This window comes from Roseateles microcysteis (assembly GCF_036880965.1).
GTDB lineage: Bacteria > Pseudomonadota > Gammaproteobacteria > Burkholderiales > Burkholderiaceae_C > JAUASW01.
The window spans coordinates 567219-678553 of the sequence record NZ_JBAJMV010000002.1 but is presented as its reverse complement, the minus strand read 5'-3'; the positions used below and the strand labels follow the sequence as shown (position 1 = coordinate 678553).

The following is a 111335-nucleotide window of genomic DNA, read 5'->3' as shown; positions in this document are numbered from 1 at the left end:
CTGAGGAAGAAAGGGCGCCTGGGACAAACCCGCGCCCGGCAATATTTCTCACATTGAGAAACAAAATCCTAGGGTTGCTGCGGAGTTTGTCAGCCTGCGTTCAGCCACGCGTCAGAGATCGGTCAGAGCCGGCGCCCATCATCGCGCCGTGGAATCACCGGGCGGTGGTTCTCGCATAAAAGCTTCACCGGAGACAAACATGGCAACTGCATCCGCGGTTTCCACCAACACGCCGATGTCGGCAGAGGAAAAGAAGGTCATCTTCGCTTCCTCGCTGGGCACCGTGTTCGAGTGGTACGACTTCTATCTGTACGGTTCGCTGGCACCGATCATCGCCAAGCAGTTCTTCACGGCTCTGGACCCGCAAGCGGCCTTCATCGCCTCGCTGATGGCTTTCGCTGCCGGCTTCATCGTGCGCCCGTTCGGCGCTCTGGTGTTCGGCCGCCTGGGCGACATGATCGGACGCAAGTACACCTTCCTGGTGACTATCCTGATCATGGGCCTGTCGACCTTCATCGTCGGCTGCCTGCCCAATTACGCGACCATCGGAGCCGCGGCGCCGGTCATCCTGATCGGCTTGCGCATGCTTCAGGGCCTGGCCCTCGGCGGTGAGTACGGCGGTGCAGCCACCTATGTGGCCGAGCATGCGCCGCATGGCAAGCGCGGCGCCTACACCTCGTGGATCCAGACCACGGCGACGCTGGGTCTGTTCCTGTCGCTGATGGTGATTCTGGGCACTCGCGAGTATCTCGGCGCCAATGCCGCGACCTGGGGCAAGGATGCCTTCGAAGCCTGGGGCTGGCGCGTGCCTTTCCTGGTCTCCGTGCTGTTGCTCGGCATCAGCGTGTGGATCCGCCTGTCGATGAACGAGTCACCTGCCTTCAAGAAGATGAAGGCCGAGGGCAAGACCTCCAAGGCGCCGCTGTCCGAGTCTTTCGGCCAGTGGAAGAACCTGAAGATCGTCATCCTCGCGCTGATCGGCCTGACCGCCGGCCAGGCCGTGGTCTGGTACTCGGGTCAGTTCTACGCACTGTTCTTCCTGGCCAATGTGCTGAAGGTGGACGCCTCGACGGCCAACATCCTGGTCGCGGTCTCGCTGATCGTCGGCACGCCGTTCTTCGTGATCTTCGGTACGCTGTCCGACAAGATCGGCCGCAAGCCCATCATCATGGGCGGCCTGCTGCTGGCCATCGTCACGTACTTCCCGATCTTCAAGTCGCTGACCGAAACGGCCAACCCCAAGCTCGCCGCCGCCCAGGCCTCGGCCGAGATTGTTGTGACCGTGGATCCGGCACAGTGCTCGTTCCAGGGCAGCCCGATCTCGCGTGACGTGGACTTCGTCTCGCCTTGCGACATCGCCAAGCGTTCGCTGGCCCAGGCTTCGGCCAGCTACAAGACGGTTGAAGTGGCAGGAGCTCCTGGCACGGTGAAGATCGGCGAAAAGGAAATCGCTGCGCCCACCGCCACGACGATTGCTGGCGGCAACAAGTTCTCGGAAGACAGCGCCAAGGCCATCGCCGCCTTCAAGAAGGAAGTGGGCGAGGCCATGAAGGCCGCCGGCTATCCGGCCAAGGCCGATCCGATCCCGTTCGGCTCCGGTCAGTGGTGGAAGATCGTGGTCCTGCTGAGCATCCTGGTCATCTACGTGACCATGGTCTACGGCCCGATCGCCGCCATGCTGGTGGAACTGTTCCCGACCCGCATCCGCTACACCTCGATGAGCCTGCCGTACCACATCGGCAATGGCTGGTTCGGTGGCCTGATGCCCACGATCGCCTTCGCGATGGTGGCTCAGAACGGCAACATCTATCACGGCCTCTGGTACCCGATCACGATCGCCGCCATCACCCTGGTGATCGGCACGCTGTTCGTCAAGGAAACCAAGGACGTGGATATTTACGCCGGTGACTGAACGGTCATAGGCAAACAGATTTGACGAAGTTTGAGGCGGCCTGCGGGCCGCCTCTTTTTTTGTCCGTCGGCCGGCTAAGTTCTGCGTCAGGCAGACGTCGCACAATCGCGGGTCTGTACCTGTTCATCAAAGAGGTTGATCGCCATGTGGAAGCTGCTTGTGGGTTTTGTCGTTTTTGCGGCCCTCGCCCTGTTCATCCTGTCGCGCGGTGGCGATATCGACATGAGCGGTGAAAAGCATGACGTTGCCGCCCATGCGGAGCCCGCTGCCTCGGTGGCCGCGTCGGCTCCTGAGGCCGCTGCCAGCGCCGCAGCATCGGCTGCCTCGAACTGAGTTCGTCTGTGCCGCGCGATCAACGCGCGCGGCACTTTTGAGCAGCGACTGGACGGCTACTTCAGCTGAGCACCGGTCGAGTCATAGACCTGCACGGTCACCGGAATGCCTGCGGCCACGCTGCGGGTCACGGTGCAATAGTCCTCGAACGAGGCCAGCACCCTGTCCAGGTGTTGGAGCGAGCCGGCTGCGACACCGAGGCGCAAGTCGGCCTGGATGCCGAGCACGCGCACCCGGTTCTCACTGTTGCGCCCGACTTGCGCCGTGATGCGCGAGCTCAGCGGCTCGGGTGACTGCTTGTACTTGCGCAGCGCGAACAGCAACGAGTTGGACAGGCAATTGCCGACCGCCGCAGCCAGCAGTTGCACCGGCGAAGGTCCGTCTGCTCCGCCCAGCGGCGGCGGCTCGTCGGCCAGCAGCGGTGCCACGCCGTTGCCGAATTCGACTTCAAACTGATAGTCGTGCTGCTGGCGCAGCTCGATGCTGACGGTGGATTCGCTCATGGCGTTCTGTGCCTCTTCAGTTGCCGGCCTTGAGGCCGATTCGGCGCAGTATCGTCTCCATCAGACACCAGCGGCTGAAGCCGCTCTGCAGCAGGTTCACGCCGACGAAGGCGGTGAACGCAAGCCACCATGGGCTGACAAAGATCGGGCTGCCGGGAATGCCGAGGGCCAGCGAGACGAGGATGAAGCTACCGGCGATCACACGCACGAGTTGCCATGAGGTCATTGAAGTTCTCCTTGGGATGAAACAAGCAGTTCGGGGCGATGCCGGTAGGCCGTGTAGTACAGCGTCGGAATCACCACCAGGGTCAGCACGGTCGAGACCAGGATGCCGAAGATCAGTGAGATCGCGAGCCCGTTGAAGATCGGGTCGTCGAGGATGAAGAAGGCGCCCATCATCGCGGCCAGGCCGGTCAGCAGGATGGGCTGGGCCCGCGTGATGGCGGAGCTCACGATGGCCTCTTCGAATGCCATGCCGGCGCGCAGTTGCAGCTTGATGAAGTCCACCAGCAGGATGGAGTTGCGCACGATGATGCCGGCCAGCGCGATCATGCCGATCATCGAGGTGGCAGTGAACTGCGCACCCAGCAGCGCATGGCCAGGCATCACGCCGATCACGGTCAGCGGTATCGGCGCCATGATGATCAGCGGCGTGAGGTAGGAGCCGAATTGGGCCACCACCAGCAGGTAGATCAGCACCAGGCCCACGGCGTAGGCCAGGCCCATGTCGCGGAAAGTCTCGTAGGTGATCTGCCATTCACCGTCCCACTTGACCGCGTAGCTGCGCAGCGCGTCGTCGGGCTGGCGGATGAAATGCTCGTCCAGCGCGCCGCCATCAGGGCCGCGCAGCTCGGCCAGCTGCTTGCGCATGCCGAACATGCCGTAGAGCGGGCTGTCCACGGCGCCGGCCATGTCGGCCGTCACGTAGTTCACTGGCAGCAGGTCCTTGTGGTGGATGGGTTGCTCGCGCAGCGAGTCGCTGGGTCGCACCAGCTCACGCACCGGCACCAGCTTGCCGGCGGCCGTGCGCACGACCAGCGAGAGCAGGCTGTCCAGGTCTCCCTGCGCCTCGGGCGGCAGCTGGATCACTGCGGCGGCCGGATACTTGCTCTGGTCGTGCAGATAGGTCGCCGCACTGCCTGAGAACCCGGTGCGCAGCGTGGCGACGATGGCCTGCTGCGAGACGCCCAGCAGGGCGGCCTTGGGGCGATCGACCAGCAGCAGCTGGCGCGGCGCGGCGGCGATGCTGGAGTCGTCGATGTCCACCAGGCCCGCAGTTTTCGCAAAGAGTGCACGCAGTTGCCTGGCCACTTGCTGGCGGCCTTCGGCCTCGGGTCCGTAGACCTCGGCCACGATGGGCGACAGCACCGGCGGGCCCGGCGGCACTTCTACGACCTTGACGTTGGCGCCATGGCGCTGGGCAATGGCCTGCAGCTGCTGGCGCACGCGCGTGGCAATCGCATGGCTCTTGTCCTTGCGCTCATGCTTGTCGACCAGATTGACCTGCAGGTCGCCTTGCTCGGGCAGGGCGCGCAGGTAGTACTGGCGCACCAGGCCGTTGAAGTTGATCGGCGCTGCCGTGCCTGCATAGGCCTGGTAGTTCAGCACCTCGGGCACGGTGGCCAGCTCTGCGCCCAGCTCGTGCAGCACGGCGGCGGTTTTCTCCAGCGGCGTGCCGGCGGGCATGTCGAGCACGACCTGGAACTCCGACTTGTTGTCGAAGGGCAGCATCTTGAGCATCACGAGGCCCGCCGCCGGCAAGGCCAGCGAGATGGCGATCAGGCCGGCGATGGAGAGGCCCAGCAGCTTGCGATTGCGGCCGCCAGCCTGAATATCCAGCAGCGGCGTGAAGACGCGGCGGAACAGCGGCGCGAGCTTGGCCGAGAGGCCGTGCAGGGCCTCGGGGTCATGATCGCTGCCGGCGGGCAGGGCCTTCATCCACAAGCGGGCCAGCCAGGGCGTGACCACGAAGGCGATGGCCAGCGAGAGCAGCATGCCCATCGAGGCATTGATGGGGATGGGGCTCATGTACGGCCCCATCAGGCCGCTGACGAAGGCCATGGGCAGCAGGGCGGCGATCACGGTCAGCGTGGCCAGGATGGTGGGGCCACCGACCTCGTCCACAGCGCCGGGGATCAGCTTCCAGAGCGCTTGGCCCGGATGCAGCTGCTGGTGGCGGTGGATGTTCTCCACGACGACGATGGCGTCGTCCACCAGGATGCCGATCGAGAAGATCAGCGCAAACAGCGAGACCCGGTTCAGGGTGAAGCCCCAGGCCCAGGAGGCGAACAGGGTGACCGTCAGCGTCAAGAGCACGGCCGTGCCCACGATGGCGGCCTCGCGGCGGCCGAGGGCGAGGAAGACCAGGGCCACGACCGAGGCGGTGGCGAACAGCAGCTTCTGGATCAGCTTGCCGGCCTTGTCGTTGGCCGTGGCGCCGTAGTTGCGCGTCTCCTCGACGCTGATGCCATCTGGAATCACCGTGTTGTGCAGCTGGGCCACGCGCTTCATCACGTTCTCGGCCACGTCAATCGCGTTCTGGCCGGCCTGCTTGGTGATGGCGATGGAAACGGCCGGGTACTCCTTGCCCTTCTCGCCATGCCAGACATAGCGGGCCGGCGTCGGAGCTCCGTCCTCGACCCGGGCCACCTCGCGCAGGTGGACCGGCCGGCCGGCACGCACGCCGACCACCAGCTCTTCCACATCGCGGGCGGAGGCGAGGAAGGGGCCCGCCTCCAGCTGCACCGCCCGATTGCCAGCCAGCAGCTCACCGAGCGGTAAGCCGGCGTTGGCCGATTGCAGCGCCTGGCTCAGCTCCAGCACCGTGATGCCGCTGGCATTGAGCCGTTCGGCGTCGACCAGCACGCGCAGCTGCCGGCCCGGGCCGCCGAGCGTCGTCACCTCGCGTGTGCCTTTCACGCGCTTGAGCTCCAGCTCCATGCTGTGGGCCACGCGCTCCAGGTCGTAGGCACCCGTGTTGCCTTGGCGGTTGAAGAGCGTCAGGGTGACGATGGGCACGTCGTCGATGCCCTTGGGCTTGATCAGCGGCGCGCCGACGCCCAGTCCCTGCGGCAGCCAGTCGGCATTGGCATGAATGGTGTCGTAGAGACGAACCAGGGCTTCGGTGCGAGGCACGCCGACCTTGAACTGCACGGTCAGCACGGCAAGGCCGGGCTGCGACAGCGACATCACATGCTCGACACCGACGATCTGCGCCAGCACCTGCTCGGCCGGGCCGGCCACCATCTGCTCCACATCCCGGGCGCCTGCACCGGGAAAGGGGATCAGCACATTGGCCATGGTCACGTTGATCTGTGGCTCTTCCTCGCGCGGCGTCACCAGCACGGCGAAGATGCCGAGCAGCAGGGCCACAAGGGCCAGCAGCGGCGTGAGCTGCGCGCTCTGGAAGAAGGCGGCGATGCGGCCAGAGGCCCCGAGTTGGCGGGTCATGTCGGACCTCACTTCGAAAGGCGGGCCGCCAGCTGCGGCTCTGCCACCACCGATTCACCGGCCGACAAGCCGCTCAGCACCTCGACCTGCTCGCCCCGGCGTGTGCCCAGGCGCACCTGGCGCAGGATCGGCCGGCCCTTGGCATCGAGCACATAGAGCGCATCGAGCTCGGCCCTGCGCACCAGGGCGCTGGCCGGCACGATGAGCGCACTGCTGGCGTTGCCGGCATTGCTTGCGGTGCTCCGGGCTGCCACACGAGCAGACACGCGCGCGAACTGCCCGGGCACCAGACCGGCGAGCCGGGCCGGCAGGTCCAGGCGCAGCTCCTGGGTCATGGAGCCGGCGTCGACCACGGGCAGCAGCTGGCTGCGCGTGGGCTGGATGGACGCTCCCCCAGCGAGGCCGGGGATCTCGATCTGCCAGGCCGGATCGGCAGGCAGGGCGGCGGCGCTGCTCTGCGGCAAGGCGGCTGTCACGCGCAGCGCCGTGGGGTCGTAGACGGTCAGGAGCGGCCGGCCAGGCATGGCCATATCGCCAAGCATCACGGGGACCTCCGAGACGATGCCGTCATAGGGGCTGCGCACCAGGTACTGGCCACTCACCGTGCGCGCGGCGGCGGCCTGGGCGATCTGGGCGTTCAGCTGGGCGCGCGTGGACTTGAACTGGGCCTCGGCCTGGTCCAGCGCGGCCTGGCTGATGAAGCCCTTGGCGAACAGCTGCTGCTGTCGCGCGAATTCGCGCTCGGCCAATTCAAGGCCGGCACGCGCGGCGGCGGCCTGGGCCTCGCTGGCCCCGGCGCTCTGTTCGGCGCTGCGCGCATCGATCTGCAGCAGCAGCTGGCCGGCCCGCACGCGATCACCGGCCTTGACTTGCAACTGCACGATGGCGCCCGGCACCTGGGCCGATAGCACGGCCTGGCGCACTGCCTCGACCCGGCCTTCGAAACGTGCGCCCTGCAGCGCCGAGGCCTGGCCGGCCACGAAGCTCTTGAGCGCCGGTTCGGCTGCCGGGCTTGCGCTGGCCAGCAGCAGACCCAGCATGGCGGCAAGCAGCGGATGCGGGCGGAGAGGGGTCTTGCTCATGTTGTAGGTTCCGGCGTTGAATTGTTGATCTATTATTTAACCAATCATGCAAATACGCAAGTAAGCAAGCTAGAATCACCTCAAGCAAGCCGGCCTCTGGCGCGGCAAAGTGCTCGACCACAGCGTCCCATGGAGTCGCCCGCATGCCCAAGAATACGATCAACCCAGTCGCCGTGATGGAAGAGATGCCGCTGCCGGCACTCGAGAAGGTGGCCGCCTATTTCCAGGCCCTGGCCGAGCCCACGCGGCTGCGCCTGCTCAACCTGCTGCGCGGCGGCGAGCGCAATGTGGGCGAGCTGGCCCAGCTGTGCGGCTACACGGCGGCCAATGTCTCTCGCCACCTGAGCCAGCTTCAGCAGCAAGGCCTGGTCGAGCGCGAGAGCCGTGGCACCAGCGCCTATTACCGGATCGCCGATGCGGCGGTCTACGAACTCTGCGACCTGGTCTGCGGCCAGATCGCCCGCCAGTCCGAACGCCAGGCCGATGTACGGGCCGCCTTCATGGCGCCGCCGCAGGCCGCCGCCGCCTCCCGATCCAAACGCTGAACTGGGTGCCCACCATGCATATCCATGACCTGAACCTCGACCCTCCCACCGCCATGCAACTCCTGGAGCAGGGCCAGACCTGGCTGATCGACGTGCGCGAGCCCCACGAAGTGGCACGCGCGGCCTACGACCATGCGCGCGTAGTGTGCCTGCCGCTCAGCCAGCTGGAGCGCCGCCATGCCGAACTGCCTCGTGACGCCGACCTCGTGATGGCCTGTGCTGCCGGCGGTCGCAGCCAGCAGGCAATGCAGTACCTGCTGCACCAGGGCCATCAGCGTGTGCGCAACCTGGCAGGCGGCATGGGCGCCTGGCGCACCCATGGCCTGCCGGTGAAGCTGGGCGAATGAAGGCCGAGCAGCGCCTGCTGCTGCAGCGCTGCCTGGCCGGTATTGGCGAAGCCCGGCCCGCGGGCGGCCATGCGCTGCTGCTGGACGATCGTGCCATCGGCTGGCTGGACCAGCCTCGTGCGGCGTTGCTGCAGTCGCTGTGGCCGGCACTTCAGCTCGAGGGCAAGACGCTGCGCTGGCGTTCGGCCGGCCGTTCGGCCGATGCCTTGTCCGACGAGATTGGTGCCATTGCCGAAGCCTTGCGTGCGCGCGGCGAGATCAGCGGCTGGCGCAACGAGCGCTACCGCTGCGAGGCCGATGCCCGCAGCGCCGCGCGCGGCCGTGCCTTGTTCCGGCTCGAGCGTGCAGCATTCCGCTTCTTCGGCCTGCGCAGCCGCGCGGTGCATGTGAACGGCTGGACGACGGAGGGCCGCCTCGTCTGCGGTCGCCGTGCGCTGAGCAAGGCCACCGACCCCGGCGCGCTGGACAACCTGGCGGCTGGCGGCCTCCCGGCCGATGAAGCGGTGCTGGCTTGCGCGCGGCGTGAGCTGTGGGAGGAGGCGGGCCTGGCCCACGCGCAGAGCCGCCATCTCCAATGGCGCGGTCTGATCCATGCCCGCCGTATCGAGGCCGAGGGCCTGCACGATGAGCTGCTGCATGTCTACACGCTGCAATTGCCTGCAGCGTTCGAGCCGCGCAATCGCGATGGCGAGGTCAGTGAGTTCCTGAGCCTCACACCGGAGCAGCTCTGCCAGCGGCTCGCCGAGTTCAGCCCCGATGCAGCGGCCGTGGTCGCGCTGGAGCTGCTATTGCAGGGGCACTGACGAGGCCTGCTGGCGGGCGAGGGCGTCCAGGGCCAGCAGGTGGTCTTCGATGAAGTCTTTCTCGACCCGCTCACGCTGCATCAGCTGCACCTGCTCGGCCAGTTGCTGGCGCAGGCGTTCCAGCTCTCCTCGGGCGGCCTGGCCGTCGCGCTCGGCAAGGTCGGCACGCTGGTCGGCATGCCTCAGCATGTTCTTGCAATCGGCCAGCAGCGATTGGCACTGGGCCAGTTGATCCTGCAGCGTCTTGACCTGGCTGCGCTGCTGCAAGCCTTGCTCGGCGCGCGAGCGGCCGGCCTGGCGCTCGGCCTCGTCGGCTCGCTTGCGCGTGGCTTCCAGCTCGGTCAGCAGGCGGCGGCGCTGCGTGAGCAGGCGCTCCAGCTCCACCTCCTGCAGTCGCCGCCACTCCTCGTAGCCTTCGGCGCTGACGCCGTCCAGCGATTCGAGCGCGCGCAGCCGGGCGGCATCGGGTTCGGGTTCGTCGAGCTCGAAGGTCGGTGCCTGGGTCTGCAGCGGCTGGCGCTGCCAGGCCACGGCACGCTCCGCGCGCTCGATCATGCGCATCAGCTCGTGGGCCACGCCCTTGAGCTGCTGGCCGGCTTCGCGCGATTCGGCCAGCGAGTGGGCGATGTATTGCTGGCGGCGCAGCTCATGCGCATTCATCTTCAGATAGCCGGCAACGGCGATCACCATGAAGCAGCCGTTGGCGGCCAGGACGCCAACGCTGGCGAGACTTTCGAGATTCATCGCTTGCGCCCTCAGGTCAGGAAGATGCTGAGTCGGCCTTCGCCGATGCCCGGCAGGCGCAGCTCGAAATCGCTGCGGCCGTTGTTGCGTTCGATCACGGTGGCCAGCTTGTCAAAAGGCTGGCTGCTCAGCTTGGCGGCATTGAACGCCGGCACATCCGTGGACGTGCGCTTGCGCAGCTGGCCGGCGAGCGCCAGCATGAAGCGCTTGGCATGCTCGACATGGGGCTGGCTCGGCTGGCCGCGAGCGATGGACTTGCGGATGTCGTCCGGCGGATGGCCGGCGGCCATGCCGCCGATCAGGCAGACGGTGGCGGCGTCCAGCAGGCCCAGTGCATAGGCACCCTTGCGGCCGGCGCTGCTGTAGAGCGCCACCAACTGCGGGCATTGCTCGACCCAGGGGGCCTCATCGAAATGCTTGTTCAGTTCATAGCTGCGTGTGCCCAGATGCATGAAGAGCAGTTGCTGCAATTGCGCCACCGATTCGACGGCGGCCGCGCGGGCCGGGCCGGCGGCGGCAGCTTGAGGCACGGCTGCAGGCGTAGGCGCGCTCGTCGCCTTGGACGCTGGTGTGGTTTCTCCGCGCAAGCATTTCTTCACCGCGCTGCGCAGCACCCGGTCTTCGAACGGCTTGTGCAGGATGAAGGCAGCACCATTGCTGCGCGCCTGGCTGAGGCAGTCGGCTGCGGTTTCGGTGGTGATGAAGCCCACGGCCATGTCGGTGTGGCCCATCTGGCGCAGGGCCTGAAGCATCTCGATGCCGGTCACGCCCGGCATGTGCCAGTCCGAAAGCACCAGGTCGGGCCGGAAGCTGTCGACCTGGTCGAGCGCCTCGGCGCCGTTGCTGGCCGTGCGCACCTGAACCGGCTCCATGTCCCCCGATTCAAGAATGCGCCGGATGATGGCCTGGATGGCCCGACTGTCATCAACGACGAGTACCCGCCGGGGCGCTGTTTCCGCGCCTGCGTTCTGCACCATATCTGTCCGCTCCTATAGCCAGGGCTTGTGGCCCTGGACCTCATTCATTCGGAGCTCCCTGACGTCCTTGTGGCCGCCGGCTTCATGGCCGACTGGTCTCACCGAGCTCAACGACTTCTACCCTTGTCCCGTCCGCTGGTACTGCACGGTGGGGGCGTTGTGGGAGCGGAGTGTCTGACGCCTCGGCGGCTTGCGACTAAGGGTTAACGGTGCGTTTCGCGCACAAATCGATACAGCTGGCGGGAAGCGTGCGTTTTACGCACATCAAAAGGGGGTGACGCGTTGCTTTGCGCCTACGGCTGGCGCTGCCAGCGCTTGTCCACCAGCATTTCGTGCGGCTTGAAATGCGATTTGTAGGCCATCTTCTGGCTGTCGGCGATCCAGTAGCCGAGGTAGAGGTGCGAGAGGCCCAGCTCCTGGGCCTGGGCAATCTGCCACAGCACGTTGTAGGTGCCGTAGCTGGCTTCGTCGTCCGGATCGTAGAAGGTGTAGACGGCCGACAGCCCGTCCGAGAGCACGTCCAGGATGGAGACCATCTTCAGTTTGCCGAGGCCGCCGCCCTCAAGGGGCTCGCGGAACTCCACCAGCCGCGAGTTGATGCGGCTTTGCAGCAGGAACTGGGTGTACTGGTCGATGCTGTCCTGGTCCATGCCGCCGCCCGAGTGGCGGCCGGCCTGGTAGCGCAGGTAGAGCTCGTAGTGCTCCGGCATGAAGGAGAGCGCCATCACCCGCGCCACGAGACCTTCATGCGCTTTCCACGCGCGGCGCTGGCTGCGCGAGGGCTTGAAGTCGGCCACCGGCACTCGCAGGGGCACGCAGCCGTTGCAGCCGTCGCAATAGGGCCGGTAGGTGAACATGCCGCTGCGGCGAAAGCCCGCGGCCACGAGGCCGGAGTAGGCATCGGCGTGGATCAGATGGCTGGGCGTGGCCACTTGCGAACGCGCCATCCGGCCCGGCAGATAGCTGCAGGGATAGGGCGCAGTGGCATAGAACTGCAGTTGCGCCAGCGGAAGTTCTTTGAGCTTGCTCACGATGCCCCGATTCTGGCATCCAGCAAGGCCCAGTCGGCCGGGCGGAAACGCCAATCCGTCGGGGTGGGCTCAGCAACGGTGCGCTCGAGATGGGCCTCGAACTCGGCGCGCGGCCGCTCCCGTGCGCCGAGCGAAGCCAGATGGCCGGTGTTCTGCTGGCAGTCGATCCAGCGGATGCCGTGGCGCCGGCACAGGCAGATCAGGGCGGCCATGGCGATCTTGGAGGCGTCGGTGCGGCGCATGAACATCGACTCGCCATAGAACATCAAACCGAGGTTGACGCCGTAGAGGCCGCCGACCAGCTCGCCGCCCGTCCAGGTCTCGATGCTGTGCAGCAGGCCCAGCCGGGCGAGTCGCATATAGGCCTGCTGCATCTCGGGCAGGATCCAGGTGCCGTTCTGGCCCTCTCGCGGGCTGCTGGCGCAGGCCGCCAGCACGGCTGGCGTGGCGCTGTCCACCCGGATCTCGCAGGCCGGGTCGAGCGCGAAATGCTGCAAGGTCTTGCGCAAGGAGCGAGAGAGCTTGAACTCATCGACCTGCATCACCATGCGCGGGTCGGTGCTCCACCAGAGGACGGGCTGGCCCTCGCCGTACCAGGGGAAGATGCCGCGCGAGTAGGCCAGTTTCAGCCGCTCGGGAGAGAGGTCGCCGCCGGCAGCCAAGAGGCCCGGCGCGTCGCTCTCCGGGCCCAGGGCCATCGAGGTGGGAGGGAAGTCCAGGTCGCGCTCGTCCAGCCAGGGAATCATGGGCGCCGATGGTAACGTTCGCTCCATCATGACGATCACCCTTTATGGCATTCCCAATTGCGACACGGTCAAGCGCGCCCGCCAGTGGCTGGACGCGGCGGGCCTGGCCTACCAGTTCCATGACTTCAAGAAGGCCGGCGTACCCGACGCCGAGCTCCAGCGCTGGCTGGCCGAGCTGGGCTGGGAGAAGGTGATCAACCGCAACGGCACCAGCTGGCGCAAGCTGGACGAGGCGCAGAAGGCGGCCGTCGTCGATGCGCCCAGCGCTGCGGCGATAGCGCACGAGCAGCCCAGCGTGATCAAGCGGCCGGTCGTGCAATGGGCCGATGGCCGGCTCAGCATCGGCTTCAACGAGGCGCTGTTCGACGCCCACCGCTGAGGCGAATTCGCCTTGATGGTGCGATTCGCGCACCGCAATGAACCATTGCGCATTTCCTTGGTGCATATTGGCTCGCAAATCCATGCCCCAAGCTGGGCACTGTTCTTGCTGATTTGGTGCGTCCGTTCACGCGCGCGGTGCATGAGGCATCGCGGTGGTGGGCGGCTGCAGCGAGAGCCCCCATGGAGAACTTCAAGCACAGCGCCGACGCGTTGTTCATCCTGCTCGGCGCCATCATGGTGCTGGCCATGCATGCCGGATTCGCCTTCCTCGAGCTGGGCACGGTGCGCAAGAAGAACCAGGTCAATGCCCTGGTCAAGATCCTGGTGGACTTCGCGGTCTCCACGGTCGCCTACTTCCTGTGCGGCTACACCGTGGCCTATGGCGTGCACTTCTTTACCGGTGCCGAAACGCTGGCCGCGAGGAACGGCTACGAGCTGGTCAAGTTCTTCTTCCTGCTGACCTTCGCGGCGGCCATTCCCGCCATCGTCTCCGGCGGCATCGCCGAGCGGGCCCGCTTCGGCCCGCAGCTGATGGCCACGGCCGTCATCGTCGGCCTCATCTACCCGCTGTTCGAAGGCGTGGCCTGGAACCAGGCCTTCGGCATCCAGCCCTGGCTGAAGGCCACCTTTGGCGCCGAGTTCCACGACTTCGCCGGCTCGGTGGTCGTGCATGCGGTGGGCGGCTGGATCGGCCTCGCGGCCGTGCTGCTGCTCGGCCCGCGCGCCAACCGCTATCGCAAGGACGGCGCCATCAGCGCCCATCCGCCGTCCAGCATTCCCTTCCTGGCGCTCGGTGCCTGGGTGCTGGCCGTGGGCTGGTTCGGCTTCAACGTGATGAGCGCGCAGACGCTGGACAAGATCTCCGGCCTGGTGGCCGTCAATTCGCTGATGGCCATGGTTGGCGGCACGCTGGCGGCCGTGCTGATGGGCCGCAACGACCCGGGCTTCGCCTACAACGGCCCGCTCGCCGGCCTCGTGGCCGTGTGCGCCGGTTCCGACGTGATGCATCCTCAGGGCGCGCTGGTCGTGGGCGCGGTGGCCGGTGCCATCTTCGTCAAGATGTTCACACTGACGCAGAACCGCTGGAAGATCGACGACGTGCTGGGCGTCTGGCCATTGCACGGCCTGTGCGGTGCCTGGGGTGGCATTGCCTGCGGCATCTTCGGCAGCACGGCCGGCGGCGGCATCGGCGGCGTCAGCTTCATGTCGCAACTGCTGGGCACGCTGCTGGGTGTGGCCTGGGCCCTGGCCGGCGGCTTCGCCGTGTATGGCGCGATCAAGCTTTTCTTCGGGCTGCGGCTCTCGGCCGAGGAGGAGTTCGAGGGCGCCGACCTCAGCATCCACAAGATCGGCTCGACGCCGGATCGCGAGGTCAGCTGGTAAGCTTTGCCGCCCCAGTTTCAAGAGCTCGCATCCATGTTCACCGGCATCGTCCAGGGCCTCGCCAGCGTTTCCGCCATCACCGAGCGCCCCGGCTTGCGCACGTTCACGCTGCAGTTCCCGTCCGGCTTTTGCGAGGGCCTGGAGATTGGCGCCAGCGTCGCTTCGGACGGCGTCTGTCTCACGGTCACGCAGTTGCATGAGGGCGACCGCGCCGACTTCGATGTGATGCAGCAGAGCCTGAACCTGACGACGCTATCCGGCCTGACGCAGGGCAGCCGCATCAACGTGGAGCGCGCGGCGCGCGATGGCGCCGAGATCGGCGGCCATCCGCTCTCGGGCCACGTGGACTTCATGGCCCGCGTCGAGAGCATCCGCCGTCCCGAGAACAACCATGTGCTGCGTGTCAAAGTGCCCGCGCCCTGGATGCGCTACATCTTCGCCAAGGGCTACATCGCGGTGAACGGCGCCAGCCTCACCGTGGCCGAGGCCGGCCGCAACGCGGATGGTTCGGGCTGGTTCGAGGTCTGGCTGATCCCCGAGACCTTGCGCATGACCAGCTTCGGTGAGAAGGACGTGGGTGCGGCTCTGAACATCGAGATCGAGCGCCAGACCCAGGTGCTGGTGGACACCGTGCGTGCCACCGTCGAGGAAAGACTGGGGCCCTTGCTGCCGGCGCTGGAGAAGCTGCTGGCGGAGCAGGGGCTGCACCTGGGCTAAGGCCTTGCTGGGGGCTTCAGTCCTTGGCTCGCAGCACATGGTTCAGGGCCTGTGCGTCGACCTCAGCGGCTGTTGCCTGTACGCGCTGAACGAACTCGTCGAGACCGCGCGCCCGGTCGGCCGGGCTCGGGCGGCCTTCTCTTGGCGGATGAATGGGCTTACTTGCCCGGCGTGTAGATCTGGTCGAACAGGCCGCCGTCGGAGAAGTGCGTCTTCTGGGCGGTGCGCCAGCCGCCGAACACCTCATCGACCGTGATCAGCTTGACCGCAGCGAACTGCTTGCTGTATTTGGCGGCCACCTTGGCATCACGCGGACGGTAGTAGTGCTTGGCGGCGATTTCCTGGCCTTCCGGGGTGTAGAGATATTCCAGATAGGCCTGGGCCTGCTTGCGTGTCCCCTTCTTGTCGACGTTCTTGTCCACCACGGCCACCGGCGGCTCGGCCAGGATGGACAGGCTGGGCGTCACGATCTCGAACTTGTCCGGGCCCAGTTCCTTGGTGGCCAGGTAGGCCTCGTTCTCCCAGGAGATCAGCACGTCGCCGATGCCGCGTTCGGTGAAGGTGGTCAGCGAGCCGCGAGCTCCGGAATCCAGCACCTTGGTGTTGCTGTAGATCTGCTTGACGAAGGCCTTGGCCGAGTCGGAATTGCCACCGGGTTGCTGCAGGGCGAAGCCCCAGGCAGCCAGGTAGTTCCAGCGGGCGCCGCCGGAGGTCTTTGGATTGGGCGTCACCACCTCGACGCCCGGACGTGCCAGGTCGGTCCAGTTCCTGATGCCCTTGGGGTTGCCCTTGCGGACCAGGAACACGATGGTCGAGGTGTAGGGGCTGGCGTTGCTTGGCAGGCGCTTCTGCCAGTCGGCCGGGATCAGTTTGCCGTTGTCATGCAGCGCGTCGATGTCGTAGGCCAAGGCCAGCGTCACCACGTCGGCATCCAGGCCATCGATCACCGAACGGGCCTGCTTGCCCGAGCCGCCATGCGACTGCTTGACCGTGAGGTCCTCGCCGGTCTTGGCCTTCCATTGCTTGGTGAAGGCGGCATTGAAGTCCTGGTAGAGCTCGCGGGTCGGGTCGTAGGAGACGTTGAGCAGGGCGGTGCCGGCATGGGCGGTGCCGGAGAGCAGGGCGGCGGCCGCCAGAAGGCCGCCAATCAGGGTACGTGTAGCTTTCATGGTCCTCGTCAGCAAGGTTAGGAAGGGGATGTTCGAACTGTAGGAAGCACGGCTGCAGCCGTGAACCAAGAAGTTCTGCTTTGCTTTTTCTTCAGCTCGCTTCAGCGGGCCTCATCAACGGCTCGGCGGTTCAGCGGTGGCGCGAAGGTCTCGATGAAGCTGTAGGCGTAGTCACGCAGATAGGCGTCACGGCGCAAGGCCAGGCGGGTCATGTTGTCGGCGAACAGATGGCGCGCATCGATGGCATGCAGATGCGCGTCGCGTTCCTCGTCGTAGGCGATCGAGGCCACGATGCCCACGCCTATGCCCAGCTCTACATAGGTCTTGATGACGTCGGCATCCATGGCCGAGAGCACCACCTTGAGCGGCAGCCCGGCTTGGGCAAACGCGGCGTCGATATGCGCGCGGCCGGTGTAGCCGACCTCATAGGTGATGATGGGATAGGCCGCCAGTCGCTCCAGCGTCAGCTCACCCATCGAGAGCTCGTGGCCCAGTGGCAGGATCACGCTGTGCGTCCAGCGGTAGCAGGGCAGGGCCAGGAGCTCTTCGTGCAGCGCGAGTGCTTCAGTGGCAATGCCGATGTCGGCCTCGCCGTCCAGCAAGAGGCGCGCGACCTGCTGAGGCGAGCCTTGCTGGAATTGCAACTCCACCTCGGGATGCTGGGCGCGGAAATCGCGCACCACCGGCGGCAGTGCGTAGCGGGCCTGGCTGTGGGTGGCAGCGATGCGCAAAGTGCCGCTGTCGGCGCGAGCGAAGTCGGCGCCGGCGCGCTTCAGGTTCTCTGCATGCAGGAGCAGTTGCTCGACGATGGGCAAGACCTGGCGTCCCGGCTCGGTCAGCCCGGTCAGTCGCTTGCCGCTGCGGTGGAAGATGGCGATGCCCAGCTCGTCCTCCAGCTCGCGGATCTGGCGGCTCACGCCGGGTTGCGAGGTGTGCAGGGCTTGCGCCACATCGGTCAGGTTGAAACCGCGACGCTGGGTCTCGCGGACGGATCGGAGTTGTTGGAAATTCACTGAAGGCTCGCTGTCTTATTCGTTTTGCATTTTTGCGAGCGAGCCCTGATCTGTCCTCCAAGAAATACTGCTGAGCATTTCCTCACAAGCCGAATTGCCATTCCCGAAAATCCGCATGCAGCGGTCGCTGCTCCCGCGCGGCACGCGAGCGCGCCGCCTCGACCCAGCGCTTGGCCAGTGGAAAGGGACCGAAGCCCGACTCGGCGTTGATGTGGCCGACGTCGCCGAGGTTGCTGTAGCTGGCTCCCCAGCGTGTGGCCCAGCGCAAGGCGCTGCTGGCGCTCATCCAGGGGTCGCTCTGGCTGGCGATCACGCTGACCGAGCGGTCCAGGCGGCCGTGCGGCAGACTTTCCGCGAGGCCGAAGCGGTCCGGTTCGGCCGGCGCCACCAGCAAGGCGCTGCGAATCGGCGAGTCGGGTTGGTCGGCCAGGTGGCGAGCCAGCGCCAGGCATCCGAAACTGTGTGCCACGGCAATCCATTCATGCGCATCGCCGGCATGCTCCAGCGTTCGCTGGATGCGGTCGGCCCAGCGCTCAAGATCGGGCGATGCAAAGTCGCGCTGTTGTACCCGCCGCGAGTCGCGGTATTGCTGCTGCAGCCAGCTCTGCCAATGGGTGGGACCGCTGTCGCGCAGGCCGGGGATGATCAGCAATCGAGGCGTCTTCATGGCGCTCGCCTCACAGCGTGGCGATCGAGACCTCGGTCGACTTGACCAGGGCCACGACTTCCTTGCCGGGCACGAGACCCAGCTCCTTGACCGAGCGGGTGGTGATCACCGAGGTGACGATGAGGCCGCTGGGCGTCAGCACGTCGACCTCGGAGACGACCGGGCCTTCGATGACTTCCTTGATCGTGCCGCGGAACTGGTTGCGGACATTGATGGCGGTGATGCTCATGGCAGGACTCCTGATGCGCTCGTGGCTGATGAAGAAGCCTCTAGCGTAGGAGTGGCGCGTCTCGCGGAGAACGACGCGTTTCGCACCTGCTTAGGCGCTCGGCGCATATGGGGCACCGCCCACCCAGATGGCCGTGTTCGGCACGTTGCGGACTCTTGCCTTCTTCCTCGAAGGTACGTCGAAGATCAGGCCGCCAGCGGGCACCCCTTCGCTCCTGTCCCCCGTCACCGGCCTGCGGCCGGCGCCTCCTCCTTTACCTCGCTGCGGGGCACCCACTGCCGTCCTGCTCCGCACCACCGTGGCCTGCGCCGGGTGGCAGGCGCAGGTTCGGCCGAGGGCGTCGGGTGAGGGTTTGGGCGAGGTAAAGGAGGAGGATCGGGCGAAGCCCGGTCCGGGGGACAGGAGCACAAGCCCTCACCCGATGGCCTCGGCAGCGCGAAAGAAGGAAACAGCGTGTGGCTGCTATGTGCCGGTTGCCGTCCCCTGAAAATCGGCGATGAACCGATTGCCAGCTCAGGCCTCGGTGCCCAGCGCCTCGCGAACCGCGTCCTCGGTCAGCTCGGCCACGCATTCCTGCAGGAAGCGGTAGGCATAGCCGCGCAGGTAGTGGCCGCGCTTGAGGGCCAGGTGCGTGGTGTTGGAGGGGAACAGATGCCCGGCGTTCAACAGCACGAGGCCGGCATCGCGCTGCGGTTCGAAAGCCATCGATGCGACGATGCCGATGCCCAGGCCCACCTGCACATAGGTCTTGATCACGTCGGCATCGAGTGCCGACATCACGATGTCCGGAGCCAGGCCGGCTGCCGCAAAGGTCGCGTCAATTCGACCGCGGCCCGTGTAGCCCTCGTGATAGGTGATCAGAGGCTGTTCGGCCAGCAGCTCCAGCGTCAGGTCCTGTGCGGCCAGCGCATGACCGGTCGGCACGACGACCGCATGCTGCCAGTCGTAGAACGGGAAGGTCACGAAGGCGGGGTTCTGGTCCAGCGCCTCGGTGGCGATGCCGATGTCGGCCTGGCCGGCCTGCAGCAGTTCGACGATCTCCGCTGGGTTCGCCTGCAGAAGCACGAGGTGCACCTTGGGGAACGCAGCCTTGAAGCGCGCCACCACCTGCGGCAAGGCATAACGGGCCTGCGTGTGCGTGGTGGCGATGGTCAGCTGGCCCACCTCCGCGTCGGCGAACTGATCGGCCAGTCGCTTGATGTTCCTGGCGTCCAGCAGCATGCGCTCGACGATGACCGCCAGCTCCTTGCCAGGTGCAGTCAGGCCCAGCAGGCGCTTGCCGCGCCGCACGAACAGCTCCACGCCCAATTCATCTTCCAGGTCCTTGATGTGCTTGGACACACCGGACTGCGAGGTGAACAGCGCATTGGCTACCTCGGTCAGGTTGAAGTTCTGCTGGACCGCCTCCCGGATGATGCGGAGTTGCTGGAAGTTCATGATTTTCTCAAGCCGCCGCGGCTTCAAACACGCTGAGGCGTGAGGTGTTCAATCGAACCAATTGACCGCTTTGCAGATTCAAGGCCAGCGCCTGTTCACGGCTCAGTTCGGCTTCCAGCGGCTGGCCGTCACGGCCAGTCAGTTCGACACGGGCCGCAGCGCCGAAGCTCAGGACGCGTTCAACCGTTGCCAAGAGGCCGTCAGCCGTCGGGTCGGTGTGGATCTGGATCTCGTGCGGGCGGGCATAGGCCTGCACCGCGCCGCTGCTGATCTGGCCACTGCCGCTGACCAGCTGCTGGTCGCCGACATGGATGATGCCGCCGTCAGCCCGGCCCTCGAAGCGGTTCACCGCGCCGAGGAAGCCGTAGACGAAGGGCGTGGCCGGGTGCTCGTAGACCTCTTGCGGCGAGCCGACCTGCTCAACCTTGCCATGATCCATCAGCACCACGCGGTCGGCCACTTCCAGCGCTTCTTCCTGGTCATGCGTGACGAAGATGCTGGTGATGTGCAGCTCGTCATGCAGGCGGCGCAGCCAGCGGCGCAGTTCCTTGCGGACCTTGGCGTCCAGTGCACCGAAGGGCTCGTCCAGCAGCAGCACGCGCGGCTCCACAGCCAGGGCGCGTGCCAGGGCGATGCGCTGACGCTGGCCGCCAGAGAGTTGCGGCGGATAGCGGTCGGCCAGCCAGTCGAGCTGCACCAGCTTCAGGAGGTCGTGTACCTTGCGGCGGATTTCGATCTCGGACGGCCGCTGGCCGCGCGGCTTGACGCGCAGGCCGAAGGCCACGTTCTCGAACACCGTCATGTGGCGGAACAGCGCGTAGTGCTGGAACACGAAGCCGACCTGGCGCTCGCGCACATGGGTGTCGGAGGCGTCTTCGCCATCGAGCAAGACCTGGCCCCGGTCGGCCGTTTCCAGGCCGGCAATGATGCGCAAGAGCGTGGTCTTGCCGCAGCCCGAGGGGCCGAGCAGCGCGACCAGTTCGCCGGTGGGGAAATCCAGCGTGACGTCGCCCAGTGCGGTGAAGGCGCCGAAGCTCTTGTGGATGTTCTTGACCTGGATGCTCATGGCGCTTCCTTGACTTGGGCGTGGGCACGCCATTCGACAAACTGTTTGAGAACGAGTGTCACCAGCGCGAGCAGCGCCAGCAGCGATGCCACAGCGAAGGCCGCCGCGAACTGGTACTCGTTGTAGAGAATTTCAACGTGCAGGGGCAGTGTGTTCGTCATGCCGCGGATGTGGCCGGAGACCACCGACACCGCACCGAACTCGCCCATGGCGCGCGCATTGCAAAGGATCACGCCGTAGAGCAGGCCCCACTTCACATTCGGCAGGGTCACGCGCCAGAAGGTCTGCCAGCCCGAGGCACCCAGCACCGTGGCGGCTTCTTCCTCGTCGCGGCCTTGGGCCTGCATCAAGGGGATCAGTTCGCGGGCGATGAAGGGGAAGGTCACGAACACCGTTGCCAGCACGATGCCGGGCACGGCGAACACGATCTTCCAGTCATGTTCCTGCAACCAGGGCCCGAACCAGCCTTGCGCGCCAAAGAGCAGCACATAGATCAGGCCGGCGACCACGGGTGAAACCGAGAATGGCAGGTCGATCAGCGTGATCAGCAGTTGTTTGCCGCGGAAGTCATGCTTGGCAATCGCCCAGGCGGCGCTGACGCCGAACACCAGATTGACCGGCACCGAAATGGCTGCGGCGATCAGCGTCAGCTTCATCGCCGAGAGCGCATCGGTCTCGACCAGCGCCGCGAAATAAACATCCCAACCCTTGCGCAGCGCCTCGCTGAAAACAGCGATCAGCGGCAGCAGCAGAAAGAGGGCGAAGAATGAGAGTCCCAGGCCCAGGAGGGTCCAGCGCACCCAGGGCTGCTCACGCGTGGCCGGGTTGCTTTGGTAGCGACCTTGCGGTCGCGCGGAAATGGAGAGGGCGGTGGACATTACTTGCGGCCCTCCTGGCCATTGCGCTTGGAGCTCCACGCTTGCAGGCCGTTGATGCCCAGGAGCAGCGTGAACGAGAAGATCAGCATCACCGCGGCTATGGCAGTGGCGCCGGTGTAGTCGTATTGCTCCAGCTTGGAGATGATCATCAAGGGCGTGATTTCGCTGACCATGGGCAGGTTGCCGGCAATGAAAATCACCGAGCCGTACTCACCCACAGCGCGTGCGAATGCCAGCGCAAAGCCGGTCAGCAGGGCCGGGGTCAGTGTGGGCAGCACCACCAGGCGGAAGGTCTGCCAGCGGTGCGCACCCAGCGAAGCGGCCGCTTCTTCCAGCTCGGTTTCCATGTCCTCCAGCACCGGCTGCACCGTGCGCACGATGAAGGGCAGGCCGATGAAGATCAGCGCGACCAGGATCCCGAGCGGCGTGAACGCCACCTTGATGCCGAGCGGCTCCAGCCACTGGCCCATCCAGCCGTTCTTGGCGTAGAGGGCGGTCAGCGCGATGCCGGCCACGGCCGTAGGCAGGGCGAAAGGCAGGTCGATCAGCGCGTCCACCAGCTTCTTTCCCGGAAACTCATAGCGCACCAGGCTCCAGGCCAGGATCAAGCCGAAGACCAGGTTGATCGAGGCGGCCAGCAGCGAGGCGCCGAAGCTCAGCTTGTACGAGGCGATCACGCGCGGCGCGGTGGCCGCGGCCCAGAATGCATCGAAGCCATGGCCGGCCGACTTGATGAAGACCGCCGAGAGCGGGATCAGCACCAGCAGCGAGAGATAGAAGAGCGTGAAGCCCATGGTCGGGCCGAAGCCCGGCAGCACGCGGCGGCGCTTGCGTTTTTGGACTGGTGCGGCGAGGGGCGCACTGAGCACTGCAGTGGTCATTTCTAGGCTCGATCAGCGCTTGATATTGGCCACGATCTGGTCGTACTGGCCGCCATCGGCAAAGTGCTGCTTGCTGATCTGAGCCCAACCGCCCAGCACCTGGTCGACGCTGAACAGCTTGATGTCGGCAAAACGCTGGGCATGGCGCTTGAACACGGCCGGGTCGCGCGGGCGGAAGTTGTTCTTCGCAATCAGCTCCTGGGCTTCGGGCGTGTACAGGAAGTCCAGATAGGCCTTGGCGGCGGCGGTCGTGCCCTTCTTGGCAGCCACCTTGTCGACCAGGGCCACCGGTGCATCGGCCTCGATCGACACCTTGGGGTTGACCACGTCGAACAGGCCCTTGCCGAACTCGTTCTCGATCAGCTCGGCCTCGGATTCAAAGGTCAGCAGCACGTCACCCATGTTGCGCTGGGTGAAGGTCGTGGTCGCGCCGCGGCCGCCGCCGTCCAGCACCGGCACATTGGCGAGGATCTTGCTCACGAGCTCGCGGGCCTGCGCCTCGCTGCCGCCATTGGCAATCACGCTGCCCCAGGCGGCGAGATAGCTGTAGCGGCCGTTGCCCGAGGTCTTGGGGTTGGGGATGATGACGCTGGTGCCCGGCTTGGCCAGGTCGGCCCAGTCCTTGATGCCCTTGGGGTTGCCCTTGCGGACCAGGAACAGGATGGTGGAGCTGTAGGGCGCGGCGCCATTGGGGAAGCGCTTGCGCCAGTCGGCCGGCGTCAGGCCCTTCTCGGCCAGGGCATCGATGTCGGTCGCCTGGTTCATCGTCACCACATCGGCTTCCATGCCGCCGATCACCGCGCCGATCTGCTTGCTGGAACCGCCATGCGACTGGTTGATCGTCAGCGTGTGGCCGGTCCTGGCCTTCCAGGCCGCGGCAAAGGCGGGGTTGACCTGCTTGTAGAGCTCGCGGCTGACGTCGTAGGACGCATTCAGCAGCACGCTTTCGGCGGTCTGGGCCATGGCGGCGCCAAAGGTCAGCAGGCTGGCTAGTGACAGGATCGAGGTGCGAAGCATGGCGGGCAAGAGTGGGCTTGAGAAGGCCCGCATCCTGCCCGCCATTGCATATTCACCAAACGACAGTTTTTGTATTTGCTTATCTGGAATAAGCAAATCACTCGGCCGGGATTAGGCGGCCTTGGAGGCTCGGCGCAGGGAGACCGCATCGGGCATGCCGCGCTGGCGGTCACGCACGTCGAGCGTGAACACCTTGACCGAGTCGGCCAGGATCTGGGCCCGTTCGCGGCTGGCACCGGCCGAAGCGGCCAGCTGCTCCACCATGGCGGCATTCTGCTGGGTGAGGCCGTCGAGTTGGGCCACCGCCTCGTTGATCTGCGTGATGCCGCTGAGCTGTTCGCGCGAGGCGCCGCTGATGCCGGTGACCAGTTGCGAGACCTGGCCCACATGGTCGACCGTGCGCGCAATGATCTCGGCCACCTGTTCGGACTGGCGCACGCCGGTCGCGATGGTGGCGTCTGAATGCTCGACCAGGGTCCGGATCTCCTTGGCGGCTGTCGTCGTGCGCTGGGCCAGGGCACGCACCTCGGCCGCCACGACAGCAAAGCCGCGCCCCGACTCGCCGGCACGGGCCGCTTCCACGGCCGCATTCAGCGCCAGGATATTGGTCTGGAAGGAGATGCTGTCGATCACGCCCGTGATCTCGTCGATGCGGCGCGAGGCCTCGCGGATGGTCTGCATGGTGGCGCTCATCTCGCGCACGGCGACGGCGCTGCGCTCTGTTTCGCCCGCGGTCTGCGTGGCCAGGCGCGCGGCCTGTTCGGCGCCATCGGCGTTGTTGCGCACCGCGCCGGTGATCTGCTCCATCGAGGCCGCGGTCTGTTGCAGATTGCTGGCCTGCGCTTCGGTGCGGCTCGACATCTCCACATTGCCGGTGGCGATTTCGTTGATCGACAGATCGATCTGGTGCACCTCGCGTCGGGCATCGCCGACGATGGATTGCAGGTTCACATTCAATTGGTTCAGTGCCGTTTCGAGCTCGCCAATGGCGTCCTTGCGATGCGCATGCAGGCTTTGCGTCAGGTCGCCTGCCGCCATGCAGTTGGCGAAATGGACCAGCGCCTTCATGGGCGCCAGCACCAGCTGCGACTGCCACAGGTGCACGGCCATTGCCAGGAGCAGCGCAAGGGCATAGCCCCACCATTGCTGGCCGATCACGCTCGCGCAGACATACACCAGCAGCGAGAGGCTCAGGGGCAGCGCCGCTTGCCGGTGACGGCCCAGCAGCTCAATGGCGCGATCAAGGCGGCCGTGCCAGCCGACGCGCACCAGCGCGCCCTGATGCAGCCGCAGGCTCAGCGGCTGGCCGGCCAGCTCCTCGCCGCGGAGCTGGCGGTACAGCGCCTGTGCGCCTTCGATTTCGGCGCGGCTGGGCTGGGTGCGCACCGACATATAGCCGACCGGCTTGCCGCCTTCGAGCAGCGGCGTGACATTGGCCTTGACCCAGTAATGCCCGCCATCCTTGCGGCGATTGACCACGAGGCCGGTCCAGGGGTGACCGTCGGCCACTGTCTGCCAGAGATCCCGGAAGGCTTCCTCGGGCATGTCCGGGTGACGTATCAGGTTGTGGGGCTGACCCAGCAGCTCCTCGCGTGAAAAACCGCTGAGCTCCACGAAGGCGCTGTTGCAATGAAGAATGCGGCCTTTCAGGTCGGTGGTCGAGACAAGCGTCGCTCCGTCGGGGAACTGGTGTTCCTGGCCGGTGATCGTGCCGTTGTGGCGCATGACAGGTCCTTCCTTTGTTAGGCCGGCCGCTGGCCTTGTTCTTGTCGTACCGGCATCACACTAGTTTGAGCAAGATCATGATGCACTGAGTTGATTGAAATCAACCCAGTCATTGCTCAAGTACCATCACCGGCCATGCCGCACAAATTGACCGGCCCGCTGGTACGCGACCTCATCGTTGCCCTGCTCAAGGACGGCGAGCTGTGGCAGCGGCCGTTCGTCGATGCTGCCCGGCACCTGCTGCAGGTGGCGGTCCAGCATGCCCATCTCAGCATTGCGACTCTCTGGCTGCGCGAGTCGGCCACCTCGTCCAATCTCGCTTGCGTGGCGGCGGTGGACGCGGACAAGCCAGGCCCGGGCATGGAAGGCCAGCTCATCAATGGCGACAGCTGTCCCGTCTACATCGCCGCGCTGGGCCGGTACCGCGTGCTGCCGGTCAATGATGTCAGCCAGCATGCGGACTGCCAGGAGCTGCTGAAGTCCTATTTCGAGCCGCAGGGCGTGGTCTCGCTGCTGGATGCCACCCTGCGGCATCGCGGCGAGCTGGCTGGCGTGCTGTGCCTGGAGCAGCGCGGCCAGAAGCGCGAATGGAGCGAGACCGAGATCGGTTTTGCTGCCGACCTGGTGGACCTGATCGGCCAGCTCTGGCTGTTCAGCGAACTGCGTCGGCGTGGCGAATTGCAGGCGCTGCTGCTGAGCATCGCGCCCGAGCTGGGCCGTGACCATTCCGTGGAGCAGTTGGCGCGCCTGGCCTTGTCCAAGCTGCTGCTGTTCTACCCGGGCATGCGAGCCGCTTTCTTCACCTACAACGCGCAGGCACGCGTTGTGGACCTGGTGGCTTTCGATGGCGAGGGTCTGGAGCAGGTGTTCACGCCCGAGCGCAGGCGCCTGCCCGTCGAGGGCACGGTCTCGGGGGCCGCGATAGCGGCAGGGCATATCGTCCAGATTCCCAATTTCGAGCAATCGGCACAAGCCAGCACAAGCACCGGCAAGGTCGCGGCGGCGCGAGGCGTGCGCTGCGCCGTGGGCATTCCCTTGATCCACGAGGGCCAGGCCATCGGCACGGTGACGCTGTGGCTGCGCGACCGCAATGCCTTGCGCGAAGAGGACCTGGAAGCCTTCGAGCTGATCGCCACCACCTTCTCCGTGGCCCTGGCCAATGCGCATCATGTGATCGAGCTGCGCCATCGCACCCTGCATGACGCGCTGACCGGCCTGCCCAACCGCCACAAGCTCTTGCTGGACCTGCAGGAGCTGATGAACGAGCGCAATGGCCAGGCCGAGCCCGCAGGCATGGGCCTGATGCTCTTGAAGCTGCGGCAGCTGGAGCAGGTCCATCATGCGCTGGGCCGCGCCAACGGCGACCGCCTGGTGCAGTTGCTGGCCAGCAAGGCGGACGGTCTGGCCACATCGCTCGGTTGCCAGACCTACCGCCTGGGCGAGGATGAGCTGGCCATCGTCAACCCCGGCCATCTGGCGCCGGGCATGGCGCGCGAGGCGGCCAACCGCATCCAGGAGGCGCTGCAGGAGCCGGTTGAACTCGGTGGCCTGACGCTGATCATGCGGACCCGCGCCGGCAGCGCCAAGTATCCCGACCATGCTCAGAGCGCCGGTGAACTCTTGCGTTGTGCCGATCTGGCCTTGCAGCAGGCCGTCGAGACGCAGGCGCAGCGGGCTCGCTACACGCCCGAAATGCAGGGTGCCGGCCCGAAGGCGATGGAACTATTGGCCGACCTGAGCCGCGCGCTGGAGGGCGAGGAGCTGCAGCTCTGGTTGCAACCCAAGCTTTCGCTGGCGACGGGCCAGCTCAGTGGCTGCGAGGCCCTGCTGCGCTGGCCGCATGCTATCCATGGCTGGATTGCGCCCGACCGGATCGTGCAGGTGGCCGAGAACGGCGACCTGATCGAGCGGCTGACGATGTGGGTGGCAAGGCGGGCCATCGCCGAGCTAGAACAGTTCGATGCCGTGGGCCTCGGCATCAGCATCAGCATCAATGTGTCCACCTACAACCTGATGGACGTGCAGTTCCCCGACAAGCTGCAGCAGCTGCTGGCCAGCCATGGCCTCGCGCCGCGCCGGCTGCGCCTGGAGATCACCGAGACCGCGCTGATGAGCGACCCGGCCCGCGCCAGCGAGGTGGTGGCGCGCCTGGCCGGGATGGGTTTTGCGGTCGAGGTGGATGACTTCGGCACCGGCTATTCATCGATGGCCTATCTGCGCCGCCTGCCCCTGGCCGCCATCAAGATCGACCGCACCTTCGTGGCCGAGATGGTGTCCAGCGAGCAAGATCGCCTGATCACGCAGGCCATGATCAAGCTGGCCCATGGGCTGCAGCTCTCGGTCGTGGCCGAAGGCATCGAGGACGAAGCCACGGCCGCACTCCTGCGAGATGCCGGCTGCGATGAAGGGCAGGGCTGGCTCTACGGCAAGGCGATGCCGCTGCAGCAGTTCCTGGCCTGGGCGGCTGACCGCAAGCCCTGAGTCGGGGCCTCAGTAATGAGGGGGCAACTCGTCGCGCAGGCTGCGCGCGGCGCCGGGCCCGGCCTCGGGCTGCTGATTGCGCAGCTCCACCAGCTCGCGCACCAGCAGGTCGATCTGCTGCTGCTGGCGGGCCACGGTGGCGTTCAGGTGGTCGAGCAGGTCTTCCGTGTAGCTGGCCTTGATCTCCAGCTCGGTGAGGCGGTCTTCCAGCGGATTTGAGTCTTGCATGGCTGTATTGGACTTCATTTGCCGCGGCGCGTCGGCCCGCCGCTTCAGCGGGGCTTCCCCGGCGCGGTGTCAGGGCTGCGGGCGCGCGCTCAGGCGGGTCTCCAGCGCATAGGCGATGCGCGAGAGGCCGAAGCAAAGGATGAAGTAGGTGAGGGCCAGCGTGGCGAAGATCTCGGCCGGCTTGACCAGCACCTGCGCATTGATCTGGTTGGCGATGTAGCTGAGTTCCGACAGGCCGATGATGGTGCCCAGCGATGTCTGCTTGATCGTCGAGACGAACTGGTTGACGAGCGAGGGCAGCATGTGGCGCAAGGCCTGCGGCAGCAGCACCAGGCGCATCGCTTGCGCATAGCTCAGGCCGAGGGACCGCGCGGCCTGCATTTGCCCGCCCGGCAGCGCCTGCAGGCCTGCCCGCACGATCTCGGCGAGATAGGCAGCGTCGAACAGCACGAGCGCCGCGAGCATGGTGTTGAACTGGTTGGTCTTCGAACCCGTGATCACCGGCAGGAAGAAATAGGCCCAGAACACCACCATCAGGAGCGGCGTGCCACGCACGACGAAGACGAGGCTGGATACCGGGATGCGTACCCAGGCCAGCGGGCTGACGCGCCCGAGCCCGAGCAGGATGCCCAGCGGTAGCGCGAGCAGCAGGCCGAGGCTGGCAAGCACCAGCGTCAACGCCAAACCCCCCAGCGGCCCGTTCGGATACTGGCCAACGAGAAAGTACAGCCAGTAGGTATCGATGAGTTCCATCATCTGGCTACCCGCACCGGATAGCGCTGCTGGAAGCCCCAGGCCAGCGCGGTGATGAAGAGGCTGATGCCGAGGTAGGCCACGGTGACCACCGCAAAGGTCTCGAAGCCGCGGAAGCTGGCCGTCTCCACACGCTGGGCCTGGTACATCAATTCAGCCGCGCCGATGACGGTGGCAATGCTGGTGTTCTTCCAGAGGTTCAGCGTCTGCGAGATCAGCGGCGGCACGGTGATGCGCAAGGCCTGAGGCAGCACCACGAAGCGCATGCCGCCGAGGAAGGACAGGCCCAGCGCGCGTGCCGCCTGCAACTGGCCTTCCGGCACGGCGCGCAGGCCGGAGCGAACGTCCTCGGCCATATAGGCGGCGGTGTAGAGCGTCAGGGCGATCAATGCGGCAGCCGCTTCAATATTGCCTGCATACAGCCAGGTCTTGATGTTCTCAGGGAGCAGCTCCGGCGCGCCGAAGTACCAGAACAGCATGTGGACCAGCAGCGGGATGTTGCGGATGGCTTCGACAAAGGCGAATCCCAAGGCGCGCGCCGCCTTCGAAGGGGCCAGGCGCAAGAGCGCGACCACAACGGCCAGTGGCAGCGCCAGCAGCAGCGTCAGCCCGGTGAGCTGCAGCGAGAAGATGAAGCCGGCCTGCAGCCATTCCAGGTACTGGCCTTGCAGCAGGGCGCTGAAATCGAGATGGGGCATGGGGCGTTCAGCCGTCCACCTTGTCCGAGTCGATCTTGAAGGTGCGGCGCGGGAACTTCAGCTTGCTCGTCGGGCCATACCATTTGTTGAACAGCCTATCTGCCTCACCGCTCTTCTCCAGCTCACGCAGCACGCCATCGACCTGTGCCTTGAGCTTGGCCTCGCCCTTCTTGATGCCGATGGCCAGCGGCTCGACGCTCAGGTTCTGGTCGAGGATCTGGTATTGGGCCTGCAAGGGCCCCAGCTTGGCGAACTGGTCGAGCAGCGAGACCTCGTCGTTCACCAGGGCGAGGCCCTTGCCCTGCTGCAGCGCCTGGAAGGCCTGCGGGCCGGTCTCGAAGGTCACTACGTCCACATTGGGCACGGCCTTGCGGATATTGGGTTCCTGCGTGCCGCCCTTGACCGTCACCACCTTCTTGCCGGACAGCTGCGGCACGGCCGTGATGCCGCTGGCTTTCTTGACCATCACCTTCTGGCCGGTGACAAAGGTGGTGAGCGAGAAGTCGATGACCGCTTCGCGTTCCTTGGTGTGGGTGAGGGACGCGGCCAGCAGGTCCACGCGGCCTTGCTGCAGCTCGGGAATGCGTGCTGCCACCGCGAGCTGCTTGAGCTTGAGCTTCACGCCCAGTTTGGCGGCCAGCGCATGGGCGAGGTCGACCTCATAGCCGACAAAGTCGCGCGTCTTGGCGTCGATGAAGCTGTTGGGCTCATCGGTGCCCAGCACACCGACCACCAGTTCGCCCTTCTTCTTGATGTCGTCGAGCTGGTCGGCATGGGCGCTTGGCAGACCCGACATCGTGGCGAAGAGGGCAAGCAGAGCGACGGCGTGGCGGCGGTTGAGGCTCATGCGGATTCCTTGGATGACGCGATGGTGCGCAGCTTACCCAAGGTTTGCACAGCTTTACCCGGCCGCAGTGGCAACCCTCATTGTTCGCGCTGTCGGCATGATTATTCTGTTGGGCCCAATACATCCAGGGCATTTCGATGACACGTCTGACCGCCAAGGACTTCCAGCCAGGGGTTTTGCAACTGTTCGACCAGTTCGTGCACGGCGACATCAGTCGTCGCGCTTTCATCGACCGCGCTGCCGGCATTGCCGGCAGTACTGCCGCCGCCACGGCGCTGCTTGCATCGCTGACGCCGCAGTTCGCACAGGCACAGCAAGTCAAGGCGGATGACACCCGCATCGCCACCCGCAAGCAGGGTTTCGATTCGCCTCAGGGCAATGGCCAGGTCAGCGGCTACCTGGCCAAGCCGGCCAGTGCCAAGGGCAAGCTGCCGGTGGTGCTGGTCGTGCATGAGAACCGCGGCCTGAATCCGCATATCGAAGACATCACCCGCCGCCTGGCGCTTGATGGCTTCCTTGCTTTCGCGCCAGATGCCCTGGCGCCGCTGGGCGGCTATCCGGGCGATGAAGACAAGGCCCGCGAGCTGTTCGGCAAGCTCGACCAGGGCAAGACCAAGGCAGACTTCATTGCCGCAGTCCGCGCGCTGCAGGCCTTGCCCGAGGGCAACGGCAAGGTCGGCGTGGTCGGCTTCTGCTACGGCGGCGGCATGGCGAACTTCCTGGCGACGCAGATACCGGATCTGGCGGCAGCCGTGCCCTTCTATGGCGGCAACCCGCCGACCGAGGACGTGGCCAAGATCAAGGCGCCGCTCTTGATCAACTTTGCCGGCACCGACGAGCGTATCAACGCCGGCTGGCCCAAATACGAAGAGGCGCTGAAGGCCGCCGGCGCTCGCTATGAAGCCTATGTCTATGCCGGCACCCAGCACGGCTTCAACAACGACACCACGCCGCGTTTCGACGCTGCGGCTGCCAAGCTGGCCTGGGATCGCACGATTGCCCACTTCAGGAAGCACCTGGGCTGATTGGGTAGCGGGCTTCAGGCCGTACAGTCGGGGTCCTTCGCACCCCGACTGCCCCTGGCACGATGCTGATCGATCAACTCAAGGCCGAGAACCAGGCGCTCAAGCGCCAGCTTGACGCGCTCTTGCAAGCGGCGCGGGCCAATGAAGAAAAGATGCGCCGCTTCGACCAGCTGGAACACCAGCTGATCGGTGCCGGCTCCTTGCTTGAGCTTTTGCGCATGCTGCTGGGCGAGTACCGGGCGGCCTTCGGTGTGGAGCAGATTGGCGTTGCCCTGGTGGACAGCGAAGGCGAAACCCGTCGCCTGCTGCAGCTCGAGCAGCCGAGCGACAGCACACTGAGCGCCGGCCTTCGCCTGCTGGACACCGCGGCGCCGCTGCAGGCGCTGCATGCCTTGCCCTGGAAGCCCTGGTTGGGCCGGTTCGACCCCGCGCGCCACGCCGGGCTGTTCAGCGCGATGCCGGTGGGCATGCTGCGTTCAGTGGCCTTGCTGCCGCTGTCCCGCCACGGCCAGCTGATAGGCAGCCTGCATTTCGGCAGCACCGACCCGCAGCGCTATGAAGCCGGCGCCGGCACCCAGTTCCTGGAGCGGCTGAGCGCCATCGTCTCGGTCTGCCTGGAAAGCGCCCTGAACCAGGAGCGCGTCAAGCGCGCCGGCCTGACGGACGCGCTGACGGGCGTGCACAACCGCCGCTATTTCGAGCATCGCCAACTGGTCGAGATCAGCCTCAGCATCCGTTACCGCCAGCCGCTGGCCTGCATGTTCCTGGACATCGACCATTTCAAGCGCATCAACGACGGCCATGGCCACGGTGCTGGCGATGCGGTACTGCGCCAGGTGGGGCAGCTGATCCAGGGGCAACTGCGCTTGGGCGACACGATTGCGCGTTGGGGTGGCGAAGAGTTCGTCGTGCTCTTGCCGCGCACCAGCGGCGTCCAGGCCGCCGAGATTGCAGAGCGCATCCGCTCTGCCATCGCGCAGCATGGCCTGCCCCTGCCGGGCGGCGGCGAGTTGCCGGTCACCACCTCGATCGGTGTGGCGATGCTGCGTATCGATCCGAGCATCCGTGAGCCGCGGCTGATTGCCGAAGGCCTGATCAAGAACGCCGATCAGGCCTTGTACGCAGCCAAGGAGGGCGGGCGCAACCGCGTGGTCAGCGGTCCGGAGCCAGGGTCTTTCGAGGGCTGAATCCCGCTCAGCTCTTCGCGTACTTCACCGAACAGCCATAGGGCTTGGTGTTGGCCGGATTGGGCTTGCGGCCCGCCGCCACCTCGGCCAAGGCCAGCTTCACATACGGCTCGGCGCGCGCCAGGTCTTCGACCTTGTTGGTGGCGATGCTGTCGATGCCGCCCTTGTAGACCAGCTGGCCCTCGGGGCTGACGATGTAGATGTGCGGCGTGGTTTGGGCACCGTAGAGTTTGCCGAGTTGGCCGCTCGGGTCGAGCAGGGTGTTGTTCGGTGCCGCGCCGCGCTTGCTGTTCAGCTCGGCGGCTTGCGCGCCTTCCACAAAACCTTGCTCACCCGGGGCTGACGAAATCACCTGCAGCCAGACGACGCCCTTGGCCGCGGCGTCCTTCTGCAGAGTCGGTATGTTGCCGCTGTTGTAGTGCTTTTTCACATAGGGGCAGTCGTGATTGGTCCATTCCAGCACCACGGTCTTGCCCTTGAAGCTGGCCAGGTCTACGGCTTTGCCATCGGCGCCACGCGCGCTGAAGGCCGGTGCGGCCTGGTCCAGCTGGGCCTGGGCCTGTGCGAAGCCGGTGGCGGCCGTGGCAGCGAAGAGGGCGCTGACCAGCAGCAGACGGCGTTGCAGATGCTTCATGAGAATCTCCCGAGACAGAGGTAGATGAAGAAGAGTTGGAACCGGCTGGGCCTCAGGGCCTGCCGCGCAAGGCGTCCAGCACGATGCCAGGCGTCAGCAATTGGGGCAAGACTTTCGGCGCAGCCCCGGGCGCATAAAACAGGTAGAGCGGCACGCCGCTGCGGCCATGTTCGGCCAGCAGCGCGCTGATCTGCGGGTCTTGATGGGTCCAGTCGCCCTTGAGGTAGCTGATGCCGAGCTCGCTGAAGGCGGCTTTCACCTCTGTTGACGACAGCGCCACGCGCTCGTTGACCAGGCAACTGATGCACCAGGCCGCTGTCAGGTTGATGAACACCGGCTTGCCTTGCTCGCGCAGGGTGGCCAGGCGTTCCGGCGTGTAGGCCTCGAAATTCTGCTTGGTCACGCTTTGCGCCGCCTGCGGCTGCAGGCTGCTGGCCAGCACGACAACCAGGGCCAGAGCAAGGACGGCAGACAAACTGCCAACGACTTTCCAGTGCCCGCAAGCCGCGCGACTGACACCATGCAGCCAGGCCGCCAGTGCGATCAATGCCATGCCGGAGAGCGCCAGCAACACACCCTGCGGCCCCTGCTGTTGAGCCAGCACCCAGGTCAGCCAGATCGCCGCGCCATACATCGGGAAGGCCAGCCCCTGCTTGAGCACATCCATCCAGGCGCCGGGGCGCGGCATCAGGCGCTGGAGGGCCGGCCACCAGCTGAGCAGCAAATAGGGCAGGGCGAGTCCGAGGCCCAGGCTCAGGAATACGGCAAGCAACTCAACCGCCGGCTGCGCCAGTGCGAAAGCAATGGCCGCGCCCATGAAAGGCGCTGTGCAGGGCGTGGCCACGACGGCCGCCAGCACGCCGCTGAAGAAGCTGCCGGCCAGGCCAGCCTTCGCAGCGAGACCTGAACCCAGCCCACCGAGGCCGGCGCCGATATGGAGCAGGCCTGACAGCGACAGGCCGAGCCCGAACAGCAGCCAGGCCACACCGAGCACGAACAGCGGCGACTGGAACTGCAGGCCCCAGCCGATCTGGCCGCCGGCCGCGCGCAAGGCCACGAGCGCACCAGCCAGCGCCGCGAAACTGGCCAGCACGCCGGCCGTGTACGCCAGGCCATGCTGCCGGGCCTCGCGCGCTTCGCCATGGGCCTGCTGCACCAGGCTGAAGGCCTTGATCGACAGCACCGGAAACACGCAGGGCATCAGGTTCAGCACCAGGCCGCCGAGCAGTGCCAAGAGGATCGCTGGCAGCAGGCCGAGGTCGGCCTCGCTGCTGCTTGAGCCCGCTTGAGGCGCTGCAGCGAGCAAGCTGCTCAATTGGTAGCCCCGCCGCGCGGCGCCCTCGCCCAGCACCAGCAGACCTTCGAGCCGCTCGCCGAGCTTGAGCGGCGTCTCGCCCGGCTTGACCAGCAAGCGCCACTGCGAGCCCTCGCGCCGCAGGTCTTGTGCACTCGCATGCCGCACCTGGCCCCAGGCGCCCGCAAAGAACTGCGCAGCCGGTTGCTGATTGGCGTGGGCCGGCCAGCTGATTTGCAGGCCCTCTGTCGACTGCACGACCTGCACCGGCCAGGGCGCTGCAGCGGGAAGCGCGGCCTTGGCCTGCTGGATCAGCGCTGCGTCCGACGAAGGTACGGCTTCGGCAGCGACCGGCAGGCTCAGGGCGAGCTTGGCGTCCTGAGGAATGCAGACATCCTTGCAGACCAGCCAGCTGACGCTGGCCGACAGCCGGGCCGTGCCACCGGGCTTGAGGTCGGCCGGCAACTGCACCTCGCTGAGCAGCAGCACCTGCTCGCTGTAGCCATAGTTGCTCAGCGGGCCGATGTCGATGCGCTCGGGCGTGGGCCACTGGATGGGGCCGGCCTTGGCGCCGGCGGGCAGCGACCAGTCGATGCTGGTGGCCTGGCCCGAGTCGCCCGGGTTGATCCAGTAGGTGTGCCAATGCGGCGCGATGCGCTGCTCCAGCGCCAGCAGGAGTTTCTGGCCCGGCTGCACGCTGCTCGCCGGGCTGATCAGGCGGACCTTCACCTCGGCCGTGGCCGCGTGGTCGGTTTGTGCGATGGCGCTGGCGGCAAGCAGGAGGCCGGCCGCGGCCATGAGCAGGGTCTTCATCAGCATGGCGCGGATCCTAGTGGCAGTTTGTAAAGGCGTCGTTGCGGCCGCCGATGCAACACTGGTCGAATCACTTGTGCTGCACTTGATCGCGGTCATGCGCCAAGGGCCTGCTTGCGGATTCAATGGCGGGATTGCAAGAACTTGGGTCGAGGCGCGTGGTGGCGACAAGCAGGGACTGGTTGAGACAAGGGCACGGGATGCGGCTGCTCGCGCTGGCGGCGCTGCTTGCGTTGGCCGCGCTGGGTTGGCGCCTTTGGCAAGGGCCGCCGCTAGAGACCCTGGAACTGCGCCGCCAGGACCTGGTGCAGACCGTGGTGGTCAGCGGCCATGTCGAGACGCCGCACCGCGCCGACATCGCGGCCCAGATCACCGGCACCGTGCTGGAGGTGCCGGTGCGCGAGGGCCAGGCGGTGAAGGCCGGCGACCTGCTGGTGGCGCTCAACCCCGCCGAGGCACAGGCCGCGCTGGCCCAGGCCGACGCAGCCCTGGTGCAGGCCCGGGCTCAGCGGCGCCAGCTGGAGGAATTGCAGCGGCCCCAGGCCGAGCTGGCGCTGCGCCAGTCGGCCGCGACGCTGGACACCACGCGTGCCAGTGCTGACCGTGCCGAAGCCCTGTTTGCCCAAGGCTTCATCGGACAGGCAGCGCGTGACGAAGCGCAGCGCGCGCTGGTACTGGCCGACGCCCAGTGGCGCAGTGCGCAGCGCGCGCTGGAGGCATTGGCGCCGAACGGCAGCCAGTTCGCGCTGGCCGTGGCGGCGGTGGGCAGTGCCGAGGCCAATGCGGCGGCGGCCGCCGCGCGCCTGGCTTACACGCGGGTTCGCGCGCCGCAGGCGGGCCTGCTCATTGCCCGCAATGTGGAGGCCGGCGACGTGGTGCAGGCCGGCAAGCTGCTGATGACGCTGTCGCCGGCCGGCCAGACCCAGCTGGTCGCCGATGTGGATGAGAAGAACCTGCGGCTGCTAGCGCTCGGCCAGGCGGCCCTGGCCTCGGCAGATGCCTATCCGCAGCGCCGCTTCGACGCCCGGCTGGCCTACATCAACCCCGGCGTGAATGCACAGACCGGCGCGGTTCAGGTGAAGTTCGACCTGCCAGCGCCGCCCGCCGAACTGCGCCAGGACATGACCGTGTCCATCGACATCGAGGTGGCTCGCCGCCCGCAGGCCCTGCTGCTGCCGGTGGCGGCCTTGCGCGAGCCGGCGTCGGCCGCGCCCTGGGTGCTGCGGGTCGTGGAGGGCAGGGCCGAGCGCTGCGTGCCCAAGCTCGGCCTGCGTGCCGGCGGATGGGTGGAGGTGCTCGAAGGCCTGGCAGCGGGCGACCGCGTGCTGCCGGCCACGGCTGGTCTTGCGGTGGGTGACCGGGTGAGGGTGGCCGCGCCGTGAGCTGGACAGCCTGGCGCCCGCGCGCGCCGTTCGAGTGGATCGTCGCCCTGCGCTTTCTGCGAGAGGGGCGCTTGCAGACCTTGTTCATCGTTGTCGGCGTGGCCATCGGCGTCGGCGTCATCGTGTTCATGTCGGCCTTGCTGGCCGGTCTGCAGGGCAACTTCATCCAGCGCGTGCTGTCCGCACAGGCGCACATCCAGTTGCTGCCGCCGCGCGCCGTGACGCGGCCGCTGCTCGCCGCCGATGCCGACCAGCGCGTGGTGACCACCGTGCAGCCGCCGCAGCAGCGCGTGCGCACGGTGGACCAATGGCGCGCGGTGCGTGAGCAGGTCCAACGGTTGCCGCAGGTCCGGGTGGTGACGCCGGTGGCCGCTGGATCGGCGCTGGTGCTGCGCGGCACCGCGAGCAAGGCGGTGTCGGTCAGCGGCATCGAGCCCGAGAGCTACTTCCGCATCGTCGACCTGTCGGAAAAAATTGTCCGCGGCAGTGCGCGGCTGTCGAGCAGCGACGTGCTCATCGGCACCGAGCTGGCCAGCGACCTGGCCGTGGATGTCGGCGACAAGCTGCGGCTCAGTGCCGCCAGCGGTGCGGTGATGGTGTTCAACATCAGCGGCGTCTTCGACCTCGGCAACAAGGGCGCCAATGAGCGCAGCGTGTTCCTGCCCTTGCGCGGCGCGCAGAGCTTGCTCGGTCTGAGTGGCCAGGTGACCAGCCTCGAGGTCACGGTCAGGGACGTCTATGCCGCCGAAGAGGTGGCGCAGCGCATCGCGGCCGATACCGGCGTGGAGGCCGACAGCTGGATCAAGGCCAGCGCCCAGTTTTTCTCGGCGATCAGTGCGCAGACCACGGCCAACCGGGCGATCCGCTTCTTCGTCGGCCTGTCGGTCGCCTTCGGCATCGCCAGCGTGCTGGTGGTGGTCGTGGTGCAGAAGTCGCGCGAGATCGGCATCCTGCGTGCCATGGGCATCTCGCAGGCTCAGGTCATGCGCGTGTTCCTGCTGCAGGGCGGGCTGCTGGCCTGCGGCGGTGGCCTGGCGGGCTGTGCCATCGGCGGGCTGGCCCTGGTGGCCTGGCAGCAGCTTGCGCGCAATGCCGACGGCACGCCGCTGTTCCCGCTCAGCTTCGACCCCATGCTCTACCTGGTGGCACTGTTGGTGGCCACTGTGACCGGCCTGCTGGCCGCCTACGCCCCGGCTCGCCGTGCCGCGCGGCTTGATCCTGTGGTGGCCATCCGTGGATAGCAAATCAAGCACACCGGTCGTGGCCTTGCGCCAGGTGCGCAAGGCCTTCAATGTCGGCACGCCGATCGAGACCGAGATCCTGCACGGTATCGACCTCACGCTCGAGCGGGGCGAGTTCTGTGCCGTGATGGGGCCTTCGGGGTCGGGCAAGAGCACCTTGCTCAACATCGTCGGCCTGCTGGACCGGCCGACCAGCGGCAGCTTGAGCGTGACCGGGCAGGAAAGCACCGAACTCGACGATGCGGCGCTGACCCGCTTGCGCGGCCACACCATCGGCTTCGTGTTCCAGTACCACCACCTGCTCAGTGCCTTCACGGCCGTGGAGAACGTGATGATGCCCATGATGGGCGCGGCCGGATTTCAGACCCGCGAGATGCGCGAGCGAGCGGCCGGCCTGCTGGAGAGCGTCGGCCTGGCGAAATGGATCGACCAGCCGGCCGGGCGGCTCAGCGGCGGGCAGCAGCAGCGCGTGGCCGTGGCCCGCGCGCTGGCCATGAACCCGGCCCTGCTGCTGGCCGACGAGCCCACCGGCAACCTCGACACCAAGAGCGCAGACGAAGTGTTTGACCTGCTGCGCCGCTTCAATCGCGAGCACGGCACGGCGGTACTCTTCGTGACCCACAACGCGGAGCTTGCCACGCGCTGTGACCGCCTGATCGAGGTGGTGGACGGCCGGGTCACCGGCCGCACCACCGTCTAGCCGTGCAGGCTCAGAACGAGTACTTGCCGCGCACGAAGTAGCGCGCCCCGTTGATGCCGAAGGGCACGGTCTCCCAGCCATAGGTGAAGCCCAGCGCATTGAGCGGGAAGCCGGCCGCATCGCTCCATTTGTCCGGATGCACATTGAAGATGTTCTGGCCACCGAAGCTCAGGTCCAGCTGCTTGTTGATCTTCACATTCACCGACAGGTCGGTCAGCCACTTGGCGCCCCAGGTCTGCTTGACACCGGTGAAGCCCTGGCCGCTGACCTCGCCGTAGTAGCTGTTGTTGAGGTTGACGCGCCAGTCGCCGCTCTTCCAGCTGCCGCCGAACGCGCCACGGTGGCGCGGCAGCGCTTCCTGCAAGAGCGTGCGCTGGGTCTGGTCGAACAGCACCTCGCTGGACAGCAAGGTGCTCTGCGAATGGATGGCCGTGATCGTGGTCTTGTTGTAGCTGTAGGAGGCGTCGAGCGTCAGGGTGTCGCCACCTGACAGCTTCATCGTGTACTGGCCCACCAGATCGGCGCCCGTGGTCTTGGTGTCGATCGCATTGGTGAACAGCGTGGCCGCCCCGAGGTTCAGGTTGCGCAGGATCACGCGCACCGGGCAGACCTTGGCGTCGGTGCAGCTGCCTGAATTGGCCTCGGGCCCGATCTCGCTGGAGAAGACGATGCGGTCCTTGACTCGGATGCTGTAGAAGTCCGCCGTCAAGGACACACCCGGCGCCGGCTGCAGCGTCAGGCCCAGCGTGGCGCTCTTGGAGCGCTCCTCGCGCAGCGGCTGGATGCCGAAGGCCGCAGCCAGCGGGCTGCCCTGGCGGGCCGTGACGGTGTCGGTCAGTTGGCCCGAGGCGCCGAGCGTCGTCGAGACCTGGCTGAAATACTGCTGCTGGATGCCTGGCGCGCGGAAGCCCGTGTTGACCGAGCCGCGCAGCGACAGTGCGTCGCTCGCCTTGAAGCGCATCGACAGCTTGCCGGTCGTGTTCTTGCCGAAGTCCGAGTAGTCCTCGACACGCAGCGCGCCGCTGAGCAGCAGGCTGTCGGTGACCGAGGATTCGGCGTCGAGGTAGGCACCCAGGCTGCGGCGGCTCTTGTCCACCGCCGTGCCGGGCGTGAAACCGGGGAAGCCCTGGATGCCGGCTGCAGCGGCGCCGCCCGTCTGGTTGGCGATGAAGATGGCGCCGTTGTTGGTGCGGCCATAGGCATAGGAGACCGGATCGCCGGCCTGGATCTCGAAACCGTCCGAGCGCCATTCGGCGCCGGTGGCGACATAGAGCGGCTCCTTGCCGATGCCCCAGTCCAGTTGGCCCTTCAGGTCGAAGTTGGCGGTCGTCTGCTTGAACTTCAGGGTGCCGTCCTTGGCCGAGGTGGGCGTTTCGGCATAGATGCCGCCGCCCGGCTTGGGCTCGTAGTACCAGGAGACGTTGGCGGTATTGGCGGAAGCGAACTCGAACTGGTTGTGGCCGCGGTTGATGCTGGCGTCATAGCTCCAGGTCTTGCCCAAGGGTCCGCGCAGGCCCATGGCCATCGACCAGTCATCGCTGGTGGTCAGCAAGGTGGGCAGGAAGCCATTGGGATAGAGCGCCGGAATGGTGCGGCCGTCGCCGCCGGGGCGGAAGAAGCCGGAGGAGTTGCCCTCGCGGCCCGAGTAACCGCCGAAGAAGTAGAGCTCGCCTTCGCCCAGCGGCACTTCGCCGTTGGCCCACAGCAGCTTGCTCTTGGTGGCCGCGTCACCGATGCGCTGGGTCACCTTCGGCGGTGAAACGCGCAGCGAATCGAGGCCGGCGCGGTTGGTCTCGCCGCGGTCCACGTATTCGGCGCTGAGGTTCAGGAAGCCGTCGCCCAGCGCCATGCCGGCATTGGCACCGAGCTTCCAGGTGTCGCCGTCGCCCACGCTGGTCTGGCTGTATTCGCCGGTGAGCGTGCCGCCGCTGGCCTTGCGCTTCAGGATGATGTTGATGACGCCCGAGATCGCGTCAGAGCCGTATTGGGCCGAGGCGCCGTCGCGCAGCACTTCGATGCGTTCGATGGCCGACACCGGAATCGTGTTGATGTCGGTGCCGGCGGAGCCGCGGCCTATGCTTTGCTGCACATTGACCAGCGCCTGCTGATGGCGGCGCTTGCCGTTCACCAGCACCAGCACCTGGTCGGGGCCCATGCCGCGCAGCGAAGCCGGCCAGATCAGGTCGGTGCCGTCCGACACAAAGCTCTGCGGGAAGTTGAACGATGGGGCCAGCTCCTGCAGCAGCCGGCCCAGTTCCACCGCGCCACTGGCGGCGATGGTGGCGGCGTCGATCACGTCGACCGGCGAGGCGCTGTCGGCCACGCTGCGAACCGAGGCGCGGCTGCCCGTCACGGTGACGAGCTCCAGGCTCTTGGCCTTGTCCTCGGCCGGCTTGGCGTCTTGTGCCAGCGCCGAGCCGGCAGCCAGCGCGGCGGCCAGGGCCAGCAGCTGCGGCTTGAATCGCCGATGGATTCCGATAGTGGATGTGGATGCACGCATGGTCTTGTCCCTCTTGGTTGTTGGCCCTTGTCGGGCGCGCACCGCTGATGTTGATGGTCTGCTCTCGTGGAGCTGCCGCAGTGCGCGTGGCGAGCGTATCGGGCGCATATCGCACCGCCAGAGGGTTGCTACCAGGGTGTTGCGTGCACCGGACGGGTGCCTTGCATCAAGCGGTTCGGCCGTCCAGCAGCTTGCGGAGGGCGGCCAGCAGCGGCCGGCCCCTGTGTTTCAGTTGTTGCCTGTGGCGCCGCTTGGCCCCAAGATGCAATCGCCCGGTGTTGGCCGGGGAAGGGGCCGTCATGAGCACCGAACTGCAAAGCCGTTTGCTGGAATTGCGCAAGCAATTGCAAGACATCGTCGACGCCCGTTATGCCAAGGGCTTGAGCGAAGCTGAGCTGGACGAGCAGGCCGTGCAGGCAAGAGACTGCGACTACCTGCTCACCGCCTGCAAGCTGGCCCGCAGCGAGCGCGAGCAGGCGGCGCTGGAGCTCCCCTGGCTGTCAGCCGAACGGCAGGCTGATCCGCGCGAGTCGCTGCGGCGCATCCGCGAGATCTGCCAGCAAAGCCCCGACGCCTACAGCGCCGTCCAGGCCGTGCTGGTCACGCATCCGAACGTGCCTCGGACCAACCTGGCACCAGCGATCAAGATGTTCCGCACCGACTTGAGTCAGCTCTCGATGGAAGACCTGAACGGCCTGATCACCGCGGCCTGGAATGGCGGGCAGCAGGGCTTTGATGCGGTGTTGCGAACCCGCAAGAGCGCGCCACGCACGGCCACGCCTTCTCTCTGGTCCAGGCACGACGAGTAGCAGGGCGCCTAGGCGTTGCTGGCATCGCCGAGTTGGGTCAGCGTGGCGCTGCACAGTTCCACAGTGGCAATGCAGGCCAGGCCTTCGCGCTCGACCTCGGCCATCAGCGCGAGCCATGAGGACAGCCCTTCGAGGATGACCTTGGTTCGCGTGGTCGAGACCCAGCCGGCCTCGGTCAACTGGCCGAGATAGATCCAGGTCTGGCGGCGCGAGAGGCCCGAGAGCTGGCCCACAAAGGCCTGCGCTACAGGCAGCGGCAAGCGGCTCAAGCTCGGCCGCTGTGCGTGTGGTTGTGCGAGTGGTGGCGCGAGTGCGGTGGCCAGGGTGGCCAGCACGCTGACCAGGCGCTGGAAGCCGTTGCCGGCCAGGCGCATTGTGATCTGGTCCTGCAGCCGGGTCTCGGTGGCCGCGTGCAGGAGCGCGGTGTCGCCGCGGTCGTGGGAGTCGGGCGAGGCACTCAATTGCGACCGTGGCACGCTGATCGTCACCACGTCTACCAGCGCGTTGACCTCATAGCGCGCCGCCAGCTTGCCCAGCGGTGAATTCCAGCCAATCACGTCGCCCAGCCACAGCGCGGCCACAGCCACGCTGGAATTGCCGGCCACCTTGGCCATCAGGCAGGCCGCGCCGCTGCTGATGGCCACCCAGTCGCCGAGCTCGCTGCCGGCTTCGATGATGGTCTGGCCCCGCCGGTACGTCTTGACCCTGGCGTCTGTCATCCAGGCCTGGGTGGGCTCGGGCGGCACGTCGGGCCCACTGTTGGAACTGCTGCGTTTCATCCAGGAAATCTCTGTGGCGGTGGGCCACGCTTTTGCTGCCGTGCTTTTAGGTGATCCGGCGCAAACGTGGTCGACCGAACAAGGGGTGGCCAGGGGCCGCAATGCGGCTTGACCGGTGCTGCTGTCTCTGGGTCTGCCCGCCTTCGTGCGTCACCAGATGGAGAGGCTGCGCGTCAGCACGCGCTGCAGCCAGGTGCGCGAAGAGGCTTCCGAGACGTCGCCCTGGCCGACGTTTTCGAGGCTCGCATTGACCACGTCCTTGGAGTTGACGATGTTGCCGGGGCGGATATCGCGCGGGTCCAGCGTGCCCGAGAAGCGCAGGGTGTTGCGCCCGCCGTTCAGGCCGGTGCTGCGCTCGCCGGCCACCACAAGGTGACCGTTGGGCAGGACATTGATCACGGTGACGGCGAGCTGCGTGGCAAAGCTGCTGGAGGTCTCCGTGTTGCCAGATCCCTTGAACGAATCGCTGCCGGAGGCGCTGGCGTCGGCATTCAGGATGGTCTCGAGAACGCCGCCGCTCTTGCGCCCGGAGCCCGGGCCTTTCACGGCCAGCTTGTTGTCGCGGCTGGTGTCGCTGCTGGAGCGCTGGCTGGCTTGCAGGCTTTCGGCGATGTCCACCTTCAAGGTATCGCCGATCGATTGCGGCCGCCGCTCGCTGGAGAACAGCGAATTGGCCGGCATGTGGGCCTGGTAGATCGCGCCGTTGTTGGGCCGCTCGAGGTACAGCGGCGCCTTGACCGGCGCGGCCAGCATCGGGCCTTGCACCAGCGGCTGCGTGGAGCAGGCGCCGAGCATCAGCACGGGAAGCAGGGCCAGTGAGGGTTGCAGTGAGGGCAGGGTTGAGTGGCGGGGCCAGGTCTTGCTCATTCTTGTGTTCTCCCTAGCGGCTTCAACTGGTGAAGCCGGTGATGACGGCCTTGACCACCGGCGCGAGCTTGCGCCGCGTGGTCGACCATTTGCTGGTGCCGTAGTCGCTGTCCACCGCATAGGCGCTGCTGGCCATCAGGCTGCCGTTGGCGTGATGCAGGCTCAGCGCGGCTGAACTCAGGTAGGCGCGGTAGCCACTGCTCAGCGGCGGCGTGCCCCATTCGATGGTGACGGCGTAGCGCAGCCAGTACCGGCATTCCTGCTGGCCCGAACCCGATTCATAGACGCGGCTCGCCACACCTTGCTCGCGCAGCTCGAGCTGCAATGCCGGCACCAGGTCTTCCAGCGGCGTCATGCGGTTGTATTCGATGCACAGACTGGACATCACCGGCTCGCCGTGGTGCACGGTGTTGACGGCCTTGCCTGGTGCATAGGCCATGGCCGTGGTGCCCGCGGTGTCGGCTGCCTTGATCAGACCCCAGGCTTGCAGCGGTGCCACTGCGCCGCAGCCGGAAAGCAGGGCGATGGCGCCAAGTGTGCCGAGTGCAAGAAGCGCGCGGGCCTTCATACGATGACGTTGATCAGCGCACGGCCGGCCAGCGCCGTGAGTGCTGCATAGCCGGCGGCCGATTCCACAACCCCGCCGGCACGACCCGCGGCATCGGTCACTGCGTGCGCAGCGGCATCGGCCACCTCGCTGACGCCGCTGCGCACGGCGTCAATGCCCTTGATCAAGCTGTCGGCACCGGCGCTGACGAGCTCGATGGCGCCTTCGCCGACGGTATCGATCGATTCGGCTGCGGTGCTGACGATGTTGGCACCGAGCTCACCCACGTCCAGCACCAGCTCCTTCACATCGCCGGCGATCTCTACTGCCGAGTCTTCCAGTGCGCGCAGGCTTTGCGGGCTGAAGGAGGCGTGGACGCCTGCGGCCGCCACGACGTTCGTGGCGCTGTCGGCGTCGGCGCTATCGGCCTTGCGGGTTCGACCATCATCGGCCCGCAGCACATTGGCCTGGGTCTGGCGCCGGCCGACGTTGTCGGTGGCACCGCCGGTGGCGCTGTAGATGCTTGGCAAGCTGCTCATTCGCGGCTCCGCAGCGCTCAGGGTGTGCCGATGGGCGCTGTGGCTGGCCTGCCGGGCGTTCCGGGCGTTGGGGCGGCCGAAGCCTGGGCGCTCTTCAGCAGCTCGCTGAAATTGCCGGCAGGCGACTTGGCAGCGGCCGCAGGCGCGGGCTTGGCCGCCGTGGGCTCGACCTTGTTGAGCGGCAGGTTGACGTGCATGGCGGAACTCCTTCTGTGTCGGTACAGAAATTGTTGCCAGCCGGCCTGTTCGAAAAGGGCCGAGTACAGACTGCGAAGCTCTGGACTTCGCTTGCTGAGTGATGGACGTCACTCAAGGCGTGTGGGCGGCAAGCACCTGCTGCCGAGGCCCTGGGCAGCAGCCATTGCAGTCGCAAGATGAACGGTTCATCGCCAAGCTGGGAGGGAGACGCCTACCGGCACATTGCTGCCATTCGTTTTCTTGTTCCTCTGTTGGTCGAAGATCAGGCCGCCAGCGGGTTCCCCTGCGCTCGTGTCCCCCGGCCCTGGCTGCGCCAGGTCCTCCTCCTTTACCTCGCTTCGGGAAACCCACTGCCGACCTGATCCGCACCACTGTGGCCTTCGCCTGGTGGCATGCGCAGGTTCGGCCGAGGGCGTCGGGTGAGGGTTTGGGCGAGGTAAAGGAGGAGGATCGGGCGAAGCCCGGTCCGGGGGACAGGAGCACAAGCCCTCACCCGATGGCCTCGGCAGCGCGAACGAGCTTCAACGCGAACGGCTGCAAAGTGCCGTCAAGAGACATCGCCGGAACTCGACGATGAACCATGAAAAAGGCCTTGCATTGCTGCAAGGCCTTGATTGGAGCTCGAGAGAACTCAGGCGCTGAAGCGCGAGAACACCAGGGTGGCGTTGGTGCCGCCGAAGCCGAAGCTGTTGGACATCACCGTGTTGAGCGTCTGGTCCAGGCGCTCGCGCAGGATGGGCAGGCATTCTGCCGCCGGGTCCAGGTTCTCGATGTGGGCCGAGGCCGCAGCGAAGCCGCCTTCCAGCATCAGGAGCGAGTAGATCGCTTCCTGCACACCAGCCGCGCCAAGCGAATGGCCGGTCAGCGACTTGGTCGAGCTGATGTAGGGCACCTTGTCGCCAAACACCTTGCGCACCGCGCCCAGCTCGGCCAGGTCGCCCACCGGGGTGGAGGTGCCATGGGCATTGATGTAGTCCACCGGCGTCTTGAGCTTGCTCATGGCCTGCTGCATGCAACGCACCGCGCCTTCGCCGGACGGCGCGACCATGTCGTAGCCGTCGGACGTGGCGCCAAAGCCCACCAGCTCGGCAATGATGTTGGCGCCGCGCGCCTGCGCATGCTCGAGCGATTCGAGCACCAGCATGCCGCCGCCGCCGGCGATGACAAAGCCATCGCGCGAGGCATCAAACGCACGCGAGGCCGTGGCCGGCGTCTCGTTGTAGCTGCTGGACATGGCGCCCATGCCGTCGAACAGCAGCGAGAGCTCCCAGCTCTCCTCCTCGCCGCCGCCGGCAAACACCACGTCCTGCTCGCCCCAGGCGATCAGCTGTGCGGCGTGGCCGATGCAATGCGCGCTGGTGGCGCAGGCAGAGGTGATCGAGTAGTTCACGCCCTTGATGCCGAACGGTGTGGCCAGGCAGGCCGAGACAGTGCTGGCCATGGTGCGTGTGACCATGAAGGGGCCGACGCGCTTGATGCCTTTTTCGCGCAGCGTGTCGGCGGCCCAGACCTGGTTCAGGCTCGAGGCGCCGCCAGAGCCGGCGACAAGGCCAGCGCGCGGATTTGACACCTGGTCCTGCGTGAGGCCGGCATGCTCGATGGCTTGCTGCATGGCCAGAAACGAATAGGCGGCGGCGTCGCCCATGAAGCGCAGGTTGCGCCGGTCGATCAGCTCTTCCAGCTTCAGGTTCGGCCGGCCGCTGACCTGGCTGCGCATGCCCTTCTCGGCATAGCTCGGATTGAATGCGATGCCCGAGCGGCCAGTGCGCAGGCTCTCGGTGACTTCAGCACGGTTGTTGCCGATGCTGGAGACGATGCCCATGCCCGTGACAACGACGCGACGCATCAGAAATTCTCCGTGGACGTGAACAGACCGACCTTCAGGTCGGTGGCGACGTAGATTTCGCGGCCGTCGGCGAACATGCGGCCATCGGCAATGCCCATTACCAGCTTGCGCTCGATGACGCGCTTGAGGTCCAGGCGGTAGGTGACCTTCTTGACCGAGGGCAGCACCTGGCCAGAGAACTTGACCTCGCCGGCACCCAGCGCGCGGCCGCGGCCGGGGTTGCCGCGCCAGCCCAGCCAGAAGCCCACGAGCTGCCACAGCGCGTCCAGGCCGAGGCAGCCCGGCATCACCGGATCGCCTTCGAAATGGCAGGCAAAGAACCAGAGCTCGGGCGTGATGTCCAGTTCGGCCTCGATCAGGCCCTTGCCATGCTCGCCACCGGTGGCGTCAATGTGCGTGATGCGGTCCATCATCAGCATGTTGGGCAGCGGCAGGCGGGCATTGCCGGGGCCGAACAACTCGCCGCGACCGCAGGCCAGCAATTGCTCGCGCTCGTAGGAATGGACGCCAAGTTCAAGCTGGCTGGGACGCTGGGATGGGGTGAGCGGGTTGTCTGCCGCAGACGCTTGCATTGATTTGGCTCCGTCTCTTGTCTATCTGTCAGTGCGGGGTCGGCGCCGGATGGCGTCACCGGGTTCAAAGCCGACATGCTATTCGCAGTTTCGCCGCAGACGGGCGCGAAGGCCCTGTCAGGGGTCAACTTTTTTCAAATCAATGCTTTTCAAATCAAGCAGCGCGCAGCCCCGTTTTACAGGGGCTCGCGGCTGATCGGGCAGGCATAGGCATGGCTGCCGGCGCGGCCCAGGCTGCCGCCGGGCAGCTCGATCACTTCAACGCCCGCTTCACGCAGCTGGGCATTGGTGTGCGCATTGCGATGCCAGGCCAGCACCTGGCCCGGAGAAATCGCCAGCAACTGGCCGCCGTCTTCCCAGGGGCCGCCGGGGTCGCCGCCGCTGACGACGACGCGCAGCTGCTTCAGTTCCAGCGCTTCGGCCAGCACTTGCAGCAGAGGCCGCGTTTCCTGCTGGACTTCGAGCACATCGTTGCGTTTGCCGCGCCTCAGGCTGAAGGTCTGCAAGGCGTTGAGCGCGCTGCCACCCACGACGACCAGGTCGCGGTCGCAAAAGCTCAGCAGCCGGTCCAGGTGACAGCCCACCGGCATGGCCGGCAAACGCGCCACCAGCACTCGATCAGCACCGCCTCTGCTCAGAAGGTTTCTCGCCAGCTGGCTGACGGCCTGCACCGTCGTGTGCTGACCCATGCCCAGCAGCACCAGGCCCTTGGACAAGGGCATCACATCGCCACCGGCCAGCAGGGCTGGGCCAGGGTCCTGCTCGCCTTCGCCCCACCAGCCGGTGTTGCAACCCACGAAACGGGGATGAAAGTGATAGACCACGCCCAGCAGCAGCGCTTCATCCCGGCGTTCGGGGGCTCGCAGTCGCGAGAGGGCGACGCCATCGCCTATCCACACGCTGCTGTCCCGCATCAGCACGCTCCCTGGCAGTGGTGGCAGCAGCGGCGTGCGCGGGTCGGCGCTGCGCATCTGCAGGCCTTGCGGTTCAGTGGGATCGAAGGGCAGTTCGGCACGAACCAGTCCGCCGATCAGGCGTTCGGCAAGTTCCACAGCGGGCAGGTCCTGCAGCCAGGGCCTCAATTGCTGGGCCAGCTCAATGTCTACTCGCGTGGGGTCCAGCCAGCGGTCGAGCAGCCAGTTGCGTGCGATGCGGCGCTCCAGCGTGCCAGCGAGCAGATGGTGCAGCTCCAGCACTTCGACGCCGAGCAAGCGCAGTGCGGCGCAGAAGCGGCTGTGCTCCTCAGCCGCCTGGTCGACGAGGGGCAGGGCGTCGAACAGCGCGCCGGCTTCAGCACCTGGCGATTGGCGCCGCTGCGCCATGCCGGGCCTGCACACCAGCACCTGGCGCAAACGCCCCAACTCCGAATGCACGCCAAGCGATGGGTCCATACCAGCTGCCCCGCAAATCCTTCAGCGGCAAAGACTAAGGGAAAAGGGCGATCAGCGCGCGGTCTCTGGCCGTAACAGGCGCAAGCATCGGCGTCCGGTCGCCTTTATGTGGGACGCCCGTCTGGCTGCTGGCCTTCGGGTTTCCGTCGGCTTGCGCGCGGTCGGCGCGCTGAGACACTGCTCGATCACGACCACCCGATAGCAGCAAGGAAATCTGATGGCCCGCCCCACCGAAGCCTGGCTGACGGCGCAATATGACAATCGTGCTCGTGTGCCGGAGTCGGCCGTGCTGCTGCGCCGCTGGGCCGAGGCCTCGGCGCTGGCCCGCTCTCAGACAGATTGCCGCCTCGACATCGCCTACGGCGATGAACCGGGTGAACGGCTTGACATCTTCCCGACCCACTCGCCGAACGCGCCGGTGCTGGTCTTCATCCACGGTGGCTACTGGCGAGCGCTGGACAAGTCGGACCACAGCTTCGTGGCACCGGTGTTTGCAGACGAAGGCGCACTGGTCGTTGTGCCCAATTACGCGCTGTGCCCGACGGTGAGCATGGAGCGCATCGCCTTGCAGCTCGCGCGCGCCCTGGCCTGGGTCTGGCGCCATGCAGCCGAGCATGGTGGCGACCCGAGCCGCATCGTCGTGGCCGGGCATTCAGCGGGCGGGCACCTGGCCGCGATGATGAGCTGCTGTGACTGGAAGTCCTTGGGCGTGGAACTGCCGCGCGATCTGGTGAAGGGCGCGATGTCTCTGTCGGGTTTGCATGACCTGGCGCCACTGGCCCGCACGCCCTTCCTGCAGCGCGATCTCAAGCTCGACGCGGATGCCGTGCATCGCCTCAGCCCGGTGCAGTTCCCGGCGCCCGACACGCCGCTCTATGCCCTTGTCGGCAGCGAGGAGAGCGAAGAGTACAAGCGGCAGATGCTGGCGATCCGCGACGCCTGGGGAGCGCGCGCCGTGCCGGTCTGCGAGGAAGTGGAGAGCTGCCATCACTTCAACATCCTGCACGAGCTTTGTGACCCCGAGAGCCGTGTTCATCGCATGACAAGGCACTTGCTGGGCCTGCGCTGGTACAGCGGATTAGCATGACTTTCGACTGAAAACGGGCGGGCAAGAGCCGGGCAAAAGCTGGGCACAATCGGGCGCCTCAACCGGGGGAGTCCGATGACACATCCAAGCAGTTTGAAGAAGAACTGGCGCGAGCTCTTTCTAGGCTTGACGCTGATGGCCTGTGCAGGCCTGAGCCTGGGGCAAACGCAGAGCGAACCGCCCGTGGCGAGCAAGATGCCCAAGGATGTGAGCGTGCACGGCGACCGCCGCATCGACGACTACTTCTGGCTGCGTGAGCGAGACAATCCCCAGGTGATGGCCTATCTGAAGGCCGAAGCCGACTACACCGCGCAGTTCTACAAGCCGCTCGCCGGCCTGCAGGACAAGCTCTATGCCGAGCTGGTGGGCCGCATCAAGCAGGCCGACGAAGGCGTGCCGGCCCGCCAGGGCGCCTGGTGGTACAGCTCGCGCACACTGGAAGGCAAGCAGTACCCGGTCTACACCCGCCGTGCCGCCACCGGCCCGCAGCGCGCCTATGACGCCGCCGCACCGGAACAGACGCTCCTGGACCTGAACGAGCTGGCCAAGGGCCGCAAGTTCCTGGCCGTGAACCTGGTGCAGGTGAGCCCCGATGGCAAGCGCGTGGCCTACTCGCTGGACGAAACCGGTGCGCGCGACTTCGAGCTGCATGTGCGCGATATCGCGACAGGTGAAGAAGTCGCCTGGAAGGCCGCGCGCACCGATGGCGCGATCTGGGCGGCCGATTCGAAGACGCTGTTCTATGTCACCTCGAATGAAGCCAAGCGTCGCAACCAGCTGTGGCGCCACCAGCTCGATGGACAGGGGCCGGACGTGCTGGTCTACGAGGAGAAGGACGAGCTCTACAACATCGGCCTGGGCCAGACGGCCGACCGCCGCTACCTGACGCTCTACACGCGCTCCAAGGACACCGTGGAAGTGCTGGCGCTGCCCGCCGACAAGCCACTCGGCGCCTGGCAGGTGCTGCTGCCGCGCCGCACCGGCATCGAATATTCGGCGGAGCATCGCGAAGGCCAGCTCTATCTGCGCATCAATGATCGCGGCCCGAATTTCCGCCTCGCTGTGTTGCCGCTGCCGAAGAGCCTGAAGCTGACGCATGCCCAGGTCGACAAGGCCAGAGAGCTGATTGCGCACCGAGAAGACGCGATGCTGGAGCGCGCCGCGATGTTCAAGAATCACCTCGCCGTGCAGCTGCGCGAGCAGGGGTCGGTCAAGCTGCGTGTGTTTGATCATGCCAATTTCAAGAAGCCGCGCGACATCGGCTTTGACCAGTCCGTGTTCACCGCCACGCTAGGCGACAACCGCGAGTACGACAGCGAAACGCTGCGCCTGAACTACCAGGCGCTGACCACGCCGGCCGCCGTCTACGACTTCGGCATGAAGGACGGCCAGCTGGCCTTGAAGAAGCAGCAGCCGGTGATCGGCTTCGACGGCTCGCGCTATGAATCCAGGCGCCTGTGGGCCACGGCCAAGGACGGCACCAAGGTGCCGATCTCGCTGGTCTATGCCAAGGCCTTGCGGGGCGTTGGCCCGCGGCCCTTGCTCCTGCGCGGCTATGGCAGCTATGGCATTGCGTCCGACCCGCGTTTCAATGCCAACGACCTCTCGCTGCTGGACCGCGGCGCGGTGGTGGCCATTGCCCACATCCGCGGCGGCGGCGATCTTGGCAAGCGCTGGTACCTGGACGGCAAGCTGGCGAAGAAGATGAACACCTTCACCGACTTCGTGTCGGTGGCCGAGACGCTGATCAAGGAAGGCTGGACCAGCCCCGACAAGCTGATCATCAACGGCGGCAGCGCCGGCGGCCTCCTGATGGGCGCGGTGGTGAACCTGCGGCCCGAGCTGTTCAAGGCCGTCGTGGCCGAGGTGCCGTTCGTCGACGTGATCAACACCATGCTCGACGAAACCATTCCGCTGACGACGGAAGAGTTCATCGAATGGGGCAACCCCAAGATCGCCGAGCAGTACGCCTGGATGCGCGCCTACAGCCCCTATGACAACCTGAAGCCGGGCGCCTATCCGGCCATCCTGACCCGCACCGGCATCAATGACAGCCAGGTGCCCTATTGGGAGCCGGCCAAGTACGTGGCCAAGCTGCGCGCCTTGAAGACCAACGGCGCCACGCCGCTGCTGTTCGACATCAACCTCACCGCCGGCCACGGTGGCGCTTCGGGCCGCTTTGATGCCTTGAAGGAGCGGGCCAAGGTCTATGCCTTCATGCTGCAGCAGTGGGGCATGGCGGGCGATTGAGCATGGCGTTGACTGAGGACGGCACGGTGAGTGGGGCGGCAGTGATCACGCTGCCCGCGCCACCCAGGTCGCGGCTACTGCTCGGAATGACTGCGGCGCTGCTGGTGAACGCCGGCTTGCTGCTTTTTCTGCAGCGCGACCGACCCGCGGTCAAGGCTGCGAGCCGCTTGATCGCGCTGCGCATCCTGCCGAGCGAGACCATCCCGGAGCGCCGGCCGCCGCCCCGGGCAGCCCCTGCCACAGCGCCCACGGCGCGAACCATTGCCGTGCCGGCGCCCGAAGTGGCGGTGACAGCGCCTGCCCTTGCAGCCCCAGTCGCAACGACAGTCGCAACGAAAGCCGCTGAGCCGGCGTCAGCGGCAACGGCAGGGCCGACCAGGCCGGAACCCTTGAAACTGGCCTTGCCCGCCGGCCGCCCCGCTTCCGGCCCGCGCAGCGAGTCGATGCTCAGCCAGATGCTCAATGACCCGCGCGCCAACAGCGAAAAGCGCTCGGTCGAATATGCGGTGGCCGACGCGGCGGGCACCCTGCCTGTCGTCGTTCAGGACGCCACCGACGGCACCGGCAACAAGCTCGTTCGCCAGGGCAGCAAATGCACCCGCGTGGTGACGCCCCGCATCGGCATGCTGAACCCGATGGACCAGAGAGCTCAGGGATTTGCCGGAATGGCGGGCAGCTGCTTCACGAAATAGGGCTCAGGCCTGCGCGCGCGCTGCCCGGCGAAACAGCAGGGCCGACAGCAGCCACAACAGACTCAGCACGACCGAGGCCACCAGGCCGGCGGTGTCGAGCTCAGCCGCAACCACCACCAAGCCCACCAGCGCCTGAAGGCTTGCCATCACCAGCAGGTTGGCTGCCATCGCTGGCGCCTGGCCGCGGCCGAGTATGCTACCCAGCAGGCCGCTGGCCAGCACGCCGAAGAACATGCCATTGGCCAGGTGGCTGGGCTCGCCGACGATGCCAACGGCCAGATTGGCCCAGACGACCAGGAAGGCGCTCAACAGCGCGACGCCGGCAGCCAGGCGGTACTGCAGATCAGCAGTCTGGCGCGCCGCCAGTTCGAGGCCGGCGCCGACGCCGGCCAGCATGAGCCCGAAAACCAGGAAATCGCCGGCGCTCCAGCGCACCTCGGGCGTGAATTGCATGGCCACCAGGGGCACAAGCAGGAGGAGGGCGGCGGCGCTCCAGCCGGCGATGCGCCACGCCTGCGAACGCATGCGGGCCGGGGAAGTGCTGGAAGGATTCATCGGGAAGTCTCCGCAGAGAAATGAGTTGTGCCCAGGCTAACTCCGGGGGGCGTGAGCGTCGTGAGGACCTTGTGAGCATTTGCTGAGCCCCGGCAGTCGGCCTGCATCGCTATGATTTGGCAGCCTTCCCACCAGCCCCTTCACCGCCCTTGAGCAGCGCCCCCTCGCCCCCATCCGTGCACAGCTTCGACCACTTTGTGCTCGATGCGGGCCAGCGCAGCCTCTGCCGTGGCGGCGAGCCAGTTGCCCTCAATGCCCGCTATTTCGATGCGCTGGCGCTGCTGGTGCGGGAGCATGGACGGCTGGTCGGCAAGCAGCGCTTCTTCGATGAAGTCTGGGCCGGCAGCGTGGTGACCGATGCGGCGCTGACCCAGTGCATCAAGGAGATCCGCCGGGCCCTGGGCGACGACGCCAGTGCGCCCCGATTTGTGCGTACGGTGCCTGGCCATGGCTACATCTTCATTGCCGAGATGCAGACGGCCAAGGCGGCCGAGGCGGCGAGCGTGACAGAGGCGGCCGGTGTGCCGGCACCGCTGCTGCCGGACACCCACGCGGCAGCAGGCGGCTCGGTCTTTGCCGCCGAACTCGTCTCGGCCGTGCTTGGCGGCGCCGTGTCCGGGCTGCTGGGCGGCTTGCTGTACGGATCCGCGCTGGCCTTCTCGCCGCAGGCCCTGGGTGTGGGCAGCGTCTCGGTGCTGGGCGTCCTGCTGGCGCTTTGCATCTTTGTCGGCGTGGCCGGCGCTTTCGGTGTGGGGCTGGGTCTGGCGGCGGCGCGGCGCTGGACACGGGGCCCGGGCTGGCAACTGGCTGGCGGCGCGCTGGGCGGCTTTGTCGTCGGCGGGCTGACCAAGCTGCTCGGCTCGGACACCTTCACCTTGCTGGTGGGCCATGCGCCCGCGGGCACAACCGGTGGACTCGAAGGTGCTGTCATCGGCTTCGCGGTGGTGGCCGGCTGGCTGCTCGGCGGCGCCGGCGAGGCCGCGAACATCCGTCGGCCGGTGCTCTGCGCCGCCTTCACAACCGGCTTGGCGGGCGCGCTCCTGCCCTTGGCTGGCGGCAGCATGATGGCGCGGAGCCTGGACCGCATGGCGGCCAGCTTCGACAGCTCGCGCCTGGACCTCGGCCCGCTGGCGCGACTGTTCGGTGAGGCGCAACTCGGCCCCATCTCGCAGTCGGCGCTGGGGATGATGGAAGGGGCCTTGTTTGGCGCCTGCTTCGCCGGCGTGATCTGGGCAGGCCGGCGCCGCATGGCTCGGCCGGCACCGCAAACCGGCGCTCAGGTCGCCATGTAGCGGCCGGGCCGGTGGTTGATCGCCAGCGCGGCGTTGATGGCCGCCATGCCCAGCAGCGACAGCGCAATCTGGCGGGGCTGCACCCAGGCCAGGCCGGTCAGCAGGACCAGGCTGTCCAGCCCGGCCTGCAGGTGGCCGGCGCGCCAGCCGCGGCTGTCCTGCAGCCAGAGCACCAGCACGTTGAGCCCACCCAGCGAGGCCTTGTGCCGAAACAGGATCAGCATGCCGGCGCCGATCAACAGGCCACCGGCGAGCGCGGCAAAGAGCGGGTCGAGCGCGCTGAACGAGATCCAGTGTGGCAGCCCCTCGGCGAAGCCCGACATCAGGCCAACGGCGCAGAGCGTCTTGAGCGTGAAGGCCGGGCCCATGCGCCGCCAGGCCAGACCATAGAAGGGCAGGTTGATCGCGAAGAACAGCAGGCCCAGCGGCCAGCCGCTCGCATAGTGCAGCACAAAGGCGATGCCCACGGTGCCTCCACTGAGCATGCCGGCCTGCTTGAACAGCAGAACGCCTAGCGCGGCGAACAGCGTACCGGTCAGTAGGGCTTGCAGGTCCTCGAGGTGGCTGTGCCGGAAGCTGCGGCTGATCATCGTCATTCGCCCAGCCCATGCAGGAAGAACTTGATCAGACCCTTGGCGGCAAAGCCCACCAGTCCGAATCCCAGGCCCAGCAGCAGCACGAAGGTGCCAAAGCGCCCGGCCTTCGACTCGCGCGCCAGCTGCAGGATGATGAAGACCATGTAGAGCATGAAGGCGGCCACGCCGAAGCTGAGGCCGAACTGCGCGATCTGCTCTTCCGTGTAGCCGAACATGGAGATTTACGCCCCGCGGACGAGATCGCGATAGGCATGCCAGCTGGCATGGCCGAGCAGCGGTGCGATCACGATCAGGCCCAACATGGCGGTGGCCATGCCGACCAGCGTCATGGCCATGATCAGAAAGGCCCATAAGGCCACCGGGGCCGGATGCTCCATCACGACGCGCCAGCTGGTGAACACGGCGCCCAGCACACTGATCGATCGGTCCAGCAGCAGCGGTATTGCAACCACGCTGGAGGCGAACACCGGTGCGGCCAGCACCGCGCCCAGCGCGAGCCAGGACTCGAACAGCAGGCCGCTGTCGCTCAGCAGCACGTGGCGGACGAAATCCAGGGGCTTGTTGATCGGTGCGGGTGCCATCGCCGTGATCAGCGAAGCCGAAGTCAGCACCCAGCCGGTGCCGGCCAGGGCCAGCAAGAGGCCGAAGCGGACGAGGCGGGTGTCATGCGGCTGCCAGGCCTTGAGCACGGTGGCGAATCCGATGGGCTCGCCCCGTTCGATGCCGCGACTCAGCGCATAAAGCCCGGTCGCGAGCACAGGTGCCACCAGCAGGAAGCCGCTGAAGGCGCCGGCCAGCAGCCAGAAACGTTCACGCGCCAGCCAGAAAATCAGCATGCCGCCGAGCGCCAGCACCAGGCCGTGCAGCAGCGAAACGAGCGGGCAGCGCCACAGGTCGCGCCAGCCGCGTGCCAGCCAGCCCAGAGGGCGCAGCAAGGGAACGGGGCGGACACCGAACTGGCGTGATTCGGCCAGGGCCTTGTCACTCGATTTCAGGCTCGATTTCATGTTGGAAGCGATCTTGCCCGACGAAACTTCATCGCTTCTTGATGCCCATCAACTCAGCCGGGAATGGATACCGCGTCCAGCAGCTCGCTCTCGATTTGCAGCTGCAGCTTGTTCTGCTGCAGTGATGCGCCATCGACGAGGAAAGTGTCTTCCACCCGCTCTCCGAGCGTCGAAATCTTGGCCAGCTGCAGATTGATGCGGTGGCGGGCCAGCACGCGGGCAATGGCGTAGAGCAGGCCGGCGCGGTCGCTGGTGCTGATCGACAGCAGCCAGCGTTGTGCCTTCTCGTCCGGCCGCAAGGCGATGCGCGGCGTGAACGGGAAGCTCTTCACGCGGCGCGACAGCCGGCCACGGCGCGGCTCGGGCAGCGGCCCTTGCTCCTTCAGGATCTGCGACAGCTTGGACTCGACCAGTGGCACCAGGTCGCGTTGGTCGAGGTCCAGCTCGGGGCTGATCACCTGGAAGGTGTCGAGCGCATAGCCATTGCGCGTGGTGTGGACCTTGGCGTCCAGGATGTTGAAGCCGGCGCCATCGAAGTAGCCGCAGATGCGGGCGAACAGGTCGGGCTGGTCGGGGGCATAGACCAGCACCTGCAGGCCTTCACCAATTGGCGACGGGCGGGCCTGCACCACCGGCACGGGAGACTCGATATGCCGCCACAGCGCGCGCGCATGCCAGGCCAGGTCGCCGGCGTCATGCCGGGCGAAGTAGCTGAGCTCCAGCGTTTTCCACAGCGGCTCTTCGGTGCCGGGCAGGGCCGAGAGCAGGGCCAGGGCCTGCCGCGCCTCCTGTTTGCGGGCTTCGATGTCGGCGTCGAAGTTGGGCTTGGCGCCGCCCAGTGCGCGCAGTGCCAGCCGGTAGAGGTCTTCCAGCAGCTTGCCCTTCCAGGCATTCCAGACCTTGGGGCTGGTGCCGCGGATGTCGGCCACCGTCAGGAGATAGAGCGCCGTCAGGTGGCGGGCATCGACCATCTTCTTCGCAAAGGCCTGCACCACCTCGGGGTCCGACAGGTCCTCCTTCTGCGCCACGCGAGACAGGGTCAGGTGATGCTGGACCAGGAAGATCACCAGTTCGGTGTCGGCCTTGTCCAGCCCATGCTGGCGGCAGAAGCGCCGTGCCTCCACCGCGCCGAGGTCCGAGTGGTCGCCGCCGCGGCCCTTGGCCACGTCGTGGAACAGCGCGGCGATGTAGAGCAGGTGCGGGCGTTCGAACTGCGAGGCCAGCTGCGAGCAGAACGGGTACTCGTGCGCATGCTCGGGGATGAAGAAGCGGCGCACATTGCGCAGCACCATCAGGATGTGCTGGTCCACGGTGTAGACGTGGAACAGGTCGTGCTGCATCTGGCCGACGATGCGCCGAAACACCCAGAGGTAGCGGCCCAGCACCGAGGTCTGGTTCATCAGCCGGAAGGCGTGGGTCTGGCCTTCCTTCTGCTGCAGGATCTGCATGAAAAGCGCACGGTTGGCCGGGTCGCGCCGCCAGGCGGCATCCATCAGCTCGCGGGCGTTGTAGAGGGCGCGCAAGGTGCGGGCCGAAAAGCCCTTGATGCCCGGCGTCTGCTGGTAGATCAGAAAGGTCTCGAGAATGGCATGCGGCTCGCGCTCGTAGAGCTCGTCGTCCACCACCTCCAGCATGCCGGCGCGCTCCAGGAAGCGCGGATTGATCGGACGCAGGTGGGCCTGTTGCGAGCCGTTGATGCGCTCTTCCAGATTGAGCAGGAGCACCTGGTTCAGCTGGCTCACCGCCTTGGCGGCCCAGTAGTAGCGCCGCATCAGCATCTCGGAGGCGCGCTGGCCGCCGCTGGCCTTGTAGCCGAAGCTCTCGGCCACGGCGGTCTGCAGGTCGAACACGAGCCGGTCTTCACGGCGGCCGGCCACGGCATGCAGCCGGGCTCGGATCAGGGTGAGCAGGCCTTCGTTGCGCTGCAACTGGCGGCTCTCGAAAGGCGTGATCAGGCCCTTGGCCGCGAGCTGGGGCCAGGTCTTGCCCAGGCCAGCGGCACGAGCGATCCAGATCAGGAGCTGCAGGTCGCGCAGGCCGCCCGGGCTTTCCTTGCAGTTGGGCTCGAGCGAGTAGGGGGTCTCTTCGTATTTGGTGTGGCGCTGGGCCTTCTCAAGCGTCTTGGCGCGCAGGAAGGCCTTGGGGTCCATCGCCTCCTGCAGGGCGCGCTCGAACTGCTTGAAAAGCGTCTTCGGGCCAGCGAGCAGCCGCGCTTCCAGCATCGCCGTCTTCACGGTCACATCGCCGGCAGCTTCGGTCAGGCATTCGGTGAGCGTGCGCACCGAGGAGCCGATTTCCAGTCCGCTGTCCCAGCAGGCGGTGATGAAGGCCTCGAGGCCGTTCTTGACGGCGCCGGGCTGGTGCGCTTCAACCTCATCGGGCAGGAGCACGAGCACGTCGACATCGGAGTACGGGAACAGCTCGCCGCGCCCAAAGCCGCCGACCGCCAGCAGGCAGGCGCCTTCGGGCATCGAGGCGTCGTTCCAGAGTTGCAGCAGCTGGGCATCGACATGCCTGGCCAGCTGGCGCAGGAGCGTCTTGGCAGCCGTGACCGTGGGCCGGGCTTGCATGAAGCCCGTGATCAGCGCTTGCTTGCCGCTCTTGAACTCGCGGCGCAGTTCGGCCAGGTCCACCGCGCTCAACGCCCGGTCAGCCGGTGATGAAGGCCGGTGGCGGCGGGCTGCCGGCTGAGAGCGTCAGCACTTCGTAGCCCGTCTCGGTCACCACGATGGTGTGTTCCCACTGGGCCGACAAGGAACGGTCCTTGGTGACGATGGTCCAGCCGTCGCCCATCTCGCGGATCTCGCGGCGGCCGGCGTTGATCATCGGTTCGATGGTGAACACCATGCCAGGCACCAGCTCTTCCAGCGTGCCCGGGCGGCCGTAGTGCAGCACTTGCGGCTCTTCATGGAACACCTGGCCGATGCCATGGCCGCAGAACTCGCGCACGACGGCAAAGCCGGCGTTCTCGGCGAACGTCTGGATTGAATGGCCGATGTCGCCCAGGCGAGCGCCGGGCTTGACCTTGGCGATGCCCTTCCACATGGCTTCGTAGGTGAACTGGCACAGGCGCTTGGCAGCGATCGAGCCCTCGCCGACGATGAACATGCGGCTGGTGTCGCCATGCCAGCCATCCTTGATGACGGTGACGTCGATGTTGACGATGTCGCCGTTCTTCAGGACCTTGTCGTTCGGAATGCCGTGGCAGACCTGGTGATTGACCGAGGTGCAGATCGACTTGGGGTAGGGCGTGTAGCCCGGCGGGCAGTAGTTCAGCGGCGCGGGGATCGCCTGCTGGACGTTCACGATGTGGTCGTGCGCGAGCTTGTCCAGCTGCTCGGTCGTCACGCCTGGCTTCACATGCAGGGTCAGCATGTCCAGGACTTCGGAGGCCAGCCGGCCGGCAACGCGCATGGCGGCGATATCGGCCGCGTCTTTGATCGTGATCGTCATATGGGTGCGTATTTTAGTTCCGACATCACATCGCCCCTGGCGCTATGAGTCTTCTCTGAAGTGCAAGCGCCTTAATCTGCCCACACCACAAGGCCGCTCCAGGCGGTCGCCAAGACCACAAGCCCGAAGGCAATGCGATACCAGGCGAAGGGTGTGAAGCTGTGCGTGGCGATGTAGCGCAGCAGCCAGCGCACGCAGACCCAGGCCGAGAGGAAGGACACCACCAGGCCCGCGCCGAACATGGGCAGGTCGGCCGCCGAGAGCAGGGCACGCTCCTTGTAGAGGCTGTAGAGGCCAGCGCCGATCAGCGTGGGGATGGCCAGGAAGAAGGAAAAGTCGGTCGCCGCCTTGCGCGACAGGCCCAGCAGCATGCCGCCGATGATGGTGGCGCCCGAGCGGCTGGTGCCCGGCACCATGGCCAGGCATTGCACCAGGCCGACCTTCAATGCATCGAGTGGGCGCATATCGTCCACCTCGTGAATGCGTACCGCGCTGGCTGGTCTGCGCTCGGCCCACAGGATGATGAGGCCGCCGATGATGAAAGTGGAGGCCACGACCGTGGGCGTGAACAGATGCGCCTTGATCGCCTTGCCGAGCAGCAGGCCCAGCACCACGGCGGGCAGGAAGCCGATGGCGACATTGAGCACGAAGCGCTGGGCGCGCGGTTCGCTGCCAAGGCCTGCGGCCGTCTCGCGCAGGCGCTGCCAATAGACCAGGATCACGGCAAAGATCGCGCCGGTCTGGATCGCGATGTCGAAGACCTTGCTCTTGTCGTCGTCAAAGCCCAGCAGCGAGCCGGCCAGGATCAGGTGGCCGGTGGAGGAGATGGGCAGGAATTCGGTCAGGCCTTCGACCAGGCCCATGACCGCAGCCTTGATCAGCAAAAGGAGGTCCAAGAAGCGCTCCGGCAGACTTGTTTTGAGAGGGCGGGATGATAGCCGCGGGGCCGGCTGCGCCTTGATTGGGCCGGAGTCAGCCCTTATATTACTGACCAGTCAGTCAGTACAGACCATGCCAGCCGTACCCAACGCTCCGTCAGCCCGTCCGGCCGTCGCCGCTGCCCCGCAGCGCCAGCGGCGCAAGGAGGCGCGCCCGCAGGAGTTGCTGGCTGCTGCATTGGCCCTGTTCGTGGAAAAGGGATTTGCGGCCACACGTTCTGAAGAAGTGGCGGCCCGGGCCGGTGTCTCCAAGGGCACGCTCTACCTCTACTACCCGAGCAAGGAAGAACTGTTCAAGGCCGTGGTTCGGGAAACCCTGGCCAGTCATATTGCCGATGGCCAGCAGATGCTGGCCCAGCACCAGGGTGCGATGGCCGAGCTGCTACGCCAGGTGATGCATGAATGGTGGCAGCGCATCGGCCTCGGGCCGGCCGGTGGCATCAGCAAGATCATGACGGCCGAGGCGCGCAATTTCCCGGAGCTGGCCCAGTTCTATGTGGATGAGGTGATCGCGCCGACGCATCGGCTGCTCGCCGGCCTGCTGGAGCGCGGCATGGCCAGCGGCGAGTTTCGCCGGGTCTTGGTGGACGACGCTGTCCATGTGCTGATTGCGCCGATGCTGCACCTGACCCTGCAGCAGCATTCCTTTGGGGCCTGCATGCTGCATGACCCCGATCTGGACGCGCGGCGCGTGCTGGACCTGCAACTCGACCTCATGCTGGGCGGCTTGTTGGCGCCCGCGCAACTGCAGGAGGCACCACCGCTTTCGACACCCCCAGGCACCCGGCGGCCGAAATAGAATCCGCCATTCCGCTTTTTGCCCGAACCGGCTCGCTAAGGACTCTTTGACATGGACATCGAACAGGCACGTTTCAACATGATCGAGCAGCAGATCCGCCCCTGGGACGTGCTGGATGCGGGCGTGCTGCAGCTGCTGGGCCAGGTCAAGCGCGAGGACTTCGTGCCCGAGGGCTACCGCGCGATGGCCTTCATGGACACCGAGCTGCCGCTCGGTGGTGGCCGCCAGATGCTGGCACCCCGCGTCGAGGCGCGCCTGCTGCAGGAGCTCAAGCTCAAGCGCCAGGACAAGGTGCTGGAAATCGGCACTGGCGCTGCCTACCTCAGCGCCCTGATTGCGCACCAGGCCAGGCAGCTGATCACGCTGGAGCAAGACCCGACCCTGGCTGCCCAGGCCGCGCAAAAGCTCAAGCGCGCCGGCCTGTCGAACGTTGTCGTTCGCGAAGCCGCGGGCTCGCAGGGCGCAGTCGGCGACGCGCCGTTTGACGTCATCCTCCTGAGCGGCTCGGTGGCCGAGGTGCCGCAGGCGCTGCTGGACCAATTGGCGGCGGGTGGCCGCCTGCTGGCCATCGTGGGCTCGGGCCCGGTGATGCAGGCCACGCTCTTCACCCGCCAATCGGCCGGCGAATTCAGCCGTCGCGAGCTGTTCGACACCGTCGCGCCGCGCCTGGCCGGCTTTGCCGACAAGTCCGCTTTCCAGTTCTGATCACCGGGAATGGCTGAGTTGCAACTTTCGGCAGTGGACCTGCAAGCCTTGCTGCAGAACCCTGCCGGAACGCCGCCGATGTTGCTCGACGTTCGCGAGGCCTGGGAGCGCGAGCATTGCCGCATCGACGGCCCGAGCGGGCCCAGTCTGCACATGCCCATGGGCGAGGTGACGGCGCGCTTTGGCGAGCTCGATCCCCTGCATCCTGTCGTTTGTTATTGCCATCACGGCGTCAGAAGTTTGCAGGTCGTCGCATTTTTGCGGCGCCAGGGCCTGCAGTCGGTCTATAACCTCGCCGGTGGCATCGAAGCGTGGTCGCTGGCGGTTGATCCCGCCATGCCCCGATACTGAATGCACCGATCCACCGCTGTCATCCGGAAACAAGAACCGCGTCATCGTCGCGAAAAGGAAACCCATGTCTGACCACCGCGCTCCCGTCCTGCGTCAACGCTACAGCCGCCTGGCCGCTGCCATTGCCATGGGCGTCTTTGCCAGCGCTGGCGCCCAGGCGCAGAGCCTGCAGGAGCTCTACGACGCGGCCCGCGCCTATGACGCGACTTTCCTCTCTGCCCGTGCCCTGGCGGAATCGGCCGAGTACCGTGCCGCCCAGGTCGGTGCGCTGGCCAAGCCCACGGTCGGCTTAGGTGGCGGCTCCACGCTGGCGCGCAGCGAGGCACCGTCCGGCAACGGCTTGACCACGGTGACGACCACGGCCGGCGTGAAGGGCAGCTATTCGCTCTACAACCGCGGCAACGCACTGAGCATCGAGCAGTCGCTGCGCAGCCTCGATGTGGCCAAGGCCGACCTCGAGACCGCCGAGCAGGACCTGATCGTGCGCGTGGCGCAGGCCTATTTCGACGTGCTGGCTGCGCAGGACGTGCTGAACAGCACCCGAGCCAACAAGACCGGCATCGCCGAGCAACTGGCCTCGGCCAAGCGCAATTTCGAAGTCGGTACCTCCACCATCACCGACACCCGCGAAGCGCAAGCCCGCTATGACCGTTCGGTCGCGCAAGAGATCGCCGCCGAGAACGACCTGCGCGTCAAGCGCGTGGCCCTGGAGCAGATCGTCGGCCGTCCTTCTTTGGAGCCCAAGCCGCTGGCACAGCCGGTGGCCCTGCCGGCCGTGCTGCCGCTGACGCTCGACCCCTGGGTGGCGCAGGCCGATGAGCAGAACCCCAGCGTGCGCAAGGCCCGCCTGGGCCTGCAGGTGGCCCAGCTTGAAACCAAGAAGGCCCGCGCCGCCGATGGCGTGACGGTCGACATGAGCGGCTCGGTGGGCCTGTCGAATCTGCACACGAGCTTGAACGGCGCAGCCGCCGCGGCCGCCGGTTCGGGCACCTCCAAGAGTGCCAGCATCGGCGTCAGCATCAACTATCCGCTCTATACCGGTGGCGCCGTCCAGAACCGCGTGCTGGAGGCGATGAAGCTGGAAGAGAAGTCGCGCAATGACCTCGAGTACGTTCGTCGCCTGGTCAACGAGAACACCCGCCGTGGCTTCCTGGGCGTGCAATCGCTGACGGCCCAGGTGAAGGCTCTGGAAGCGGCCGAGGCCTCCAGCAAGCTGGCGCTGGAATCGACCCAGGTCGGCTACCGCGTCGGTGTGCGCGTCAACCTCGACGTGCTCAACGCCCAGACGCTGCTGTACACAACGCAAAGCGACCTTGCCAAGGCCCGCTACGACACGCTGGTGACCAGCCTGCGTCTGCGCCAGGCCGCCGGCCAGCTGCGCCCGGAAGACGTCACGGCCATCAACCAGCTGCTGGTCAAGTAAGCCCCGGCTGACCCTTGCCGCAACGCCGGCCGCCCGCAGGGGTGGCCGGCGTTTTTCATCGCCCTCTCCAAAGAGACAATCGCCCCATGCTCTACCTGCTTTCGCCGGCCAAGTCGCTGGACTATGAAACTCCCGTGCCGCCTGAAGTGGCAGCCCTGGCCACCCGGCCGCAGTTCGTCGCACAATCGCTGGAGCTGATCGAGCTGCTGCGCCAATGCAGCGTGGCCGATGTGTCGGAGATGATGGAACTCTCCGAGGCGCTGTCGCTGCTCAATGTGAAGCGCTACAAGGCCTGGCGGCCGCGCTTCACGGCCAGCAACAGCAAGCCGGCGGTGCTGGCCTTCAATGGCGACGTCTACGAGGGCCTGCAAGCGGCGAGCCTCGGCGTCGAACATCTGCAGTGGGCCCAGCAGCATCTGGCCATCCTCTCCGGCCTCTATGGCGTCTTGAGGCCGTTGGACCTGATGCAGCCCTACCGTCTGGAGATGGGCACGCGGCTCTCGAACCGCCAAGGCGGCAGCCTCTATGCCTTCTGGGGTGACCAGCTTGCCCTGCACCTGAACAAGCGTGCCACGGCGGAGACGGTGCCGGTGATCGTCAACCTCGCCTCGCAGGAGTACTTCAAGGCCGCTGACCGCAAGGCCTTGAAGCCGCGCGTCATCGACTGCCAGTTCGAAGACTGGAAGGGCGACCGCTACAAGGTGATCAGCTTCTTCGCCAAGCGTGCCCGCGGCCTGATGGCGCGCTATGCCATCGAGCAGCGCATCGACCGGCCAGAGGGCCTGAAGGACTTCGCTGTCGAGGGCTACCGCCTGGACAGCAAGGCCTCCAGTGCGGACCGCCTGCTGTTCCGTCGACGTGTTGATCTGACTGCGGGCTGAGTGGTGCAAGTTCGAGGCAGAATTTGCACCCATCATGAGCATCCAAGTCATCACCCCCGAGCTGCGCCGCTGGATCCTTGAACAGGCCGAGGCAGGCGTCAGCCCTGAGCAGACACTGGCCTCGATGCGCAACAGCGGCTGGGAAGACCCGGTCAGCATCCGCGCGCTGGAAGAGACGCTGAAGAAGTCGCTCGGTCTGACGCCCGACCAGGACCCGAGCCTGCCGCGCGGCGTGCCAGTGCCCGAGCCGGCCCTCGAAGGCATGTCCAACAAGCTATGGGCAGGCGACCGCGAGGTCGAGGTGCTGGTCGCGATGAAGCATCCGCGCGTGGTCGTATTCGGCGGCCTGTTGTCGGATGACGAATGCGATGCGATGGTGGCGCAGTCCGAGAGCCGTTTGTCGCGCTCCGAGACGGTCACACTGACCCAGGACGGCAGCGAGGTCAACTCCGCCCGCACCAGCGATGGCATGTTCTTCGACCGCGGCGAGACCGAGCTGTGCCGCCGCATTGAAACGCGCCTGGCCAAGCTTCTGCATTGGCCGCTGGAGAACGGGGAAGGCCTGCAGGTCCTGCGCTACAAGCCGGGTGCCGAATACCTGCCTCATTACGACTATTTCGATCCGCAGCACGCCAGCACCGCCACCATATTGAAGCGCGGTGGCCAGCGGGTCGGCACGGTGGTGATGTACCTCAACACCCCGGAACGCGGCGGGTCGACCATCTTTCCGGACATCGGGCTGGAGGTGTTGCCGGTCAAGGGCAATGCCGTGTTCTTCAGCTACGACCGACCGCATGCGACGACGCGCACCCTGCACGGAGGCTCGCCAGTGGTGGCTGGCGAGAAGTGGGTGGCGACCAAGTGGTTGCGCGAAGGTGTGTTCGACTGAGCCGGCAGGCCGCGCTGGGCATCAACGGCGCAGCGGCAGCAAGCTTTGCTTCAAGGCCCGCAGCACGAAGCTGCTCTTGCTGTGGCGGATGCCGGGGATCTTGTAGAGCCGTTCGCGCAGCAGGCGCTCGTAGTCTCGGGTGTCAGCCACCGCAATCCGCACGTAGTAGTCGTAGTCGCCCGAGACCAGGAAGGCCTCCATCACTTCCGGAATCTGCTCCAGTGCGCGGCCGAATTCGAACAGCGCTTCGTCCGAATGGCTGTCCAGCGTGACCTGGACGATCACCGTGTCGGCCAGCCCCACCGAGGCTGCATTCACACGCACCGAATAGCCCTCGATCACGCCGGCTTCTTCCATCCGCTTGATGCGGGCCCAGCAGGGTGAGCTGGTCAGGCCGACCTTGCCGGACAGCTCGTTGAGGCTGATGCGGGCATCTTCCTGCAGTGCATGCAGGATGTCGAGATCGAATCTGTCCAGTTTCATGCTGATGAATTCTATGTCTGAAGGAGGATTTGCTGCGATTTTGTGATAAAGCGGCAAATTCAGCAGCCTTTTCCGTGGCATTGCGGGCACAGTGCCGGCATGCAAGATTTCTTGACCCAGGCACCTGATTCCTTCGCCGCGGCGCCCGTCGTCCGCCGCCCACGGACTGAAACGGTTGGCCCCCGCAATGGCGCCGAAGCACTGGTGGCCGGGCTGCTGGCCCTTGGTGTCGACACCGTGTTCGGCTATCCCGGTGGTGCGGTGCTGCCACTCTATGACGCCCTGCATGCCGAGCCGCGGCTGCGCCATGTGCTGGTGCGGCACGAACAGGCGGCGGTCCATGCGGCCGAAGGCTATGCCCGCAGCACCGGGCGCCTGGGCGTCGTCTTCGTGACCTCCGGGCCCGGCATGAGCAATACCGTGACCGGCCTGCTCGATGCCAAGTGCGATTCGGTGCCGCTGCTGTGCATCAGTGGCCAGGTCTCGACGGCCGTGATCGGTACAGACGCCTTCCAGGAATGCGACGCCTTGGGTCTGGCCAAGCCGGTGACCAAGCATTGCGCTCAACTGCGGGACCCCAATGCGGTGGTCCTGCAGTTGCGCGCGGCCTGTGAGCTGGCCTTGGGTGGTCGTCCCGGGCCGGTGCTGCTGGACTTTCCGAAAGACGTGCAGCTGGGCCTGCTGCGGCAATGGAAGCGCCCGGAACCTTTGGCCAAACCCCAGCTGACGCAACCGGCCCCGGAGCCCGTGGCCGAGGCCCTGGCCTTGCTGGCACAGGCGCGCCGCCCGGTGTTCTATGGTGGTGGTGGCCTGATCAACTCCGGTATGCAGGCCTGCGACAGCTTCGGCCGCCTGGTGCGGGCCAGTGGGGCGCCTTGCACCTTGACGCTGCTCGGCCTGGGTGCTTTCGACTCTGAGGACCCGCAGTTCCTCGGCATGCTGGGCATGCACGGCACCTTGGAGGCGAACCTGGCCATGCATGCGGCTGACCTGATCGTCTGTGTCGGCGCGCGCTTCGATGACCGCGTGACCGGTCGGCTCGATGCCTTCTGCCCGAACGCAAAGATCATCCATCTCGACGTCGATCCGCGCTCGATCCACAAGGTACGCACGGCCGACGTTGCACTGCTGGGTGATTGCGCCGTCAGCCTGCTGGCCCTGGAGCGCGGCTGGCGCGGCAGCGATGCCGACCTGAAGCCCTGGTGGCAGCAGATTCAGCGCTGGCGTGATCAGCGCTGCCTGGACTTCGTCAACAGCAAGAAGCAGATCCTGCCGCAGGCCTTGATGAGTCGCCTGGCCGCAGCGCTGCAGGGGCGCGATGCCATCGTCGCGACCGACGTCGGCCAGCATCAGATGTGGGCGGCCCAGTACCTGCCGCCACGCCGGCCGGGCCGCTGGCTGAGTTCGGGCGGGGCCGGGACCATGGGCTATGGCTTGCCCGCCGCCATCGGCGCGCAGATCGCCAACCCGGACGACCTCGTGGTCTGCGTCAGCGGCGATGCCTCGGTGCTGATGAACATCCAGGAGCTCTCGACAGCGGTTCAGCACCGCACGCCGGTCAAGCTGGTGCTGTGCAACAACGCCCGCATGGGCATGGTGCGGCAATGGCAGCAGTTGATCCACGGCGCCCGCTACAGCCACAGCTATACCGAGGCCTTGCCCGACTTCGTGGCCTTGGCCAGGGCCTTCGGCTGGGCAGCGAGGCGGGTCGAGCGGCGCGAAGCGCTCGACGAGGCACTGGTCGAGTGCCTGGCGCATGCCGGGCCGTTCTTCCTCGATGTGGCGGTGGCCCCGGAGGAGAACTGCTTCCCGATGATGCCGGCCGGCGCGGCCCACAACGAAATCTGGCTGAGCAAGGATCGGCGCTACGCCGAGTGAGCGGGCAGAAATGAAAAAGGCACCCGAGGGTGCCTTTCTTGCATCTGCAGCAGCGCTGATTACACGCGCTTGCGGTACTCGTGCGTGCGGGTGTCGATTTCGATCTTGTCGCCTTGGGCCACGAAGATCGGCACCGGGATTTCGAAGCCGGTGGAGATCTTTGCGGGCTTGAGCACCTTGCCCGAGGTGTCGCCCTTGACGGCCGGCTCGGTCCAGGTCACTTCGCGCACCAGCGAGGTGGGCAGTTCGACCGAGATGGCCTTGCCGTCGTAGAACACCACTTCCACAGGCATCGCGTCTTCCAGATAGGAAATCGCGTCGCCCATGTTCTCGGCTTCGACTTCGAACTGGTTGTACTCGGTGTCCATGAACACATACATCGGGTCAGCGAAGTAGGTGTAGGTACATTCCTTCTTTTCCAGAATGATCTGGTCCATCTTGTCGTCGGCCTTGAAGACGACTTCGGTGCCCGAGCTGTTCAGCAGGCTCTTGAGCTTCATGCGAACGGTGGCGGCGTTGCGGCCACCGCGGCTGTATTCGGTCTTCAGCACGACCATGGGGGCGTTGCCGTGCATGATCACATTGCCGGCGCGAATTTCTTGAGCGATCTTCATAGGGGTTCCGATGTTGGGACGGTGTTGGGAGCGTTGTTGGAACGCTTCGCAGCGCGCGCCAAAGTCTCCCCACGGCGCGGCAAAGCCGGCGATTTTAGCCTGATTCGGCCCCGAAGCTCAGCAGCTGGCTGGCCAGATCGGGCTGCAAGGCCAATTCCTGCCGCCATTTCAGGGCGTGGGCCCTGGCCATCGCAGCGTCGGGCAGTGCGTTCGGCCAGGCCGCCAACCCGTTCCAGGCACGCCAGAGCTGGCGCGTGCAGGTGGCGAACTGGCTGCTCTCGCTGCCCAGGTAGAGGTCGAGAAATGCCTCCAGCTTCGGTCCATGGGCGCCGTCGTCCTGCGGATAGATCTGCCAGACGAAGGGCTTGCCCGCCCACTGGGCGCGCACAAAGGAGTCTTCACCACGCACCAGGTTGAAGTCGCTGGCCCAGAGCAGCCGGTCGAATGCGGGCTGGCTCAGGAACGGCAGGGCCTGCCAACGCAAGCCTTCGGGCAGCGTCAGTTCTGCCAGTTGCGATTGAACTGCGCCGGGGCAGGCCAGGATCAGCGTGGGCTGGTCGGCCAGCAGTGGCAGCAGCTCGGGCGCGAGTCGGTAGGCGAACAGGCTCAGCACACGCTCGCCGGGCCGACGCTCGATACCGAGCGTTGCCAACCAGGGCGGCGCATCAAACGCAGCCTGCTCGGCCGCCAGGCTGGGCTCGCGCAGCAGGCCACCGGTGCGAGCGGTAAAGCCGGGGTAGAAGAACTGCTTGCTCAAGCCAGCGCCCGGCCCGCTGAACTGTGGCGAGTGCAGGCGATGGCTGCGCTCCACGTACGACTCGGCGCTGAGGTACTCGAGATTGATCCAGCGGGGCGCCGGCTGGCGCGCGGCCATGCGGGCGACAAAGCCCGGCGGCAGATCGCAGCCGAAGCTCTCTATCACCACGTCACCCACTACCGGCTCATTCGCTGCTTCGCCCCAGGCCCGGACGGTGAGTCCGGACGGCGGCGGCCCGCCGGCCATCCAGGCCAGCGCGCTTGCGTCATCGAGCCACAGGCGGACCTCCTGGCCGCGCGCAGCCAGCTCGCGCGCCAGGCGCCAGCAGACGCCGATATCGCCGTAGTTGTCGATCACACGACAGAACAGATCCCAGTGCATGGCCGCGATTATGGTCGCGGCACAATCCCGTCCATGTCAGAGATCGATGATCAAGCAGGCCAGGACGACGGCAGCGAGGCCGCGCTGGGTGCCCAGGTGCAGGCAGAGTGGGCCGCGGAGCGGGCGGCTGTCGAGGCAGCCGAGAAGCTGCGCGTGGCCGAGGTCGAGAAGGCCGCCTTGCTGGTGCGCGAGAAGCTGCTGGCCGAGGTGGCCTCGCTGCCACTGCTGCCCGGCGTCTATCGCTACTTTGATGCACAGGACCAGGTGCTTTACGTCGGCAAGGCCAAGAGCCTGCGCAAGCGTGTCTCCAGCTATTTCCAGAAGGACCACGGCGGGACGCGCATCGGCATGATGATTGCGCGCATCGCGCGGATGGAAACGACGGTGGTGCGCACCGAATCCGAGGCGCTGCTGCTCGAGAACAACCTGATCAAGGCGCTGAACCCGCGCTTCAACATCCTTTTTCGCGACGACAAGAGCTACCCGTACCTGAAGCTCAGCGGCCATGCCTATCCGCGGGTCAGCTACTACCGTGGCTCGGTCGACAAGAGGCATCGCTATTTCGGGCCATTCCCGAGTGCCTGGGCGGTCAAGGAATCGATCCAGCTGATCCAGAAGGTCTTCAAGCTGCGCACCTGCGAAGACACGGTGTTCAACAACCGCAGCCGGCCCTGCCTGCTGTACCAGATCCGCCGCTGCACCGGGCCCTGCGTGAAGGCGTGCACTGACGATGAATACGCACGCGACGTGCGCAATGCGGAACGATTTCTGCTGGGCGAGACGCAGGAGGTGATGGATGGCCTGCAGGCGCTGATGATGGCGCATGCCGAGGCCTTGCAGTACGAGCAGGCGGCCGAGGTGCGCAACCAGATCCAGTCGCTGGCCAAGGTCCTGCAGCAGCAGGCGGTGGATGAGAACAGTGCGAGCGGCCGCGACCGAGACGTGGACATCCTCGCCGTGAAGGTGCAGGGCGGTCGCGCCTGCGTGAACCTCGCCATGGTGCGTGGCGGCCGTCACCTGGGCGACCGGGCCTACTTTCCCAAGCATGTGGACGATGGCGCGGCGGTGGCGCTGGCTGATCATGAAGAAGAGGAAGGTGCGGGTGGTGTTGCTGCGCCGCGCAGCGTGGAGCAGCAGGTGCTGGAGGCCTTCATGGCTCAGCACTACCTGGATGCCCACGTACCTTCGCTGATCGTGGTCAGCGATGCGGTTGACTCGGCATTGACCGACGCCTTGTCGATGCAAGCCGGCTACCGCGTCAACACCCAGGCCCAACCGCGTGGCCAGCGGCGCATCTGGCAGGAGATGTGTGTCAAGGGGGCCGAGCTTTCTCTGGCGCGCTTGCTGTCCGAGGAAGGCTCGCAGCAGGCCCGCACGCGAGCGCTGCTCGAGGCCTTGGACTTGAACGTGGCTGAGATAGACAAGTTCCGCATCGAATGCTTCGACATCAGCCACACGGCCGGCGAGGCGACGATGGCCTCCTGCGTGGTGTTTGAAGGCCATCAGATGCAGAGCGGCCAGTACCGCCGCTACAACATCGAAGGCATCACCGGCGGAGACGACTATGCCGCCATGCGCCAGGTGCTGACGCGCCGCTACAGCAAGCTCGCCGAAGGGGCCCAGCTGGGAACGGCGCGCCTGCCGGACCTGGTGCTGGTGGACGGCGGCAAGGGCCAGGTCTCGATGGCCCGCGAAGTGTTTGAAGAGCTGGGCCTGGACCTGGGCCTGATCGTGGGTGTCGAGAAGGGCGAGGGCCGCAAGGTCGGCCTGGAAGAGCTCGTGTTTGCCGACGGCCGCGAGAAGGTCTATCTTGGTCGCGATTCGGCAGCCCTGATGCTGGTGGCGCAGATCCGGGACGAGGCTCATCGCTTCGCCATCACCGGCATGCGCGCCAAACGCGCAGCGATACGCACGGGCGGCAGCCGGCTGGAAGATGTTGCCGGCGTCGGCCCGAAGAAGCGGGCGCAGTTGCTGCAGCGTTTTGGCGGCGTGCGTGGCGTGGCGGGTGCGAGCGTTGAGGAGCTGACCACGGTCAAAGGCGTATCACGCGAATTGGCCGAAGAAATCTACCGAGTGCTGCACTGAGGTGCAGAGCACGCGAATTGGCCGAAGAAATCTACCGCGTGCTGCACTGAAGTACAGAGCAAGAGAGTTGGCCGAGGAGATCTACCGTGTCCTGCACTGACCCCAGACAAGACCTGACCCCTTTGGCGAACTGGCCCTTGCGTGGCGCTGCCCTGCTGCTTGTGCTGCTGGCAGGCTGCTCGTCGCAAAGGCACCGACCCGCGCCACAAGCGCAGACGCCACCACCAGCCCCGGTGGCCCAGCCCGCTGCGCCCACGCAAGCCCGGCCCACACCTCCAGCCGCTCCACCGGCTGCGCCCGGGGTCGCGGCAGGCGTGAAGCTGCCGCCGCCCGCGTTCTCCCGCAACCACGATGAATTGCGGCGCCATGCTGCCCATCGCCTCATGGCGGCCAACCCGGACAAGGTGTATGCCGGCGCTTCGCCGCCGGTGCTGCTGGCCATCCCGGTGCTGGAGGTCGAACTGAACCGCGACGGCAGCATCAAGAGGATCGACGTGATCCGCCGGCCCGGCCAGGCGCTGGACACCGTGCAGATGGCCATCGACGCGTTGCATCGGGCAGCACCGTTTGGCGAGGTGGGGCACCTGTCCAGGCCCTGGAAGTTCAGCGAAACCTTCTTGTTCAACGATGAGCGACGCTTCAAGCCGCGCACGCTGGATTTCTGATTTACGCCACACCCAGGAAGAGAAGGGCTGTATCGGGCCGCTTGGCGCACCGATCTTGGGCACAATGCCGCCCATGTTCTTCACGCTGCCAACCCTGTTCACCTGGGCCCGGATCGTTGCGATCCCGCTGATCGTCGGCGTGTTCCATCTGCAGATCAGTGCAGACATGCAGAACCTGCTTGCCACGGTGCTGTTCGTGGCGGTCGCCCTGACCGACTGGCTCGACGGCTACCTAGCCCGCAAGCTCAACCAGACCTCGTCCTTCGGTGCCTTCCTGGACCCAGTGGCCGACAAGTTTCTGGTCTGCGCCTCGCTGCTGGTCCTGCTCGAGATGCATCGGGTGCCTGCCATCGTGGCCCTGGTCATCATCGGCCGCGAGATCGCCATTTCTGCCTTGCGCGAATGGATGGCTCAGATTGGTGCATCGCGCAGCGTGGCCGTCCACATGGTGGGCAAGCTCAAGACCACGGTGCAGATGGTGGCGATTCCCTTCCTGCTTTTCCACGGGCAGCTGTTCGGAATGATCGACACTCAGTCGGTCGGTACCTGGCTGATCTGGGCGGCTGTGGTGCTGACCATCTGGTCGATGGTTTATTACCTGCAGAAGGCCTTGCCCGAGATTCGCGCGAAAGTGCGTTGAGCCGCGCTGAAGTGCGCGAAATTACCGTTGGCGCCACCGGCCTCGGCGTCCCTTTGTATCAGGACTTTTACCTGCTCAGAATGGCGCATGAATGCGCATAGAATCCGTCTCCCCGCGCATCGCCTTGCTTGTCATCTTCATCGGCTGGGCCGGCGCGCGGACCAGACATGCTGTCGTGCATTTTGCGCATCCTTTTGAGGGGGTAACTTCGTGAACAAGTCCGAATTGATCGAGCACATCGCCAAGCAGGCCGACATTTCCAAGGCGGCTGCTGGGCGTGCACTCGAGGCACTGATCGGTGGCGTGAAGACCACGCTGAAGAAGAACGGCAGCGTTTCCCTGGTGGGCTTCGGCACCTTCAGCGTGACCAAGCGCGCCGCTCGTTCGGGCCGCAACCCGCGCACCGGCGACACGATCAAGATCAAGTCGGCCAAGGTTCCCAAGTTCCGTCCGGGCAAGGCACTGAAGGACGCAGTCAACTGAAACGTTTCGCGATGAAGGGTGCTTAGCTCAGTTGGTAGAGCGCTTCCCTTACACGGAAGATGTCAGCGGTTCGAGCCCGTTAGCACCCACCATTCATTGCACCCCGCCAGCTGTATTCCGGGCATGGCTACAATGGCAGCGCAGTCAAAGGCGAACCACGGTTCGCCTTTGTCATGTCTGCGGTCGGTGATTGAATCGCCTGCCGCCGTCCTTCCGCTCTGTTCCTCGCTTCCTGCACCCGATGGCCCCAGGGCCAATCAGAGGTAATTCGATGTTCGATTTCGTTCGCAAGCACACCAAGGTTCTCCAGGCTCTCCTGACGCTGCTGATCCTGCCCTCCTTTGTCTTTTTCGGTGTGCAGAGCTACAGCAGCTTCATGGACGGTAGCAATGCCGGCGTGGCCACGGTGGACGGCCAGAAGATCTCCCGTGCCGAGTTCGATGCGGCCCACCGCAACCAGACCGATCGTCTGCGTGCCCAGATGCCCAATGTGGATCTGAAGGAATTCGACACGGCCGAGGCTCGCCAGGCGACGCTGGACAACCTGATTCGCGAGCGCGTGCTGCGTGCTGCCCAGCAGCAGCAGCACCTGACGGTCACCGACGAGAAGCTGCAGGCCGCTTTCGTCGCCGACCCGCAGCTGGCCTTCCTGCGCAATCCCAATGGCTCGGTCAATCGCGCCATGCTGGCGGCTCAGGGCATGAGCGTCGAGGGCTTCATGCAGCGTCTGCGCCAGGACATGTCGCTGCGCCAGGTGATGCAGGGTGTGGGCGCCACCGGTGTGGCCAGCCAGGGCAATGCGACGCTGGCGTTCGACGCGCTGCTGCAGCAGCGTGAGGTGCAGTTCCAGCGTTTTGACGCCAAGGACTTCGCAGCGAACCTGAAGCCCACCGACGCCGAGATCGAGGCCTTCTACAAGGACCCTGCCAATGCGGCCCGCTTCCAGTTGCCGGAAAGCGCCGACATCGAATACCTGGTGCTGGACCTCGAGCAGCTGATGAAGGGCGTCAAGGCCAGCGACGAAGACCTGCGCAAGTTCTACGACGACAACCAGTCGCGCTTCTCCGTGGCCGAAGAGCGTCGCGCCAGCCACATCCTGATCAAGGCCGACAAGTCGGCGTCGGCCGCTGACCGCGCCAAGGCCAAGGCCCGCGCCGAAGAGCTGCTGGCCCAGGCCCGCAAGGCCCCGGCAACGTTCGCTGATTTGGCTCGCAAGAATTCGCAGGACGAGGGCTCGGCAGCCAATGGCGGCGACCTCGACTTCTTCGGCCGTGGCGCCATGGTCAAGCCTTTTGAAGACGCTGCCTTTGCACTGAAGCAGGGCGAGTTCAGCGACGTGGTCGAGTCCGACTTTGGCTTCCACGTGATCCAGCTGACTGGCAAGCGCGGTGGCGACAAGAAGACTTTCGAGCAGGTGCGTGCCGAAATCGAGGGTGACGTGCTCAAGCAATTGGCCCAGAAGCGCTACACCGAGGTGTCCGAGGCCTTCCGCAACACTGTCTACGAGCAGTCCGACAGCCTGAAGCCGGCCGCCGAGAAGTTCAAGCTGACGATCCAGACTGCTTCGGTGCAGCGCAAGCCGGCGGCGGGTGCGGTCGGCGTGCTGGCTTCGCAAAAGCTGCTCGATGAGATCTTCGGCAATGAGGCGCTGCGCAACAAGCGCAATACCGAGTCCGTCGAACCGATGCCCAACCAGATGGTGTCTGCTCGCGTGGTTCAGCACAATCCGGCGCGCCTGCAGTCCTTCGACCAGGTGCGCGAGCAAGCGCGTGCGCTGCTGGTCAGCAAGCTGGCGCAGGAGCAAGCGGTGGCTGCCGGCAAGGCTCGCCTGGAAGCCCTGAAGAAGGATCCGGCCGACCTCAAGGGCTTTGACGAAGCCACCGTGATCTCGCGCGCCAAGCCGGGCACGATGGGCCGCAAGGTGGTGCTCGGCGTGCTGGGTGCGGACGCCAGCAAGCTGCCTGCTGATATCGGCATCGATGCCGGCGAGGGCGTGTATGTGGTGGCGCGCGTGAGCAAGCTGCTGCCGCGAGACCCGGCTGTGGTCGATGCCAAGCGTGCCGCCGAGCAATACGCCCGTGCCTGGTCGGACGCAGAGGCGATGGCCTACTACAACCATCTGAAGACCGAGTTAAAGGTCAAGGTCAGCGCCCCTGTCGCGGCCTCGGCAGCGACCAAGTAAAAATTGTTTGCGCGATTGCTCCAGTCACTGGAAATATCGCGCTACAATGCGAGGCTCAGCGGTGGTTGTAGCTCAGTTGGTAGAGTCCAGGATTGTGATTCCTGTTGTCGTGGGTTCGAGCCCCATCAGCCACCCCAAGAAGTAGAAAGAAAAGGCCGTTGCGAAAGCAACGGCCTTTTTCATTGACGCTTCAGGATCCTTGCTTCAAGAATCAAGCGGCTTCAGTTTCAACTTCAGCGGCCTGCGTTCAGACCAGCCCCTGCTTGCTTGCCAGCACCGCAGCTTCGGCGCGGCTCGACACATTGAGCTTCTTGTAGATCGACTTGATGTGGTCGTTGACGGTGAACCACTTGATGCCCATCAGGTTTGCGATTTCCTTGATCGTGAAGCCCTTGCTGAGATAGGTCAGCACTTCGTTCTCGCGCGGCGTCAGGCGCTCCCATTCGGGCGGCGGATCCAGCGCCACCGAGCGGCTGTTGGCCGGCGGCGCGTTGAAGGTGAGTGGGCCGAAACCGGAGTTCAGGCCCATGGGGCCGCTGTCCCCAGTTGAGCCAGGCCGGAAGTGAGAAAGCAGGCGGCGCGCGATGGCCGGCGAGAGCGGCGGCTGGCCACGCACGATGCGCTGCAGCTCTTCCACGAGCACTTCGAATCGGTCTTCCTTCAGCAGGTAGCCGTCGGCGCCGCATTGCAGCGCCGGGAAGAGGTGGTCGTCGTCGGAATAGAGCGTGGTGACGATCTTCACCGCCGGCATGCCTGCCAGCTCGGTCAGGAACTCCATGCCGTTGCCGTCAGGCAATTCCAGGTCCACGAGCACCAGCTTGAAGCCGCCGTCATGGCCCAGGCTGGCATTCTTTGCGACCGCGCGGCGTGCACCTTCCAGATCGCCTGCTTCGGTGATTTCCAGGGCGTCGCTGAAGCTCTCGCGCACGACTCGGCACAGGAAGCTTCGGGCAACCGGGTTGTCTTCAACAATCAGTACTTTGACGGCCATGTGCTTGAGTTCCGATCACGGGGCATCCTAGCGCACAACGCGTGCTGCCAATGCCCCGCGAAAGCAGGTCAAGCGGTGCGCAGCACAAGTTTTCCGACCACCTGGCGCGTGGCCATCCGCTCAAAGGCGGCTGGCAGCTCTTCCATCGGCAGGACGCGGTCCAGCACCGGCTTGATCAAGCCTCGTGCATACCAGCCCGCCAGTTCACCGAGCATGGCGGCATTGCGACGCGGCTCGCGCTTGGCAAATTCGCCCCAGAACACCCCCACCAGGGAAGCGCCCTTGAGCAGGGCGAGGTTCAAGGGCAGGGCTGGAATCTGCCCTTGCGCGAAGCCCACCACAAGGTAGCGGCCGCGCCAGGCGATCGAGCGGAAGGCCTGCTCGGCAAGGTCGCCACCCACGGGGTCGTAAATCACGTCCGGGCCGCGGCCTTCGGTCAGCACCTTGAGCTCATCGCGCAGCTTGCTGCTTGCGTAGTTGATCGCGGCGTCGGCACCAAGCTCCAGACAGCGCTGGCATTTCTCGTCCGAACTGGCCGCCGCAATCACCTTGGCGCCGGCAGCCTTGGCAATCTGGATCGCAGCGGTACCCACGCCGCCGGCCGCGCCGAGGACCAGCACGGTCTCGCCGGCCTGCAGTGCTGCCCGATCCATCAACGCGTGATGGCTGGTGGCATAGGTGCAGATGAAGGCGGCGGCATCTTCAAAGGCAAAGCCATCAGGCAGCGGCATGGCCAGGGCAGCCGGAATGCAGGCATGGGTGGCAAAGCCGCCAGTGCCGGCAAAGGCCGCTACTGCGTCGCCCGGCTTGAAGCCCTTGACGCCTTCGCCCACTGCATCGACCACGCCAGCGAACTCGGTGCCGGGCACAAAGGGCAGCGGCGGCTTCATCTGGTACTTGTTCTCGATGATCAGCAGGTCCGGGAAGTTCAGGCTGGCCGCCTTGATCGCAACGCGGATCTGGCCGGCAGCCGGCTCCGGCAACGGCAGTTCTTTCCATTGCAGGGCGGCAACGCCGACGGGGTTCTCGCACAGCCAGGCTTTCATCGCTCTTGCTCCTCGGTAGGTGGTCCGCAATCGCCCGCATGATAGGGAGGCGCGGGTAGTCGAGCGGTCGCGGAGGTGACGCGCTGCCTACAATGAAGCCATGCGAATCTTGATTGCCAATGACGACGGATACCTGGCCCCGGGGCTGCATGCGCTGGTGAAGGCCTGCGAGGGATTGGGTCAGATCGATGTGATCGCGCCGGAGCAGAACGCCAGCGGCACCTCGAACGCCCTGACGCTGAGCCGCCCGCTTTCGGTGTTCCATGCGCAGAACGGGTTTCGCTACGTCAATGGCACGCCTTCGGACTGCGTTCACGTGGCATTGACCGGCCTGCTGGACTACAAGCCCGACCTGGTGCTCTCGGGCATCAACAACGGCGCGAACATGGGCGACGACACGCTGTATTCCGGCACCGTCGCCGCGGCCACCGAAGGCTTTCTGTTCGGCATTCCGTCGATTGCTTTTTCCCAGGTCGACAAGGGCTGGGTCGAGCTCGAGGCTGCGGCCCAGATGGCCAGGCGCCTGGTCGAGCAGGTGATTGCTGACGGCCTGGGGCGGCCCTTCCTGCTCAATGTGAACATTCCCAACCGGGCTGATGCCAAGAGCCTGCCTTGGCGCGTCACGCGGTTGGGCCGTCGCCATGCCAGTGAGCCCGTGATCGAGCAGCGCAATCCGCGCGGCGAGCCGATCTACTGGATTGGCCCGGCCGGCGACGCGCGCGAGGCGGGCGAGGGCACGGACTTCCATGCCACCAGCAACGGCATGGTCTCGATCACGCCCTTGCAGGTGGACCTGACCGACCATGCCGGCCTCTCGGCCTGGGCCTCGCATCTGGGCGAGCACGGATGAGCGAAAGCGCGCCCAAGACGCCGCGGCGCTTCCCGCTGGCGCTAGACAAGATGCAGCCCGCAAAACCCAGCAGCCGCGGCGAGGTCTTGCGGCCTCAGCGCCATCTGCACATGGCCGCGGCCGATGCGGCGCGGCAGGCGGCGCCGAGCGGCCTGGGGCTCGATTCGGCCGGCGTGCGCCAGCGCATGGTGCAGCGCCTGAAGCAGGAAGGCCTGTCAGACGAACGCGTCCTGCAGGCCCTTGCAAAGGTGCCACGCCATCAGTTCGTCGATACCGCGCTGGCGATCCAGGCCTACGAAGACACCAGCCTGCCCATCGGTCATGGCCAGACCATCTCCAAGCCTTCCGTCGTCGGCCGCATGATCGAGCTGCTGTTCGCGGGGCAGGGAGCGCGCCAGCGCGGCGAGCTGGGTCGCGTGCTCGAAATTGGCACCGGCTGTGGCTACCAGGCAGCGGTGCTGGCCGAGCTCGGTCGCCAAGTCGTGTCCATCGAAAGGCTGAAGCCTTTGCATGACAAGGCGGCGCTCAATTTGGCCAGCATGCGTGGCAACAAGATCCGTCTGATCTACGGCGACGGTCGCCTGGGTCACGCTCCGCTGGCACCCTATGACAGCCTCGTTGCGGCAGCCGGGGGCGAGGACATTCCACCGGCCTGGCTGGCGCAGCTTGCGCCAGGCGGTCGGCTGGTGGCGCCGATGGCTGCGCCGGGCGGCCGAGGCCAGGTGCTGGTGGTGGTGGATCATGTGGTCGAAGAGGGCCGCAGCCACTTCGTCCGCAGCACCCAGGAGGCGGTGCAGTTCGTGCCCCTAAAATCGGGCGTCATGTAAGCGTCGGCCCGGCAGCGATTGTTGTTATGGTCCGGTGAAACCTAGCCTTGCTGAGACCGCATGCACCTGAAAACGAAACGCTTGAACCCCGCCTTGTCGGCCCTGCTGGCCTCGGGCATCGCGCTGCTCGCTGGCTGCTCGACCACTGCGCACCGTGCGCCCGTGGAAGACCGGCCGGTCTCGCAGGCAACGCCTGCCCCCAGCGCGGTCACTGCGTCTGCTCCCAGCCATGCAGCCTCGGCCCCTGAAGCACCCAAGCCTGGCGCCGAGAATGCAGGCAAGCCCGGCTACTACACGGTCAAGCCGGGCGACGCCCTGATTCGCATTGCCCTGGACACTGGCCAGAACTGGCGTGATCTGGCGCGTTGGAACGGACTGGAGAATCCCAACCGCATCGAAGTGGGTCAGGTCTTGCGAGTGGTGCCGCCGGGGGCGGATCCGGTGCCACCGGGCGCGGCGAGCACCCGTCCCATTGCCAGCGCGCGGGTTGAAACCCGTCCGCTCGACGGCAAACCAGCGCCAGCGGGCGCTGCGCCGCAAACTGCCGAGCCGGCAGCGTCAGCGGCCTCTGCCCTGGCTGGAGCTGCCGCTGCGACCGAAGACGAGCTGAGCTGGGGCTGGCCTGCTGCGGGCAGCGTGATCTCCCAGTTCGACGACTTGCGTAACAAGGGGCTGGATATTGGTGGCAAAGCCGGCGATCCGGTCTATGCTGCAGCCGATGGACGAGTCATGTATGCAGGCTCTGGCGCCCGAGGTTACGGGAATATGATCATCATCAAGCACGTCAACAACTACCTGTCAGCGTATGGTCACAACCAGGCGCTGCTGGTCAAGGAAGACCAGGTGGTGCGCAAGGGCCAGAGAATTGCCGAGATGGGCAATAGCGATTCGGACCAGGTCAAGCTGCATTTCGAATTGCGCAAGCAGGGCAAGCCGATTGATCCGGCCAAGCTCCTGCCTGCTCGCTAGCAGCATGCAGCGCGCGATGATGGGAGGCCTCCATGAAGCACGTCGCGCCCGCAGTCAAGCATGTGCCTCCGCCGCCCGGGCTGATGCCGGACGGCCCGGCGAGCGAAACCGCCGCTGACGAAGACGACACCCAGTTGCTTCGCAACGGCGCAGCACCGCCGGCCGATATCGAGGTCGGCAATGCGCTGCAGGCCTATCTGCGCGACATCCGCCGCACACCGCTGCTGAGTTCGCAGCAGGAGTTCGAGACGGCCACACGCGCCCGTGGCGGCGACTTCGAGGCCCGCCAGGCCATGATCAAGCACAACCTGCGCCTGGTCGTCAGCATCGCCAAGAACTACCTGGGTCGCGGTCTGCCGATGAGCGATCTCATCGAAGAGGGCAACCTCGGCCTGATGCATGCCATCGGCAAGTTCGAGCCGGAACGCGGCTTCCGTTTCTCGACCTATGCCAGCTGGTGGATACGCCAGAGCATCGAGCGCGCCTTGATGCACCAGGCGCGGCTGGTGCGCCTGCCGGTGCACATCGTCCGTGAGCTCAACCATGTGCTGAAGGCGCGTCGCGCGCTCGAAGCCTTGCAGAGCCAGAACGGTGGCGAAGGCCAGGTGCGCGCCGAGGACATCGCCACGGCCCTGGGGCGCCCCATCGAGGAAGTGGCCGAGCTGCTGGCTTATGCCGAGCTGCCGAGCTCACTCGATTCGCCTGTGGATCGCAATGGCGAAGGCGGTGAATCGATGATGGACCTGGTGGCCGATGAGCAGGCCGTCGATCCGCTGGGTCTGCGCCTTAGCCATGAGCTCGAAGAGCTGCTTGACCACGGCCTGGCCACCCTGAACGAACGAGAACGCGAGGTGCTGGCCGGCCGCTACGGCCTCAGCGACCGGGAGCCCGAGACCCTGGATGTGCTGGCGGTGCGCCTGGGCCTGACCCGCGAGCGCATCCGCCAGATCCAGATCGAGGCGCTGGGCAAGCTCAAGCGCAACATGATGCGCCACGGGATCAACCGCGACGCGATCTTCTAGGCTGCGCAGAGGGCGCTGCGCCGGCCGAAGCCATAATTCGGTCCATGACTCAAGTTTCAGAATGGCTCAAGGTCGATTCGCTCGACCTTGAAGCGCAAGGTGTTGCCCACAATGAAGAGGGCAAAGTGGTGTTCATCGAAGGCGCATTGCCCGGTGAGCAGGTGCAGGTCACCGTTGGCCGCAAGAAGAACAACTGGGAGCAGGGCACCATGGTGGCAATGCGGCGCGAAAGCCCGCTGCGCGTCACGCCCGGCTGCCCGCATTTCGGCCTGCATGCCGGCGCCTGTGGTGGCTGCAAGATGCAGCACCTGCATGCCAGCGCTCAGGTGGCCGTGAAGCAGCGTGTGGTGGAAGACAACCTCTGGCACCTCGGCAAGGTCAAGCCCGAGATGCTGCTGCGCCCGATTGAAGGCCCGACCTGGGGCTATCGCTACCGCGCTCGCTTTTCGGTGCGCTATGTGGCCAAGAAGGGTCAGGTGCTGATCGGTTTCCACGAGCGCAAGAGCCGCTATGTGGCTGACATGCAGGTCTGCAAGGTCGTGCCCGAGCGGGTCAGCAATCTGCTGATGCCGCTGCGGGATTTGATCTCCTCGATGGAAGAGCGCGACCGTCTGCCGCAGATCGAACTGGCCATGGGTGACGATGTGATCGCCCTGGTTCTGCGCCACCTGAACCCGCTGGGCGCAGGCGATGTGCAGAAGCTACGCGACTTTGCGGCTCTGCACGACGTGCAATGGTGGATGCAATCCAAGGGGCCGGAGACGGTCCAGCTGCTGGACGAAGGCGGCACGGAGTTGTCGTACTCGCTGCCCGAGTTTGGCGTCGTCATGCCGTTCAAGCCGACGGACTTCACCCAGGTCAATCCGCACATCAACACCGTGCTCGTGGGCCGTGCGCTGCGCCTGCTCGCGGTGAAGAAGGACGAACGCGTGATCGACTGGTTCTGCGGGCTTGGCAACTTCACCTTGCCGTTGGCCACGCAGGCGCGCGAGGTGCTGGGCATCGAGGGCAGCGAGACCCTGGTGCAGCGATCGCGCGAGAACGCGGTGCGCAATGGCCTGGCGGCCAACACTTCTTTCGTGGCCCGCAATCTGTTCGAGATGACGCCCGAGTTGCTGGCGGCCGATGGCAGTGCCGACAAGTGGCTGGTCGACCCGCCGCGCGAAGGCGCTTTCGCGCTGGCCAAGGCCATCGCCGACATCGCACAGGACCCGAGCCTGGCCCCCGGCTGGAGGCCGCCCAAGCGCATCGTCTACGTGAGCTGCAATCCTTCAACCCTGGCTCGTGATGCAGGCCTGCTGGTCAATCTCGCCGGCTACCGCTGCACGGCGGCGAGTGCGGTGAACATGTTCCCGCACACGGCGCATGTTGAAAGCATTGCGGTCTTTGAACGCAATGCTTCTGAGTAGGCTCATATCGCTTGCGATGTGATGCCGGAACTAAAGCATTGCGGTCTTTGAACGCTGAAATAGACAAGGGGCCCGTCGGGCCCCTTGCTCATTGAAGACTGCAGAAATACTTCAATCGCGTTCACCGCCAAAGATCCCGAGCAACGACAGCAAGCTCTGGAACACGTTGTACGCATCCAGGTAGAGATGCAGCGTCGCAGTGACGTAGTTGGTTTCGCCGGCGTCGACGATGCGCTTGATGTCGTACAGCATCAGTGCCGAGAACACCCCCAGCACGGCCACGAGGATGGTCAGCATCAGCGCCGAGGACTGCAGGAAGATGTTGGCGATGCCGGCCACCATCAGTATCAGCGCGCCCACCAGCAGGAACTTGCCCATGCCGGAAAGGTCGCGCTTGATCACCGTGGCCAGGCTGGCCATGACGAAGAAGATCGCGGCCGTGCCGCCAAAGGCGGTCATCACCAGGCTGGAGCCGTTGCGAAAACCGAGCACGGGGATCAGCAGGCGCGAAAGCATCAATCCCATGAAGAACGTGAAGCCGAGCAGCGCGAGCACGCCCGCGCTGGAGTTCTTGGTCTTCTCGATCAGATACATCAGGCCGAATGCACCGGCGAAGAAGACGATGGCGCTCGCGCCCATGCCCAGGCTGGCCATGATGCCGGTGCTCACGCCAATCCAGGCACCCAGCACCGTGGGCACCATCGACAGCGCCAGCAGCCAGTAGGTGTTGCGCAGCACGCGTTGCTGCTGCGTTGCCAGGTCAGCGCCGTAGCTGCTGCCGTATTGGCTGGTTTGCAGACCTTCGTTCATTGATGTCCTCCATTCCATACAGGATGCGCGGATTCTAGGCGCGCCTCAGCAGCGCGCCACGCGGCTAAAGTGCAGGCTTTTCCCCAAGATTCAAGAGCCAATCGCCATGAACCAGAAGCCTTGCCTCAGCCTCGAAGATGTCAAACGAATTGCAGCGGCCGCCGAGGCGGAAGCAGTGGCGAATCGCTGGGCGGTGTGCATCGCGATTTGTGACGAAGGCGGCCACCTGCTGTGGCTGCAGCGCCTGGACGGCGCGGCGCCCATCTCGGCGCAGATTGCCCCCGCCAAGGCCCACACCTCCGCTGTGGGTCGTCGCGAGTCCAAGGTCTATGAAGACATGATCAACCAGGGGCGTACCTCCTTCCTCACCGCCCCGGGCTTGTCCGGACTGCTCGAAGGCGGCGTGCCCATCCTGGTGGACGGGCATTGCGTGGGTGCTGTGGGTGTCAGCGGCGTCAAGTCCATCGAGGATGCGCAGATCGCCCGCGCAGGCATCGCCGCGCTCGCTTGACGAAAGTTTTACCAGGTCGCGGGGCTCGGGGATAACCCTGCTCGGATATACTCCACAGGTTTACCCGAAACCCACCGCACCCTCGCGAAACTCCACCCGTTTCCTCCACCGGATTCAGGCTCCTCGGCTGCCCACGCGGCCGGTCCCGGAGCAGAGCTGGGCGCGCGCACAATAACGGAGTTACCCGTGCTGCCCGATCTGCTCACTCATTCCCTCGCGATCCTCGCCCTGGCAGACGGCACGGTCTTCAAAGGCAGCTCCATCGGCGCTGCTGGCCATACCGTCGGCGAAGTCGTGTTCAACACATCGCTGACCGGTTACCAAGAAATCCTCACCGACCCGAGCTACTGCCGGCAGATCGTCACCCTGACGTATCCGCACATCGGCAACTACGGCGTCTGCGAAGAGGACGTCGAGGCTTCGAAGATCCATGCCGCAGGCTTGATCATCAAGGAACCGCCGGTTCTGGATTCCAACTTCCGCAAGACCCGCACGCTCGTCCAGTATCTGAAGGACGAAGGCACGGTCGCCATTGCGCACATCGACACCCGCCGCCTGACCCGCGTGCTGCGTACGACAGGCGCGCAGAACGGCTGCATCCTCGCGCTGCCGGCCGGCGAGAAGATCACCGAAGCCCACATCGCCGACGCGATCGCCAAGGCCAAGGCGGCCCCTAGCATGGCCGGCCTGGATCTGGCCAAGGTGGTGAGCCGCAAGGAAAGCGAAAGCTGGACCGAGACCGAATGGACCCTGGGCAAGGGCTACGGTGAGCAGACGGCACCGAAGTTCCATGTCGTGGCCTACGACTTCGGCGTGAAGAACAACATCCTGCGCATGCTCGCCTCCCGCGGCTGCAAGATCACGGTGGTGCCCGCGCAAACGCCGGCCAGCGCGGTGTTCGACCTGGAGCCCGATGGCGTGTTCCTGTCCAACGGTCCGGGCGATCCGCAGCCCTGCGACTACGCGATCACGGCGGCCGCGCAGTTGATCGAATCGGGCATCCCGACCTTCGGCATCTGCCTGGGCCACCAGATCATGGCGCTGGCCTCTGGAGCCAAGACCTTCAAGATGAAGTTCGGCCACCACGGTGCCAACCACCCGGTGAAAGACCTGGACAACGGCCGCGTCTCGATCACCAGCCAGAACCACGGCTTCGCTGTCGATGCCGAGTCGCTGCCTGCCAATCTGCGCCCCACGCACATCAGCTTGTTTGACGGCACGCTGCAAGGCCTGGCCCGCACCGACAAGCCGGCCTTCTGCTTCCAGGGCCACCCCGAGGCCAGCCCCGGCCCGCACGACATCTCCTACCTGTTCGACCGCTTCATCGGTCTGATGAGCAAGGCCTGAGCAGGAGCACCGCTATGCCAAAACGTACAGACATCAAGAGCGTCCTCATCATCGGCGCCGGCCCGATCATCATCGGCCAGGCTTGCGAGTTCGACTATTCCGGCGCCCAGGCCTGCAAGGCGCTGCGCGAGGAAGGCTACAAGGTCATCCTCGTCAACAGCAATCCGGCCACGATCATGACGGATCCGGACACGGCCGACGTCACCTACATCGAGCCGATCACCTGGCAGGTGGTCGAGAAGATCATCGCCAAGGAGCGCCCAGACGCGGTGCTGCCGACCATGGGCGGCCAGACGGCGCTGAACTGCGCACTCGACCTGCACAAGCATGGCGTGCTGGAGAAGTACAAGGTCGAGATGATCGGTGCCAATGAGCACGCGATCGAGAAGGCCGAAGACCGCCTGAAGTTCAAGGACGCGATGACCAAGATCGGCCTGGGCTCGGCCCGTTCCGGCATCGCGCATTCGCTGGAAGAGGCCTGGTCGGTGCAGAAGCGCATCCACCTCGACATCGGCGGCTCCGGCTTTCCCATGGTCATCCGCCCCAGCTTCACGCTGGGCGGCACGGGCGGCGGCATTGCCTACAACCCGGAAGAGTTTGAGGAGATCTGCAAGCGCGGCCTGGACCTCTCGCCGACCAATGAACTCTTGATCGAAGAGTCGCTGATCGGCTGGAAAGAGTACGAGATGGAGGTTGTGCGCGACAGCAAGGACAACTGCATCATCGTCTGCTCGATCGAGAACCTGGACCCCATGGGCATCCACACCGGCGACTCGATCACCGTGGCCCCGGCCCAGACGCTGAGCGACAAGGAATACCAGCTGCTGCGCAATGCCTCGATTGCCATCCTGCGCGAGATCGGCGTGGACACCGGCGGCTCCAACGTGCAGTTCTCGATCAATCCGCGCGATGGCCGCATGGTGGTGATCGAGATGAACCCGCGCGTCTCGCGCTCCTCGGCGCTGGCCTCCAAGGCCACGGGCTTCCCGATCGCCAAGATCGCGGCCAAGCTGGCCGTGGGTTACACGCTGGATGAGCTGAAGAACGACATCACAGGCGGAGTGACCCCGGCTTCGTTCGAGCCCAGCATTGACTACGTGGTCACCAAGATCCCGCGCTTCGCCTTCGAGAAGTTCCCGATGGCCGACTCGCGCCTGACCACGCAGATGAAGTCGGTTGGCGAAGTGATGGCCATGGGCCGCACCTTTCAGGAATCGTTCCAGAAGGCGCTGCGCGGCCTGGAAACCGGTATCGACGGCCTGACCGAGCGCTCGACCGACCGTGAAGAGATCGTCCAGGAGATCGGCGAAGCCGGCCCCGAGCGCATCCTCTTCCTGGCCGATGCCTTCCGCATCGGCATGAGCCTGACCGAAGTGTTCGACGAGACGGCCGTGGACCCCTGGTTCCTGGCCCAGATCGAACAGCTGGTGAAGATCGAGCAGTCGCTGGCTGGCCGCACGCTGGAAAGCCTCTCGACCGAAGAGCTGCGCCTCCTGAAGCAGAAGGGCTTCTCTGACAAGCGCCTGGCCAAGCTCTTGGGCACGAACCAGCATATGGTCCGCCAGGCCCGCTGGGACCAGGGCGTGCGCCCGGTCTACAAGCGTGTGGACACCTGCGCCGCCGAGTTCGCCACCGAGACGGCCTACATGTATTCCACGTACGACGAGGAATGCGAAGCCGAGCCGACGAACAAGAAGAAGATCATGGTGCTGGGCGGTGGCCCGAACCGCATCGGGCAGGGCATCGAGTTCGACTACTGCTGCGTCCATGCCGCTCTCGCCATGCGCGAAGACGGTTACGAGACCATCATGGTCAATTGCAACCCGGAAACGGTTTCGACCGACTACGACACATCGGATCGTCTCTACTTCGAGCCGGTGACGCTGGAAGACGTACTCGAGATCGTCGACAAGGAAAAGCCGGTCGGTGTGATCGTGCAGTACGGCGGCCAAACGCCCTTGAAGCTCGCGCTGGACCTGGAGCGCGCCGGCGTGCCCATCATCGGCACCAGCCCCGACTCCATCGACATGGCCGAAGACCGTGAGCGCTTCCAGAAGCTGCTGCACGAGCTGGGCCTGAAGCAGCCGCCCAACCGCACTGCGCGTACCGAAGACCAGGCAGTGGCGCTGGCGAACGAGATCGGCTATCCGCTGGTCGTGCGCCCGAGCTATGTGCTGGGTGGCCGCGCGATGGAAATCGTGCACGGCGACAAGGACCTCGAGCGCTACATGCGCGAAGCGGTGCGCGTGTCAGACAAGTCGCCGGTGCTGCTGGACCGCTTCCTGGAAGATGCGGTTGAAGTCGATGCCGACTGCATCAGCGATGGCACCGATGTGATGATCGGCGGCATCATGGAGCACATCGAGGCAGCCGGTATCCACAGCGGCGACTCGGCTTGCTCGCTGCCGCCGTACACGCTGTCCGAAGCGCTGCAGAACGAGCTGCGTCGCCAGACCGCGGCGATGGCCAAGGCCCTGAAGGTCGTCGGCCTGATGAACGTGCAATTCGCGATCCAGGGCGACGTGACCGGCGGGCTCGATGCCTGCACCGTCTACGTGCTGGAAGTGAACCCGCGCGCCTCGCGCACGGTGCCTTTCGTGAGCAAGGCGACTGGCCAGCAACTGGCCAAGATCGCCGCGCGCTGCATGGCCGGCCAGAAGCTGAAGGACCAGAAGGACCGCCTGGGTCGCGTGCCGGCCGAGGTTGTGCCGCCGTACTACAGCGTCAAGGAAGCGGTCTTCCCGTTCAACAAGTTCCCCGGTGTCGATCCGATCCTGAGCCCTGAAATGCGCTCGACCGGCGAGGTCATGGGCGCAGGCCGGACCTTCGGTGAAGCGATGCTGAAGAGCCAGCTGGGCGCCGGTTCGCGCCTGCCGCGCCAGGGCAATGTCCTGATCACGGTGAAGAACGCCGACAAGGCCCGCGCCATCAAAGTGGCCAAGGACCTGCATGCCCTTGGCTTTGGCATCGTTGCCACCCGTGGCACGGCTGCTGCGATCCAGGAGGCTGGCGTGCCGGCCCAGTTCGTCAACAAGATCAAGGACGGACGCCCGCACATCGTCGACATGATCAAGGGCGGCGAAATTCAGCTGGTGTTCACCACCGTGGACGAAACCCGTACCGCGATTGCCGACAGTCGCTACATCCGCCAGGCCGCCCTGGCCAACCGCATCACCTATTACACGACCATGGCCGGTTGTGAGGCCGCGGTGGAGGGCATGAAGCACCAGGATGGACTGTTGGTGCAATCCCTGCAGGAACTGCACGCTGAACTGAACTAAAATCAGTTCCACACGATTCCGCCGCAGCAGCCCGGGGTGCCACCCCAGGCCGCAGCGGCGGATTCATTTTGTATCCCCTAGTTCCTTTTCCCATGGCCACTGTCCCACTGACCGTACGCGGCGCTGAAAAGCTCAAGCAAGAACTGCATCGACTGAAAACGGTCGAGCGCCATGCCGTGATCCAGGCCATCGCTGAAGCGCGCGCCCAGGGCGATCTGTCCGAGAACGCCGAATACGAGGCCGCCAAGGACAAGCAGGGCTTCATCGAAGGCCGCATCCTCGAGATCGAAGGCAAGCTGGCTGCCGCCCAGATCATCGACCCTGCCACGGTGGATGCCGGCGGCAAGGTGGTGTTCGGCACCACCGTCGACCTGGAAGAAGAAGCCAGCGGCGCCGAGGTGACCTACCAGATCGTCGGCGACGACGAAGCCGACCTGAAGCTGGGCCTGATCTCGATCAGCTCGCCTATTGCCCGTGCCTTGATCGGCAAGGAAGCCGGCGACGTGGCCGAGGTGCAGGCGCCCGGTGGCGTGAAGCGCTACGAGATTGTCGAAGTCAGATACGTCTGATGCTGTACCGCGCTCGCGCCATGCTGGCCGCCCTCTGGGGCGGCCTTCTCGTTTGCGTGGCTGCCGTGGCCGCACCCAGCGCCTTTGCGGTGCTGGAGCGTGCGCAGGCGGGCAAGCTGGTCGGCCGCGTGTTTGAGCTGGACGCGCAGATCAGCCTGGGCCTCGGCCTGCTGCTGATGATGATGGAACGCCGGCTGCAACGAGACACGGGCGGGCCTGTGATTGCGCCCAACCTCTGGCTGCCGCTGGCTGCGCTGATCTGTACGGCTGCAGGCTACTACGGCATCCAGCCGCTGATGGAAGCGGCACGGGCGGGGCAGGGGAGCTGGTCGTTCGGTGCCTTGCATGCCGTCTCCAGCCTGTTTTTCGGGCTCAAGACGCTGGCGGTGCTGGTGCTGGCCTGGCGCGCTTCCCGCGCGCCGGCCTGAACTGAAGCGGCTTGCGCCGCAGAAGCCTCAGCCGTTCTGGCTGGACTTCTTGGTGCTGGTCATCTTGCGCTTGGCGCGCTTGATTTCACCGCCCTGGGCGACGCGCTGGTTGCCGAAGACTTCCAGCTTCTTGACCTGCGGGCGGTTGTTGCCGCTCTTGGAGAACTTGACGATCTTGACGATGCGCGGGCCGGCCTTGGCGTCTTCTCGCACCGCCTTGACCTTCTCGGGCATCGGGCGCCACAGCACCAGCAGCTTGCCGATGTGCTGAATGGGCGCCGCGTCGAGCTTGTCGGACAGCTCTGCGAAAATGCTCTCGCGGTTCTCACGGTCGTCCGACATCACGCGTACCTTGATCAGCCCGTGGGCGTTCAAGGCGGCATCGGTTTCTTTCACGACAGCGGGCGTGAGTCCATCCGCGCCTATCATCACCACGGGGTCGAGGTGGTGGGCGTCGGAGCGTTTTTCCTTGCGCTGGGCAGGGGTCAATTGAATCGCAGGCATCTGGCTATTATCGGGCCAGGCACGGCACATCATGAAATTCACGAGCAAAAGCAAGAAAATCAACAAGGCCTGGCTGCACGGTCATATCAATGATCCGTATGTCAAAGCGGCCCAGAAGGACGGCTATCGCGCTCGCGCTGCCTACAAGCTGCAGGAAATCGACGAAGAGCTGAAGCTGATCCGCCCGGGGCAGGTCGTCGTCGATCTCGGGGCAGCGCCCGGCGCCTGGAGCCAATACCTGCGCCGAAAGTTCGCACCCAAGGAAGCGGGGGTGGGTGGTGCGGCCGTTGGCCAGCTCAACGGCACCATCATTGCGCTGGACCTGCTGGATTTCGAGCCTATTGAAGGCGTGCACTTCATCCAGGGCGATTTCCGCGAGGACGCGGTGCTCAAGGAGCTGGAAGATACGCTGGCGGGCCGTGCGGTGGACCTTGTGGTGTCCGACATGGCCCCCAATCTTTCGGGCATCACGGATACCGACGCAGCCCGCGTCAGTTTGCTGATCGAGCTGGCGCTGGACTTCGGCCAGAAGCACCTGACGCCCGATGGCGCGCTGGTGGCCAAGGTCTTCCATGGCGCCGGCTACGACGACCTGGTGGCGCAGTTCAGGAAAACCTTCAAGAAGGTCAAGACGCTCAAGCCCAAGGCTTCCCGAGACCGTTCGTCGGAAACCTTCCTGATCGGCATCGGCCTGAAGTGAGCCTGAAGCAAACAATTGCGCGCAATGTCTTTCGCGGGGCAAGGATTTCTCAATCAGCCCCGGGGGCTTGACTGCAATAGAATCAACCCCAACTACCGTGCATCGTCTGTGCGCTAGGCGCAGACCTGTGGAATCGAGTCAAAGGAGTCGCGGTGAACAATCAGTGGTTCTCGAAAATTGCTGTCTGGCTGGTGATAGCCCTGGTGCTATTCACCGTGGTCAAGCAGTTCGAGCGTGGCACGAGCCCGGGAGCCTCCATCGGCTACTCCGATTTCCTGGAAGAAGTCCGTGGCCGGCGCATCAAGCAGGTCACGCTGAAGGAAGGCAATGGCGGTACCGAGATCGAGGCCACCAAGGACGATGGCACCAAGATCCGCTCGGCTGCCACCTATCTCGACCGGGGCCTGGTCGGCGACCTGATCAACAGCGGCGTCAAGTTCGACGTCAAGCCGCGTGAAGAGCCTTCGCTCCTGATGAGCCTGCTGGTCAGCTGGGGCCCGATGCTGCTGCTGATCGGTGTCTGGATCTACTTCATGCGCCAGATGCAGGGCGGCGGCAAGGGCGGCGCGTTCAGCTTCGGCAAGAGCAAGGCGCGCATGCTGGACGAGGCCAACAACACCATCACCTTTGCCGACGTCGCTGGTTGCGACGAAGCCAAGGAAGAGGTGAAGGAGCTGGTCGACTTCCTGAAAGACCCTCAGAAATTCCAGAAGCTGGGCGGCCGCATTCCGCGTGGTGTGCTCATGGTCGGCCCTCCGGGTACCGGCAAGACGCTGCTGGCCAAGTCGATTGCCGGCGAAGCCAAGGTGCCGTTCTTCACGATCTCGGGCTCCGACTTCGTTGAGATGTTCGTCGGCGTTGGCGCTGCCCGTGTGCGCGACATGTTCGAACAGGCCAAGAAGAGCGCACCCTGCATCATCTTCATCGACGAAATCGACGCGGTCGGTCGCCACCGTGGTGCTGGCCTGGGCGGCGGCAACGATGAGCGCGAGCAGACCCTGAACCAGATGCTGGTCGAGATGGACGGTTTCGAGACCAATCTCGGCGTGATCGTGATTGCCGCGACCAACCGTCCTGACATCCTGGACCCGGCCCTCTTGCGTCCGGGTCGTTTTGACCGCCAGGTCTACGTGACGCTGCCGGACATCCGTGGCCGCGAGCAGATCCTGAACGTGCACATGCGCAAGGTGCCCGTGGGCCAAGACGTGAACGCCAGCATCCTGGCGCGCGGCACGCCCGGCATGAGCGGTGCCGATCTGGCCAATCTGGTCAACGAGGCTGCGCTGTTCGCGGCCCGCCGCAATGGACGCCTAGTCGAGATGATCGACTTCGAGCGCGCCAAGGACAAGCTCTACATGGGCCCCGAGCGCAAGAGCATGGTGATGAGCGACGAAGAGAAGCGGGCCACCGCCTATCACGAGTCGGGCCATGCCATCGTGGCCGAAATGCTGCCGGGCACTGACCCGGTCCACAAGGTCACTGTCATGCCGCGTGGCCGTGCCCTGGGCGTGACCTGGCAATTGCCTGAGCGCGACCAGTACAGCCGCTACTACAAGCAGATGCTGAACGAGATCAGCATCCTGTTCGGCGGCCGTATCGCCGAAGAGCTGTTCGTCAAGGACATCTCCACCGGCGCCTCGAACGACTATGAGCGCGCCACCCGCATTGCCCGCGACATGGTCACCCGCTACGGCATGAGCGACCTGCTGGGCCCGATGGTCTATGCGGAGAACGAGGGCGAAGTCTTCCTCGGCCGCAGCATGACCAAGACCTCGGCCATCAGCGAGACCACGCAGCAGAAGGTCGACGCGGAAATGCGCCGCATCCTCGACGAGCAATACGCCGTGGCCAAGAGCATCCTGGATACCAATCGTGACAAGGTCGAGGCGATGACCGACGCGCTGATGAAGTGGGAAACCATTGACCGCGACCAGGTGCTGGACATCATGGCCGGCAAGCCGCCGCGCGGGCCTGGCGAGACTGTGGCGCCCAATGGCGGTTCCAGCGGCGGCGGTACGCCACCGGTGAATACCGACGGTGCGCCTGCGGCTGCCTGATCCACAAGACTCGACACGGGGCCCGACATTGCGTCGGGCCCTTTTACCTTTCAGCTCCCAGACCCAGCTCACACTTGGCTATGCATTGGCAAACTCGGCGCTTTCGAATCGACCTTGATCGCCCCCGCGTGATGGGCATCGTCAACGTCACGCCTGATTCCTTCTCCGACGGCGGCCAGCATGCTGAGGCGGCTGGCGCCATCGCTCACTGCAAGCGGCTGGTGGACGAGGGTGCGGATATTCTCGACATCGGTGGCGAGTCGACCCGGCCCGGCGCGGCGGTCCTGGACGATGAAGAGGAATGGCGGCGCATTGCGCCGGTCATCCAGGATGCCCTGAGCCTGGGGGTGCCGCTGTCTGTCGACACCTGCAAGCCCGAGGTGATGCGGCGGGCATTGGAGGCCGGCGTCGACATCGTCAACGACGTCCAGGCCCTGCGCCGGCCCGGCGCATTGGAGATTCTTGCGGCCCACGACTCCGCAGGTGTCTGCCTGATGCATATGCGTGGCGACCCCTCCACCATGCAAGGGCTGACCGACTACGCCGACGTGGTGGCCGAGGTGGCGCAGTTTCTTGGTGAACGGGCTGCGCGGCTCCGCGAAGCCGGCATCGCGGCCGAGCGCATCGTGTTGGATCCGGGTTACGGCTTTGCCAAACAGTCTGAGCAGAACCTGCAGTTGCTGCGTGAGCAGGAGCGATTGCTGGCGCTGGGCTACCCACTACTGGTGGGCTGGTCACGCAAGAAGACACTCGGCGACGTGACCGGCAAACCGGTGGACCAGCGCATGCCTGCCAGCATCGCAGCGGCCTTGCTGGCGGTGTCGCGCGGCGCACGCATCCTGCGTGTGCACGATGTCGCGGCTACCGTCGATGCGCTCAAGGTCTGGCATGCTGGGGATGGGCCTGGTGCGCTATTCGCCGACAATAGCGGAATCAAAAATTCAGGAGGCCGCTCGCAATGAGCCGTACCTATTTCGGAACCGATGGCATCCGCGGCACCGTGGGCCAATCGCCCATCACTCCCGACTTCATGCTGCGCCTGGGTCATGCGGTGGGCCGTGTGCTCAAGCGCAAGGTCGCGCGCCCCAGCGTGTTGATTGGCAAGGACACCCGCATCTCCGGCTACATGCTCGAGTCTTCGCTGGAAGCGGGCTTCGCGTCGGCCGGCGTCGATGTGCGCCTCACCGGCCCCCTGCCCACGCCAGGCGTCGCCTACCTGACCCGCGCGCTGCGCCAGGACCTGGGCGTGGTGATCTCGGCCTCGCACAACCCGTTTGCCGACAACGGCATCAAATTCTTCTCCAGCAAGGGCGAGAAGCTGCCCGACGCCTGGGAGTTGGATGTTGAAGCCGCGCTCGAAGAGCCGCCAGTCTGGGTCGATTCGGCCAATCTGGGCCGGGCTCGCCGGCTTGAAGACGCACGCGGCCGCTACATCGAGTTCTGCAAGAACTGCTTCGGGTCGGACCTGACTCTGAAGGGCCTGAAGATCGTCGTCGACGCGGCCCACGGCGCCGGCTACCAGATCGCCCCCGATGTGTTCCACGAGCTGGGTGCCGAGGTGATCGCCATCGGCTGCAGCCCGGACGGCTACAACATCAATGCAGGCTTCGGCGCTACCGCCCCGGAAGCGCTGGTCAAGGCCGTCAAGGAACATGGCGCCCACTATGGCGTAGCCCTGGACGGCGATGCCGACCGCCTGCAACTGGTCGACGCGCAAGGCCGCCTCTACAACGGCGATGAGCTGCTATACGTGATGGTGGCAGACCGTCTCGACCAGGGCCTGCGAGTGCCCGGTGCCGTGGGCACGCTGATGACCAATATGGCCGTCGAGCTGGCCCTGAAGTCGCGCGATGTTGATTTCGTCCGCGCCAAGGTCGGCGACCGCTATGTGCTGGAAGAGCTGGCCGCCCGCGGCTGGCAGCTCGGTGGCGAAGGCTCGGGCCACCTGCTGGCGCTGGACAAGCACACCACCGGCGACGGCATCGTCAGCGCACTGCTGGTGCTGCAGGCCATCAGCCGCACCGGCCGCAGTCTGTCCGAGCAACTCGCCGGCGTGGACCTGTTCCCGCAAACGCTGATCAATGTTCGCCTGCAGCCGGGCCAGGACTGGAAGGGCAATGCGCGCCTGGCCCAGGAGCAGGCCGAAGTCACGGCCGATCTCGGCCAACGTGGCCGGGTGCTGATCCGTGCGTCGGGCACCGAGCCGCTGCTGCGCGTGATGGTCGAGGCCAGCGACGCGACCCTGGCCCAGCAATGCGCCCAGCGCCTGGCGGAAGCTGTCCGCATCTGATACTTTGAATGTCAAAGCCAAGGGCCGCCAGCGTGCAAGACGCTGGCGGCCCTTGTTGTTTGGGCCTGGGCTTGAGCTACTTACTTCTTGGACGGCATCAGCACGCGATCGAGCACATGGGCCACGCCGTTGGTGGCATTGATGTCGGCTTGCTGGACCATGGCTTCGTCAACCGTCACGAAGTCTCCGGCACGGGCCAGGGCGATCGTGCCGCCTTGCAGCGTCTTCTGGTTGCTGTTGCGCACTTCGGCGGCCGGCAGCTTGGCGGCCACGATGTGATAGCTCAGCACGGCCTTCAACTGGGCCTTGTCGGCCACAAGGGCTTCCAGGGTCTTGGCCGGGACGGCCTTGAAGGCTTCGTCGCTGGGCGCGAACACCGTCAGCGGGCCGGCGGCGCGCAGCTGCTCACTCAGGCCGGCTTCGGCCACCAGGCGGTTGAAGGTGCTCAATTGAGGGGCGCGGCCGAGGGTCTCGGTCAGCGGTGCCGGCGTGGGCGCGGTGGCGCAGGCGGACAGGCCAGCGGCGAGGGCGACAGCGGACAAGAGGCGGAACAGCGGGTTCTTCATGACGGTCTCCACAGATGCAGGGCGCAGCGCCCGGTGCGCGAGACTGTAGAAAGCGCATATGACAGAGCAGTGAAGTGAATATGACAGTTTCGCCGCCATCCAGAATCAGTGCTGGATCTTGTCAACCGATGTCACTACGCTGTCATATTGGCCTTCTAGGATGCCAACCATCGTCAACCAAGCACCGTCACAGGTCAGCCATGAATCTCACTCGCTTTGCCCAGGGTTTCCTTCTTGCTGCCGGCCTCGCCGCCGTGAACAGTGTCGCAGCTCAGGACGTGACCGGCGCCGGCGCGACCTTCCCGGCACCTATCTATGCCAAATGGGCTGATGCCTACAACAAGGCCAGCGGCGCGCGCATCAATTATCAGTCGGTCGGCTCGGGTGCTGGCATTCGCCAGATCAAGGCCAAGACGGTCGATTTCGGCGCGTCCGACATGCCGATCAAGGATGAGGACCTGGCCAAGGACGGCATGGTTCAGTTCCCGACGGTGATTGGCGGTGTTGTGCCTGTGGTCAACATCAAGGGTATCGCCCCGGGTCAAATCAAGTTGACCGGCCAGGTGCTGGGTGACATCTACCTGGGCAAGATCACCAAGTGGAACGATGCGGCGCTCACCGCCCTGAATCCGGGTGTGCCTTTGCCGGACGCTCCCATTGCCGTGGTTCGTCGCGCAGACGGCTCGGGCACCTCGTTCATCTTCACGAACTACCTTTCCAAGGTGAATGAAGAATGGAAGAGCAAGGTGGGCGAAGGCACGGCGGTGAACTGGCCGACCGGTGCCGGTGGCAAGGGCAATGAAGGTGTGGCCGCCTTCGTGCAACGCCTCCCGAATTCGATTGGCTATGTCGAATACGCATACGTCAAGCAGAACAAGATGACGTACACGCTGATGCGCAACAAGGACGGTCATTTCGTGACGCCCAATGACAACGCGTTCAAGGCCGCTGCGGCGGGCGCTGATTGGGCCAAGTCGTTCTATCAGATCACGACCGAGCAACCCGGCAAGGACGCCTGGCCCCTGACCAATCCGACCTACATCCTGATGTACAAGACCCAGGAGAAGCCGGCCAGCGGTGCCGCTGCCCTCAAGTTCTTTGATTGGGCTTACGGCAATGGCGACAAGATGGCCGACGATCTGGACTATGTGCCGCTGCCCGACAGCGTCAAGACGTTGGTCCGCAAGCTGTGGGCCGACAATTTGAAGGACGCTTCCGGCAAGGCCATTGCCTACAAGTGACGTTGAACTGAGCAAAGTCACGGCCCGGCAGTCAGCACTGCCGGGCTGTTGTCGAATTTGCCACCCATTTTTCAAAGCCTGACTTTCAGGAGGCCTCGTGGCCGCAATACTCCCAGCCAACAACTTCGAGTCCGACGAACGTTCTGCGATCCGGGTGCAGCCTCAAGGCAGCCCGCAGCCGCGTCGTCGCGTCGCCCCCTGGGCTGATGCGGTGTTTTCGCTTCTGGCCCACGGGGCCGCCTGGCTGACGCTGGCCCTGATGGTGGGCATCATCGTGTCGCTGCTGATCGGTGCGGCCCCGGCAATCCGCGAGTTCGGGCTCGGCTTCCTGTGGACCAGCGAATGGGATCCGGTGCAGGAGAAGTTTGGCGGCCTGGTGATGATCTACGGCACGCTGATGACATCGTTCATCGCGTTGTTTATCGCCGTGCCTGTGAGCTTTGGCATTGCCTTGTTTCTGACAGAGCTGTCACCCAATTGGTTGCGCCGGCCGCTTGGCGTGGCGGTTGAGCTGCTCGCTGCGGTGCCTTCAATCGTTTACGGCATGTGGGGCTTGCTGGTGTTCGGGCCCATCTTGGCAACCTACGTCCAGCAACCACTGCAGGCGCTGCTGACCGGTGTGCCTGTCCTGGGGGCCTTCGTTTCCGGCCCACCGGTAGGCATCGGCATCCTGTCGGCCGGCATCATCCTGGCCATCATGATCATTCCCTTCATCGCGTCGGTGATGCGGGACGTGTTTGAGGTCACGCCTCCGATGCTGAAGGAAAGTGCCTACGGCCTTGGTGCCACCACCTGGGAGGTGGTCTGGAAGGTGGTGCTGCCCTATACGAAGACCGGTGTGGTCGGCGGGGTCATGCTGGGGCTGGGTCGCGCCCTTGGTGAGACCATGGCGATCACCTTCGTGATTGGCAACATGAATCAGCTGAACTCGCTGTCCGTGTTCGAGGCCGCCAACAGCATCACGTCGGCCCTGGCCAATGAGTTCGCCGAAGCCGGTGAGGGGCTGCATCAGGCCTCGCTGATCTATCTTGGCTTGGTGCTGTTCTTTATCACCTTCGTGGTGCTGGCCTGCTCCAAGCTGTTGTTGTCGCAACTCAAGAAGAACGAGGGGACGCGTTCATGAGCGCCACCACCACATCCATGGATGCCAAGCGGTTGGCCATGCATGCCAAACGCAAGCGGGTCAATGCGATCGCGTTGACCCTGTCGCTGGCCGCGATGGCCTTCGGTCTGTTCTGGCTGTTGTGGATACTGTTCGAGACAGTGCGCCTTGGGATGGGGGGGATTGCCTGGGCAACCTTCACCGAGATGACGCCGCCGCCGCAGGCAGACACCGGTGGCCTGGCCAACGCAATCTTCGGCTCGACCGTGATGGTCGGCCTGGCCACCTTGCTCGGCACGCCGATTGGCATCCTGGCCGGGGTCTACCTTGCCGAGTACGGCCAGAAGAGCAGGCTGGGTGCCGCAGTGCGCTTCATCAACGACATCTTGCTGTCTGCGCCGTCAATCGTGATCGGACTGTTCATTTACGCTGTGGTCGTCACGCGGATGAAGAGCTTCTCCGGCTTGGCCGGCATCCTGGCGCTTGCGCTTATCGTGATTCCGGTCGTGATCCGAACGACAGAGAACATGCTGAGCCTGATCCCGAATGCCTTGCGCGAGGCGGCTTACGCGCTTGGTACGCCGAAGTGGAAGGTGATTCTTTCCGTGACCTTGAAGGCCGCTCGTGCGGGCGTTCTGACCGGCATCCTGCTGGCGTTGGCACGCATCTCTGGCGAGACCGCGCCGCTGCTGTTCACGGCCCTTTCCAACCAGTTCTGGACTTCAGACCTGGGGGCGCCGATGGCGAGCTTGCCGGTCACGATCTTCAAGTTCGCGATGAGCCCTTATGAAAACTGGCAGAAGCTCGCTTGGGCTGGGGTTTTCATCATCACCATTGGCGTGCTGCTGCTCAATATCCTGGCGCGCGTGCTATTCAAGAACAAGCATTAACCTGGACTCCCTACCATGGATGCAAAAGTCAACATGCCGGTCGCCGAGCGGGCCAAGCTCTCGGTGCGCAACCTGAATTTCTATTACGGCAGCTTCCACGCGCTGAAGAGCATCAACCTGGACATTCCCGAGAAGAAGGTCACTGCCTTCATCGGCCCCAGCGGCTGCGGCAAGTCCACCTTGCTGCGTACGCTGAACCGGATGTTCGAGCTCTACCCGGAGCAGCGCGCCGAGGGCCAGATCCTGCTGGACGGCGAGGACATCCTCGCGAGCCGCGAAGACGTCTCCCTGATCCGCGCCAAGATCGGCATGGTGTTCCAGAAGCCGACGCCGTTCCCGATGTCGATCTACGACAACATCGCTTTCGGCGTGCGCCTGTTCGAGACGCTGCCGCGCGTCGAGATGGACGAGCGCGTCGAGTGGGCCCTGAAGAAGGCCGCGCTCTGGACCGAGGTGAAAGACAAGCTCAACCAGAGCGGCTCCGGCCTCTCCGGCGGCCAGCAGCAGCGCCTGTGCATTGCGCGCGGCATTGCGATCAAGCCCGAGATCCTGCTGCTCGACGAACCATGCTCGGCGCTGGACCCGATCTCGACCGGCAAGATCGAGGAGCTGATTCATGAGCTCAAGAGCGATTACACGGTCGCCATCGTCACGCACAACATGCAGCAGGCCGCACGCTGCTCGGACTACACGGCCTATATGTACCTGGGTGACCTGATCGAGTTCGGCCCCACGGGCGACTTGTTCATGAAGCCCAAGCGCAAGGACACCGAAGATTACATCACCGGCCGATTCGGCTGATTGAGGGAGATTGAAGATGAGCGACAAGCACCTTTCTACCCAATTCGATGCCGAGCTGAGCGGCATTTCCACCCGTGTGCTCGAGATGGGCGGCATGGTCGAGTCTCAAGTGGCTCAGGCCGTCGAGGCGCTGGTGCAGTTCAGCGGTGAGCTGGCCAGCAGCGTCTTGCAGACCGAAGAGAAGGTCAACGCGATGGAGGTCGAGATCGACCGCGATCTCTCCACCATCATTGCCCGCCGCCAACCCACAGCGCGCGACTTGCGTCTCCTGATTGCCATCTCCAAGGCGATTGCCAATCTGGAGCGTGTGGGCGACGAAGCGGCCCGCGTGGCCCGTACGGTGCAGCGCCTGATCAATGCCGGCGTTTCGAGCCGCCTGCGCCTGCCGATGTCGGACCTGGCCTTCGAAGCCGAGCTGGCCGTCGCACTGCTGCGCAAGGCACTCGATGCCTTCGCGCGGCTCGACGTCGAGAAGGCACTGGAAGTGCTGAAGCAGGACGACCAGATCGACAAGGAATTCGATGGCCTGTTGCGCAAGCTGATCACCTACATGATGGAAGACCCGCGCACGATCTCGTCGTCGATCGACCTGGTGTTCGTGGCCAAGGCCATCGAGCGCGTGGGCGACCATGCCAAGAACCTGGCCGAGGTCATCATCTACGTGGTCAAGGGCACGGACGTGCGTCACAACACGCCCGAGGCCGTCGAAACCATGGTGAGGTAGTCATGGGACCCCTCGGCCGACGAGTACGTCGGCCGATCTCCCGAGGGGATGCGGGCCGGCTTGGGAGCGGCCCGGCGCTCGTCCCGCAGGAATTGGAGCTAGACAATGAGTAGCCGAATTTTGGTGGTGGAAGACGAATCGGCCATCGCCGAGCTGATCTCCATCAACCTGCGTCACGCGGGCTTTGAAGTGACCCTGGCGGCCAGCGCCGATCAGGCCCAGTACGAGGTGGACCGCATGCTGCCCGAGCTGGTGGTGCTGGACTGGATGCTGCCGGGCCAGAGCGGCGTGGCCCTCGCTCGCCAATGGCGCAGCAGCTCGCGCACCAAGGAGCTGCCGGTCATCATGCTGACCGCGCGCGCTGACGAGATGGACAAGATCGCGGGCCTGGACGCTGGTGCCGACGACTACCTGACCAAGCCGTTCTCGACCAACGAGCTGCTGGCCCGCATCCGCGCTGTCTTGCGGCGCCGCGCGCCCGAGGCGCTTGATGCCGTGGTTGAAGTTGGTGGCCTGAGCATCGACCCGGGCACCCGCCGCGTGAGCCGCGATGGCACCGAGGTCAAGCTGGGTCCGACCGAGTTCCGCCTGCTGCATTTCTTCATGACGCATCCGGAGCGTGTGCACAGCCGTTCGCAGTTGTTGGACCGGGTCTGGGGCGACCATGTGTTCATCGAGGAGCGCACCGTGGATGTGCATGTGAAGCGCTTGCGCGAGGCCCTCGAGAAAGTGCATTGCCAGCGCATGATCGAGACCGTGCGCGGGGCCGGCTACCGCCTGACCCAGCAGCAGACGGCGCTGTCCAGCTGAAGACAAAGACATTGAGGATGCCGACTTGAGCTGGTTCTTTGCCCGCCTGGTATTGATCATCGTGGCGCTGGCCGCCGGCAGCCTTGTGGGCTGGTGGGCGGGCCATGAATTCGCCACGCCCTTGGTGGCCGAGTTGCTCGGTGCCGGCACGGCGGTCGGCCTGCTGACCCTGTTCGACTCGCTGCGCGCGCATCGCCTGATGGAATGGCTGCGCGGTTCGCAGCAGCAGGCCGCGCCGCGCGACCGAGGCTTCTGGGGCGAGATCGGCTACCGGGTCGAGCGTGCCTTGCGTCAGCGCGAGCATGCCCTGGCTCGCGAGCGCTTGTGGCTGGGCCAGTTTCTGTCCGCCATCGAAGCCTCGCCCAACGGTGTGCTGATCCTGGACGCGAACGACCAGATCCAGTGGTGCAACCATGTGGCGGCAGACCATTTCTCGCTCGACCCTCATCGCGACCTGCAGCAGCGCATCACCAACCTCGTGCGGGCGCCGACCTTTGTCGGCTACCTGCAGGCGGCCGACTACCAGGAGCCGCTGCTGCTGGCCGGCAGCTCACGCGGCCGCGGCAGTTTGTCGGTGGTGGTGCGCAGCTATGGCGAGGGCCGCAAGCTGATCCTGACGGTCGACGTGACCGAGCGAGAGCGGGCCGATTCGATGCGGCGTGATTTCGTGGCCAATGTTTCGCACGAGATCCGCACGCCGCTGACCGTGCTGGCCGGCTTCATCGAGACCATGGACAGCCTGCCGCTCACTGAAGTCGAGCGCCGCCGTGTGCTGAGCCTGATGCAGCAGCAGACGCAGCGCATGCAGACGCTGGTGGCCGATCTCCTGACGCTGGCGCAGCTCGAAGGCAGCCCGCGCCCGACATCGGACCGCTGGGTCAGCCTGGACGGCCTGCTGCAGCGCATCCGCAGCGATGCCCTTGCCTTGTCGCATGGACGGCATCGCGTCACGGTGGTGGCGGATACCTTGGCCGAGCTGGCCGGCGTGGAGGGCGAACTGCTCAGCGGGATCGGCAACCTCGTATCGAACGCGGTCCGCTACACGCCGGAGGGCGGCGGCATCGACGTGCATTGGCGCCTGCTGGCCGATGGCTCGGGGGAGCTCTGTGTGGCTGACACCGGCCCCGGCATAGCGCGCGAGCATCTGCCGCGATTGACCGAGCGCTTCTATCGCGTGGACGGCAGCCGCTCACGCGAGAGCGGTGGCACAGGCCTGGGCCTGTCCATCGTCAAGCATGTGGCGCAGCGCCATGGTGGCGCGTTGCTGATCGAAAGCGAAGTGGGCAAGGGCAGTCGCTTCAAGCTGCAGTTCCCGGCAGCGCGGGTGCGTGCCGCAACGGCCGAGCCAGTGTCCGCCGAGCATTTGAAGGCCTGAAGCTGTGCTTGGCTACTGGCGGGCCAGCAGCAAGTAGCCCTGTTCGCCCCTATCGGTGGGCCGCTTCACCCGAGCCAGCAAGCGCCAGCCGGCAGGCGGCGCTTCCTGACCCTGTACGTAGCGCAGTGCATGCGTGCACTGGGTCACCACCAGCGGCCTTCGCGCATCGACCCGCCAGCCGCCCTGGAACTCCAGGGCCGCCAGCAAGGACATGGCCTGGCCGGGCGCAGCGATGCAATTGACCGTGGTGGGCAGTTGCGCGCGCAGGCGCTCGATCAGGGGGCGGTTGCTGCGCGCGTAATCCAGCGGCGGGAGCATCAGCGTCATGGCCAACAGCCAGGCCAGCGTGACACCGCCGGCCGGCAAAGCCAGACTCTTCCACACCGCATGCTGGTGGCGCGAAGTGCGCCAGCGCACCAGGGCCAGCCAGGCCAGGGTGGCGGCGGCGCCAACGAGCAAGGCCACCGGATGGAAACTCGGTTCGAAGCCCTGGGCCAGACGTTGCAGATTGGCCAGCAATTTGGGCGGCCAACCTTGCTGCATCGACAGGTAATAGGCCCAGAAGAACAGCGCGACGGCGCTGAAGAAGAAGACCGAGAACCAGTCCACGGCCGCTGCGAAGCTGCGCTTGAGCGTGGGCAGCGCAAAGGCGGCGAGCAAGGCCAGTGGCGGCAGGCAAAGCAGCAAGGCGCGGTCCGAACCGTTCATGGCAATGGACGCGGCCATGGGGACGGCAAACACGATCAGTGGCAGCAGGATATGCCGGCGCGGCCAGTGATGACGCCAGCGCCACAGTGTCCACAGGGCCAGCGGCCAGGCCGGCCAGCAGAACCAGCCGAACTGGCTCAGCAGCTCGAGACCGAACTCTGCAGTGCCTGGCATGTCGACGCGCCAGGCCCAGGCGTTGAAGGTCCAGGCCGACAAGGCGCTCAGGAGGCCGGCGCCCAGCACCCACAGCGTCAGGCCGCGCACATCGTCGTAGCTGGAGCGTTGGCACAGCCAGGCGCCCAGGCCTGCATAAAGCATGGCCACGGCGGGCGCACCGCTGGCCGCCAGCATTGGCAGCGAGAGCAGCACCGCGAGCCGCGCTTTCCAGGCGTTGTACGGGGCGACGGCGAGGCCGTAGAGATAGATTGCGCAAGCCAGCAGCTGCAAGAGCTCTGGCGTGGTTTCGTGACCCAGCATCAAGAGGCCCAGGCTGGCCATCAGTGCCAGCAGGGCACCATCGGCCATGGCGCGGGCGTAGTCGGTCGCCTGGGCTTCGCCGCCGAAGGCGAATGCGACCGGTTGTGCAGCCTCGGTGCGGGCCAGATGAAAGGTGCTGTACCAGACCAGCGTGAAGACCAGCAGCAGCACCGCCGCAAAAGGCAGGCGTGCGGCCAGGGCCGGGTCCAGGAAGGGCAGGGCCTTGATGGCCAGCGCCCCGAGCCAGAATGGCAGCGGGCCGCCTTCGGCGGGAATGCCGGCGATGGCAGGTTCCCACCAGGGCGCGTGGCCCTGGGCGATGCTGGCCATGAAGCCGAAAGCGGTCAGGTCCGCATTGCGCCAGGGGTCACGGCCGAACAGGCCGGGCAGCACATAAGCCGCGCAGAGCAGCAAGAGGGCCAGGCGGGGCAGTCGTTGCGCGCCGCGTTCGGCCACGATGGCGGGGGTGGGCAGGTTCACGCGTCTACAGGGCTCTTGTTGTTGTGGGCAGGATCATGCCGGAGTTTGGTGTGGAATAAAAAAAGGCAGCCTGGTGGCTGCCTTTCTTGTGTTGCTGCCGAAGCAGCAGCTTTTTACTTCTTGGCCGGGGTGCCAAGACGTGCAAACTTGTTGCGGAACTTCTCGACGCGGCCGCCCAGGTTGTCGATGCTCTTTTGCTGACCCGTGTAGAACGGGTGCGATTCGCTGGTGGTTTCCAGCTTGACCAGCGGCATGGTCTTGCCGTCGATCTCGATCGTGTCCTTGGTCGAGACGGTCGAACGCGTCACGAATTGGAAGCCGTTGGACTGGTCGACGAAGACCACGTCGCGGTAGTTGGGGTGAATGCCGTCTTTCATGGGAACCTCTTCGCCGTAGCTGTTTCAGTGCCGGGAGCCACGTTCGCACCATGCGAGCGCACTTTCTGGCGGCGGAAAAACGCGGATTGTAGCCTAAAAATGCAAAGCGCCACCCTGAGGTGGCGTTTGAAGGCTACTCCTCAACGACCCGGCCGGCTCGCGCAGGACGCGAGCTGGCGTTCGTGAGGCGTTGGACATGCCGCAGGGCATGTCCTCGGTCCCCACTTACCCACCGCGACGCATCATGTCGAAGAAGTCGTGGTTGTTCTTGGAGGCCTTCATCTTGTCGAGGATGAATTCCATCGCCTCGATCTCGTCCATGTTGTAGAGCAGCTTGCGCAGGATCCAGCTCTTCTGCAGGATCTCTGGCTTCAGGAGCAGCTCCTCGCGGCGGGTGCCGGACTTGTTGATCAGGATCGAAGGGTAGACGCGCTTCTCGGCCATGCGACGGTCCAGATGGATTTCGCAGTTGCCGGTGCCCTTGAACTCTTCATAGATCACTTCGTCCATGCGGCTGCCGGTGTCGATCAGCGCGGTGCCGATGATGGTCAGCGAGCCGCCTTCCTCGACATTGCGGGCCGCACCGAAGAAGCGCTTGGGGCGCTGCAGCGCGTTGGCATCCACACCGCCGGTCAACACCTTGCCGGAGGAGGGCAGGACGTTGTTGTAGGCGCGGGCCAGGCGGGTGATCGAGTCCAGCAGGATGATCACGTCCTTCTTCATTTCGACCAGGCGCTTGGCGCGCTCGATCACCATTTCGGCGACCTGCACGTGGCGCGCGGCCGGTTCGTCGAAGGTGGAGGAGATGACCTCGCCGCGCACGGTGCGCAGCATTTCGGTCACTTCTTCCGGACGCTCATCGACCAGCAGCACGATCAGGTGGCAGTCGGGATGGTTCGCCACCAGCGCATGCGCCAGGTGCTGCATCATCACCGTCTTGCCGGTCTTGGGCTGGGCCACCAGCAGGGCGCGCTGGCCTTTGCCGATGGGCGCGATCAGGTCGATGATGCGGCCGACCGTGTTCTCGTCGCCCTTGATGTCGCGCTCGAGCCTGAACTGTTCCTTGGGGAACAGCGGGGTCAGGTTCTCGAACATGATCTTGTGCTTGCTCTCCTCGGGCGTCGAGCCGTTCACGCGGTCGACCTTGACGAGGGCAAAGTAGCGCTCGCCGTCCTTCGGGACGCGCACTTCACCTTCGATCATGTCGCCGGTGTGGAGGTTGAAGCGGCGGATCTGGCTCGGAGACAGGTAGATGTCGTCGGTCGAAGCCATGTAGCTGGCTTCGATGGAGCGCAGGAAGCCGAAGCCGTCGGGCAGCACTTCGAGCACGCCGTCGCCGAACACCTGTTCGCCGGCCTTGGCGCGCTTCTTCATGATCGCGAACATCAGCTCCTGCTTGCGCAGGCGGGCGACGTTGTCGATCTCGAGCTCTTCGCCCATCTTGATCAGGGCCGAGACGTGAAGCGCTTTCAGTTCGGAAAGATGCATGGATTAACCCTGGTGGGTGGTCGCAAGGCCCTGCCAAGAGCCTTGGGACAAATACTTCGGCGACCAGCACTGTCTGTGGAATCAGGCCGCACGGACTGCGCGGCAGGAACCATCACAAACACACAAAAAACACGGGAAGCTTGGGCGCCGAGTCCACGCGCCGCGAGGGGCGTGTTGGCAGTTCTGCTGTCGCTGCGAGGTGGACTCTGGCGAGTGCCTCGCGGCGACAGGTTGGAGCGAATTATAGATTGGCGTCCAGGAAGGCCGTCAACTGGGCCTTGGAAAGTGCGCCAACCTTGGTGGCGGCGAGCTGGCCGCCCTTGAACAGCATCAGGGTCGGGATGCCGCGGATGCCGAACTTGGCCGGCACTTCGCGGTTCTCGTCCACATTCATCTTGGTGATCTGCAGCTTGTCCTGATAGTCCTTGGACACGTCGTCCAGGATCGGGGCAATCATCTTGCAGGGGCCGCACCATTCGGCCCAGTAGTCGACCAGCACCGCTTTGTCGGCCTGGAGCACATCGGCATCGAAGGATGCATCGGAAATATGTTTGATCAGTTCGCTGCTCATGGAATGTCCTTGGGCGGGCCGAGCCGGCCGGGGTTCAATGCACAATGATTCTGACACAAAGGTCTGAGGCCCTCAGGGCAGAGGGGCAAGGGGAAGAATGGACGGTCTGAGAGAGGCTGAAAGGGACGGCGCCAGCAGCGTGACCTGCCTGCCGCTGGATGCGCGGCACGGGGCGGCGACGATCTGGTCCCGGGTCGCCGAACAGGCTGGCCGCTGGTTGACCGAGCGCGGCCTGCAATCCCGCGACGCCGTGCTGATACTCCCGTTTGCCCAGCACCTGGCGCCGGCACGGCGCGCCTGGATGCAGCAGGGGCGCTGGCTGCCGCGCGTTGAAACCACCCACAGCCTGGCTTCCGCGCTGGCGCCTTCCGGCCTGGCTGAGGCCCTGCAGATCACGTTTGATGCGGCCATCGACGCCTTGAGCGCCAAGGCCTTGCTGGCCCAGCAGAGCTGGGCGCAGGCCTTGCGGCGCCAGGATGGCCGCGCATTCGATCTCGCAGTTGATCGTTTGGTGGAAGCGGCGCAACAGCTGTTGCGGGCGGCCCATCAGCGGGCGCCGCAGCAGCGCGAGGCCTTCTGGGCCGAGGCGCGCATCGCCGTGCAGGCTGAAACGCCGGGCCGCTTCGAGTCGGCGCTGGCCCAGGTGGCGCTGGAATGGGCCGCTTCAGACGCCCGCCCGGCTGCCACTGATGTGCTGTTCGATCTCCGCCCAAGCGCATGGATCGTGTTGCAGGCCGGCGGCGCCGATCCCCTGGCGCAGGCGCTGTTGCGCCGCGCTGCCGAGCGCGGCATTCCCGCGCTGGCCTTGATCGCCGATGTGGCTCTGGACGAGGTCGCCCATGCACCGGCGCTCCTTGAACAGGCCTTGTGTGAAGACTTCGAAGACCTGGCGCAATGCAGCGCTGCATCGGTGCTCGCTCACCTCCATGCCGGGCGTGCGCCGGTCGCGCTGATTGCGCAAGACCGCGTGCTGTTGCGCCGTGTGCGAGCACTGCTGGAGCGCCGTGGCGTGGGCCTGGCCGATGAAACCGGCTGGACGCTGGCGACCTCGCCGGCTGCCGCCCATTTGATGAGCCTCTTGCGCGCCTGCTCTGCGCAAGCAAGCCTGGATGAATGGCTGGCGCTATTGAAGAGCGAACCCTGCCGGCAGTTGCGCGGCCATCTCGACGAGCAGGCCTTGCCAGCTCTGGAGGCGCTGTGCCGCAAGCGCGGCTGGCGCACGCCGCAATCGGTGCGCTTTGATGACTTGAGCGAAGCAAGCCTCAGCCTTTGGCGCCTGGCTCGCAGCGCGGTGCGTCAGTTCACCGAGGGCCCTGCCGAGCGCAGCCTGCAAGACTGGCTCGATGGCTTGAAGCAACTGCTGCAGCGACTGCAGGCCGACGAGCCGCTGCTGGCGCTGGATGCCGGCCAGGCCTTGCTGGATGCCCTGTGGCTGCAGCGCCAGCCCTGGCCCGGAAGCGCGCATGAGCACATGCTGCTGAACACCGAGCTGGACCATGCCGGTTTCCTGGCCTGGATAGACCAGACGCTCGAAGCCCAGCAGTACCTGCCACCGGCGCCCGATCAGGCGCAGGTGATCGTCACGCCTTTGGCGCGGGCGATGTTGCGACCCTTCGGCGCCATCGTCTTGCCGGGCGCTGATGCGCAGCTGGGCGCAGCCACGGCCGGGCCGGCGCTGATCAGCGATCGCCTGGCCACGCGACTGGGCCTGCCAAGCCTGCAGCAGCGCCGCGAGGCCAGCGCCCTGGCCTTCGCGCAGCTGCTGCGAGCCGATGCGTTGACGCTGCTGCGCTGTACCCGCCAAGGCAGCGAGCCGCTGGCCGCAAGCCCTTTGCTGGATCGCCTGTCAATGGCCCTGCAGCAGGCGGGTCTTGCCGGCATGCAAGTCTGGTCTGATCCGCGTGCCGCGACGGAGATCGCTCCTCGGCCACAGGGCCGTGCCGCGGCGCAGGCGCCGGGGCGGGTGCCGGCGAGCTTGTCGGCCAGTGCCATCGAATCCTTGCGAGATTGCCCGTACCAGTTCTTCGCCCGTGTTCAGCTCAAGCTGCAGGATTCGCCCGAGCTGGAAGCCGAGTTGGACAAGAGCGACTACGGCAGTTGGCTGCATGCGCTCCTTCATCGGTTTCATGAGCAACGCGGCGAGCAGCCCGATGCTGAGCTGCTGACAAAGCTGGCCGATGAGCTGGCAAAAGACCTGGCGCCGGCCGAGTTTTTGCCTTACCGCTCCAGCTTTGACCGCTTTGCCGTTCGCTATCTTGAATGGCTGGCCGCGCACGAAGCCGCTGGTGCGCAGTACGAAGCCGGCGAGCAGTCGCGCGAGCTCCAGCCTTGGGCCGACGCCAGCCATGCGCTGGCGCCCCTGGTCTTGCGAGGCCGGCTCGATCGGATCGATCGACAGGCCGATGGCTCACTCTTGCTGATCGACTACAAGACCGGCAGCGCGGCCCGCCTGAAAGAGAAAGTGGCGCGGCCGCCCGAAGACACCCAACTGGCTGTCTACGCCGCCTTGATGCGCGATGCAGGCGCGATGCTGCAGGCGCAATACCTGGCGCTGGACGACAGCAGCGGCATCGTTGCCGTGAATCATGCGGAAGTCGAACAGAGTGCGGCATTGCTGCTGAATGGGCTTGAACAGGACCTGTTGGCCATGGAGCAGGGCGCGCCATTGCCGGCGCTCGGCGAAGGCAGGGCCTGCGGCTTCTGCGAGATGCGTGGACTGTGCCGGCGCGACGACTGGTCTGAGGAGGCCTTGTGATGCAAGCCGCCTATACCGTCGACGGTCGCCAAGTCGAGCGCAGCCGCTTCTATGCAACTGCCTGCGACCCGCGCCGCAGCGTGGTGGTCGAGGCTTGCGCCGGCGCCGGCAAGACCTGGATGCTCGTCTCACGCATCCTGCGCGCCTTGCTGGACGGCGTGGCGCCGCAGGACATCGTGGCAATCACCTTCACCCGCAAGGCCGCCGGCGAGATGCGCCAGCGCCTGTCCGAATGGCTGCGAGAGTTCTCGCATTGCAGCGCCGAGCGTCGCATTGATGAATTGATCGCACGCGGCATGTCGGCTGACGAAGCGCGCGCTACCGAGCCCATGCTTGCCGGATTGCAGGAGCGGCTGCTGAGTCAAGGTCGCTCGGTCGAGATCCGCACCTTCCACGCCTGGTTCGCGCAGCTCCTGCGCGTGGCGCCGCTGGAGCTCTTGCAGCGTGAGGGAATTTCGGCCGAGCTGCAATTGCTGGAAGACGAGAGCGAGCTCTTGCCGCAGCTCTGGCAGCGCTTCAATACGACGGTGCTCGCCGATGCGGCGCTGCTGTCCGACTATCAATCGCTGGTCTCCGAGCGCGGCCGCAACAGCTTGCAGCGCTGGCTGGAGTCGGCCTTCGACAAGCGAGTCGAGCTGCGTCTGGCTGAAGCTGCGCTGATGGACGGCATGCCGGGCGCGGAGGCCATCGGCCCCGAGTTCGCTGGTCTGGACGACCCCTTGCAGAGGTTTGCTGGCCTGCGCCAGCGGCTGGCCGACCTGGCCTTGCTGCTGGGCGCGGCCAAGGGCGCCAAGTCGCGTACTGCCGCAGGCCAGATCGAACAAGGGCTGGCGCAGACAATCGATGAGGCTGCATTCGGCGGCGTCTGGGCTGCGCTTTTCACAGCCAAGGACGAGCCGCGCAAGGGCCTGGGCGACGACCCCGAGATCGCGGCCTGCATGGATGAGCTCGAGCGGCTGGCTCGCGCCCGCGCCCAGCATCGAGCGCGGGAAGACCATCGCCGCATGTCGCGCCTGGCGCTGGTCCTGATCAAGGAGTTCGAACGCATCAAGCGCCAACGCGGCCTGGTCGACATGAATGACCTCGAGCGCGGCGCGCTGGCGTTGCTGGCTGACCCACAGCTCTCCGGCTGGGTGCAGCAGCGGCTGGACGCGCAGGTTCGCCATCTGCTGATCGACGAGTTCCAGGACACCAGCCCCTTGCAATGGCATGCGCTCTACGGATGGCTTGCTTCCTATGCTGGCGCCGGGGCCAATGCGCCTGCTGTCTTCATCGTGGGCGACCCCAAGCAAAGCATCTACCGCTTCCGCCGAGCCGAGCCGCGCGTGTTCGCGGCCGCCCGCGAATTTGTGCAGCAGGCCCTGAGCGGCGCGGTGCTGGCCTGTGATCACACGCGGCGCAATTGCTTGCCGGTGCTGATTGCCGTCAACGAGGTGTTCGAGTCGGCTCGGGCGGCGCTGCAGTATCCGGATTTCCGCGCGCACACGACCGAAGTCGCGGCGCCGGGCGCACTCGATGGGCTGTTCCATCTCGATGTCATCGCCGCGGCAGCCGACAAGGATGATGCTCATGCCGTATCGCGTTGGCGGCCGTCATTGAGTGAGGCGCGCCGGGAAGCTGAGTTGCACCGTCGCGCGGCTGAGGCGCAGGTTGTCGTCGCGGCGATTGCCGAGTTGCTGGGTCGAGGCGAATTGCGACCGGGCCAGATCTTCGTGCTGGCCCGCAAGCGCGAGCCGCTGCGCGTGCTGGCCCAGGCGCTGAAGGCCGCGGGCATCGCGCATGCCGCGCCTGAAGACCAGGCCTTGCTCGATTCGCCCGATGTGCGCGACCTGCTTGCGCTCTTGGATGTGCTGGCTTCGTCCGGCCACAAGCTGTCGCTCGCCCACGCGCTGCGCAGCCCGCTGTT

General features: G+C 65.6%; 106 protein-coding genes and 2 tRNA genes (1 of these 108 only partly in view). 56 read left to right on the top strand and 52 right to left on the bottom strand.

The genetic code is table 11. The annotated features are described in order from the left end of the window. Positions 1 to 199: 199 nt before the first annotated feature. Positions 200 to 1912 carry an MFS transporter gene (locus V3596_RS08030; protein WP_334277155.1) on the top strand — a complete coding sequence of 571 codons (1713 nt, stop codon included), beginning with the start codon at positions 200 to 202 and terminating at the stop codon, positions 1910 to 1912. A 144-nt stretch (positions 1913 to 2056) separates the two neighbouring features. Further along, a complete protein-coding gene (locus V3596_RS08025) occupies positions 2057 to 2245 on the top strand; it encodes a hypothetical protein (protein ID WP_334277154.1) in 189 nt (62 codons plus the stop codon). 56 nt (positions 2246 to 2301) lie between these two features. Here the strand turns inward: V3596_RS08025 and V3596_RS08020 are convergent, their stop codons facing one another. From V3596_RS08020 to V3596_RS08005, 4 genes are read right to left on the bottom strand one after another with little or no spacing between them, the layout of a single operon-like run. Next, positions 2302 to 2748: an OsmC family protein gene (locus V3596_RS08020; protein WP_334277153.1), complete on the bottom strand. Its 447-nt coding sequence runs from the start codon at positions 2746 to 2748 to the stop codon at positions 2302 to 2304. Between the two features lie 16 nt (positions 2749 to 2764). Next, positions 2765 to 2974, bottom strand: a complete 210-nt coding sequence (locus tag V3596_RS08015; protein WP_334277152.1) for a YgaP family membrane protein — start codon at positions 2972 to 2974, stop codon at positions 2765 to 2767. After that, a complete protein-coding gene (locus V3596_RS08010) occupies positions 2971 to 6198 on the bottom strand; it encodes an efflux RND transporter permease subunit (protein ID WP_334277150.1) in 3228 nt (1075 codons plus the stop codon). Before V3596_RS08010 ends, V3596_RS08015 begins: the two co-directional genes overlap by 4 nt. 8 nt (positions 6199 to 6206) lie before the next feature. Continuing rightward, the gene (locus V3596_RS08005; RefSeq protein WP_334277149.1) at positions 6207 to 7280 is read right to left on the bottom strand and encodes an efflux RND transporter periplasmic adaptor subunit; all 1074 of its coding nucleotides are present in this window, start codon (positions 7278 to 7280) and stop codon (positions 6207 to 6209) included. A 176-nt stretch (positions 7281 to 7456) separates the two neighbouring features. On the opposite strand from V3596_RS08005, the gene V3596_RS08000 reads away from it, so the two are divergent. Genes V3596_RS08000 through V3596_RS07990 form a run of 3 tightly spaced genes read left to right on the top strand, consistent with a single transcriptional unit; the run spans position 7457 to position 8975 of the window. Continuing rightward, positions 7457 to 7825 carry an ArsR/SmtB family transcription factor gene (locus tag V3596_RS08000; protein WP_334277370.1) on the top strand — a complete coding sequence of 123 codons (369 nt, stop codon included), beginning with the start codon at positions 7457 to 7459 and terminating at the stop codon, positions 7823 to 7825. Between the two features lie 14 nt (positions 7826 to 7839). Next, a complete protein-coding gene (locus tag V3596_RS07995) occupies positions 7840 to 8172 on the top strand; it encodes a rhodanese-like domain-containing protein (RefSeq protein ID WP_334277148.1) in 333 nt (110 codons plus the stop codon). Next, a complete protein-coding gene (locus V3596_RS07990; RefSeq protein ID WP_334277147.1) occupies positions 8169 to 8975 on the top strand; it encodes an NUDIX hydrolase in 807 nt (268 codons plus the stop codon). The genes V3596_RS07995 and V3596_RS07990 overlap by 4 nt, the downstream gene beginning before the upstream one ends. Here V3596_RS07990 and V3596_RS07985 read toward each other — a convergent pair. The 4 genes from V3596_RS07985 to aat form a co-directional block, all read right to left on the bottom strand. Next, positions 8958 to 9719, bottom strand: coding sequence for a hypothetical protein (locus V3596_RS07985; RefSeq protein WP_334277146.1), 762 nt, complete (start codon positions 9717 to 9719; stop codon positions 8958 to 8960). The genes V3596_RS07990 and V3596_RS07985 overlap by 18 nt on opposite strands. A gap of 11 nt (positions 9720 to 9730) precedes the next feature. Continuing rightward, entirely contained in the window at positions 9731 to 10696 is a 966-nt protein-coding gene (locus tag V3596_RS07980) for a response regulator (protein WP_334277145.1), read from the bottom strand. Between the two features lie 293 nt (positions 10697 to 10989). Next, positions 10990 to 11727: an arginyltransferase gene (locus tag V3596_RS07975; protein WP_334277144.1), complete on the bottom strand. Its 738-nt coding sequence runs from the start codon at positions 11725 to 11727 to the stop codon at positions 10990 to 10992. Further along, positions 11724 to 12473: a leucyl/phenylalanyl-tRNA--protein transferase gene (gene aat / locus V3596_RS07970; RefSeq protein WP_334277143.1), complete on the bottom strand. Its 750-nt coding sequence runs from the start codon at positions 12471 to 12473 to the stop codon at positions 11724 to 11726. The genes V3596_RS07975 and aat overlap by 4 nt, the downstream gene beginning before the upstream one ends. 28 nt (positions 12474 to 12501) lie before the next feature. On the opposite strand from aat, the gene V3596_RS07965 reads away from it, so the two are divergent. From V3596_RS07965 to V3596_RS07955, 3 genes are all read left to right on the top strand, one after another. Then, positions 12502 to 12852: an ArsC family reductase gene (locus V3596_RS07965; RefSeq protein ID WP_334277142.1), complete on the top strand. Its 351-nt coding sequence runs from the start codon at positions 12502 to 12504 to the stop codon at positions 12850 to 12852. A 182-nt stretch (positions 12853 to 13034) separates the two neighbouring features. Continuing rightward, a complete protein-coding gene (locus tag V3596_RS07960; protein WP_334277141.1) occupies positions 13035 to 14237 on the top strand; it encodes an ammonium transporter in 1203 nt (400 codons plus the stop codon). Positions 14238 to 14270: 33 nt separating this feature from the next. Beyond that, positions 14271 to 14954: a riboflavin synthase subunit alpha gene (locus V3596_RS07955; RefSeq protein WP_334277140.1), complete on the top strand. Its 684-nt coding sequence runs from the start codon at positions 14271 to 14273 to the stop codon at positions 14952 to 14954. Positions 14955 to 15112: 158 nt separating this feature from the next. On the opposite strand, the gene V3596_RS07950 is transcribed toward V3596_RS07955, so the two are convergent. From V3596_RS07950 to V3596_RS07905, 10 genes are all read right to left on the bottom strand, one after another. Next, a complete protein-coding gene (locus tag V3596_RS07950; RefSeq protein WP_334277139.1) occupies positions 15113 to 16123 on the bottom strand; it encodes a sulfate ABC transporter substrate-binding protein in 1011 nt (336 codons plus the stop codon). Positions 16124 to 16224: 101 nt separating this feature from the next. Continuing rightward, positions 16225 to 17136, bottom strand: a complete 912-nt coding sequence (locus V3596_RS07945) for a CysB family HTH-type transcriptional regulator (protein ID WP_334277138.1) — start codon at positions 17134 to 17136, stop codon at positions 16225 to 16227. A gap of 82 nt (positions 17137 to 17218) precedes the next feature. Further along, a complete protein-coding gene (locus V3596_RS07940) occupies positions 17219 to 17803 on the bottom strand; it encodes an RBBP9/YdeN family alpha/beta hydrolase (RefSeq protein ID WP_334277137.1) in 585 nt (194 codons plus the stop codon). Between the two features lie 10 nt (positions 17804 to 17813). Beyond that, positions 17814 to 18032 carry a TOBE domain-containing protein gene (locus V3596_RS07935; RefSeq protein WP_334277136.1) on the bottom strand — a complete coding sequence of 73 codons (219 nt, stop codon included), beginning with the start codon at positions 18030 to 18032 and terminating at the stop codon, positions 17814 to 17816. Positions 18033 to 18545: 513 nt separating this feature from the next. Further along, entirely contained in the window at positions 18546 to 19469 is a 924-nt protein-coding gene (locus tag V3596_RS07930) for a CysB family HTH-type transcriptional regulator (RefSeq protein WP_334277135.1), read from the bottom strand. A 7-nt stretch (positions 19470 to 19476) separates the two neighbouring features. Further along, entirely contained in the window at positions 19477 to 20535 is a 1059-nt protein-coding gene (locus tag V3596_RS07925; RefSeq protein ID WP_334277134.1) for a sulfate/molybdate ABC transporter ATP-binding protein, read from the bottom strand. Further along, complete coding sequence (gene cysW, locus V3596_RS07920) at positions 20532 to 21413, bottom strand: sulfate ABC transporter permease subunit CysW (protein WP_334277133.1); 882 nt, start codon at positions 21411 to 21413, stop codon at positions 20532 to 20534. Before cysW ends, V3596_RS07925 begins: the two co-directional genes overlap by 4 nt. After that, positions 21413 to 22294 (bottom strand): sulfate ABC transporter permease subunit CysT, encoded by an 882-nt coding sequence (gene cysT, locus V3596_RS07915; RefSeq protein WP_334277132.1) that lies wholly within the window; start codon positions 22292 to 22294, stop codon positions 21413 to 21415. The genes cysW and cysT overlap by 1 nt, the downstream gene beginning before the upstream one ends. Before the next feature lie 12 nt (positions 22295 to 22306). Beyond that, a complete protein-coding gene (locus tag V3596_RS07910; RefSeq protein ID WP_334277131.1) occupies positions 22307 to 23311 on the bottom strand; it encodes a sulfate ABC transporter substrate-binding protein in 1005 nt (334 codons plus the stop codon). A gap of 111 nt (positions 23312 to 23422) precedes the next feature. Beyond that, the gene (locus V3596_RS07905) at positions 23423 to 25036 is read right to left on the bottom strand and encodes a methyl-accepting chemotaxis protein (RefSeq protein ID WP_334277130.1); all 1614 of its coding nucleotides are present in this window, start codon (positions 25034 to 25036) and stop codon (positions 23423 to 23425) included. A 135-nt stretch (positions 25037 to 25171) separates the two neighbouring features. Here V3596_RS07905 and V3596_RS07900 point away from each other — a divergent pair, with 135 nt between their 5' ends. Further along, positions 25172 to 27517, top strand: coding sequence for a bifunctional diguanylate cyclase/phosphodiesterase (locus V3596_RS07900; RefSeq protein WP_334277129.1), 2346 nt, complete (start codon positions 25172 to 25174; stop codon positions 27515 to 27517). A gap of 9 nt (positions 27518 to 27526) precedes the next feature. Here V3596_RS07900 and V3596_RS07895 read toward each other — a convergent pair whose 3' ends face one another. The 4 genes from V3596_RS07895 to V3596_RS07880 form a co-directional block, all read right to left on the bottom strand. Continuing rightward, a complete protein-coding gene (locus V3596_RS07895; RefSeq protein WP_334277128.1) occupies positions 27527 to 27745 on the bottom strand; it encodes a SlyX family protein in 219 nt (72 codons plus the stop codon). 69 nt (positions 27746 to 27814) lie between these two features. Next, positions 27815 to 28501 carry an amino acid ABC transporter permease gene (locus tag V3596_RS07890; RefSeq protein WP_334277127.1) on the bottom strand — a complete coding sequence of 229 codons (687 nt, stop codon included), beginning with the start codon at positions 28499 to 28501 and terminating at the stop codon, positions 27815 to 27817. Further along, positions 28498 to 29196 carry an amino acid ABC transporter permease gene (locus tag V3596_RS07885; RefSeq protein WP_334277126.1) on the bottom strand — a complete coding sequence of 233 codons (699 nt, stop codon included), beginning with the start codon at positions 29194 to 29196 and terminating at the stop codon, positions 28498 to 28500. Before V3596_RS07885 ends, V3596_RS07890 begins: the two co-directional genes overlap by 4 nt. 7 nt (positions 29197 to 29203) lie before the next feature. Further along, positions 29204 to 30043 carry an ABC transporter substrate-binding protein gene (locus tag V3596_RS07880; protein ID WP_334277125.1) on the bottom strand — a complete coding sequence of 280 codons (840 nt, stop codon included), beginning with the start codon at positions 30041 to 30043 and terminating at the stop codon, positions 29204 to 29206. 137 nt (positions 30044 to 30180) lie between these two features. On the opposite strand from V3596_RS07880, the gene V3596_RS07875 reads away from it, so the two are divergent. Together V3596_RS07875 and V3596_RS07870 are read left to right on the top strand one after the other, a co-directional pair. Next, positions 30181 to 31068, top strand: a complete 888-nt coding sequence (locus V3596_RS07875) for a dienelactone hydrolase family protein (RefSeq protein WP_334277124.1) — start codon at positions 30181 to 30183, stop codon at positions 31066 to 31068. Between the two features lie 62 nt (positions 31069 to 31130). Continuing rightward, on the top strand, positions 31131 to 32255 hold the full coding sequence (locus V3596_RS07870) for a GGDEF domain-containing protein (RefSeq protein ID WP_334277123.1): 1125 nt from the start codon (positions 31131 to 31133) through the stop codon (positions 32253 to 32255). Between the two features lie 7 nt (positions 32256 to 32262). Here the strand turns inward: V3596_RS07870 and V3596_RS07865 are convergent, their stop codons facing one another. After that, positions 32263 to 32889: a redoxin family protein gene (locus V3596_RS07865; protein ID WP_334277122.1), complete on the bottom strand. Its 627-nt coding sequence runs from the start codon at positions 32887 to 32889 to the stop codon at positions 32263 to 32265. A 52-nt stretch (positions 32890 to 32941) separates the two neighbouring features. After that, positions 32942 to 35002: a protein-disulfide reductase DsbD family protein gene (locus V3596_RS07860; protein ID WP_334277121.1), complete on the bottom strand. Its 2061-nt coding sequence runs from the start codon at positions 35000 to 35002 to the stop codon at positions 32942 to 32944. A gap of 194 nt (positions 35003 to 35196) precedes the next feature. Here V3596_RS07860 and V3596_RS07855 point away from each other — a divergent pair, with 194 nt between their 5' ends. Genes V3596_RS07855 through V3596_RS07845 form a run of 3 tightly spaced genes read left to right on the top strand, consistent with a single transcriptional unit; the run spans position 35197 to position 38319 of the window. Further along, entirely contained in the window at positions 35197 to 36378 is a 1182-nt protein-coding gene (locus V3596_RS07855) for an efflux RND transporter periplasmic adaptor subunit (protein ID WP_334277120.1), read from the top strand. Next, positions 36375 to 37619 carry an ABC transporter permease gene (locus tag V3596_RS07850; protein ID WP_334277119.1) on the top strand — a complete coding sequence of 415 codons (1245 nt, stop codon included), beginning with the start codon at positions 36375 to 36377 and terminating at the stop codon, positions 37617 to 37619. The genes V3596_RS07855 and V3596_RS07850 overlap by 4 nt, the downstream gene beginning before the upstream one ends. Continuing rightward, positions 37612 to 38319: an ABC transporter ATP-binding protein gene (locus V3596_RS07845; RefSeq protein ID WP_334277118.1), complete on the top strand. Its 708-nt coding sequence runs from the start codon at positions 37612 to 37614 to the stop codon at positions 38317 to 38319. The genes V3596_RS07850 and V3596_RS07845 overlap by 8 nt, the downstream gene beginning before the upstream one ends. 10 nt (positions 38320 to 38329) lie before the next feature. On the opposite strand, the gene V3596_RS07840 is transcribed toward V3596_RS07845, so the two are convergent. Further along, positions 38330 to 40819: a TonB-dependent receptor plug domain-containing protein gene (locus tag V3596_RS07840; protein WP_334277117.1), complete on the bottom strand. Its 2490-nt coding sequence runs from the start codon at positions 40817 to 40819 to the stop codon at positions 38330 to 38332. A gap of 299 nt (positions 40820 to 41118) precedes the next feature. Here V3596_RS07840 and V3596_RS07835 point away from each other — a divergent pair, with 299 nt between their 5' ends. Continuing rightward, entirely contained in the window at positions 41119 to 41628 is a 510-nt protein-coding gene (locus V3596_RS07835) for a hypothetical protein (RefSeq protein ID WP_334277116.1), read from the top strand. Positions 41629 to 41636: 8 nt separating this feature from the next. Here the strand turns inward: V3596_RS07835 and V3596_RS07830 are convergent, their stop codons facing one another. The 8 genes from V3596_RS07830 to V3596_RS07795 form a co-directional block, all read right to left on the bottom strand. Continuing rightward, positions 41637 to 42407: a Crp/Fnr family transcriptional regulator gene (locus V3596_RS07830; RefSeq protein WP_334277115.1), complete on the bottom strand. Its 771-nt coding sequence runs from the start codon at positions 42405 to 42407 to the stop codon at positions 41637 to 41639. A gap of 150 nt (positions 42408 to 42557) precedes the next feature. After that, positions 42558 to 43274 (bottom strand): flagellar basal body L-ring protein FlgH, encoded by a 717-nt coding sequence (locus V3596_RS07825; protein WP_334277114.1) that lies wholly within the window; start codon positions 43272 to 43274, stop codon positions 42558 to 42560. Between the two features lie 22 nt (positions 43275 to 43296). Next, positions 43297 to 43842, bottom strand: a complete 546-nt coding sequence (locus tag V3596_RS07820; protein WP_334277113.1) for a cell division protein FtsI — start codon at positions 43840 to 43842, stop codon at positions 43297 to 43299. Beyond that, positions 43839 to 44360, bottom strand: coding sequence for a hypothetical protein (locus tag V3596_RS07815; RefSeq protein ID WP_334277112.1), 522 nt, complete (start codon positions 44358 to 44360; stop codon positions 43839 to 43841). Before V3596_RS07815 ends, V3596_RS07820 begins: the two co-directional genes overlap by 4 nt. A gap of 17 nt (positions 44361 to 44377) precedes the next feature. Further along, the gene (locus V3596_RS07810) at positions 44378 to 44557 is read right to left on the bottom strand and encodes a hypothetical protein (protein ID WP_334277111.1); all 180 of its coding nucleotides are present in this window, start codon (positions 44555 to 44557) and stop codon (positions 44378 to 44380) included. A 632-nt stretch (positions 44558 to 45189) separates the two neighbouring features. Then, positions 45190 to 46404: a beta-ketoacyl-ACP synthase I gene (gene fabB, locus V3596_RS07805; RefSeq protein ID WP_334277110.1), complete on the bottom strand. Its 1215-nt coding sequence runs from the start codon at positions 46402 to 46404 to the stop codon at positions 45190 to 45192. After that, positions 46404 to 46976 (bottom strand): 3-hydroxyacyl-[acyl-carrier-protein] dehydratase FabA, encoded by a 573-nt coding sequence (gene fabA, locus V3596_RS07800; RefSeq protein WP_334277109.1) that lies wholly within the window; start codon positions 46974 to 46976, stop codon positions 46404 to 46406. The genes fabB and fabA overlap by 1 nt, the downstream gene beginning before the upstream one ends. A gap of 176 nt (positions 46977 to 47152) precedes the next feature. Next, on the bottom strand, positions 47153 to 48367 hold the full coding sequence (locus V3596_RS07795) for an arginine deiminase (RefSeq protein ID WP_334277108.1): 1215 nt from the start codon (positions 48365 to 48367) through the stop codon (positions 47153 to 47155). A 217-nt stretch (positions 48368 to 48584) separates the two neighbouring features. Here V3596_RS07795 and V3596_RS07790 point away from each other — a divergent pair, with 217 nt between their 5' ends. The 3 genes from V3596_RS07790 to V3596_RS07780 all read left to right on the top strand — a co-directional run bounded on the left by V3596_RS07790 (position 48585) and on the right by V3596_RS07780 (position 52396). Next, positions 48585 to 49454, top strand: a complete 870-nt coding sequence (locus tag V3596_RS07790) for an alpha/beta hydrolase (RefSeq protein WP_334277107.1) — start codon at positions 48585 to 48587, stop codon at positions 49452 to 49454. Positions 49455 to 49529: 75 nt separating this feature from the next. Then, positions 49530 to 51704 carry a S9 family peptidase gene (locus V3596_RS07785; protein ID WP_334277106.1) on the top strand — a complete coding sequence of 725 codons (2175 nt, stop codon included), beginning with the start codon at positions 49530 to 49532 and terminating at the stop codon, positions 51702 to 51704. Between the two features lie 2 nt (positions 51705 to 51706). Then, positions 51707 to 52396, top strand: coding sequence for a hypothetical protein (locus tag V3596_RS07780; RefSeq protein ID WP_334277105.1), 690 nt, complete (start codon positions 51707 to 51709; stop codon positions 52394 to 52396). Positions 52397 to 52399: 3 nt separating this feature from the next. Here the strand turns inward: V3596_RS07780 and V3596_RS07775 are convergent, their stop codons facing one another. Beyond that, positions 52400 to 52951: a hypothetical protein gene (locus V3596_RS07775; protein ID WP_334277104.1), complete on the bottom strand. Its 552-nt coding sequence runs from the start codon at positions 52949 to 52951 to the stop codon at positions 52400 to 52402. 149 nt (positions 52952 to 53100) lie between these two features. Between V3596_RS07775 and V3596_RS07770 the strand changes: the two genes are divergently transcribed. Continuing rightward, positions 53101 to 54243, top strand: coding sequence for a winged helix-turn-helix domain-containing protein (locus tag V3596_RS07770; RefSeq protein ID WP_334277103.1), 1143 nt, complete (start codon positions 53101 to 53103; stop codon positions 54241 to 54243). Here V3596_RS07770 and V3596_RS07765 read toward each other — a convergent pair. The 6 genes from V3596_RS07765 to V3596_RS07740 all read right to left on the bottom strand — a co-directional run bounded on the left by V3596_RS07765 (position 54228) and on the right by V3596_RS07740 (position 60195). Further along, the gene (locus V3596_RS07765; RefSeq protein ID WP_334277102.1) at positions 54228 to 54839 is read right to left on the bottom strand and encodes a YitT family protein; all 612 of its coding nucleotides are present in this window, start codon (positions 54837 to 54839) and stop codon (positions 54228 to 54230) included. The genes V3596_RS07770 and V3596_RS07765 overlap by 16 nt on opposite strands. Further along, positions 54836 to 55054: a DUF2788 domain-containing protein gene (locus V3596_RS07760; protein WP_334277101.1), complete on the bottom strand. Its 219-nt coding sequence runs from the start codon at positions 55052 to 55054 to the stop codon at positions 54836 to 54838. Before V3596_RS07760 ends, V3596_RS07765 begins: the two co-directional genes overlap by 4 nt. Positions 55055 to 55060: 6 nt before the next feature. Next, a complete protein-coding gene (locus tag V3596_RS07755) occupies positions 55061 to 55846 on the bottom strand; it encodes a DUF2189 domain-containing protein (RefSeq protein WP_334277100.1) in 786 nt (261 codons plus the stop codon). A gap of 53 nt (positions 55847 to 55899) precedes the next feature. After that, on the bottom strand, positions 55900 to 58488 hold the full coding sequence (locus tag V3596_RS07750; RefSeq protein WP_334277099.1) for a [protein-PII] uridylyltransferase: 2589 nt from the start codon (positions 58486 to 58488) through the stop codon (positions 55900 to 55902). A gap of 7 nt (positions 58489 to 58495) precedes the next feature. Further along, on the bottom strand, positions 58496 to 59299 hold the full coding sequence (gene map, locus V3596_RS07745; protein ID WP_334277098.1) for a type I methionyl aminopeptidase: 804 nt from the start codon (positions 59297 to 59299) through the stop codon (positions 58496 to 58498). 71 nt (positions 59300 to 59370) lie between these two features. Next, on the bottom strand, positions 59371 to 60195 hold the full coding sequence (locus V3596_RS07740; RefSeq protein WP_334277097.1) for an undecaprenyl-diphosphate phosphatase: 825 nt from the start codon (positions 60193 to 60195) through the stop codon (positions 59371 to 59373). 115 nt (positions 60196 to 60310) lie between these two features. On the opposite strand from V3596_RS07740, the gene V3596_RS07735 reads away from it, so the two are divergent. From V3596_RS07735 to V3596_RS07710, 6 genes are all read left to right on the top strand, one after another. Further along, positions 60311 to 61036, top strand: coding sequence for a TetR/AcrR family transcriptional regulator (locus V3596_RS07735; RefSeq protein WP_334277096.1), 726 nt, complete (start codon positions 60311 to 60313; stop codon positions 61034 to 61036). Between the two features lie 51 nt (positions 61037 to 61087). After that, positions 61088 to 61741, top strand: a complete 654-nt coding sequence (locus V3596_RS07730; RefSeq protein WP_334277095.1) for a protein-L-isoaspartate O-methyltransferase family protein — start codon at positions 61088 to 61090, stop codon at positions 61739 to 61741. 9 nt (positions 61742 to 61750) lie between these two features. After that, complete coding sequence (locus tag V3596_RS07725; RefSeq protein ID WP_395386304.1) at positions 61751 to 62092, top strand: rhodanese-like domain-containing protein; 342 nt, start codon at positions 61751 to 61753, stop codon at positions 62090 to 62092. A gap of 64 nt (positions 62093 to 62156) precedes the next feature. Beyond that, on the top strand, positions 62157 to 63515 hold the full coding sequence (locus tag V3596_RS07720; protein ID WP_334277094.1) for a TolC family outer membrane protein: 1359 nt from the start codon (positions 62157 to 62159) through the stop codon (positions 63513 to 63515). An 86-nt stretch (positions 63516 to 63601) separates the two neighbouring features. Continuing rightward, positions 63602 to 64396, top strand: a complete 795-nt coding sequence (gene yaaA / locus V3596_RS07715; RefSeq protein WP_334277093.1) for a peroxide stress protein YaaA — start codon at positions 63602 to 63604, stop codon at positions 64394 to 64396. 34 nt (positions 64397 to 64430) lie between these two features. Further along, complete coding sequence (locus V3596_RS07710) at positions 64431 to 65285, top strand: 2OG-Fe(II) oxygenase (protein ID WP_334277092.1); 855 nt, start codon at positions 64431 to 64433, stop codon at positions 65283 to 65285. A 21-nt stretch (positions 65286 to 65306) separates the two neighbouring features. Here V3596_RS07710 and V3596_RS07705 read toward each other — a convergent pair whose 3' ends face one another. Beyond that, positions 65307 to 65768, bottom strand: coding sequence for an Lrp/AsnC family transcriptional regulator (locus tag V3596_RS07705; RefSeq protein WP_334277091.1), 462 nt, complete (start codon positions 65766 to 65768; stop codon positions 65307 to 65309). A gap of 99 nt (positions 65769 to 65867) precedes the next feature. Between V3596_RS07705 and ilvB the strand changes: the two genes are divergently transcribed. Then, positions 65868 to 67646 carry a biosynthetic-type acetolactate synthase large subunit gene (gene ilvB / locus V3596_RS07700; RefSeq protein WP_334277090.1) on the top strand — a complete coding sequence of 593 codons (1779 nt, stop codon included), beginning with the start codon at positions 65868 to 65870 and terminating at the stop codon, positions 67644 to 67646. A 59-nt stretch (positions 67647 to 67705) separates the two neighbouring features. Here ilvB and efp read toward each other — a convergent pair whose 3' ends face one another. Together efp and earP are read right to left on the bottom strand one after the other, a co-directional pair. Next, positions 67706 to 68260 (bottom strand): elongation factor P, encoded by a 555-nt coding sequence (gene efp / locus V3596_RS07695; RefSeq protein WP_334277089.1) that lies wholly within the window; start codon positions 68258 to 68260, stop codon positions 67706 to 67708. 94 nt (positions 68261 to 68354) lie between these two features. Further along, positions 68355 to 69398 (bottom strand): elongation factor P maturation arginine rhamnosyltransferase EarP, encoded by a 1044-nt coding sequence (gene earP / locus V3596_RS07690; RefSeq protein ID WP_334277088.1) that lies wholly within the window; start codon positions 69396 to 69398, stop codon positions 68355 to 68357. Positions 69399 to 69431: 33 nt separating this feature from the next. Here earP and uvrC point away from each other — a divergent pair, with 33 nt between their 5' ends. From uvrC to V3596_RS07655, 7 genes are all read left to right on the top strand, one after another. Then, the gene (gene uvrC / locus V3596_RS07685; RefSeq protein ID WP_334277087.1) at positions 69432 to 71483 is read left to right on the top strand and encodes an excinuclease ABC subunit UvrC; all 2052 of its coding nucleotides are present in this window, start codon (positions 69432 to 69434) and stop codon (positions 71481 to 71483) included. An 86-nt stretch (positions 71484 to 71569) separates the two neighbouring features. After that, the gene (locus tag V3596_RS07680) at positions 71570 to 72148 is read left to right on the top strand and encodes a hypothetical protein (RefSeq protein WP_334277086.1); all 579 of its coding nucleotides are present in this window, start codon (positions 71570 to 71572) and stop codon (positions 72146 to 72148) included. Between the two features lie 73 nt (positions 72149 to 72221). Continuing rightward, positions 72222 to 72788, top strand: coding sequence for a CDP-diacylglycerol--glycerol-3-phosphate 3-phosphatidyltransferase (pgsA, locus tag V3596_RS07675; protein ID WP_334277085.1), 567 nt, complete (start codon positions 72222 to 72224; stop codon positions 72786 to 72788). A gap of 210 nt (positions 72789 to 72998) precedes the next feature. Then, entirely contained in the window at positions 72999 to 73271 is a 273-nt protein-coding gene (locus tag V3596_RS07670) for an HU family DNA-binding protein (protein WP_282825557.1), read from the top strand. A gap of 16 nt (positions 73272 to 73287) precedes the next feature. Further along, a tRNA-Val gene (locus V3596_RS07665) sits at positions 73288 to 73363 on the top strand. Between the two features lie 179 nt (positions 73364 to 73542). Then, positions 73543 to 75453: a SurA N-terminal domain-containing protein gene (locus tag V3596_RS07660; RefSeq protein ID WP_334277084.1), complete on the top strand. Its 1911-nt coding sequence runs from the start codon at positions 73543 to 73545 to the stop codon at positions 75451 to 75453. A gap of 61 nt (positions 75454 to 75514) precedes the next feature. After that, positions 75515 to 75590: transfer RNA gene (locus tag V3596_RS07655), tRNA-His, on the top strand. A gap of 110 nt (positions 75591 to 75700) precedes the next feature. On the opposite strand, the gene V3596_RS07650 is transcribed toward V3596_RS07655, so the two are convergent. Further along, positions 75701 to 76444, bottom strand: a complete 744-nt coding sequence (locus tag V3596_RS07650; RefSeq protein WP_334277083.1) for a response regulator transcription factor — start codon at positions 76442 to 76444, stop codon at positions 75701 to 75703. Between the two features lie 68 nt (positions 76445 to 76512). Beyond that, positions 76513 to 77490 (bottom strand): NADPH:quinone oxidoreductase family protein, encoded by a 978-nt coding sequence (locus V3596_RS07645; RefSeq protein ID WP_334277082.1) that lies wholly within the window; start codon positions 77488 to 77490, stop codon positions 76513 to 76515. Positions 77491 to 77590: 100 nt separating this feature from the next. On the opposite strand from V3596_RS07645, the gene surE reads away from it, so the two are divergent. From surE to rlmD, 5 genes are read left to right on the top strand one after another with little or no spacing between them, the layout of a single operon-like run. Beyond that, positions 77591 to 78340 carry a 5'/3'-nucleotidase SurE gene (surE, locus tag V3596_RS07640; protein ID WP_334277081.1) on the top strand — a complete coding sequence of 250 codons (750 nt, stop codon included), beginning with the start codon at positions 77591 to 77593 and terminating at the stop codon, positions 78338 to 78340. Beyond that, positions 78337 to 79167, top strand: a complete 831-nt coding sequence (locus V3596_RS07635) for a protein-L-isoaspartate(D-aspartate) O-methyltransferase (RefSeq protein ID WP_416383965.1) — start codon at positions 78337 to 78339, stop codon at positions 79165 to 79167. The genes surE and V3596_RS07635 overlap by 4 nt, the downstream gene beginning before the upstream one ends. A gap of 60 nt (positions 79168 to 79227) precedes the next feature. Continuing rightward, positions 79228 to 80136 (top strand): peptidoglycan DD-metalloendopeptidase family protein, encoded by a 909-nt coding sequence (locus tag V3596_RS07630; protein ID WP_334277080.1) that lies wholly within the window; start codon positions 79228 to 79230, stop codon positions 80134 to 80136. 32 nt (positions 80137 to 80168) lie between these two features. Further along, positions 80169 to 81158, top strand: coding sequence for an RNA polymerase sigma factor RpoS (gene rpoS / locus V3596_RS07625; RefSeq protein WP_334277079.1), 990 nt, complete (start codon positions 80169 to 80171; stop codon positions 81156 to 81158). Between the two features lie 44 nt (positions 81159 to 81202). After that, complete coding sequence (gene rlmD, locus V3596_RS07620; RefSeq protein ID WP_334277078.1) at positions 81203 to 82567, top strand: 23S rRNA (uracil(1939)-C(5))-methyltransferase RlmD; 1365 nt, start codon at positions 81203 to 81205, stop codon at positions 82565 to 82567. Positions 82568 to 82678: 111 nt separating this feature from the next. On the opposite strand, the gene V3596_RS07615 is transcribed toward rlmD, so the two are convergent. Beyond that, positions 82679 to 83377 (bottom strand): Bax inhibitor-1/YccA family protein, encoded by a 699-nt coding sequence (locus V3596_RS07615; protein ID WP_334277077.1) that lies wholly within the window; start codon positions 83375 to 83377, stop codon positions 82679 to 82681. Positions 83378 to 83483: 106 nt separating this feature from the next. On the opposite strand from V3596_RS07615, the gene V3596_RS07610 reads away from it, so the two are divergent. The 5 genes from V3596_RS07610 to V3596_RS07590 all read left to right on the top strand — a co-directional run bounded on the left by V3596_RS07610 (position 83484) and on the right by V3596_RS07590 (position 89513). Beyond that, on the top strand, positions 83484 to 83888 hold the full coding sequence (locus V3596_RS07610) for a GlcG/HbpS family heme-binding protein (protein WP_334277076.1): 405 nt from the start codon (positions 83484 to 83486) through the stop codon (positions 83886 to 83888). Positions 83889 to 84074: 186 nt separating this feature from the next. Beyond that, entirely contained in the window at positions 84075 to 85235 is a 1161-nt protein-coding gene (gene carA / locus V3596_RS07605) for a glutamine-hydrolyzing carbamoyl-phosphate synthase small subunit (RefSeq protein ID WP_334277075.1), read from the top strand. A gap of 14 nt (positions 85236 to 85249) precedes the next feature. Then, positions 85250 to 88516 (top strand): carbamoyl-phosphate synthase large subunit, encoded by a 3267-nt coding sequence (carB, locus tag V3596_RS07600; protein WP_334277074.1) that lies wholly within the window; start codon positions 85250 to 85252, stop codon positions 88514 to 88516. A 92-nt stretch (positions 88517 to 88608) separates the two neighbouring features. Continuing rightward, on the top strand, positions 88609 to 89085 hold the full coding sequence (gene greA / locus V3596_RS07595) for a transcription elongation factor GreA (RefSeq protein WP_334277073.1): 477 nt from the start codon (positions 88609 to 88611) through the stop codon (positions 89083 to 89085). After that, a complete protein-coding gene (locus V3596_RS07590; RefSeq protein ID WP_334277072.1) occupies positions 89085 to 89513 on the top strand; it encodes a DUF4149 domain-containing protein in 429 nt (142 codons plus the stop codon). The genes greA and V3596_RS07590 overlap by 1 nt, the downstream gene beginning before the upstream one ends. A 27-nt stretch (positions 89514 to 89540) precedes the next feature. Here V3596_RS07590 and V3596_RS07585 read toward each other — a convergent pair whose 3' ends face one another. Then, positions 89541 to 90017 (bottom strand): YhbY family RNA-binding protein, encoded by a 477-nt coding sequence (locus V3596_RS07585; protein WP_334277071.1) that lies wholly within the window; start codon positions 90015 to 90017, stop codon positions 89541 to 89543. A 31-nt stretch (positions 90018 to 90048) separates the two neighbouring features. Here V3596_RS07585 and V3596_RS07580 point away from each other — a divergent pair, with 31 nt between their 5' ends. From V3596_RS07580 to glmM, 4 genes are all read left to right on the top strand, one after another. Beyond that, on the top strand, positions 90049 to 90717 hold the full coding sequence (locus tag V3596_RS07580) for an RlmE family RNA methyltransferase (protein ID WP_334277070.1): 669 nt from the start codon (positions 90049 to 90051) through the stop codon (positions 90715 to 90717). A gap of 152 nt (positions 90718 to 90869) precedes the next feature. Further along, positions 90870 to 92774, top strand: a complete 1905-nt coding sequence (ftsH, locus tag V3596_RS07575; RefSeq protein WP_334277069.1) for an ATP-dependent zinc metalloprotease FtsH — start codon at positions 90870 to 90872, stop codon at positions 92772 to 92774. Between the two features lie 80 nt (positions 92775 to 92854). Continuing rightward, positions 92855 to 93736 (top strand): dihydropteroate synthase, encoded by an 882-nt coding sequence (gene folP, locus V3596_RS07570; RefSeq protein WP_334277367.1) that lies wholly within the window; start codon positions 92855 to 92857, stop codon positions 93734 to 93736. Further along, positions 93733 to 95064: a phosphoglucosamine mutase gene (glmM, locus tag V3596_RS07565; protein ID WP_334277068.1), complete on the top strand. Its 1332-nt coding sequence runs from the start codon at positions 93733 to 93735 to the stop codon at positions 95062 to 95064. The genes folP and glmM overlap by 4 nt, the downstream gene beginning before the upstream one ends. A gap of 80 nt (positions 95065 to 95144) precedes the next feature. On the opposite strand, the gene V3596_RS07560 is transcribed toward glmM, so the two are convergent. Further along, positions 95145 to 95630, bottom strand: a complete 486-nt coding sequence (locus V3596_RS07560) for a fasciclin domain-containing protein (RefSeq protein WP_334277067.1) — start codon at positions 95628 to 95630, stop codon at positions 95145 to 95147. A gap of 200 nt (positions 95631 to 95830) precedes the next feature. On the opposite strand from V3596_RS07560, the gene pstS reads away from it, so the two are divergent. From pstS to phoR, 7 genes are all read left to right on the top strand, one after another. Continuing rightward, the gene (pstS, locus tag V3596_RS07555) at positions 95831 to 96871 is read left to right on the top strand and encodes a phosphate ABC transporter substrate-binding protein PstS (RefSeq protein WP_334277066.1); all 1041 of its coding nucleotides are present in this window, start codon (positions 95831 to 95833) and stop codon (positions 96869 to 96871) included. A gap of 148 nt (positions 96872 to 97019) precedes the next feature. Then, the gene (pstC, locus tag V3596_RS07550; protein ID WP_334277366.1) at positions 97020 to 97994 is read left to right on the top strand and encodes a phosphate ABC transporter permease PstC; all 975 of its coding nucleotides are present in this window, start codon (positions 97020 to 97022) and stop codon (positions 97992 to 97994) included. Further along, complete coding sequence (pstA, locus tag V3596_RS07545) at positions 97991 to 98863, top strand: phosphate ABC transporter permease PstA (protein WP_334277065.1); 873 nt, start codon at positions 97991 to 97993, stop codon at positions 98861 to 98863. The genes pstC and pstA overlap by 4 nt, the downstream gene beginning before the upstream one ends. Before the next feature lie 15 nt (positions 98864 to 98878). Next, entirely contained in the window at positions 98879 to 99664 is a 786-nt protein-coding gene (gene pstB, locus V3596_RS07540) for a phosphate ABC transporter ATP-binding protein PstB (protein WP_334277064.1), read from the top strand. Between the two features lie 16 nt (positions 99665 to 99680). Further along, positions 99681 to 100388: a phosphate signaling complex protein PhoU gene (gene phoU / locus V3596_RS07535; protein ID WP_334277063.1), complete on the top strand. Its 708-nt coding sequence runs from the start codon at positions 99681 to 99683 to the stop codon at positions 100386 to 100388. A 105-nt stretch (positions 100389 to 100493) separates the two neighbouring features. Continuing rightward, positions 100494 to 101198: a phosphate regulon transcriptional regulator PhoB gene (gene phoB / locus V3596_RS07530; RefSeq protein ID WP_334277062.1), complete on the top strand. Its 705-nt coding sequence runs from the start codon at positions 100494 to 100496 to the stop codon at positions 101196 to 101198. A 25-nt stretch (positions 101199 to 101223) separates the two neighbouring features. Beyond that, complete coding sequence (gene phoR, locus V3596_RS07525) at positions 101224 to 102573, top strand: phosphate regulon sensor histidine kinase PhoR (protein WP_334277061.1); 1350 nt, start codon at positions 101224 to 101226, stop codon at positions 102571 to 102573. A gap of 12 nt (positions 102574 to 102585) precedes the next feature. On the opposite strand, the gene V3596_RS07520 is transcribed toward phoR, so the two are convergent. From V3596_RS07520 to trxA, 4 genes are all read right to left on the bottom strand, one after another. Then, a complete protein-coding gene (locus tag V3596_RS07520) occupies positions 102586 to 104238 on the bottom strand; it encodes a hypothetical protein (RefSeq protein ID WP_334277060.1) in 1653 nt (550 codons plus the stop codon). 113 nt (positions 104239 to 104351) lie between these two features. Further along, positions 104352 to 104615, bottom strand: coding sequence for a type B 50S ribosomal protein L31 (locus V3596_RS07515; protein ID WP_334277059.1), 264 nt, complete (start codon positions 104613 to 104615; stop codon positions 104352 to 104354). Between the two features lie 225 nt (positions 104616 to 104840). Further along, a complete protein-coding gene (gene rho / locus V3596_RS07510) occupies positions 104841 to 106103 on the bottom strand; it encodes a transcription termination factor Rho (RefSeq protein WP_282823080.1) in 1263 nt (420 codons plus the stop codon). A gap of 241 nt (positions 106104 to 106344) precedes the next feature. After that, entirely contained in the window at positions 106345 to 106674 is a 330-nt protein-coding gene (gene trxA, locus V3596_RS07505) for a thioredoxin TrxA (protein WP_334277058.1), read from the bottom strand. Positions 106675 to 106771: 97 nt separating this feature from the next. On the opposite strand from trxA, the gene V3596_RS07500 reads away from it, so the two are divergent. Beyond that, positions 106772 to 109429 (top strand): PD-(D/E)XK nuclease family protein, encoded by a 2658-nt coding sequence (locus V3596_RS07500; RefSeq protein ID WP_334277057.1) that lies wholly within the window; start codon positions 106772 to 106774, stop codon positions 109427 to 109429. Next, positions 109429 to 111335 carry the 5' portion of a UvrD-helicase domain-containing protein gene (locus tag V3596_RS07495; protein ID WP_334277056.1) on the top strand. 1318 nt of this gene lie beyond the right edge of the window, so only the first 1907 of its 3225 coding nucleotides appear in the window; it begins with the start codon at positions 109429 to 109431; its stop codon lies beyond the right edge, outside the window. Before V3596_RS07500 ends, V3596_RS07495 begins: the two co-directional genes overlap by 1 nt.

Excerpts from the sequence above, each read along its gene's own strand:
- V3596_RS07765 (WP_334277102.1), bottom strand. The coding sequence starts at position 54,839 with ATGACGATGATCAGCCGCAGCTTCCGGCACAGCCACCTCGAGGACCTG.
- V3596_RS08025 (WP_334277154.1), top strand. The coding sequence starts at position 2,057 with ATGTGGAAGCTGCTTGTGGGTTTTGTCGTTTTTGCGGCCCTCGCCCTG.
- V3596_RS07860 (WP_334277121.1), bottom strand. The coding sequence starts at position 35,002 with ATGCTGATGAAGACCCTGCTCATGGCCGCGGCCGGCCTCCTGCTTGCC.
- V3596_RS07580 (WP_334277070.1), top strand. The coding sequence starts at position 90,049 with ATGAAATTCACGAGCAAAAGCAAGAAAATCAACAAGGCCTGGCTGCAC.
- V3596_RS08030 (WP_334277155.1), top strand. The coding sequence starts at position 200 with ATGGCAACTGCATCCGCGGTTTCCACCAACACGCCGATGTCGGCAGAG.
- V3596_RS07500 (WP_334277057.1), top strand. The coding sequence starts at position 106,772 with ATGGACGGTCTGAGAGAGGCTGAAAGGGACGGCGCCAGCAGCGTGACC.
- carB (WP_334277074.1), top strand. The coding sequence starts at position 85,250 with ATGCCAAAACGTACAGACATCAAGAGCGTCCTCATCATCGGCGCCGGC.
- V3596_RS07910 (WP_334277131.1), bottom strand. The coding sequence starts at position 23,311 with ATGCTTCGCACCTCGATCCTGTCACTAGCCAGCCTGCTGACCTTTGGC.
- V3596_RS07870 (WP_334277123.1), top strand. The coding sequence starts at position 31,131 with ATGCTGATCGATCAACTCAAGGCCGAGAACCAGGCGCTCAAGCGCCAG.
- V3596_RS07515 (WP_334277059.1), bottom strand. The coding sequence starts at position 104,615 with ATGAAAGACGGCATTCACCCCAACTACCGCGACGTGGTCTTCGTCGAC.
- ilvB (WP_334277090.1), top strand. The coding sequence starts at position 65,868 with ATGCAAGATTTCTTGACCCAGGCACCTGATTCCTTCGCCGCGGCGCCC.
- V3596_RS07705 (WP_334277091.1), bottom strand. The coding sequence starts at position 65,768 with ATGAAACTGGACAGATTCGATCTCGACATCCTGCATGCACTGCAGGAA.
- uvrC (WP_334277087.1), top strand. The coding sequence starts at position 69,432 with ATGTCAGAGATCGATGATCAAGCAGGCCAGGACGACGGCAGCGAGGCC.
- fabA (WP_334277109.1), bottom strand. The coding sequence starts at position 46,976 with ATGCAAGCGTCTGCGGCAGACAACCCGCTCACCCCATCCCAGCGTCCC.
- pstA (WP_334277065.1), top strand. The coding sequence starts at position 97,991 with ATGAGCGCCACCACCACATCCATGGATGCCAAGCGGTTGGCCATGCAT.
- V3596_RS07960 (WP_334277141.1), top strand. The coding sequence starts at position 13,035 with ATGGAGAACTTCAAGCACAGCGCCGACGCGTTGTTCATCCTGCTCGGC.
- V3596_RS07760 (WP_334277101.1), bottom strand. The coding sequence starts at position 55,054 with ATGTTCGGCTACACGGAAGAGCAGATCGCGCAGTTCGGCCTCAGCTTC.
- V3596_RS07990 (WP_334277147.1), top strand. The coding sequence starts at position 8,169 with ATGAAGGCCGAGCAGCGCCTGCTGCTGCAGCGCTGCCTGGCCGGTATT.
- V3596_RS07880 (WP_334277125.1), bottom strand. The coding sequence starts at position 30,043 with ATGAGCCTCAACCGCCGCCACGCCGTCGCTCTGCTTGCCCTCTTCGCC.
- V3596_RS07610 (WP_334277076.1), top strand. The coding sequence starts at position 83,484 with ATGAACCAGAAGCCTTGCCTCAGCCTCGAAGATGTCAAACGAATTGCA.
- V3596_RS07785 (WP_334277106.1), top strand. The coding sequence starts at position 49,530 with ATGACACATCCAAGCAGTTTGAAGAAGAACTGGCGCGAGCTCTTTCTA.
- V3596_RS07775 (WP_334277104.1), bottom strand. The coding sequence starts at position 52,951 with ATGAATCCTTCCAGCACTTCCCCGGCCCGCATGCGTTCGCAGGCGTGG.
- V3596_RS07755 (WP_334277100.1), bottom strand. The coding sequence starts at position 55,846 with ATGAAATCGAGCCTGAAATCGAGTGACAAGGCCCTGGCCGAATCACGC.
- V3596_RS08015 (WP_334277152.1), bottom strand. The coding sequence starts at position 2,974 with ATGACCTCATGGCAACTCGTGCGTGTGATCGCCGGTAGCTTCATCCTC.
- V3596_RS08000 (WP_334277370.1), top strand. The coding sequence starts at position 7,457 with ATGGAAGAGATGCCGCTGCCGGCACTCGAGAAGGTGGCCGCCTATTTC.
- V3596_RS07820 (WP_334277113.1), bottom strand. The coding sequence starts at position 43,842 with ATGAAGGCCCGCGCGCTTCTTGCACTCGGCACACTTGGCGCCATCGCC.
- phoU (WP_334277063.1), top strand. The coding sequence starts at position 99,681 with ATGAGCGACAAGCACCTTTCTACCCAATTCGATGCCGAGCTGAGCGGC.
- rpoS (WP_334277079.1), top strand. The coding sequence starts at position 80,169 with ATGAAGCACGTCGCGCCCGCAGTCAAGCATGTGCCTCCGCCGCCCGGG.
- V3596_RS07935 (WP_334277136.1), bottom strand. The coding sequence starts at position 18,032 with ATGAGCATCACCGCCATCAATGTCCGCAACCAGTTCCGCGGCACGATC.
- earP (WP_334277088.1), bottom strand. The coding sequence starts at position 69,398 with ATGCACTGGGATCTGTTCTGTCGTGTGATCGACAACTACGGCGATATC.
- V3596_RS07930 (WP_334277135.1), bottom strand. The coding sequence starts at position 19,469 with ATGAACTTCCAGCAACTCCGCATCATCCGGGAGGCGGTCCAGCAGAAC.
- trxA (WP_334277058.1), bottom strand. The coding sequence starts at position 106,674 with ATGAGCAGCGAACTGATCAAACATATTTCCGATGCATCCTTCGATGCC.
- V3596_RS07560 (WP_334277067.1), bottom strand. The coding sequence starts at position 95,630 with ATGAAGAACCCGCTGTTCCGCCTCTTGTCCGCTGTCGCCCTCGCCGCT.
- cysT (WP_334277132.1), bottom strand. The coding sequence starts at position 22,294 with ATGACCACTGCAGTGCTCAGTGCGCCCCTCGCCGCACCAGTCCAAAAA.
- V3596_RS07660 (WP_334277084.1), top strand. The coding sequence starts at position 73,543 with ATGTTCGATTTCGTTCGCAAGCACACCAAGGTTCTCCAGGCTCTCCTG.
- pstS (WP_334277066.1), top strand. The coding sequence starts at position 95,831 with ATGAATCTCACTCGCTTTGCCCAGGGTTTCCTTCTTGCTGCCGGCCTC.
- cysW (WP_334277133.1), bottom strand. The coding sequence starts at position 21,413 with ATGTCCACCGCCCTCTCCATTTCCGCGCGACCGCAAGGTCGCTACCAA.
- V3596_RS07955 (WP_334277140.1), top strand. The coding sequence starts at position 14,271 with ATGTTCACCGGCATCGTCCAGGGCCTCGCCAGCGTTTCCGCCATCACC.
- V3596_RS07735 (WP_334277096.1), top strand. The coding sequence starts at position 60,311 with ATGCCAGCCGTACCCAACGCTCCGTCAGCCCGTCCGGCCGTCGCCGCT.
- folP (WP_334277367.1), top strand. The coding sequence starts at position 92,855 with ATGCATTGGCAAACTCGGCGCTTTCGAATCGACCTTGATCGCCCCCGC.
- V3596_RS07885 (WP_334277126.1), bottom strand. The coding sequence starts at position 29,196 with ATGCCCCATCTCGATTTCAGCGCCCTGCTGCAAGGCCAGTACCTGGAA.
- V3596_RS08010 (WP_334277150.1), bottom strand. The coding sequence starts at position 6,198 with ATGACCCGCCAACTCGGGGCCTCTGGCCGCATCGCCGCCTTCTTCCAG.
- V3596_RS07855 (WP_334277120.1), top strand. The coding sequence starts at position 35,197 with ATGCGGCTGCTCGCGCTGGCGGCGCTGCTTGCGTTGGCCGCGCTGGGT.
- V3596_RS07900 (WP_334277129.1), top strand. The coding sequence starts at position 25,172 with ATGCCGCACAAATTGACCGGCCCGCTGGTACGCGACCTCATCGTTGCC.
- V3596_RS07825 (WP_334277114.1), bottom strand. The coding sequence starts at position 43,274 with ATGAGCAAGACCTGGCCCCGCCACTCAACCCTGCCCTCACTGCAACCC.
- V3596_RS07710 (WP_334277092.1), top strand. The coding sequence starts at position 64,431 with ATGAGCATCCAAGTCATCACCCCCGAGCTGCGCCGCTGGATCCTTGAA.
- V3596_RS07720 (WP_334277094.1), top strand. The coding sequence starts at position 62,157 with ATGTCTGACCACCGCGCTCCCGTCCTGCGTCAACGCTACAGCCGCCTG.
- V3596_RS07730 (WP_334277095.1), top strand. The coding sequence starts at position 61,088 with ATGGACATCGAACAGGCACGTTTCAACATGATCGAGCAGCAGATCCGC.
- efp (WP_334277089.1), bottom strand. The coding sequence starts at position 68,260 with ATGAAGATCGCTCAAGAAATTCGCGCCGGCAATGTGATCATGCACGGC.
- map (WP_334277098.1), bottom strand. The coding sequence starts at position 59,299 with ATGACGATCACGATCAAAGACGCGGCCGATATCGCCGCCATGCGCGTT.
- V3596_RS07875 (WP_334277124.1), top strand. The coding sequence starts at position 30,181 with ATGACACGTCTGACCGCCAAGGACTTCCAGCCAGGGGTTTTGCAACTG.
- V3596_RS07780 (WP_334277105.1), top strand. The coding sequence starts at position 51,707 with ATGGCGTTGACTGAGGACGGCACGGTGAGTGGGGCGGCAGTGATCACG.
- yaaA (WP_334277093.1), top strand. The coding sequence starts at position 63,602 with ATGCTCTACCTGCTTTCGCCGGCCAAGTCGCTGGACTATGAAACTCCC.
- pstB (WP_334277064.1), top strand. The coding sequence starts at position 98,879 with ATGGATGCAAAAGTCAACATGCCGGTCGCCGAGCGGGCCAAGCTCTCG.
- V3596_RS08005 (WP_334277149.1), bottom strand. The coding sequence starts at position 7,280 with ATGAGCAAGACCCCTCTCCGCCCGCATCCGCTGCTTGCCGCCATGCTG.
- V3596_RS07995 (WP_334277148.1), top strand. The coding sequence starts at position 7,840 with ATGCATATCCATGACCTGAACCTCGACCCTCCCACCGCCATGCAACTC.
- V3596_RS07725 (WP_395386304.1), top strand. The coding sequence starts at position 61,751 with ATGGCTGAGTTGCAACTTTCGGCAGTGGACCTGCAAGCCTTGCTGCAG.
- aat (WP_334277143.1), bottom strand. The coding sequence starts at position 12,473 with ATGATTCCCTGGCTGGACGAGCGCGACCTGGACTTCCCTCCCACCTCG.
- V3596_RS07980 (WP_334277145.1), bottom strand. The coding sequence starts at position 10,696 with ATGGTGCAGAACGCAGGCGCGGAAACAGCGCCCCGGCGGGTACTCGTC.
- V3596_RS07635 (WP_416383965.1), top strand. The coding sequence starts at position 78,337 with ATGAGCGAAAGCGCGCCCAAGACGCCGCGGCGCTTCCCGCTGGCGCTA.
- V3596_RS07795 (WP_334277108.1), bottom strand. The coding sequence starts at position 48,367 with ATGGACCCATCGCTTGGCGTGCATTCGGAGTTGGGGCGTTTGCGCCAG.
- V3596_RS07985 (WP_334277146.1), bottom strand. The coding sequence starts at position 9,719 with ATGAATCTCGAAAGTCTCGCCAGCGTTGGCGTCCTGGCCGCCAACGGC.
- V3596_RS07895 (WP_334277128.1), bottom strand. The coding sequence starts at position 27,745 with ATGCAAGACTCAAATCCGCTGGAAGACCGCCTCACCGAGCTGGAGATC.
- rlmD (WP_334277078.1), top strand. The coding sequence starts at position 81,203 with ATGACTCAAGTTTCAGAATGGCTCAAGGTCGATTCGCTCGACCTTGAA.
- pgsA (WP_334277085.1), top strand. The coding sequence starts at position 72,222 with ATGTTCTTCACGCTGCCAACCCTGTTCACCTGGGCCCGGATCGTTGCG.
- V3596_RS07940 (WP_334277137.1), bottom strand. The coding sequence starts at position 17,803 with ATGAAGACGCCTCGATTGCTGATCATCCCCGGCCTGCGCGACAGCGGT.
- V3596_RS07835 (WP_334277116.1), top strand. The coding sequence starts at position 41,119 with ATGAGCACCGAACTGCAAAGCCGTTTGCTGGAATTGCGCAAGCAATTG.
- V3596_RS07810 (WP_334277111.1), bottom strand. The coding sequence starts at position 44,557 with ATGCACGTCAACCTGCCGCTCAACAAGGTCGAGCCCACGGCGGCCAAG.
- surE (WP_334277081.1), top strand. The coding sequence starts at position 77,591 with ATGCGAATCTTGATTGCCAATGACGACGGATACCTGGCCCCGGGGCTG.
- V3596_RS07950 (WP_334277139.1), bottom strand. The coding sequence starts at position 16,123 with ATGAAAGCTACACGTACCCTGATTGGCGGCCTTCTGGCGGCCGCCGCC.
- V3596_RS07965 (WP_334277142.1), top strand. The coding sequence starts at position 12,502 with ATGACGATCACCCTTTATGGCATTCCCAATTGCGACACGGTCAAGCGC.
- glmM (WP_334277068.1), top strand. The coding sequence starts at position 93,733 with ATGAGCCGTACCTATTTCGGAACCGATGGCATCCGCGGCACCGTGGGC.
- rho (WP_282823080.1), bottom strand. The coding sequence starts at position 106,103 with ATGCATCTTTCCGAACTGAAAGCGCTTCACGTCTCGGCCCTGATCAAG.
- V3596_RS07865 (WP_334277122.1), bottom strand. The coding sequence starts at position 32,889 with ATGAAGCATCTGCAACGCCGTCTGCTGCTGGTCAGCGCCCTCTTCGCT.
- fabB (WP_334277110.1), bottom strand. The coding sequence starts at position 46,404 with ATGCGTCGCGTCGTTGTCACGGGCATGGGCATCGTCTCCAGCATCGGC.
- V3596_RS07590 (WP_334277072.1), top strand. The coding sequence starts at position 89,085 with ATGCTGTACCGCGCTCGCGCCATGCTGGCCGCCCTCTGGGGCGGCCTT.
- V3596_RS07815 (WP_334277112.1), bottom strand. The coding sequence starts at position 44,360 with ATGAGCAGCTTGCCAAGCATCTACAGCGCCACCGGCGGTGCCACCGAC.
- greA (WP_334277073.1), top strand. The coding sequence starts at position 88,609 with ATGGCCACTGTCCCACTGACCGTACGCGGCGCTGAAAAGCTCAAGCAA.
- V3596_RS07645 (WP_334277082.1), bottom strand. The coding sequence starts at position 77,490 with ATGAAAGCCTGGCTGTGCGAGAACCCCGTCGGCGTTGCCGCCCTGCAA.
- V3596_RS07650 (WP_334277083.1), bottom strand. The coding sequence starts at position 76,444 with ATGGCCGTCAAAGTACTGATTGTTGAAGACAACCCGGTTGCCCGAAGC.
- V3596_RS07790 (WP_334277107.1), top strand. The coding sequence starts at position 48,585 with ATGGCCCGCCCCACCGAAGCCTGGCTGACGGCGCAATATGACAATCGT.
- V3596_RS07585 (WP_334277071.1), bottom strand. The coding sequence starts at position 90,017 with ATGCCTGCGATTCAATTGACCCCTGCCCAGCGCAAGGAAAAACGCTCC.
- V3596_RS07630 (WP_334277080.1), top strand. The coding sequence starts at position 79,228 with ATGCACCTGAAAACGAAACGCTTGAACCCCGCCTTGTCGGCCCTGCTG.
- V3596_RS08020 (WP_334277153.1), bottom strand. The coding sequence starts at position 2,748 with ATGAGCGAATCCACCGTCAGCATCGAGCTGCGCCAGCAGCACGACTAT.
- V3596_RS07615 (WP_334277077.1), bottom strand. The coding sequence starts at position 83,377 with ATGAACGAAGGTCTGCAAACCAGCCAATACGGCAGCAGCTACGGCGCT.
- V3596_RS07905 (WP_334277130.1), bottom strand. The coding sequence starts at position 25,036 with ATGCGCCACAACGGCACGATCACCGGCCAGGAACACCAGTTCCCCGAC.
- V3596_RS07830 (WP_334277115.1), bottom strand. The coding sequence starts at position 42,407 with ATGAAACGCAGCAGTTCCAACAGTGGGCCCGACGTGCCGCCCGAGCCC.
- V3596_RS07925 (WP_334277134.1), bottom strand. The coding sequence starts at position 20,535 with ATGAGCATCCAGGTCAAGAACATCCACAAGAGCTTCGGCGCCTTCACC.
- V3596_RS07890 (WP_334277127.1), bottom strand. The coding sequence starts at position 28,501 with ATGATGGAACTCATCGATACCTACTGGCTGTACTTTCTCGTTGGCCAG.
- phoB (WP_334277062.1), top strand. The coding sequence starts at position 100,494 with ATGAGTAGCCGAATTTTGGTGGTGGAAGACGAATCGGCCATCGCCGAG.
- V3596_RS07840 (WP_334277117.1), bottom strand. The coding sequence starts at position 40,819 with ATGCGTGCATCCACATCCACTATCGGAATCCATCGGCGATTCAAGCCG.